Origin of the sequence: Ottowia sp. VDI28 (assembly GCF_049532675.1) — a bacterium.
In the GTDB taxonomy this organism is placed as follows: domain Bacteria; phylum Pseudomonadota; class Gammaproteobacteria; order Burkholderiales; family Burkholderiaceae_C; genus Ottowia.
In genome coordinates, this window is the sequence record NZ_CP149820.1 from 571662 (window position 1) to 685008 (window position 113347).

The 113347-nt window shown below is 63.0% G+C and carries 101 protein-coding genes and 8 pseudogenes (2 of these 109 only partly in view); 57 read left to right on the plus strand and 52 right to left on the minus strand.

Annotated elements, in window-relative coordinates:
- Together WJU18_RS02590 and WJU18_RS02595 are read left to right on the plus strand one after the other, a co-directional pair.
- Positions 1-4, plus strand: the 3' portion of a protein-coding gene (locus tag WJU18_RS02590; protein WP_423458615.1) for an NAD(P) transhydrogenase subunit alpha. Its footprint begins 320 nt before the window's first position; the window shows 4 of its 324 coding nt (coding positions 321-324); the start codon falls outside the window, past its left edge; the stop codon is at positions 2-4.
- Between the two features lie 17 nt (positions 5-21).
- A complete protein-coding gene (locus WJU18_RS02595) occupies positions 22-1458 on the plus strand; it encodes an NAD(P)(+) transhydrogenase (Re/Si-specific) subunit beta (RefSeq protein WP_423458616.1) in 1437 nt (478 codons plus the stop codon).
- Positions 1459-1475: 17 nt separating this feature from the next.
- Here WJU18_RS02595 and WJU18_RS02600 read toward each other — a convergent pair whose 3' ends face one another.
- A complete protein-coding gene (locus WJU18_RS02600) occupies positions 1476-2609 on the minus strand; it encodes an ATP-grasp domain-containing protein (RefSeq protein WP_423458617.1) in 1134 nt (377 codons plus the stop codon).
- 126 nt (positions 2610-2735) lie between these two features.
- Here WJU18_RS02600 and WJU18_RS02605 point away from each other — a divergent pair, with 126 nt between their 5' ends.
- The 7 genes and pseudogenes from WJU18_RS02605 to WJU18_RS02635 all read left to right on the plus strand — a co-directional run bounded on the left by WJU18_RS02605 (position 2736) and on the right by WJU18_RS02635 (position 9767).
- Positions 2736-3548, plus strand: a complete 813-nt coding sequence (locus WJU18_RS02605) for a GntR family transcriptional regulator (RefSeq protein ID WP_423458618.1) — start codon at positions 2736-2738, stop codon at positions 3546-3548.
- Positions 3529-4413, plus strand: a complete 885-nt coding sequence (locus WJU18_RS02610) for a succinate--CoA ligase subunit alpha (RefSeq protein ID WP_423458619.1) — start codon at positions 3529-3531, stop codon at positions 4411-4413. Before WJU18_RS02605 ends, WJU18_RS02610 begins: the two co-directional genes overlap by 20 nt.
- Complete coding sequence (locus WJU18_RS02615) at positions 4406-5188, plus strand: enoyl-CoA hydratase-related protein (protein WP_423458620.1); 783 nt, start codon at positions 4406-4408, stop codon at positions 5186-5188. The genes WJU18_RS02610 and WJU18_RS02615 overlap by 8 nt, the downstream gene beginning before the upstream one ends.
- A 19-nt stretch (positions 5189-5207) precedes the next feature.
- Positions 5208-6176 carry a hydroxymethylglutaryl-CoA lyase gene (locus tag WJU18_RS02620; protein ID WP_423458621.1) on the plus strand — a complete coding sequence of 323 codons (969 nt, stop codon included), beginning with the start codon at positions 5208-5210 and terminating at the stop codon, positions 6174-6176.
- A gap of 37 nt (positions 6177-6213) precedes the next feature.
- Positions 6214-7170 (plus strand): Bug family tripartite tricarboxylate transporter substrate binding protein, encoded by a 957-nt coding sequence (locus tag WJU18_RS02625; RefSeq protein ID WP_423458622.1) that lies wholly within the window; start codon positions 6214-6216, stop codon positions 7168-7170.
- A 137-nt stretch (positions 7171-7307) separates the two neighbouring features.
- Positions 7308-9001: pseudogene (locus WJU18_RS02630) on the plus strand (long-chain-fatty-acid--CoA ligase).
- Positions 9002-9014: 13 nt separating this feature from the next.
- A complete protein-coding gene (locus WJU18_RS02635; protein WP_423458624.1) occupies positions 9015-9767 on the plus strand; it encodes a 5'-methylthioadenosine/adenosylhomocysteine nucleosidase in 753 nt (250 codons plus the stop codon).
- Positions 9768-9974: 207 nt separating this feature from the next.
- On the opposite strand, the gene corA is transcribed toward WJU18_RS02635, so the two are convergent.
- Positions 9975-10961: a magnesium/cobalt transporter CorA gene (corA, locus tag WJU18_RS02640; protein ID WP_423458626.1), complete on the minus strand. Its 987-nt coding sequence runs from the start codon at positions 10959-10961 to the stop codon at positions 9975-9977.
- Between the two features lie 314 nt (positions 10962-11275).
- On the opposite strand from corA, the gene hpf reads away from it, so the two are divergent.
- The 3 genes from hpf to hprK all read left to right on the plus strand — a co-directional run bounded on the left by hpf (position 11276) and on the right by hprK (position 13518).
- A complete protein-coding gene (hpf, locus tag WJU18_RS02645) occupies positions 11276-11605 on the plus strand; it encodes a ribosome hibernation-promoting factor, HPF/YfiA family (RefSeq protein ID WP_423458627.1) in 330 nt (109 codons plus the stop codon).
- 257 nt (positions 11606-11862) lie between these two features.
- Entirely contained in the window at positions 11863-12324 is a 462-nt protein-coding gene (locus WJU18_RS02650) for a PTS sugar transporter subunit IIA (protein ID WP_423458629.1), read from the plus strand.
- Between the two features lie 237 nt (positions 12325-12561).
- Positions 12562-13518, plus strand: a complete 957-nt coding sequence (hprK, locus tag WJU18_RS02655) for an HPr(Ser) kinase/phosphatase (RefSeq protein WP_423458631.1) — start codon at positions 12562-12564, stop codon at positions 13516-13518.
- 100 nt (positions 13519-13618) lie between these two features.
- On the opposite strand, the gene fur is transcribed toward hprK, so the two are convergent.
- A complete protein-coding gene (fur, locus tag WJU18_RS02660; protein WP_423458632.1) occupies positions 13619-14059 on the minus strand; it encodes a ferric iron uptake transcriptional regulator in 441 nt (146 codons plus the stop codon).
- A 93-nt stretch (positions 14060-14152) separates the two neighbouring features.
- Between fur and WJU18_RS02665 the strand changes: the two genes are divergently transcribed.
- The 13 genes and pseudogenes from WJU18_RS02665 (at position 14153) to WJU18_RS02725 (ending at position 29023) form a co-directional block, all read left to right on the plus strand.
- Positions 14153-14719, plus strand: coding sequence for an outer membrane protein assembly factor BamE (locus WJU18_RS02665; protein ID WP_423458634.1), 567 nt, complete (start codon positions 14153-14155; stop codon positions 14717-14719).
- Positions 14706-15524 (plus strand): 4-hydroxy-tetrahydrodipicolinate reductase, encoded by an 819-nt coding sequence (dapB, locus tag WJU18_RS02670; protein ID WP_423458636.1) that lies wholly within the window; start codon positions 14706-14708, stop codon positions 15522-15524. Before WJU18_RS02665 ends, dapB begins: the two co-directional genes overlap by 14 nt.
- 163 nt (positions 15525-15687) lie before the next feature.
- Complete coding sequence (locus tag WJU18_RS02675) at positions 15688-16326, plus strand: MotA/TolQ/ExbB proton channel family protein (RefSeq protein WP_423458638.1); 639 nt, start codon at positions 15688-15690, stop codon at positions 16324-16326.
- A 4-nt stretch (positions 16327-16330) separates the two neighbouring features.
- Entirely contained in the window at positions 16331-16777 is a 447-nt protein-coding gene (locus WJU18_RS02680; protein ID WP_423458640.1) for an ExbD/TolR family protein, read from the plus strand.
- A gap of 131 nt (positions 16778-16908) precedes the next feature.
- On the plus strand, positions 16909-19575 hold the full coding sequence (gene leuS / locus WJU18_RS02685; RefSeq protein WP_423458641.1) for a leucine--tRNA ligase: 2667 nt from the start codon (positions 16909-16911) through the stop codon (positions 19573-19575).
- A gap of 46 nt (positions 19576-19621) precedes the next feature.
- On the plus strand, positions 19622-20122 hold the full coding sequence (lptE, locus tag WJU18_RS02690; RefSeq protein ID WP_423458642.1) for an LPS assembly lipoprotein LptE: 501 nt from the start codon (positions 19622-19624) through the stop codon (positions 20120-20122).
- A 179-nt stretch (positions 20123-20301) separates the two neighbouring features.
- A pseudogene (holA, locus tag WJU18_RS02695) lies at positions 20302-21359 on the plus strand (DNA polymerase III subunit delta).
- Between the two features lie 106 nt (positions 21360-21465).
- Complete coding sequence (locus tag WJU18_RS02700) at positions 21466-22137, plus strand: TetR/AcrR family transcriptional regulator (RefSeq protein WP_423458644.1); 672 nt, start codon at positions 21466-21468, stop codon at positions 22135-22137.
- An 83-nt stretch (positions 22138-22220) separates the two neighbouring features.
- Positions 22221-23009, plus strand: coding sequence for a cyclase family protein (locus WJU18_RS02705; RefSeq protein ID WP_423458646.1), 789 nt, complete (start codon positions 22221-22223; stop codon positions 23007-23009).
- A gap of 117 nt (positions 23010-23126) precedes the next feature.
- Entirely contained in the window at positions 23127-24068 is a 942-nt protein-coding gene (locus WJU18_RS02710) for a tripartite tricarboxylate transporter substrate binding protein (protein ID WP_423458647.1), read from the plus strand.
- 85 nt (positions 24069-24153) lie between these two features.
- Positions 24154-25440, plus strand: coding sequence for a glutamate-5-semialdehyde dehydrogenase (locus WJU18_RS02715; protein ID WP_423458649.1), 1287 nt, complete (start codon positions 24154-24156; stop codon positions 25438-25440).
- Between the two features lie 156 nt (positions 25441-25596).
- Positions 25597-26880: a glutamate--cysteine ligase gene (gene gshA / locus WJU18_RS02720; protein ID WP_423458651.1), complete on the plus strand. Its 1284-nt coding sequence runs from the start codon at positions 25597-25599 to the stop codon at positions 26878-26880.
- 274 nt (positions 26881-27154) lie between these two features.
- Positions 27155-29023 (plus strand): potassium transporter Kup, encoded by a 1869-nt coding sequence (locus tag WJU18_RS02725; protein ID WP_423458652.1) that lies wholly within the window; start codon positions 27155-27157, stop codon positions 29021-29023.
- A 165-nt stretch (positions 29024-29188) separates the two neighbouring features.
- Here WJU18_RS02725 and WJU18_RS02730 read toward each other — a convergent pair whose 3' ends face one another.
- Positions 29189-30391 (minus strand): CaiB/BaiF CoA transferase family protein, encoded by a 1203-nt coding sequence (locus tag WJU18_RS02730; RefSeq protein WP_423458653.1) that lies wholly within the window; start codon positions 30389-30391, stop codon positions 29189-29191.
- A 103-nt stretch (positions 30392-30494) separates the two neighbouring features.
- Between WJU18_RS02730 and WJU18_RS02735 the strand changes: the two genes are divergently transcribed.
- Both WJU18_RS02735 and gshB read left to right on the plus strand, forming a co-directional pair.
- Positions 30495-31676 (plus strand): benzoate/H(+) symporter BenE family transporter, encoded by a 1182-nt coding sequence (locus WJU18_RS02735; protein ID WP_423458654.1) that lies wholly within the window; start codon positions 30495-30497, stop codon positions 31674-31676.
- A 4-nt stretch (positions 31677-31680) separates the two neighbouring features.
- A pseudogene (gshB, locus tag WJU18_RS02740) lies at positions 31681-32627 on the plus strand (glutathione synthase).
- Between the two features lie 13 nt (positions 32628-32640).
- On the opposite strand, the gene WJU18_RS02745 reads toward gshB, so the two are convergent.
- On the minus strand, positions 32641-32799 hold the full coding sequence (locus WJU18_RS02745) for a DUF1328 domain-containing protein (protein WP_423458655.1): 159 nt from the start codon (positions 32797-32799) through the stop codon (positions 32641-32643).
- 395 nt (positions 32800-33194) lie between these two features.
- Here WJU18_RS02745 and WJU18_RS02750 point away from each other — a divergent pair.
- Positions 33195-34744 (plus strand): annotated as a pseudogene (locus tag WJU18_RS02750) (MFS transporter).
- Between the two features lie 13 nt (positions 34745-34757).
- Here WJU18_RS02750 and WJU18_RS02755 read toward each other — a convergent pair.
- The 5 genes and pseudogenes from WJU18_RS02755 to WJU18_RS02775 all read right to left on the minus strand — a co-directional run bounded on the left by WJU18_RS02755 (position 34758) and on the right by WJU18_RS02775 (position 40321).
- Positions 34758-35522 carry a class II glutamine amidotransferase gene (locus tag WJU18_RS02755; protein ID WP_423458656.1) on the minus strand — a complete coding sequence of 255 codons (765 nt, stop codon included), beginning with the start codon at positions 35520-35522 and terminating at the stop codon, positions 34758-34760.
- Between the two features lie 16 nt (positions 35523-35538).
- Positions 35539-36974, minus strand: a pseudogene (locus tag WJU18_RS02760) (MFS transporter).
- A gap of 172 nt (positions 36975-37146) precedes the next feature.
- The gene (locus WJU18_RS02765) at positions 37147-38127 is read right to left on the minus strand and encodes a Bug family tripartite tricarboxylate transporter substrate binding protein (RefSeq protein ID WP_423458657.1); all 981 of its coding nucleotides are present in this window, start codon (positions 38125-38127) and stop codon (positions 37147-37149) included.
- Positions 38128-38163: 36 nt separating this feature from the next.
- Positions 38164-38613, minus strand: a complete 450-nt coding sequence (locus WJU18_RS02770; RefSeq protein WP_423458658.1) for a cupin domain-containing protein — start codon at positions 38611-38613, stop codon at positions 38164-38166.
- Positions 38606-40321 carry a sulfatase-like hydrolase/transferase gene (locus WJU18_RS02775; protein ID WP_423458659.1) on the minus strand — a complete coding sequence of 572 codons (1716 nt, stop codon included), beginning with the start codon at positions 40319-40321 and terminating at the stop codon, positions 38606-38608. The genes WJU18_RS02770 and WJU18_RS02775 overlap by 8 nt, the downstream gene beginning before the upstream one ends.
- A 116-nt stretch (positions 40322-40437) precedes the next feature.
- On the opposite strand from WJU18_RS02775, the gene WJU18_RS02780 reads away from it, so the two are divergent.
- Positions 40438-41340 (plus strand): LysR family transcriptional regulator, encoded by a 903-nt coding sequence (locus tag WJU18_RS02780; RefSeq protein WP_423458660.1) that lies wholly within the window; start codon positions 40438-40440, stop codon positions 41338-41340.
- 32 nt (positions 41341-41372) lie between these two features.
- Here the strand turns inward: WJU18_RS02780 and WJU18_RS02785 are convergent, their stop codons facing one another.
- Complete coding sequence (locus WJU18_RS02785) at positions 41373-41606, minus strand: cysteine-rich CWC family protein (RefSeq protein ID WP_423458661.1); 234 nt, start codon at positions 41604-41606, stop codon at positions 41373-41375.
- Positions 41607-41674: 68 nt separating this feature from the next.
- Here WJU18_RS02785 and WJU18_RS02790 point away from each other — a divergent pair, with 68 nt between their 5' ends.
- A complete protein-coding gene (locus WJU18_RS02790; RefSeq protein WP_423458662.1) occupies positions 41675-42064 on the plus strand; it encodes a TraR/DksA family transcriptional regulator in 390 nt (129 codons plus the stop codon).
- A 131-nt stretch (positions 42065-42195) separates the two neighbouring features.
- Here the strand turns inward: WJU18_RS02790 and WJU18_RS02795 are convergent, their stop codons facing one another.
- Positions 42196-44424 carry a malate synthase G gene (locus WJU18_RS02795; RefSeq protein ID WP_423458663.1) on the minus strand — a complete coding sequence of 743 codons (2229 nt, stop codon included), beginning with the start codon at positions 44422-44424 and terminating at the stop codon, positions 42196-42198.
- A 178-nt stretch (positions 44425-44602) separates the two neighbouring features.
- Here WJU18_RS02795 and WJU18_RS02800 point away from each other — a divergent pair, with 178 nt between their 5' ends.
- From WJU18_RS02800 to WJU18_RS02815, 4 genes are all read left to right on the plus strand, one after another.
- The gene (locus WJU18_RS02800; protein ID WP_423458664.1) at positions 44603-45511 is read left to right on the plus strand and encodes a LysR family transcriptional regulator; all 909 of its coding nucleotides are present in this window, start codon (positions 44603-44605) and stop codon (positions 45509-45511) included.
- 10 nt (positions 45512-45521) lie between these two features.
- The gene (locus tag WJU18_RS02805) at positions 45522-45968 is read left to right on the plus strand and encodes a DUF2214 family protein (protein WP_423458665.1); all 447 of its coding nucleotides are present in this window, start codon (positions 45522-45524) and stop codon (positions 45966-45968) included.
- A 149-nt stretch (positions 45969-46117) separates the two neighbouring features.
- Positions 46118-47680 carry an ArnT family glycosyltransferase gene (locus tag WJU18_RS02810; RefSeq protein WP_423458666.1) on the plus strand — a complete coding sequence of 521 codons (1563 nt, stop codon included), beginning with the start codon at positions 46118-46120 and terminating at the stop codon, positions 47678-47680.
- On the plus strand, positions 47667-48491 hold the full coding sequence (locus WJU18_RS02815) for a ChbG/HpnK family deacetylase (RefSeq protein WP_423458667.1): 825 nt from the start codon (positions 47667-47669) through the stop codon (positions 48489-48491). Before WJU18_RS02810 ends, WJU18_RS02815 begins: the two co-directional genes overlap by 14 nt.
- An 84-nt stretch (positions 48492-48575) precedes the next feature.
- Here WJU18_RS02815 and WJU18_RS02820 read toward each other — a convergent pair whose 3' ends face one another.
- Positions 48576-49574 carry a glycosyltransferase family 2 protein gene (locus tag WJU18_RS02820; protein WP_423458668.1) on the minus strand — a complete coding sequence of 333 codons (999 nt, stop codon included), beginning with the start codon at positions 49572-49574 and terminating at the stop codon, positions 48576-48578.
- A 62-nt stretch (positions 49575-49636) separates the two neighbouring features.
- Here WJU18_RS02820 and argS point away from each other — a divergent pair.
- The 8 genes and pseudogenes from argS (at position 49637) to WJU18_RS02860 (ending at position 57957) form a co-directional block, all read left to right on the plus strand.
- Positions 49637-51311 (plus strand): annotated as a pseudogene (argS, locus tag WJU18_RS02825) (arginine--tRNA ligase).
- 11 nt (positions 51312-51322) lie between these two features.
- A complete protein-coding gene (locus WJU18_RS02830; protein ID WP_423458669.1) occupies positions 51323-52042 on the plus strand; it encodes an SPOR domain-containing protein in 720 nt (239 codons plus the stop codon).
- Positions 52043-52347: 305 nt separating this feature from the next.
- Positions 52348-52965 carry a thiol:disulfide interchange protein DsbA/DsbL gene (locus WJU18_RS02835; protein WP_423458670.1) on the plus strand — a complete coding sequence of 206 codons (618 nt, stop codon included), beginning with the start codon at positions 52348-52350 and terminating at the stop codon, positions 52963-52965.
- Positions 52966-53078: 113 nt separating this feature from the next.
- Positions 53079-53708 (plus strand): lipopolysaccharide transport periplasmic protein LptA, encoded by a 630-nt coding sequence (lptA, locus tag WJU18_RS02840; protein WP_423458671.1) that lies wholly within the window; start codon positions 53079-53081, stop codon positions 53706-53708.
- Positions 53709-53716: 8 nt separating this feature from the next.
- Positions 53717-54520, plus strand: a complete 804-nt coding sequence (lptB, locus tag WJU18_RS02845; RefSeq protein WP_423458672.1) for an LPS export ABC transporter ATP-binding protein — start codon at positions 53717-53719, stop codon at positions 54518-54520.
- A 43-nt stretch (positions 54521-54563) separates the two neighbouring features.
- Complete coding sequence (gene rpoN, locus WJU18_RS02850) at positions 54564-56132, plus strand: RNA polymerase factor sigma-54 (RefSeq protein WP_423458673.1); 1569 nt, start codon at positions 54564-54566, stop codon at positions 56130-56132.
- A 149-nt stretch (positions 56133-56281) separates the two neighbouring features.
- Positions 56282-57547: a THUMP domain-containing class I SAM-dependent RNA methyltransferase gene (locus tag WJU18_RS02855; RefSeq protein WP_423458674.1), complete on the plus strand. Its 1266-nt coding sequence runs from the start codon at positions 56282-56284 to the stop codon at positions 57545-57547.
- Complete coding sequence (locus tag WJU18_RS02860; protein ID WP_423458675.1) at positions 57544-57957, plus strand: PIN domain-containing protein; 414 nt, start codon at positions 57544-57546, stop codon at positions 57955-57957. Before WJU18_RS02855 ends, WJU18_RS02860 begins: the two co-directional genes overlap by 4 nt.
- A 6-nt stretch (positions 57958-57963) precedes the next feature.
- Here the strand turns inward: WJU18_RS02860 and WJU18_RS02865 are convergent, their stop codons facing one another.
- The 12 genes from WJU18_RS02865 to WJU18_RS02920 form a co-directional block, all read right to left on the minus strand.
- Complete coding sequence (locus WJU18_RS02865) at positions 57964-58923, minus strand: branched-chain amino acid ABC transporter permease (RefSeq protein ID WP_423458676.1); 960 nt, start codon at positions 58921-58923, stop codon at positions 57964-57966.
- A gap of 17 nt (positions 58924-58940) precedes the next feature.
- Positions 58941-59825, minus strand: coding sequence for a branched-chain amino acid ABC transporter permease (locus WJU18_RS02870; protein WP_423458677.1), 885 nt, complete (start codon positions 59823-59825; stop codon positions 58941-58943).
- Positions 59826-59875: 50 nt separating this feature from the next.
- Positions 59876-61096 (minus strand): ABC transporter substrate-binding protein, encoded by a 1221-nt coding sequence (locus WJU18_RS02875; RefSeq protein ID WP_423458678.1) that lies wholly within the window; start codon positions 61094-61096, stop codon positions 59876-59878.
- Between the two features lie 60 nt (positions 61097-61156).
- The gene (locus WJU18_RS02880; RefSeq protein ID WP_423458679.1) at positions 61157-61870 is read right to left on the minus strand and encodes an ABC transporter ATP-binding protein; all 714 of its coding nucleotides are present in this window, start codon (positions 61868-61870) and stop codon (positions 61157-61159) included.
- 16 nt (positions 61871-61886) lie between these two features.
- On the minus strand, positions 61887-62660 hold the full coding sequence (locus tag WJU18_RS02885) for an ABC transporter ATP-binding protein (RefSeq protein WP_423458680.1): 774 nt from the start codon (positions 62658-62660) through the stop codon (positions 61887-61889).
- A 642-nt stretch (positions 62661-63302) separates the two neighbouring features.
- Positions 63303-65210, minus strand: a complete 1908-nt coding sequence (locus tag WJU18_RS02890) for an FMN-binding glutamate synthase family protein (RefSeq protein WP_423458681.1) — start codon at positions 65208-65210, stop codon at positions 63303-63305.
- A 183-nt stretch (positions 65211-65393) separates the two neighbouring features.
- Entirely contained in the window at positions 65394-67088 is a 1695-nt protein-coding gene (locus WJU18_RS02895; protein ID WP_423458682.1) for an FAD-dependent oxidoreductase, read from the minus strand.
- 3 nt (positions 67089-67091) lie between these two features.
- Positions 67092-68063, minus strand: coding sequence for a Bug family tripartite tricarboxylate transporter substrate binding protein (locus WJU18_RS02900; RefSeq protein ID WP_423458683.1), 972 nt, complete (start codon positions 68061-68063; stop codon positions 67092-67094).
- Positions 68064-68124: 61 nt separating this feature from the next.
- Positions 68125-69105 carry a Bug family tripartite tricarboxylate transporter substrate binding protein gene (locus WJU18_RS02905; protein WP_423458684.1) on the minus strand — a complete coding sequence of 327 codons (981 nt, stop codon included), beginning with the start codon at positions 69103-69105 and terminating at the stop codon, positions 68125-68127.
- A 9-nt stretch (positions 69106-69114) separates the two neighbouring features.
- The gene (locus tag WJU18_RS02910; protein ID WP_423458685.1) at positions 69115-70131 is read right to left on the minus strand and encodes a 3-carboxyethylcatechol 2,3-dioxygenase; all 1017 of its coding nucleotides are present in this window, start codon (positions 70129-70131) and stop codon (positions 69115-69117) included.
- Between the two features lie 61 nt (positions 70132-70192).
- The gene (locus WJU18_RS02915) at positions 70193-71887 is read right to left on the minus strand and encodes a bifunctional 3-(3-hydroxy-phenyl)propionate/3-hydroxycinnamic acid hydroxylase (protein ID WP_423458686.1); all 1695 of its coding nucleotides are present in this window, start codon (positions 71885-71887) and stop codon (positions 70193-70195) included.
- 18 nt (positions 71888-71905) lie between these two features.
- The gene (locus WJU18_RS02920; protein WP_423458687.1) at positions 71906-72802 is read right to left on the minus strand and encodes an alpha/beta fold hydrolase; all 897 of its coding nucleotides are present in this window, start codon (positions 72800-72802) and stop codon (positions 71906-71908) included.
- 116 nt (positions 72803-72918) lie between these two features.
- Between WJU18_RS02920 and WJU18_RS02925 the strand changes: the two genes are divergently transcribed.
- Together WJU18_RS02925 and WJU18_RS02930 are read left to right on the plus strand one after the other, a co-directional pair.
- On the plus strand, positions 72919-73740 hold the full coding sequence (locus WJU18_RS02925) for an IclR family transcriptional regulator domain-containing protein (protein WP_423458688.1): 822 nt from the start codon (positions 72919-72921) through the stop codon (positions 73738-73740).
- Between the two features lie 307 nt (positions 73741-74047).
- Positions 74048-76867, plus strand: coding sequence for an IPTL-CTERM sorting domain-containing protein (locus tag WJU18_RS02930; RefSeq protein ID WP_423458689.1), 2820 nt, complete (start codon positions 74048-74050; stop codon positions 76865-76867).
- Here the strand turns inward: WJU18_RS02930 and WJU18_RS02935 are convergent.
- The 7 genes from WJU18_RS02935 to WJU18_RS02965 all read right to left on the minus strand — a co-directional run bounded on the left by WJU18_RS02935 (position 76776) and on the right by WJU18_RS02965 (position 81322).
- The gene (locus tag WJU18_RS02935; RefSeq protein ID WP_423458690.1) at positions 76776-77306 is read right to left on the minus strand and encodes a CinA family protein; all 531 of its coding nucleotides are present in this window, start codon (positions 77304-77306) and stop codon (positions 76776-76778) included. The two genes, WJU18_RS02930 and WJU18_RS02935, sit on opposite strands and share 92 nt — an antisense overlap.
- 5 nt (positions 77307-77311) lie before the next feature.
- Positions 77312-77788: a phosphatidylglycerophosphatase A gene (locus WJU18_RS02940; protein ID WP_423460918.1), complete on the minus strand. Its 477-nt coding sequence runs from the start codon at positions 77786-77788 to the stop codon at positions 77312-77314.
- Positions 77789-78295: 507 nt separating this feature from the next.
- A complete protein-coding gene (locus WJU18_RS02945) occupies positions 78296-78535 on the minus strand; it encodes a helix-hairpin-helix domain-containing protein (protein ID WP_423458691.1) in 240 nt (79 codons plus the stop codon).
- Positions 78536-78595: 60 nt separating this feature from the next.
- Positions 78596-79564: a tripartite tricarboxylate transporter substrate binding protein gene (locus WJU18_RS02950; protein WP_423458692.1), complete on the minus strand. Its 969-nt coding sequence runs from the start codon at positions 79562-79564 to the stop codon at positions 78596-78598.
- A gap of 55 nt (positions 79565-79619) precedes the next feature.
- On the minus strand, positions 79620-80177 hold the full coding sequence (locus WJU18_RS02955; RefSeq protein WP_423458693.1) for a VOC family protein: 558 nt from the start codon (positions 80175-80177) through the stop codon (positions 79620-79622).
- A gap of 60 nt (positions 80178-80237) precedes the next feature.
- On the minus strand, positions 80238-80564 hold the full coding sequence (locus tag WJU18_RS02960) for an NIPSNAP family protein (protein ID WP_423458694.1): 327 nt from the start codon (positions 80562-80564) through the stop codon (positions 80238-80240).
- An 8-nt stretch (positions 80565-80572) separates the two neighbouring features.
- Entirely contained in the window at positions 80573-81322 is a 750-nt protein-coding gene (locus tag WJU18_RS02965; protein WP_423458695.1) for an SDR family NAD(P)-dependent oxidoreductase, read from the minus strand.
- A 182-nt stretch (positions 81323-81504) separates the two neighbouring features.
- On the opposite strand from WJU18_RS02965, the gene WJU18_RS02970 reads away from it, so the two are divergent.
- Entirely contained in the window at positions 81505-82296 is a 792-nt protein-coding gene (locus WJU18_RS02970; RefSeq protein ID WP_423458696.1) for an IclR family transcriptional regulator, read from the plus strand.
- 50 nt (positions 82297-82346) lie between these two features.
- Here the strand turns inward: WJU18_RS02970 and WJU18_RS02975 are convergent, their stop codons facing one another.
- From WJU18_RS02975 to apaG, 10 genes are all read right to left on the minus strand, one after another.
- The gene (locus tag WJU18_RS02975) at positions 82347-82958 is read right to left on the minus strand and encodes a glutathione S-transferase family protein (RefSeq protein ID WP_423458697.1); all 612 of its coding nucleotides are present in this window, start codon (positions 82956-82958) and stop codon (positions 82347-82349) included.
- 43 nt (positions 82959-83001) lie between these two features.
- Positions 83002-83457: a GFA family protein gene (locus WJU18_RS02980; RefSeq protein WP_423458698.1), complete on the minus strand. Its 456-nt coding sequence runs from the start codon at positions 83455-83457 to the stop codon at positions 83002-83004.
- A gap of 128 nt (positions 83458-83585) precedes the next feature.
- Positions 83586-84473 (minus strand): plasmid replication/partition related protein, encoded by an 888-nt coding sequence (locus WJU18_RS02985; protein ID WP_423458699.1) that lies wholly within the window; start codon positions 84471-84473, stop codon positions 83586-83588.
- A gap of 222 nt (positions 84474-84695) precedes the next feature.
- On the minus strand, positions 84696-85382 hold the full coding sequence (locus tag WJU18_RS02990; RefSeq protein WP_423458700.1) for a helix-turn-helix transcriptional regulator: 687 nt from the start codon (positions 85380-85382) through the stop codon (positions 84696-84698).
- A gap of 9 nt (positions 85383-85391) precedes the next feature.
- A complete protein-coding gene (thiL, locus tag WJU18_RS02995) occupies positions 85392-86393 on the minus strand; it encodes a thiamine-phosphate kinase (protein ID WP_423458701.1) in 1002 nt (333 codons plus the stop codon).
- A gap of 9 nt (positions 86394-86402) precedes the next feature.
- Positions 86403-87236: a gamma-glutamyl-gamma-aminobutyrate hydrolase family protein gene (locus WJU18_RS03000; protein WP_423458702.1), complete on the minus strand. Its 834-nt coding sequence runs from the start codon at positions 87234-87236 to the stop codon at positions 86403-86405.
- 83 nt (positions 87237-87319) lie between these two features.
- On the minus strand, positions 87320-88438 hold the full coding sequence (locus tag WJU18_RS03005; RefSeq protein ID WP_423460919.1) for a YbdK family carboxylate-amine ligase: 1119 nt from the start codon (positions 88436-88438) through the stop codon (positions 87320-87322).
- Positions 88439-88455: 17 nt separating this feature from the next.
- Entirely contained in the window at positions 88456-89739 is a 1284-nt protein-coding gene (locus tag WJU18_RS03010; RefSeq protein ID WP_423458703.1) for a cation:proton antiporter, read from the minus strand.
- A gap of 322 nt (positions 89740-90061) precedes the next feature.
- The gene (locus WJU18_RS03015) at positions 90062-92119 is read right to left on the minus strand and encodes a site-specific recombinase (protein WP_423458704.1); all 2058 of its coding nucleotides are present in this window, start codon (positions 92117-92119) and stop codon (positions 90062-90064) included.
- Between the two features lie 27 nt (positions 92120-92146).
- A complete protein-coding gene (gene apaG, locus WJU18_RS03020; RefSeq protein WP_423458705.1) occupies positions 92147-92542 on the minus strand; it encodes a Co2+/Mg2+ efflux protein ApaG in 396 nt (131 codons plus the stop codon).
- Between the two features lie 44 nt (positions 92543-92586).
- On the opposite strand from apaG, the gene rpe reads away from it, so the two are divergent.
- Positions 92587-93270 carry a ribulose-phosphate 3-epimerase gene (gene rpe / locus WJU18_RS03025; RefSeq protein WP_423458706.1) on the plus strand — a complete coding sequence of 228 codons (684 nt, stop codon included), beginning with the start codon at positions 92587-92589 and terminating at the stop codon, positions 93268-93270.
- A 34-nt stretch (positions 93271-93304) separates the two neighbouring features.
- Here rpe and gcvA read toward each other — a convergent pair whose 3' ends face one another.
- Positions 93305-94192: a transcriptional regulator GcvA gene (gene gcvA, locus WJU18_RS03030; RefSeq protein ID WP_423458707.1), complete on the minus strand. Its 888-nt coding sequence runs from the start codon at positions 94190-94192 to the stop codon at positions 93305-93307.
- Between the two features lie 124 nt (positions 94193-94316).
- On the opposite strand from gcvA, the gene WJU18_RS03035 reads away from it, so the two are divergent.
- Complete coding sequence (locus WJU18_RS03035) at positions 94317-95039, plus strand: RraA family protein (protein ID WP_423458708.1); 723 nt, start codon at positions 94317-94319, stop codon at positions 95037-95039.
- Positions 95036-96052: a Bug family tripartite tricarboxylate transporter substrate binding protein gene (locus WJU18_RS03040; protein ID WP_423458709.1), complete on the plus strand. Its 1017-nt coding sequence runs from the start codon at positions 95036-95038 to the stop codon at positions 96050-96052. Before WJU18_RS03035 ends, WJU18_RS03040 begins: the two co-directional genes overlap by 4 nt.
- Here the strand turns inward: WJU18_RS03040 and WJU18_RS03045 are convergent.
- Complete coding sequence (locus tag WJU18_RS03045) at positions 96039-96941, minus strand: LysR family transcriptional regulator (protein WP_423458710.1); 903 nt, start codon at positions 96939-96941, stop codon at positions 96039-96041. The two genes, WJU18_RS03040 and WJU18_RS03045, sit on opposite strands and share 14 nt — an antisense overlap.
- Positions 96942-97011: 70 nt before the next feature.
- Between WJU18_RS03045 and WJU18_RS03050 the strand changes: the two genes are divergently transcribed.
- Complete coding sequence (locus tag WJU18_RS03050; RefSeq protein WP_423458711.1) at positions 97012-98007, plus strand: bile acid:sodium symporter family protein; 996 nt, start codon at positions 97012-97014, stop codon at positions 98005-98007.
- Positions 98008-98028: 21 nt separating this feature from the next.
- On the opposite strand, the gene WJU18_RS03055 is transcribed toward WJU18_RS03050, so the two are convergent.
- On the minus strand, positions 98029-98472 hold the full coding sequence (locus WJU18_RS03055; protein WP_423458712.1) for a DsrE family protein: 444 nt from the start codon (positions 98470-98472) through the stop codon (positions 98029-98031).
- Positions 98473-98585: 113 nt separating this feature from the next.
- Between WJU18_RS03055 and WJU18_RS03060 the strand changes: the two genes are divergently transcribed.
- Positions 98586-99302, plus strand: coding sequence for a phosphoglycolate phosphatase (locus tag WJU18_RS03060; protein ID WP_423458713.1), 717 nt, complete (start codon positions 98586-98588; stop codon positions 99300-99302).
- Positions 99303-99427: 125 nt separating this feature from the next.
- Positions 99428-100378, plus strand: coding sequence for a succinylglutamate desuccinylase/aspartoacylase family protein (locus WJU18_RS03065; protein ID WP_423458714.1), 951 nt, complete (start codon positions 99428-99430; stop codon positions 100376-100378).
- Between the two features lie 55 nt (positions 100379-100433).
- On the opposite strand, the gene WJU18_RS03070 is transcribed toward WJU18_RS03065, so the two are convergent.
- Positions 100434-101255 (minus strand): transglutaminase-like domain-containing protein, encoded by an 822-nt coding sequence (locus WJU18_RS03070; protein WP_423458715.1) that lies wholly within the window; start codon positions 101253-101255, stop codon positions 100434-100436.
- 382 nt (positions 101256-101637) lie between these two features.
- Here WJU18_RS03070 and trpE point away from each other — a divergent pair.
- Both trpE and WJU18_RS03080 read left to right on the plus strand, forming a co-directional pair.
- Positions 101638-103136: pseudogene (gene trpE, locus WJU18_RS03075) on the plus strand (anthranilate synthase component I).
- Positions 103133-103464 (plus strand): annotated as a pseudogene (locus WJU18_RS03080) (chorismate mutase). The pseudogenes trpE and WJU18_RS03080 overlap by 4 nt, the downstream one beginning before the upstream one ends.
- Positions 103465-103484: 20 nt before the next feature.
- Here the strand turns inward: WJU18_RS03080 and WJU18_RS03085 are convergent.
- Positions 103485-104567 carry an IPTL-CTERM sorting domain-containing protein gene (locus WJU18_RS03085; protein WP_423458716.1) on the minus strand — a complete coding sequence of 361 codons (1083 nt, stop codon included), beginning with the start codon at positions 104565-104567 and terminating at the stop codon, positions 103485-103487.
- 175 nt (positions 104568-104742) lie between these two features.
- Between WJU18_RS03085 and WJU18_RS03090 the strand changes: the two genes are divergently transcribed.
- Together WJU18_RS03090 and WJU18_RS03095 are read left to right on the plus strand one after the other, a co-directional pair.
- Positions 104743-105489, plus strand: a complete 747-nt coding sequence (locus WJU18_RS03090) for a helix-turn-helix transcriptional regulator (RefSeq protein ID WP_423458717.1) — start codon at positions 104743-104745, stop codon at positions 105487-105489.
- Positions 105490-105538: 49 nt separating this feature from the next.
- Positions 105539-105919, plus strand: coding sequence for a DUF1090 domain-containing protein (locus WJU18_RS03095; RefSeq protein ID WP_423458718.1), 381 nt, complete (start codon positions 105539-105541; stop codon positions 105917-105919).
- A 141-nt stretch (positions 105920-106060) separates the two neighbouring features.
- Here the strand turns inward: WJU18_RS03095 and WJU18_RS03100 are convergent, their stop codons facing one another.
- Positions 106061-107215, minus strand: a complete 1155-nt coding sequence (locus WJU18_RS03100) for an ABC transporter substrate-binding protein (RefSeq protein WP_423460920.1) — start codon at positions 107213-107215, stop codon at positions 106061-106063.
- A 63-nt stretch (positions 107216-107278) separates the two neighbouring features.
- Positions 107279-108322, minus strand: coding sequence for a Rieske 2Fe-2S domain-containing protein (locus tag WJU18_RS03105; RefSeq protein ID WP_423458719.1), 1044 nt, complete (start codon positions 108320-108322; stop codon positions 107279-107281).
- A gap of 97 nt (positions 108323-108419) precedes the next feature.
- Between WJU18_RS03105 and WJU18_RS03110 the strand changes: the two genes are divergently transcribed.
- Positions 108420-109352 carry a LysR family transcriptional regulator gene (locus WJU18_RS03110; RefSeq protein ID WP_423458720.1) on the plus strand — a complete coding sequence of 311 codons (933 nt, stop codon included), beginning with the start codon at positions 108420-108422 and terminating at the stop codon, positions 109350-109352.
- Between the two features lie 36 nt (positions 109353-109388).
- Here WJU18_RS03110 and WJU18_RS03115 read toward each other — a convergent pair whose 3' ends face one another.
- Genes WJU18_RS03115 through WJU18_RS03125 form a run of 3 tightly spaced genes read right to left on the minus strand, consistent with a single transcriptional unit; the run spans position 109389 to position 112559 of the window.
- Positions 109389-110375, minus strand: coding sequence for a tripartite tricarboxylate transporter substrate binding protein (locus WJU18_RS03115; protein ID WP_423458721.1), 987 nt, complete (start codon positions 110373-110375; stop codon positions 109389-109391).
- A gap of 45 nt (positions 110376-110420) precedes the next feature.
- Positions 110421-111566, minus strand: coding sequence for a CaiB/BaiF CoA transferase family protein (locus tag WJU18_RS03120; protein WP_423458722.1), 1146 nt, complete (start codon positions 111564-111566; stop codon positions 110421-110423).
- Between the two features lie 45 nt (positions 111567-111611).
- The gene (locus WJU18_RS03125) at positions 111612-112559 is read right to left on the minus strand and encodes a hydroxymethylglutaryl-CoA lyase (protein ID WP_423458723.1); all 948 of its coding nucleotides are present in this window, start codon (positions 112557-112559) and stop codon (positions 111612-111614) included.
- 103 nt (positions 112560-112662) lie between these two features.
- Between WJU18_RS03125 and WJU18_RS03130 the strand changes: the two genes are divergently transcribed.
- A protein-coding gene (locus WJU18_RS03130; protein ID WP_423460921.1) for a LysR family transcriptional regulator crosses the window boundary here: on the plus strand, positions 112663-113347 show its 5' portion. The gene runs 224 nt beyond the window's last position; 685 of the gene's 909 nt are visible here — the first part of the coding sequence; the start codon lies at positions 112663-112665; its stop codon lies off the right edge, out of view.

Below are 113347 nucleotides of genomic sequence, written 5' to 3' on the forward strand. Positions count from 1 at the left end.
ATAAGAGGAGGCAGTGAAGCCATGAGCATGAACCTTGTCACGTTGCTGTATTTGATTGCCAGCGTCTGCTTCATTCAAGCCCTCAAGGGGCTGAGCCACCCCACCACGTCGATTCGCGGCAACCTGTTCGGCATGGCTGGCATGACCATTGCCGTCCTCACCACGGCGGCCTTGATCATCAAGCTGTCCGGTTCCGGCCTGGGTCTCGTGTGGGTGCTGCTGGGCCTGGTGGTGGGTGGCGGCTATGGCGCCTGGCGCGCCAAGACCGTCGAGATGACGAAGATGCCCGAACTGGTGGCGTTCTTCCACAGCATGATCGGCCTGGCGGCGGTGCTGATCGCTGGCGCCACCGTGGTCGAGCCCTGGGCCTTCGGCATCGCGGATCATCCGGTGAACGGTGTGGGTGGTGTGATTCCTGGCGGCAACCGCATCGAATTGGCCTTGGGGGCATTCATCGGCGCGGTCACCTTCAGCGGCTCGGTCATCGCTTGGGGCAAGCTTTCCGGTAAATCGAAGTTCCGCCTGTTCCAGGGCGCGCCCGTGGTGTTCCCAGGTCAGCACTGGCTGAATCTGGTATTCGGGTTGGCGGCCATTTTCTTCATTTTCGGCTTCTGGCACTCGCAGAGCTGGCTTGATTTCGCGCTGGTCTGCCTGCTGGGTTTCATCATCGGCGTCACGCTGATCATTCCCATCGGCGGTGCGGACATGCCGGTGGTGGTGTCCATGCTTAACAGCTACTCGGGCTGGGCGGCGGCGGGCATCGGCTTCTCGCTCAACAACAGCATGCTGATCATTGCAGGCTCGCTGGTGGGGGCTTCGGGCGCGATCCTGAGCTACATCATGTGCAAGGCCATGAACCGCTCGTTCTTCAACGTCATCCTGGGTGGCTTCGGCGGTGACGCCGCGGCGGCCAGCGGCGGCACGCAGGAGCAGCGCCCGGTCAAGAGCGGAAGCTCGGACGACGTGGCCTTCATGCTCAGCAATGCCGACAGCGTGATCATCGTGCCCGGCTACGGCCTGGCCGTGGCGCGCGCGCAGCACGCCGTCAAGGAAATGGTGGACAAGCTTACCGAGAAAGGCATTGACGTCAAGTACGCCATCCACCCGGTGGCCGGCCGCATGCCGGGGCACATGAACGTGCTGCTGGCCGAGGCGGAGGTGCCCTATGACCAGGTGTTCGAGATGGAAGACGTCAACGGTGAGTTCGGCCAGGCCGATGTGGCGATCATTTTGGGCGCGAACGATGTGGTGAACCCGGCCGCGCTGCAGAAGGGCACGCCGATCTACGGCATGCCGATCCTGGAGGCCTACAAGGCGCGTTCGGTCATCGTCAACAAGCGTTCCATGGCCGCCGGCTATGCAGGCCTGGACAACGAACTGTTCTACATGGACAAGACCATGATGGTGTTCGGTGACGCCAAGAAGGTGGTCGAGGATATCGCCAAGGCGATTGAGTGAACGCGCTCTCCGAGACGTTACGCAGGTGAGTCAACGGCCTTGATGAGGCGGGAGAGTTCGGCAATGGCCTCGTCCAGTTCGGCGCGGAAAATGAAGCCAGCATCGACAAAGATCTGGCGTGCCTCGGCCGCGCTCATTTCCACCTCGGCCGCCGCGGCGGCGACGATGCCCACCACGACAGGCTTGGACACGGGATGTTCCTGCAGCGCCTTGATCGTTCCTCGCACGATAGGGGCCAGCGACGTGGCCGCCAGTGTGAAGTAGATCAGGACACCCTTGATATTCGGGCGATCGGCGCACTCCAGCACGCGCCGCGCCTTCTCCTCGTAAGCTGCCTCGCGTCCGCCCGCGCCATCGACGAACGTGGCCGCGCGCAAGCCGGCGTCGGCCAACATGTCGACGACGGTCATTCCCAAGCCTGCCCCGCCGGTGAGCAGACCGACATCTCCGGGCATCTCCACAAACGTATCCGATTCGCCACGCTGCCTGTCAGTCAACTGAGACGACACCAGGCGATACCGGTGGGGGTGGCGGGCCTCTGCATGGTCATCGAGTATGACCTTGGCGTCCAGCGCCACCAGCCCTTTGTCCGCAGTAACGGCCAGTGGGTTGATCTCGATCAGTTCGGCGTCCTCGGCGCACCAGGTTCGCCACAGCTCCAGCGCGAAGCGGCTGACAGGCCCGATCTGCTCTTTTTCCAACGCGGCCTCCCGCAGGAACTGCACCACTTCCCACGCTACGAGGCCCTTGAGAGGATCGATCAGCAAGCGTTTGACCCGCTCAGGATGGCTTTCGACCTCGATTCCGCCCGCGCATGAAAACAGCAGGCACGGCGCGCATGCCACATCGTCGATGGTGATGGCAATGTAGAGCTCCGACGTGATCTGTGCGGGCTGCTCGAGCATGACCCAGCCAGCCTCGCCGCGTTCGCGCAACCGCGCCCGCACGGCATTCACCGTCTGCGGCAGTGAATGGGCCTCGGACTTCATGATCAACCCGGACTTGCCTCTTCCGCCCGAAAGCACCTGAGCCTTGACCATGGCGTCTCCGGGAAATTCGGCCTGCTCATCCGGCGCCAGCAACTTCCGGGGCAACAGGGGGATGCCGTGGCTTTCGAGCAAGGCTTTGCCGTCGAACTCGATGAGTTGCATGTCTTTTCTCCAACCAGGATCGATCAAGGGATTGCATATCCTATCTCAAAGTTCTAGTATTCTGGAACTTTAGATAAATAGCCATTTGATACTTGAAGTGGAACTTGAAGTGGATATGGCACCGGCATGAGTCGAATCGAATCCGCAAAACCTGTTGATCCCAAGGGGCAGAACGAGGCCATTGCGCTGTACGTGCGCATCGCCAGCATCCTGAAAGGCCGCATCGTGCGGGGTGATTGGCCGCATGGCGCGCTCGTGCCGGGCGTTGAGCAGCTGAGCCGTACCTACTCTGTCGCCCGGGCCACTGCCAGGCAAGCCTTGCAGGCGCTGGTCGCAGAAGGGCTGATCGTCAGCGAGCGGGGGCGAGGCAGCAGGGTCTCCTACGTCAAGCCGTCCGTGAGCGAGATCGACGGCGGGTTGTTCCAGGTGCTGGCTCCGGAGCCCAAGGGGCACAGGATCGTGATCCTGGAGCGGCGGCACCAGGTGCCTCTGAACACGGCGCTGTTCAAGATGGGCGTGCCATACGAGTCGTATACCTTGATACGCAAGGTGCACCTGATGGACGGCATTCCTTATGGCTATTACGAGGTCAGTATCGCCAGCGAGATCTACGCGCGTTTGCCCGCGGGCGCGGATGGCAGGCAGAAACTGGCCCGGTTGTTGGCCTCCATCGGTGTCGAGATGGCCAAGGGAGAGGATGTCCTGACCGTGGACAGCGCCGACTGGGAGGAGGCCGTGCATCTCCAGTACCCGATGGCCAGCCCGATCGCACGCATCGTGCGCGTTATGACCGACCGCTCCGGGCGTATCGCCTACGCGGCCAACAACATCTATCGCGGGGACAAGTTCAAACAGACCCGCGCCGTGTCTGGCTACCTGTACGTGCCGGACGAATCCACCTCCAGTAAAACGAAAAGCAATGTCAATCCTGTTGGATGAGCGGGCTCGAGTAGTCCTTCAAGGCGCTACCGGCGGTTACGGCCTGAACCAGATGAAGGCCATGAAAAAGGCGGGCACGAACGTGGTGGCGATGGTGTCCATCGGGCGCGGCGGCCAGGTGATGGATGGCGTGCCTGTCTTCGACACGGTCGTAGAGGCGGTCCGTGCGACTTCCGCTAACGCTGCTGCCACCTACGTTCCGGCCGCTGGCGTGCGCGATGCGCTCGTCGAGGCGGCCGACGCAGGGCTCAAGCTGGCGGTGGTCGGTGCAGAGTTCGTTCCGATCCAGGATGCGCTTTGGGCGCTGTCCTATGCGCGGGAACGAGGTCTATGGGTGGTGGGTCCGAACTGCGTCGGTCTGACCTCGCCGGGCAAGGCCGCACTAGGCTCCATCCCTCCCGACTACACCATGCCAGGGAAGGTGGGCCTCATGGGGCGCAGCGGTACGCTTTCCCTGACGACGGTGCGCTTGTTGACCCGCGCCGGCCTGGGCCAGAGCACCTGCGTGAGCATGGGCGGCGATATGGTCATCGGAAGGAATCCGGCCGAATACCTCCAGGCGTTCATGGCGGATCACGAAACGCAAGTCATCGTTTCGCTGGGGGAGATCGGCGGCGGTAAAGAGTACCAGATGCTGGATGCCATTGCGGCCCGGACGAAACCGGTGGTTTGTCTGATCGTGGGGCGCCAGGCGCCTCCCCACACACGCATGGGACACGCGGGCGCGTTCGTCAGCGATCACAAGTCCACGGCGATGGCCAAGCGTGCGGCATTGGCAGAGGCCGGTGCCGTCATCGCCGAGAACCCCTTCCACCTGGTCGAAATCGTAAACACGTTCTTAGATGAAAGCCCATCCGATGCCTAATTTCGATCTCATTCAGTATGAACGCAAGGGCCCGGTCGCGTGGCTGACCATTAACCGCCCCGAGGTGCGCAACGCGATCAACAACCAGGTGATGCGCGAGTTGGCGTCCGGCATCGACCATGCGGAATCCGATGCCGAAGTGCGTGCCATCGTCCTCACCGGCGCGGGTGACCGTGCGTTCTGCGCGGGCGGCGATCTTCAGCCCTCCACGCAGCAGTTTGCGCGCGATTTCTCGCGCATGGATCTGCCGCTCGTGCGCTTGATCACGAAGGCCACGCAGTGCACGCTCCCCATCGTCGCGCGCGTGAATGGCCACGTCATGGCAGGAGGTGTGGCCTTGCTGGGGATGGCGGACATGGCCGTCGCGGCAGACAACGCTCGCGTCGGCTTGCCCGAAGTCAAGATCGGCATGTTTCCCCTGCAGGTCGATGCGTTGCTGCAGCGCCTGATTCCCCGCAGGAAGATGGTGGAAATGAGCTTGACGGGGGAGCCCATCACCGCTCAGGAGGCGCTGGCGATCGGCCTTTTCAATCACATTGTTCCTGCCGCCGAACTCGACGCGAAGCTGGATTGGCTGCTGTCGCGCTTGCTGGACAAGTCGCCCACCGCCATACGCCTGGGTAAGCAATCGATGGAAGCCATTTCCGATATGACGCTTCAGCAAGCGTTGACCTTCATGGCCCAGCAATTGGGCGCCATGGCCTTGACGCAGGATTCCAGGGAAGGGCTGGCCGCTTTCGCGGAAAAGCGTCAGCCACGCTGGACCAACCGCTGAGCCGGCATGGAGGCGCCCTATGTCTGATCTGCCCCGTTTCGCGGCCATCTGCGAAGAAGGCCCCCGGGAAGGTTTCCAGAGCGAACCGAAGGTCATTCCAACGGCCGATAAGATCCGTTTCATAGAGTCGCTGGCCGAGACGGGGGTCAAGGAGATCAACTGCGTGTCGTTCGTCAACCCGAAGCGCGTCCCCCAGATGGCCGATGCCGAGGCCGTCGCCAGCGGCATTCGCAGGCGCCCCGGTGTGTACTACACAAGCACCATCCTGAATGCGGCGGGGTTCGAGCGGGCCCGGAACACGCCCCTGGATTGTTTGCCGGTGATGTTTCTCTCGGCCTCAGAAACCTTTGGCATCCGCAACAGCAACAAGAACCGGTCCGAGGCGCTGGCGGAGCAGCGGGATATGCTCGCGATGTATCGGGCCGCTGGCCTGGAGCCCCAGGCAGGTTATGTATTCACGGCCTTCGGCTGTGCCTACGAAAGCGACGTGGCGCCCTCTCTGGTCGTGCGCGCCGTATCCGATTTGCTGGCGCTGGCCGAAGGCTTGCCGGTACCGCGCATCGTGTTGTGCGATACGGTGGGCTGGGCAACGCCTTTGTCCGTCGAGCGCCTGGTGGGCTTGTTGCGCGAGCGGTGGCCCGAAATCCGCCTGGGGCTGCATCTGCATGACACGCGTGGCATGGGGATCGCGAACGCCATGGCAGGTTTGCGGCTCGGTGTCGACTATTTCGAGAGTTCCTGTGGCGGGCTGGGAGGGTGCCCGTTTGCCGGCAATACCTCGGCGGCGGGCAACATCGCCACAGAGGAGCTGGTGCAGATGTGCGAGGAAATGGGTGTCCGCACAGGCATTGACCTTGACCGGCTGATCGAGTGCACGGTGATCGCGGAGCAGATCGTCGGCCACTCGTTGCCTTCCAAAGTGTCTCGCGCGGGCTCCATCGCGGCGCATCGAAGGCGCAACGCCGAGGCTGCGCGCTCGCGGGCTTGAATCGTCCTTGGATCCATCGAAAACAACAGGAGACATCATGAAGATTCGGGTATTCCTTGCCGGCTTGGGGCTGTTGATCTCCACCGGCATCTGTCTTGCACAGCCATACCCCAACAAGCCGGTGCGCTTCATCACGGGTTTCGCCGCCGGCTCCTCGATCGAGAACCTGACTCGCACCATACTGGACGACATCTCCAAGCGGACAGGCGCCGTGTTCATCGTGGAGCAACGGCCGGGGGCGCTGGGCATCATTGGCATGAATGCGGTTGCCAAGTCTCCGCCCGACGGCTACACGCTGATGCCCAGCTCCAGCGCCACGCATTCCTCCGCACCCCAGTTGACCAAGGTGCCCACTGCCGATCCGGTCAAGGACTTCACGCACCTGGGGGCCATCGACCGGTTCCACTTGATGGTGGTGGTCAATGCCAGCTCAGGGATCAAGACGGTCGAGGAACTCGTAGCCGAGGCTGGAAAAAGGAGCCTCAACTATGGCTATGGCTCCGCCACCGGGCAGGTGGGCGGGTCTGCATTCGTCCGGGCGGCGGGGATCGACGGCCGCGTCACGGGCGTGCCTTACAAGAGCCAGCCCCTGGCGTTGACAGACCTGCTTGGCAATCAAGTGCAATTCGCCGCTTCCGATCTTCCGTCGGTGGATGCCTTGATCCGCAATGGCAAGCTCACAGGCTTGGCCGTGACAGGTGACAAGCGCTCGGCCTTGTTCCCGGAGGTGCCCACACTGACCGAGCGTGGCATCAAGGCGGAACTGATCGGATGGGTGGGTTTCGCAGGGCCCGCCGGACTGCCGGAAGAGGTACGGGTCTGGTGGCAACGCAATATTTCAACCACGCTCAGCAAGCCGGCCATCATCGAAGAGCTGAAAACCAGAGGCGTTGAACCGTACCTTCTCTTCGGACCGGCATTCGAGAGGTTCGTGGCAGACCAATATCAGGTCTGGGGCCGCCACATTCGCGACGCAGGCCTCAAGCCCGAGTAAGGCGGCCGGGCAGCCCTCCGGGGCCGAGGCTCATTGAATCTCCTCAGGCCCTTAGGGAAAGCCCACAGGCTGTCAATAACCTGTCGGCGTGACAATAGAGGGTTATTTCAATGCATTCACGCAGGAGATTCCCCCTCATGACAGAACGGATTTGGCTGAGCGGTTACCCCGAAGGCGTTCCGGCCGATATCGACCCGACGCAGTACACCTCGCTGGTCGCGCTGATGGAAGAAAGCTTCGCCAAATATTCGGACCGTGTGGCCTATAGCTTCATGGGCCGCGATGTGAGCTATGCCGAAACCGATGCGCAAAGCCGCGCGTTGGCGGCCTACCTGCAGGGCCTGGGTCTGGTCAAAGGTGACCGCGTGGCGATCATGATGCCCAACGTGCCCCAGTATCCCGCCGCGGTGGCGGGCATTCTGAGGGCGGGGCTGGTGGTGGTGAACGTCAATCCGCTGTACACCGTGCGCGAGCTGGAGCATCAGCTCAAGGATTCGGGTGCCAAAGCCATCATCATCATCGAGAACTTCGCCACGACCTTGCAGCAGTGCATGGACCGCACGCCGATTAAGCACGTGGTGCTGGCCTCCATGGGCGATCGCCTGGGCGGGCTCAAGGGCGCGATCGTCAATTTCGTGGTCCGCAAGGTCAAGAAAATGGTGCCCGCGTTCAGCTTGCCAGGCGCGGTGCGTTACAACGATGCCGTGGCCAAGGGACAGGGCGGGCGGCTGACTCCGCCCGAAATCGGCCCCGATGATCTGGCGGTATTGCAATACACCGGTGGCACTACCGGAGTCGCCAAGGGGGCGATGCTGTTGCACCGCAACCTGATTGCCAACGTGCTGCAGTCGGATGCATGGAACGATCCGGTCATGAAGAGCATTCCCGCGGGCGAGCAGAGCACGGGCGTTTGCGCGCTGCCGCTCTATCACATCTTCGCTTTCACGGTGAACATGATGCTCGCCATGCGCAACGGCGGCAAGACCATTCTGATTCCCAATCCGCGCGATCTGGCGGGCACCCTCAAGGAGCTCTCCAAGCACACCTTCCATAGCTTCCCGGCGGTCAGCACGCTGTTCAATGGGTTGGCGAATCATCCTGATTTCGGCACCGTCAACTGGAAAAATCTGAAAGTGTCCCTGGGGGGGGCATGGCGGTTCAGAGTGCGGTTGCCAAGCTGTGGCTGGAAAAAACCGGTTGCCCGATCTGCGAAGGCTACGGTTTGTCCGAAACCAGTCCCTCGGCCAGTTGCAACCCCGTGACCTCGAAGGAATTCAGCGGCACCATCGGCCTGCCGATTCCCAGCACCTGGATCAAGATCCTGGATGACGACGGCCGCGAGGTGCCGCTGGGCCAGGCCGGTGAAATCGCCATCAAGGGCCCGCAGGTGATGGCGGGTTACTGGCAGCGTCCTGATGAAACCGCCAAGGTGATGACGCCCGACGGTTACTTCAAATCGGGCGATATCGGCATCATGGACGAGCGCGGCTATACCAAGATCGTCGATCGCAAGAAGGACATGATCCTGGTGAGCGGTTTCAACGTCTATCCCAACGAGATCGAAGACGTGGTCGCCGGCATGCCTGGCGTGCTGGAGGTGGCTGCCGTGGGCGTGCCGGATGAGCACTCGGGCGAAGCCGTCAAGTTGGTGATCGTCAAGAAGGACCCCAACCTCACGGCCGACGCCGTACGCCAGTTCTGCCACGATCGCCTCACCGGCTACAAGCGGCCGCGCGTGATCGAATTCCGGACCGAGCTTCCCAAGACCAACGTCGGCAAGGTCCTGCGCCGCGAGTTGCGCGACAGCAGCGCCACCGCCAAGGGGGATTGAGGGGGCTGGAGGCGTGGCACGCCTGGGCCTCATCGCCGCACTGCGCCCTGAACTGGCCGCCGTGCTGGACCGTCTGCCTGACGAGCGCCGGCAGGTGGTGGCGGGGCGCGACTACTGGCTTGGCCATTGGCACGGACATGAGCTGGTGGCCGTGCTGTCGCGCGTAGGCAAGGTAGCGGCAGCCACCACCGCCACGGCGTTGATCGAGCGCTTCGGCGTGGATCGGGTGGTATTCACCGGTGCGGCCGGCGGCTTGGCGCCTGGCGTGTCGGTGGGGGATGTGGTGGTGGCGAGCGAGCTCCTGCAGCACGACATGGATGCCTCACCGCTTTTCCCGCGCTACGAGGTGCCTTTGACCGGCCGCGCCCGTTTCACCGCCGATGCGGCCTTGTCTCAAGCCCTGGCCGAGGCTGCTCGTGCTGTGTTGGCAAATCCTGCTGATACGCTGGGTCCCGAGGCGGTTGCGGAATTCAACCTGCGTGCTCCATGCGTGCACCAGGGATTGATCATCAGTGGCGATCGTTTCGTCTCAACCAGCGCCGAGAGCGTTGCGCTGCGCGGGGCCTTGCCCGATGCCCTGGCCGTGGAAATGGAAGGCGCCGCCGTCGCCCAGGTCTGCCACGACTACGGCTTGCCTTTCGCCGCCCTGCGCACTGTCTCAGACCGCGCCGACGACACCGCGCACGTCGATTTCACCCGCTTCATCGACCAAGTAGCCAGCCGCTACAGCGCCGCCGTGCTGGAAAGGTATTTCAGCGCGCTGTGAAAGCCATGTTTTTCGAGGTTTTCTCTCTCGTCGGTGGGGATAGGCGGCAACTGCAAAGTGGCGCCGTGAAAGCCCCCACCGGAAAGGCCGGCCCCGCCCAACCTTCCCCTCGGTCAGAAGGCCGCGGAGCAGGCCAAGCACAAGCAGCCGCGGAGCTGGCTTTGCCAGGCCGCCGGCTGCGTCCCCCTCGGGAGCGCCTCAGGGGGCTCACTTCAACCAGCCCCGGCGCCGGAAATACCACATAGGCAGCAACGCGCTCGCGACCATGAGGCCAATCGCCCACGCATAGCCGAACTGCCAGTCCAACTCCGGCATGAGCTTGAAGTTCATGCCGTAGATGCTGGCTACCAGCGTCGGCGGCAACAAGGCCACGCTGGCCACCGAGAACAGCTTGATGATGCGGTTCTGGTTGATGTTGATGAAACCCACTGTGGCGTCCATCAAGAAGTTGATCTTGTCGAAAAGGAACGTGGTGTGGCTGTCGAGCGAATCGAGGTCGCGCAGGATCTGGCGCGCTTCGTCGAACTGCTCGGCGCCCAGCAGCTTGCTGCGCATCAGGAAGCTCACCGCCCGCCGGGTGTCCATCACATTGCGGCGGATACGGCCGTTCAAGTCTTCCTGTCTGGCAATCGCTGCCAGCACTTCGCTGGCCACTGAGTCGCTCACTTCGTCGGCAAGCACCTTCTTGCTGGCCAACTCCAGTTCATCGTAGATGCTCTCCAGCGTGTCGGCGGAGTACTCGGCATCACCGTCGTACAGCTTGAGCAACACCTCTTTCGGGTCGGTCATGAGTCCCGGCATGCGTCTGGCGCGCATGCGCAGCAGCCGGAAGGCCGGCACCGTGTCGTCATGGATCGAGAACAGTACGCCGTGGCTGCGCAGATTCTCGTTGACGAGATTCAAGATGAAGGCCACGCGCACTTGGCTGGGCTCGTCCCAGTCGGCGACCAGAAAGTCGCTTCGGATATGCAACTCGCCGTTATCTTCGGCGTAAAAACGTGCGGATTCCTCGATGTCCTCGTCCATCGCGTCTTCTGGGATCGACAAGCCGTAATACTGCTTGACCCAGCGTTTTTCCTCGGGCGTCGGGTTTTCCAGATCGACCCAGATCGGATGGAATTTCGAAAGCTCTTCCAGCGACTCGATTTCTTCTTGAAACAGCCGCCCGTTGATGAGCGTGAAGATATTGAGCATGGTTCCCTCGGCTTGAACAGACTTTGGCGATAGTGGGCTTTGGGCTGTCTCGGCCTGAGCAGGATGGGATCACGCAAAGGCGAATTCGACATGAACACGCCCTGAGAAGACTTTCCGAGGCGGGTATCGGGGTGGCGAACGAAACAGTTGGGAATTATGGCATTCCATCATGACGGTACCGGGTTGCTTTTGCCGGATTTCACAGGCATAGTGGTTCTTAATGACAGCAGATTGATGCTCCTCCCTTTTCCCCGTGGCCGCCATGCCATTTCGGCCGGCGGCCTGTATCACCCAGAAGCCAAAGGAGGCTCTTCATGAACTTGACGATCAGCGGACACCATCTGGAAGTCACCCCTGCGCTGCGCAGTTACGTGACCACCAAGCTGGACCGGATTACCCGGCATTTCGACCAGATGGTTGATGTGAAAGTCCTCCTGACAGTGGAGAATCAGAAGGAAAAGGACAAACGGCAACGAGCGGAATGCAACATTCGCGTCAAAGGCAACGACCTCTTCGCCGAGAGTGCCCATGAGGATCTTTACGCCGCTGTGGACGAGTTGATGGACAAGCTGGACCGTCAAGTAGTCCGTCATAAAGGTAAGCTTCAAGCCCACGATCATGCGACTACCAAGCATTTGATGTAGGATAGTGTTACAACAACGAGCGAAGACTGTAGACTCCAAACTTGTAAGCCGCCGCGGGCAGCCCGGCGGCTTTCTTTTTCATCGCAGGGTCATTCCAGGATGAAAAACCCCTTTTTTGGGACAGTGCACCTCGCGAAGCGGGGAAAATAAGAGTTGATTTCGCCGTGTTTTCACGGCAGTTGGGGCGGGGAGCCGGCGTTGAAAATGCTTGGCTGTAGAAGCCTCAGCCTATAGGGAGCATAATTCGCGCCGTGCCCATGAACCGACTTGCGTCCATTCTTCCCTCCTCGCAGGTACTGGTTGGCGTTGATGCCACCAGCAAAAAGCGCGCCTTTGAAGAGGCCGGCCTGCTGTTCGAGAACCTGCATGGGTTGTCTCGTGCCCTCATCACCGACAGCCTGTTCGCCCGCGAGCGTCTGGGCTCGACCGGTCTCGGGCACGGCGTGGCGATCCCGCATGGCCGTATCAAGGGCCTGAAGGCGCCCATGGCTGCGGTGCTGCAGCTCACGCAGCCGATTGGCTTCGATGCGCCTGATGAACAGCCGGTGCGCTTGCTGATTTTCCTGCTGGTGCCCGAGGCGGCCACGCAAAAGCACCTCGAGATCCTGTCCGAGATCGCCGAATTGCTGAGTGACGCCACGCTGCGCGAGAAAATCAAATCCGCCGCGAGTACCGAATCCCTCCATAGCCTGATTGCTGACTGGCAGCCGGCTGTATGAACGGCCCCCCTTGATAAAGGGCTCCCCCTGAGGCGCTTGCGCGCCTTCCCCCAGGGGGACACCACCAGCGGCCGGGCCAAGCCCGCTCCGCGATGGTTCCTGTATGGCCTGCTCCGCGGCCTTCTGACTTGGGTCTCCCTTCCCCTCTCCCTCTGGGAGAGGGTCGGGGTGAGGGCTTTCACGGCGTGTCCGCTGGCGGGGCATGTTTCCGTGGCGCCGTGCTGACCGCATTTCGCCATGAAACCAGCCGTCATCAGCGCTGACGTCCTCTTTGAGGACCATCGGGCCATCTTGCGCTGGCAATGGGTGGCGGGGCTGGGGGCGCCAGAGCGGCGGTTCGATGAGGTGGCCGTGAGCGCTGCCCGGTCGGGGGCCGATCTGGTGGGCTATCTGAACTACATCCATCCGTACCGGGTGCAGATCCTGGGGGAGCGGGAGGTCGCCTATCTGACCAACGCGTCCGCCGAGGACTGCGCACGCCGTATTTCGCGCATCGTCACGCTGGAGCCGCCCGTGCTGGTGCTGTGCGACGGCCAGAATGCCCCGGATGCGCTGGTGTCCATGTGCGAGAGGGCGCAGATCCCCCTATTTGCGACTCGGGATTCGGCCGCCTTCGTGATCGATGTGCTGCGCGCCTATCTGTCCAAGCATTTCGCCGACCGCACGACCATGCACGGGGTGTTCATGGATATCCTGGGCTTGGGCGTGCTCATCACGGGTGAGTCAGGGCTTGGCAAGAGCGAGTTGGGGCTGGAGCTCATATCGCGCGGCAATGGCCTGGTGGCAGACGATGCGGTGGACTTGTTCCGCATCAACCAGACCACCATCGAAGGCCGCTGCCCCGAGTTGCTGCAGAACCTGCTGGAAGTGCGCGGCATCGGCCTGCTCGATATCCGGGCGATCTTCGGCGAGGCCGCCGTGCGCCGCCGCATGCGGCTGCGCCTCATCGTGCACCTGGTACGCCGCGAAACCATGGAACGCGACTACGAGCGCATGCCCTATGAGCCGCTGACGCAGGAGGTGCTGGGTGTGTCGATCCAGAAGGCCGTGATCCAGGTGGTGGCTGGCCGCAACATCGCTGTGCTCGTAGAAGCGGCCGTGCGCAACCACATCCTGCAGTTGCGCGGCGTGGATACCTATCAGGAATTCGTCGAACGGCACCGCCGGGCGATGGAAACGGGCGGAAATCACTAAGCCGAGCCGCCCCCGCTCGTAGGCTCAATCCGCTCGCTTTGCAAGCGTTGTGAGCATCGGTGAGATTCGGCTGCCTCACCTGCGCCTCATAGGAGGCGCGTCAGCGCTTCAGAGGGGTCACTCGATACTTGCAATTGGTCTTGGTGCATTTCGCATAAAGACTGAGTGCGTGATCGGCGATCTCAAAGCCCTTGGTTTTCGCGACGGCATTCTGTCGCGCCTCGATTTCGGCGTCGTAGAACTCCTCCACGTGGCCGCAATCAAGGCACACCAGGTGGTCGTGGTGCTGCTCTTCGCGCAGTTCGTACACCGCCTTGCCTGTTTCGAAGTGGTTCCGGCTCAGGATGCCGGCCTGCTCGAACTGCGTGAGCACGCGGTAAACGGTCGCCAGGCCGATATCCGAGCGCTCGGATAGCAGCAGGCGATAGATGTCCTCGGCCGTCATGTGGCGCTGATCGGCCGTTTGGAAAATTTCCAGGATCTTCAGCCTGGGCAGGGTGGCCTTCAGGCCGGTGCTTTTCAGTTCGTCGATGTTGTCCATGCAGTGACCGCTACAATGTCCGGCTCATATTGTGCATGAGCTGGATCAATGTCTCCATCGACCCCTACCCAAGTCCGCTCACCTAGGCGGGCCATGAGGGTTCCCATGAGGGCGCTGTTGGCGGTCGGTTTGACCGCCGCGCTGGCTGCCACGCTCTCGGCGTGCAGCAGTTTCAATCGTGCCACGCAAGGCATGGCTGACGCGCTGACACTCTATAAACCCGAAGTGGTGCAGGGTAACTTTGTCTCCAAGGAGCAGGTGTCTGCCCTCCAGCAGGGCATGACGCGCCTGCAGGTGCGCGACATCCTGGGCACCCCCTTGTTGACCAGCGTATTCCACGGCGACCGCTGGGACTATGTGTTCACCATGCGCCGCCAGGGCGTGGAGCCGCAGAATTTCCGTCTCACGGTTTTCTTCGACGGCGACACCATGACCCGTTACGAAGGCGATGAAATGCCCAGTGAGACCGAGTTCGTGGACCGCCTGAGCCCCAGGAAGGAATTCAAGGTGCCGCCCCTGGAGGCCACCGAGGAGCAATTGGCGCGTTTTCCCGCCCCGGCTTCCCCCTCCGCTTCTGCCGCTGAGGGCGACGAGACACCAGTGGGCGCCCCCGCCGGAAACTATCCCCCCTGGAGGCGCCCCGCTGATGGCCGGTTCTGATTCTCCCCACCGCGTCGCCATTGCCGGCGCGACCGGCCGCATGGGCCAGATGCTGATCTCGGGCCTGCAGGCTACTGACGACTGCCAGTTGGCTGGCGCCCTCGATCGCGCGGACAGCCCCGCCCTGGGGCAGGATGCCGGTGCGTACGCCGGGCAGGTCACCGGCGTCAAGGTCACGGCCGATCTGGCCGCGGGCCTGAAGGGTGCGCACGCGCTGATCGATTTCACCCGCCCAGAGGCCACGATGGCGCACTTGGCGGCCTGCCGCGAGCATGGCGTAGCGCTGATCATCGGCACCACCGGCTTCACCGACGAGCAGAAAGCCGAGATCGCGGAGGCCGCCAAGCACATTGCCGTCGTCATGGCGCCCAACATGAGCGTGGGCGTCAATGTCACGTTCAAGCTGCTGGAAATGGCCGCGAAGGCCCTGTCGACCGGCTATGACATCGAGATCATCGAGGCGCACCACCGCCACAAGGTCGACGCGCCGAGCGGCACAGCGCTGAAAATGGGTGAAGTGATCGCCGATGCCTTGGGCCGGGATCTCAAGGATTGCGCCGTGTACGAGCGCTACGGCCACACTGGCGAGCGCGATCCTTCCTCCATCGGGTTCGCCACCATCCGCGGTGGCGATATCGTGGGCGATCACACCGTCTTGTTCGCAGGCACCGGCGAGCGCATCGAAATCAGCCACAAATCCAGCAGCCGCGCTGGCTATGTCCAGGGTAGCCTGCGGGCGGTGAGGTTCCTCGCCGGCAAGCGCCACGGCCTGTTCGACATGTTCGACGTGCTGCATTTGAAATGAAGCACTCCCTGAGTCGCCTTCGGCGCCTTCCCCCTCTCTCTTCGGGAGGGGGACGCAGCCAGCGGCCTGGCAAAGCCAGCTCCGCGGCTACCGCGTGTGGCTTGCTCCGCATCGGCCCGGGATGGCCTGCTCCGCGGGCGTTTGATTGAAATTTGAAGGCTCTATGAATCTGCAACACGTTTTCGCGCAGAGCGATGCCATCGGCAAGGCCGTGGCGGTGCTGCTGCTTCTGATGTCCATTGCCAGCTGGATCGTCATTCTTTACAAAGGATGGATGCTGCGCCGCGCTGGCGGCAACGTCGCCCGTGGTGTGGCCGCGTTCTGGCAGGCTCCCTCGCTCGAAGAGGGCGCCGCGCGCGCGCGGCAGCTTGATCCCGGCGCGCTCGTGCTGCCTCTGATCGAGGCCACGCAGAAGCCGGCTGGCGGCACGCTGGCTGCTGCAGGCGACCGCGCTCAGCAGCTCACACGCGTGCTGCGCGATGCGCTGCACGGCGTGTTGCACCGGCTTCACTTCGGTCAGGTGCTGCTGGCCACCATCGGCTCTACCGCACCATTCGTCGGCCTGCTGGGTACCGTGTGGGGTATCTACCATGCGTTGACCGGCATCGCCGGCAGCGGCCAGATTTCCATCGACAAGATCGCAGGCCCGGTGGGCGAGGCACTCATCATGACCGCCGCCGGCTTGGCCGTGGCCATCCCGGCTGTGCTGGCCTACAACTGGTTTGGCCGCATCGTCGCTCGCATTGAGGCTGATCTGGAGGGTTTTGCCCGCGACCTGCGCGAACTCGCTTCTCACGGCTGAAACCATGGCATTCGGAAGGCTTGAACGCAGTAAGGGCTCCGAGCCCATGAGCGACATCAACGTCACGCCGCTGGTCGACGTGATGCTGGTGCTGCTGGTGATTTTCATCATCACCGCGCCGTTGTTGGCGAGCTCCATTCGGCTTGATCTGCCGAAGACAGATGCGGCCAAGCCGGGCGATCCGCCCAAGTTCGTCACGCTGGTGGTGGACAAGCGCGGCCAGACTTTCTTCAATGACCGGGCAGTTTCCAGATTTGAGATGGCTGTGCTCCTGCAAGATGCCGCACGCGCCGATCCCGAAACGGAGGTGCAGCTGCGCGCCGACAGCGGCGTTCCGTACGGCACCGTGGTCGAGGTCATGGGCGAGGCACAGAAGGCCGGCTTGAACCGCATCGGTTTCGTGGCCGATGCCCCCGCCGCCCAAGGACCTTCGCCGGCCGCCAGCCGTTGATTGAGTAAAAAACGCCTTCTCCCTCAGGGATAGGGCCAATGTGAGGGCAAGCGGCCTGTCTACTGGTGCCGTTTGGTGCCGTTTGCGCTCCAAGCCTGCACGTCCTTCCCCCGCGCACCTACAATTTACCCATGGAAGAGAAATATAGCCACCGCGAGGTCGAAGCGGCCGCCCAGGCGCACTGGCAGAGCGCCGATGCCTATCGCGTGACCGAAGACGCGAGCAAGAAAAAATACTACGCCTGCTCCATGTTGCCCTACCCCAGCGGCAAGCTGCACATGGGCCACGTGCGCAACTACACCATCAACGACATGCTGACGCGCCACCTGCGCATGAAGGGCTATAACGTCCTCATGCCCATGGGCTGGGACGCCTTCGGCCTGCCCGCTGAGAACGCGGCACTGAAAAACGGCGTTCCACCGGCCAAGTGGACCTACGACAACATTGCCCACATGAAAGGGCAGATGAAGGCCATGGGCCTGGCCATTGACTGGAGCCGTGAAGTTGCCACCTGCGACGCCAGCTACTACAAATGGAACCAGTGGCTGTTCCTGAAAATGCTGGAAAAAGGCATCGCCTACCGGAAGACCCAGGTCGTCAACTGGGATCCGGTGGATCAGACCGTGCTGGCCAATGAGCAGGTGATCGATGGCCGCGGCTGGCGTACCGGCGCCCTGGTGGAAAAGCGCGAGATCCCGGGCTACTACCTGAAGATCACCGATTACGCCGAGGAATTGCTCGACCACGTGCAGAACAAGCTGCCCGGCTGGCCGGAGCGCGTCAGGCTGATGCAGGAAAACTGGATCGGCAAGAGCCAAGGCGTGCGCTTTGCCTTCACGCACGACATCCACGGCGATGACGGCCAGCCGATCCAGGGTGGCCGCATGTACGTGTTCACCACGCGCGCCGACACCATCATGGGCGTCACTTTCTGTGCCGTGGCTCCCGAGCACCCGCTGGCTGCGCATGCCGCCAGGAACAACCCCGCACTGGCCGCATTCATCGAGCAGTGCAAGCAGGGTGGTACTACCGAGGCCGAACTCGCGCTGCGCGAGAAAGAAGGCATGCCTACGGGCCTCACGGTGACCCACCCGCTGACTGGTGATGAAGTGCCACTGTGGGTCGGCAACTATGTGCTCATGAGCTACGGCGACGGCGCCGTCATGGGCGTGCCTGCCCATGACGAGCGCGATTTCGCTTTCGCCCGCAAGTACGGCCTGCCTATCACCCAGGTCGTGCATGTCGACAACCTGCACTACGACTACGAGCGCTGGCAGGACTGGTACGGCGACAAGGAGCGCGGCGTCACCATCAATTCCGACCGTTTCAGCGGCCTGAGCTATCGAGATGCCGTTGATGCGGTGGCCGCGGCCCTGGCGCAGAAAGGGCTGGGCGAGAAGAAAACCACCTGGCGTCTGCGCGACTGGGGCATCAGCCGCCAACGCTACTGGGGTACCCCGATCCCGATGATCCATTGCGAATCATGCGGAACGGTGCCCGTACCTGAAAAGGACCTGCCCGTGGTGCTGCCGCAGGATCTGGTGCCTGATGGCAGCGGCAATCCGCTGAACAAGAGCGAAGCGTTCCTGAAAGTCGATTGCCCCTGCTGCGGCAAGCCGGCGCGGCGCGAAACCGACACCATGGACACCTTCGTCGATTCGTCCTGGTATTTCATGCGCTACTGTGATCCGGCCAACGCCGAGGCCATGGTGGGCGAAGGCACGCGCTACTGGATGCGCGACCAGGGGGCTGCCACCGGCGGCAGCGGCATGGACCAGTACATTGGCGGCATCGAGCACGCCATCCTGCACTTGCTGTATGCGCGTTTCTGGACCAAGGTGATGCGCGATCTGGGCCTGGTCAGCATCGACGAACCCTTCACCCGCCTGCTCACGCAGGGCATGGTGCTCAACCACATCTACTCGCGCCGCACCGAAAAAGGAGCCATCGAGTATTTCTGGCCGGCCGATATCGACCCCGTGATGGACACCGATGGCAAGCAGGTGGGCGCCAAGCTGAACAAGGACGTGGGCGGTCTGCCGGCCGGTACCCCGATCGACTACGAGGGCGTGGGCACCATGTCCAAGTCGAAGAACAATGGCGTCGATCCGCAGGAGCTGATCGACAAGTACGGCGCCGACACCGCGCGCCTCTACACCATGTTCGCCGCGCCGCCCGAGGCCACGCTCGAGTGGAACGATGCCGCCGTGGAAGGCAGCTACCGCTTCCTGCGCCGGGTGTGGAACTTCGGCGTCAAGCTGAAGGCCTCCGGCAACGTGGCAGCCACTGCCCTGCTGGCGGGCGCGGCCAACCAGAATGGCCTGGCGCTGTCCAAGGCGGCCAAGGCGCTGCGGCATGAAATCCACACGGTGCTGGGTCAGGTGGATTACGATTACCAGCGCATGCAGTACAACACTGTCGTCTCCGGCGCCATGAAAATGCTGAACGCACTTGAGGGTTTCAAGGGCGATGGTTCTGCCGGTGCCGAGCGCGGGGAGTGGGCTGCGCAGGCCGAAGGCTTTTCCAAGCTGCTGCGCGTGCTGTATCCCGTCACACCTCACCTCACCCATGCGCTATGGCAGGAACTGGGCTTCGCGGCGGTGCAGGGGGCTTGCTCGATGCCCCTTGGCCCCAGCCCGATCCGGCAGCGCTGGTGCAGGACGAGATCGAACTCATGGTGCAAGTCGGCGGAAAGCTGCGCGGATCAATCCACGTGCCAGCCGGCGCCAGCAAGGAAGAAATCGAAGCTGCGGCACTGGCCAGCGAGGCTTTCCTCAAACACAGCAACGGTGGCGTGATCCGCAAGGTCATCGTGGTGCCGGGGCGTCTGGTGAACATCGTGGTATGAATATCCCAAGGCGCTCTTTCCTGATCCTGCCGTTGCCGCTGACCCTGGCGGCATGTGGTTTCGCGCTGCGAAAAGCGCCGGAATTCAGCTTTCAAAGCATTTATGTCGCCATGCCGGCGGGTTCGGCGCTCGGCACCGAGCTGCGCCGCCAGTTGGAGGGCACGGGCAAGGTGACCGTCATCACCGAGGCCGCCCGGCGCAACGATGCCGATGTGATCCTGGAAAGCCTGCAGGACTTGCGTGAGCGTGTAGTGGTCGGCTTGAACGCGTCCGGCGAGGTGCGTGAATTCCAGTTGCGTGTGCGCTTCAAATTCAGGGTGCGTACACCGGCTGGCAAGGATGTGATCCCCGAGACCGAAATCCTGCGCCAGCTCGACCAGAGCTACAGCGAAACCGCCGCCCTGTCGAAAGAGGCCGAAGCGCTGATGCTCTACGACAACATGCAGGCCGATATCGTTCAGCAAGTGCTGCGGCGGCTTGCTACAGTAAGGATATGACCACCCCCGAAGCGCGCGGAGCGCGCTCCCCCTCAAGGGGGCGCACCCGGTGGCCGGGCGAAGCCCGCTCCACGGGTGCCCTGGTTGCCCAGGCCCTTACCGGTATTTCTCCCTCTGGGGGTACGGCCATCCGGAAGGGCAGGGGTGAGGGCTAGCGGCTCCCACTGACACGCTGAACCATGCAATTAGCCCTCGCCCAACTCGCCAATCACCTGCAAAAAGGCTTGCGTCCCCTCTATGTCCTCCATGGAGACGAGGCGCTGCTGGTGCAGGAGGCTGCGGACGCGATCCGCGCGGCCGCGCGTGCACAGGGCTATGGCGAGCGTACGGTTCATACTGTGGCGGGCGCCCATTTCGATTGGAGTGCGGTGCTGGCTGCTGGCGCTTCCCTGAGCCTGTTCGCGGATAAGCAGATCGTTGAGATCCGCATACCTTCCGGCAAACCGGGCAAGGACGGCAGCGCGGCGCTTCAGCAGCTGGTGGCCAGTTCGGCGGACGACGACAGCACGCTCACGCTGGTGCTGCTGCCGCGGCTGGACAAGGCCACGCGCAGCGGCGCATGGTTTGGCGCGCTGGAAGGGGCGGGTGTGTCGGTGCAGATCGACGCCATCGAACGTGCCGCGCTTCCGCAGTGGATCGCCCAGCGCCTGGCGGCGCAAGGCCAGCGCGTGGCAGCGGGGAGGAAGGGCAGCGCACGCTTCAGTTCTTCACCAGCCGCGTGGAGGGCAATTTGCTGGCCGCGCACCAGGAAATCAGCAAACTCGGTTTGCTCTATCCGCAAGGTGAGCTGAAATTCGAACAGGTCGAAGCCGCAGTGCTCAATGTGGCGCGCTACGACGTGTTCAAGCTCTCCGAAGCCGTGCTGGGCGGCCAGCGCGCCCGGGTGCAGCGCATGCTCGACGGGCTGCGGGCCGAGGGCGAGGCCGAGGTGCTGGTGCATTACACCTTGGCGGAAGATATCCGTGCCCTCAAGCGAGTGAAAGACGCTATCGCCGACGGCCGCCCAATGCCGGTGGCCCTGCGAGAGCAGCGTATCTGGGGCCTGCGTGAACGCTTGTTCGAGCGAGTGGTCCCGAGCCTGGGCGACACCACCCTGGCGAACCTGCTCCACGCTGCACAGCAGGTCGATGGCATCGTCAAGGGCCTGAAAAGCCCCGGCTGGCCGGTCGAACCCTGGCAGGCGCTGCACCGTCTTGCGCAGGGCCTGTGCGGGGCTTGCGCGGTTGCGCGGTCCTGACGAATTGAACGCACCACAATCTAGGGGTACGTAGTACCCCTTATTTTTTGGTTGTATTTCAAATCTATATTTCAAATGTAAATTTGAAATATAGATTTTTCTTCCAATGGCAGGTCAATCTGATGAGGCCCTTACGCCCCCGGAAGGGTCGACGCGCGCGAAGATCATTGCTGCGGCCCTTCGGGTGTTTGCAACGCGTGGCTTCGAGGCTGCCACGCTCAAGGAGATCACTAGCGCCAGTCAAACCAATGTCGCGGCGATTCACTACCACTTCGGCTCGAAAGAAGTACTCATTCAGGAGGTGTTGGTCTCGGTTGCCAATCCCATCAACCGCTTGCGCCTGGAGTTGTTGGAATCAGTCCCCGAGGCCGCTCGAACGCTGGAGCATGTGGTTCGGGCACTGGTCATTCCACCGATCAGGCTCAGTCTGGACGCCACCGGTGATGCCAGGCTGCTGACCCGCCTTCTCCTGCAGGCTCGCGCGTTGCCCAGCGAACTCACTTCCACCACCATCTTTGCCCAGTACGACGCCACTGCCCAGCACTTCATACGGGCATTGATGGACGTAACACCAGGGCTTTCCAGGCAAGACGCATATTGGCGTTACGCATTCGCGATAGGGGCCATGCATTACATCGTTAGCGAATCGGAAGCGGGGCACCATCGTCTGCAACGTATTTCCGGGGGCTTGTGCGATACGGACGATCCCGATGCGATCGCCAGACAGCTTGTGGCCTTTGTAGTCGCTGGCTTCCAAGCCGCGACGACAGCGCCATAGGGTTGCATCCGGAGTCGTTTCAACACAAATCCGGAGCCGTCCTTCATTCAGCTCTTCCTTCACCCTTATGAAACCCTCCGCCCATGGTTCGACGCATCATTGATCTGTCCGTCACACTTGAGGACAAGCCGACTTCTCCGGCCCATCATCGGCCGACTATCGAATATTCCAATCACGACGAGTCGTGGCCGCTGTTCAGCAAACTATTTCCCGGCATCGGGCCTGATGCCTTGCCGGAAGGCAAGGCTTGGGCGGTGGAGCGGATCACGTTGTCCACGCACGCGGGTACCCATATGGATGCTCCGTGGCATTACCACCCGACCACTGACCATGCGCTGCAGTCAGGTGGGCGCAGCAGTCCCGGCATCGATGAGGTGCCGCTGGATTGGTGCCTGCGCCCGGGTGTGAAGCTGGATTTCCGCCACTTTGAGGCGGGCTACGTGGTCACGCCGCAGGACATCGAAATGGAACTGGGCCGCATCGGATATGAGCTCCAGCCTCTGGACATCGTGGTCGCCAATACCCGGGCTGGCGCTCGGCAAGGTCAGGAGGACTACTGGGAAAGTGCCTGCGGATTTGGTCGCGCAGCCACGCTTTACCTGCTTGAAAGAGGTGTCCGTGTCGTGGGAACCGATTCTTATAGCTGGGACGCAGCTTTTAAATTCGTGGTGGAACGTTTCGAACGCGATGGCGATCCTTCCATCATCTGGGAGGGGCACAAGGCCGGACGCGACATCGGCTATTTCCAGATGGAAAAGCTCTCCAACCTCGATCAGTTGCCATCGCACGGCTTCCAGGTGAGTTGTTTCCCAATCAAGATCAAGCACGGTTCGGCAGGGTGGGTGCGTGCGGTCGCGATTCTCGACGAATAGGCCTGATCCCAAAACCTTTTCTCTTTTCCGATCTTTCTCCTGTCCCTGAGGTTACGTCATATGTCTTGCTCCCTTGCCCAACTTTCACGCAGGTGCTTCCTCCGCAACTCGCTGACTTTGGCGGCTACCACTATCGCTGGCGCCACGCCCGGACTGGCATTGGCTCAACTCTATCCGAGCCAGCCTATCCAGATTGTGGTGCCTTTTCCCGCAGGTGGCATCGTGGACAACGTCACGCGCAAGCTGGGCACTCAGCTCAATGCGCAACTGGGACAGCCTGTCCTTATCGACAACAAGGCCGGTGCCGGCGGCTCGATTGGGGCCGCCCTGGTGGCTCGTGCCAAGCCAGATGGCTATACCTTGCTCTCGGCGTTCGACACGCACGCTGTCAATCCGTTGCTCTACAAGTTGCCTTTCGATTCGGAAAAGGATCTGAAGCCAGTGATTCAGATCGCCACTTCACCTCTGGTGCTCTTGGTGCATCCGTCGGTGCCTGCCAGGAACGTTCAGGAGTTGGTGGCGCTGGCCAAAGCCAAACCGGATCTCCTGAGCTACGCTTCCACAGGCGCGGGCAGCTCCAACCATCTAACCGCGGAGCTGTTCAAGTCGATCACGGGCGCATCGATGCTGCATGTCCCCTACAAAGGCGGTGCGCCCGCCATCACGGACATCGTCGGAGGCCAGGTCCAGGTCATGTTCGTGAGTGTGACCTCCGTGCTCGCTCATATCCGTTCAGGTAAGCTGCGGCCGCTGGCTGTGACCTCGAAGGAGCGCATTGCCGCGTTGCCGGACGTTCCAGCGATTGGAGATATCTACAAAGGGTTCGAAGTCTACTCGTGGGTTGGATTGCTGGCGCCATCGGGTGTGCCGGCCGACGTTGTGTCCAAACTGAATGCGAGCGTGAACGCTGCGCTCAAGACATCCGATGTGCAGAAGTTTCTCGAGGACCAATCCCTGAAGCCGGCGGGTGGCACGCCTGAGCAGTTCGGAACATACATGAAGGCGGAAACCCAGAAGTGGAGAGAGTTGATTCAGCGTCAGAACATCAAGGTGGACTGAAACGCCTGGCGCCAGCGGAAGCTGGAGGAGCCTCAAGCTTGGCCTGTCCGGTGCGTGGTTTGTCATGAGATGCGAAAATCTCTCCATGAACGCCCCCAATGTCGCCGAAACCATGCAGTTGCTCGGCCTGCAAGCCCGTCAGGCCGCCAGCGGCATGGCTCGCGCATCCACTGCCGCCCGCAACGAGGCCCTGCGGGAGCTGGCCCGGCTTTTGCGCGCCAATACCGAGGCCCTGCAGGCCGATAACGCGCACGATCTCGAGCGCGCGCGCGCAGCCGGTCTGGCCGAACCCATGGTCGATCGGCTCAAGCTGACGCCCAAAATCCTCGAAACCTGCGCCTTGGGCTGCGAGCAGTTGGCCGCCATGCCCGATGTGATTGGCGATATCGTGGGCCTGAAGCAGCAGCCCAGTGGCATTCGCGTGGGGCAGATGCGGGTGCCGATCGGGGTGTTCGGCATGATCTACGAGAGCCGGCCCAATGTGACCATCGAGGCTGCCTCCCTGAGCATCAAGAGCGGAAATGCCTGCATCCTGCGTGGCGGCTCCGAGGCCATCGACTCGAACAAGGCGCTGGCGGTATTGGTACGCCAGGCGCTGGTGGCGGCTGAGCTGCCCCAGGATGCGGTGCAATTGGTGCCCACCACCGACCGCGCCGCCGTCGGCCAACTGATCGCCATGCCCCAATATGTGGATGTGATCATTCCGCGCGGTGGAAAGGGGCTGATCGAGCGCATCAGCGCCGAGGCCAAAGTGCCCGTGATCAAGCACCTCGACGGCAATTGCCACACCTATGTGGATGACCCCTGCGACCTCGACATGGCCTTGAAAGTGGTCGACAACGCCAAGACACAGAAATACAGCCCCTGCAACGCCACTGAGAGCCTGCTGGTGGCGCGAAGCGTGGCGCAGGCCTTCCTGCCCCGCATCGGCACCGTGTTTGCCGCCAAAGGCGTGGAAATGCGCTGCGATGCCGAAGCCTCCGCCATTCTGAAAGCGGCCGCGCTTCCTGCCGCTGCGATCGTTTCCGCCCAGGAAAGCGACTGGTTCGAGGAATATCTGGCGCCCGTGATCAGTATCAAGCTGGTGGAAGGGGTGGATGAGGCCATCGCTCACATCAACCGTTATGGCAGCCACCACACCGAAGCCATCCTGACCCGGGACCACATGAACGCGCAGCGGTTCCTGCGCGAAGTGGATTCGTCCAGCGTCATGGTCAATGCCAGCACGCGTTTTGCAGACGGCTTCGAATATGGCCTGGGCGCTGAAATCGGCATCAGCACCGACAAATTCCATGCCCGCGGGCCCGTGGGTATCGAAGGACTCACTTCGCTCAAATGGGTAGTGCTGGGCGAAGGCGAAGTGCGGGGCTGAGAACAGGTCTTCTCCCGGGACCGCCAAGCTCCAGCTTGGCATCAGCGATCCCAGCTACGCCGCCTGCCAAGCTGGAGCTTGGCGGTCTCAGGAAAAAGCAAGCGACGCCGCCTCGCCAATTACACTGGCAGGCTATCCCATCAAGCTCACCCGCCCATGGTCCCCCATCTAATTACCGCCCTGACCGGCCCCATCAACGAGCTGGAGCAGCGCATCCTCGACGCCACGCCGGTGATTGAGCGCTGGTTCCGCCTGGAGTGGATGGAACATACGCCGCCGCTGTATTGTTCGGTGGATATCCGCAACGCCGGCTTCAAACTGGCCCCGGTGGATACCAACTTGTATCCGGACGGCTGGCACAACCTTTCTCCGGATACCCTGCCATTGGCGGTGCAGGCTGCCCAGGCCGCGATCGAGAAGATCTGCCCCGAGGCGCGCGGCCTGATGATCGTGCCCGAAAACGGCAAACCTTCCAGCTTCTACCTGGCCAGCCTGGAGCGGCTGCAGCAGATTTTCCGCCAGACCGGGCTGCACGTGCGTTTCGGCTCTATTGATCCGGCGCTCAAGAAAGCCACCTCGATCAAGTTGCCCGATGGGGAAAAGATCACGCTGGAGCCGGCGCTGCGCATGCGCTACCGGCTGGGCCTGAAGGATTTCGACCCCTGCACCATTTTGCTCAACAACGATCTGTCCGCCGGGGCCCCCGGCATTCTGGAGGATCTGCACGAGCAATACCTGTTGCCGCCTCTGCAGGCGGGCTGGAGCGTGCGGCGCAAGAGCCGGCATTTCAGGAGCTACGAAGAAGTAAGCAAACGCTTCGGCAAGCTGCTGGGCATCGACCCTTGGCTGATCAACCCCATGTTTGCCTCGTGCGGCGAAATCGATCTCCACGAGGCGGCCGGCATGGAATGCCTGAAGAGTGAAACCGATGCGCTGCTGGTGAAGATCCGGCGCAAGTACAAGGAATACGGCATCAACGAGAAGCCTTTCGTGGTCGTCAAGGCCGACAACGGCACGCGCGGCATGGGCATCATGACCGTGCGCGACGCGAAGGATCTGGACCAGTTCACACGCAAGTCACGCACCCGTGCCACCCTGCAGCCACCAAGCGGCGATGTGATCATTCAGGAAGGCGTGCTGGCCAATGAGCGCATCCATGATGCGGTGGCCGAACCTGTGGTCTACATGATCGATCGCTACGTGGTGGGTGGCTTCTACCGCGTGCACGCTGACCGGGGCGCCGATGAGAACCTCAATGCCCCGGGTGCCCGCTTCGTGCCGCTGGCCTTCGCGGGCGGCAACCAGTTGCCTCGCGCGGGGGTGAAACCAGGCGCCAGCCCACCCAACCGCTTCTACATGTACGGCGTGATCGGCCGCCTGGCGATGGTGGCCGCCAGCTATGAACTGGAAGCCACTGATCCGGAGCTGGAATCCTCCTGAGTCGCTGGCGCGCCTTCCCCCAGTGGGGGACGCCGCCAGCGGCCTGGCAAAGCCAGCTCCGCGGCGCCCGCGCATGGCCTGCTCCGCGGCCATTTGAGGAGCACCTTCCTTCCTTGCAGGAGAGGGGCAGGTCGAAGGGGCGCTTCCACCGTGCATTCCGCAAACGGCTGGGGAGTTGCCCTGATCCAACAGAGACATACGCTTCCAGCTTTGCTGACGCAAAATAGCTTCCTTCGAGATTACTGCTTCGTCTAGCCAAAACGAGGCTTTTTTTGTGTCCGCATCCAAATCTTCCCTGGGGGGGCTGATCGTAGGCGCCATTGGCGTGGTGTATGGCGACATCGGCACCAGTGTGCTGTATTCGGTCAAGGAGGTGTTTGGCGGTGGCCACGTAGAGTTCACGCCGGATAACGTCTATGGGGTGTTGTCGATGTTCTTCTGGACATTGACCACTATCGTGTCCCTGAAATACGTGGTGCTTGTGCTGCGCGCCGACAACAATGGCGAAGGCGGCCTGGTGGCCATGCTCACGCTCGCCTCGCGCGCCGTGGCCGATCGCCCGCGCCTGCGCAATGCCATGCTGCCGGTCGGCATCTTTGGTGCCTGCCTGTTCTATGGCGACGGCGTGATTACCCCCGCCATCACGGTGCTGGGCGCTATGGAAGGCCTGGAGGTGGTCTCACCCGGCTTTTCGCAGTATGTGATCCCGCTCACCCTGTTGGTGCTGGCCGTGCTGTTTGCCGTGCAGAAGCGTGGCACGGCAGGGATCGGTAAATTCTTCGGGCCGATGATGATGCTGTGGTTCGTGGTGATTGCCGCGCTGGGCATTCATCAGATCATGGGGCACCCGGAAATCCTGTGGGCGCTCAATCCGTGGCACGCCTGGAAATTCACTTGGCACTACCCGGGCCTGACTTTCATTCTGCTGGGCGCCATCGTGTTGTGCGTGACGGGGGCCGAGGCCTTGTATGCCGACATGGGCCATTTCGGGAAGAAGCCGATCCGCATCGCCTGGTTCACCATCGCCATGCCGGCGCTCACACTCAATTATTTTGGACAGGGCGCTCTGCTGCTGGCCGAGCCGAGCGCCAAGGCCAATCCCTTCTTCATGATGGCGCCTGACTGGGCTCAATTGCCCCTGGTGGCGCTGGCGACGGTGGCGGCAGTGATTGCGTCGCAGGCGCTGATCTCGGGCGCCTTCAGCGTGACCAAGCAGGTGGTGCAGTTGGGCTATCTGCCCCGCCTGCAGGTGCTGCACACCAACGTCAAGGAAACGGGGCAGATCTACATGCCCCTGGTCAACTGGGCCTTGTTCGCGCTGATCGTGTTGGCCGTGGGCATGTTCCGCTCCTCGGGCAATCTGGCGGCGGCGTATGGGATTGCTGTCACCACCGACATGCTGATCACCACGGTGCTCACGTTTTTCGTCATCCGCTACGCCTGGAAGCTGCCCCTGGCGCTCTGTCTGGCGGCCACTGGCCTGTTCTTCACGGTGGACGTGCTGTTCTGGGCATCCAACCTGATCAAGTTGATCCACGGCGGCTGGTTTCCGCTGGCGATCGCCGGTGCTGTGTTCACACTCATGCTGACCTGGCGCGACGGCCGTGCGTTGCTGAGTGCCTCACTCCGCGCCACTTCGATCGGCCTGACCGATTTCCTCGAATCCATTTTCATCGCGCCGCCGCTGCGGGTGGATGGCACGGCGGTGTTCCTGACCAACGAGCCGGGTGTGGTGCCGAACGCGCTCATGCACAACCTCAAGCACAACAAGGTGCTGCACAGGCAGAACCTGTTCGTCACCGTGCGCAACCATGAGATCCCCTGGGTGGGCATGGCCAAGCGGCTGGAGATGGAACCCCTCGGCCACGATTGCTGGCAGGTGATCGTGCACTATGGCTTCAAGAATGACCCCGATCTGCCCAAGGCGTTGGCGGAGATCACGGGGCGGGGTATTGACCTCAATCCCATGAGCACCAGCTACTTTCTCTCACGCGATATCGTCAGCCCCAGCCTGGGTGCGGGCATGGCACCCTGGCGTGAGAAACTGTTCGCGCAGATGCACCACAACGCGAGTGCGGCCGCCGAGTTCATGAACCTGCCGAGCAATGCGGTGGTGGAGTTGGGCTCAAAAGTCGAGATATGACGCCCCCCTGTGGCGCTGCGCGCCTTCCCCCACTGGGGGACGCCGCCAGCGGCCTGGCGGAGCCAGCTCCGCGGCGGCCCCGGATGGCTTGCTCCGCAGCCGTTTGATGGAGCGGGTGACGGCGCGTACCAGGCGACCTGCGGTCCGCCGCCATGCGGTACGCGATCACTGGATGATTTTCCGCTTTCGCAGTTGGCTGATCTGTTCGGCTGAAAGCCCCATTTCACTGAGCACGCTGTCCGTGTCGTCACCCACATGAGGGGCGCTGGAGCGCACGGTGCCCGGGGTGACTGAGAGTTTGGGAACGATACCGGGCACTTCCACGGTATAGCCGTCGCGCGTGGTCTGCGGAAGGAGCATGCCGCGCGCGCGGTAATGCGGATCCTCGGCGATATCCTTGGCTGTGTAGACCTTGCCGGCGGGCACGCGCGCGGTGGCAAGTTGCTCCATCACGGCCTGCACGGTGCGTCCCTGCGTCCAGGCGCCAATGGCGGCGTCGATCTCCGCCACGCGCGCCACGCGGCCGGCGTTGTCGGCCAGATCGGGTGCGCTGGCCAGATCTTCCCGGCCGATGGACTGCATCAGGCGCTTGAAAATGCTGTCGCCGTTGCCCGCCACCAGCACCCAGCCATCCTGGCACGGATAGGCGTTGGACGGTGCAATGCCGGGCAGCGCGCTGCCCGCGGGCTCGCGCACCGCGCCGAACGCGCTGTATTCAGGAATCAGGCTTTCCATGACGTTGAACACCGCCTCATGAAGCGCCACATCCACCACCTGCCCGCGGCCGCCCTGCACCTTGCGGTGGTAGAGCGCCGTCAGCACGCCGATCACACCATGCAGCGCAGCCAGCGTATCGCCAATGGAGACGCCCACCCGTACCGGCACGCGGCCCGGCTCCGCCGTGAGGTGGCGCAAGCCTCCCATGGCTTCACCCACGACTCCGAAGCCCGGGAGATCGCGGTAAGGCCCTGTCTGGCCATAGCCGGAGATGCGCAGGATCACCAGGCCGGGATTGAGCTGGTGCAGTTGCTCCGGCGACATGCCCCAGCCCTCCAATGTGCCGGGGCGAAAGTTTTCCACCAGCACATCCGCTTCGGCGATCAACTGGCGTGCCAACGCCTGTCCCTCGGCTTCCCGCAGATCGAGCGCTACCGAGCGCTTGTTGCGGGATTGCACCTGCCACCACACCGAGGTGCCGTTCTTGAGAAGACGCCAGTTGCGCAGCGGATCGCCCGCGCCGGGCGGCTCGATCTTGATGACCTCGGCACCGAATTCGCCCAGCGTCTTGCTGGCGAAGGGCCCGGCGATCAGTTGGCCCATCTCGATCACGCGCACGCCGGTCAGGGCGGCGGGGCTGGGGTTGGTCATGTCATGTGTTCCTTGTTTGGCGCGAATGACGCATTTTCTCTCCCTTACGAAGCCAAAACATTCTTCGTCAAGGAGGGGGAAAAATTCCTTTTAAGATCCCGCGATGCGTTTTTTTCGTGACCTGACCATCTCCACCTTCACCGCTGGCCTGGTGGCTGTACTGGTGGCCTTTGCCAGCTCGGTGGCCGTTGTCTATCAGGCGGCACAGGCGTTGGGTGCCACGCCGGAACAGGTCACCTCGTGGGTCTGGGCTCTTTCCATCGGGATGGGACTGTGCACCGTGATTCCCTCGCTCGTGCTGCGAAAGCCAGTCATGATCGCCTGGTCTACCCCAGGTGGGGCTGTCGTGGCTACGGCCGCGGTGGCGGGCGGCTTCACCATGGCCGAAGGCATTGGCGCCTTTGTGATGGGGGCGCTGCTCATCATCCTGGCGGGCGCCACGGGGTGGTTCGAAAGAGCGATGAGCCGCATTCCGATGGCGCTGGCCTCCGCACTGCTGGCTGGCGTGTTGGGGCGGTTTGCGCTGGATGCCTTCTCGGCCGCGCGCACGGCCCCCGCGCTGATCGGCCTGATGCTGCTGGCCTATCTCGTGGCGCGTCGCCTGGCGCCGCGCTATGCCGTGGTGCTGACGCTGCTGGCAGGCGTGGCGCAGGCCGCGTTTGCGGGGCATATGCAGTGGTCGGCCGTGACGCTGGAGTTCGCGCGGCCGGTGTTCACCATGCCCGTGTTCAGCTTCAGCGCCTTCATGAGCATCACGCTGCCGCTGTTCATCGTGACCATGGCTTCGCAGAACATGCCGGGTGTCGCGGTCATGCGCGCCACAGGCTACGACCAGCCGATATCCCGCCTGATCACCATGACCGGTGTGGCCACGCTGGTCTTCGCGCCATTCGGCGGCTATGCCATCAATCTCTCCGCCATCACCGCTGCCATCTGCATGGGCCCCGGGGCACATGAGGATCCAGGCAAGCGCTACACGGCCGCCGTGGTGTGCGGCATGTTCTGTCTGCTGATCGGGGTGTTCGCGGCCGTCATCACGGGGCTGCTCATGGCCTTTCCGAAAGAGCTGGTGCTGGCCATAGCGGGGCTGGCGCTGCTGGGCAGCATAGGAGGAGGCCTGGCGCAGGCGCTGGCAAAGGAAAATGAGCGCGAAGCGGCCTTGATCACCTTCCTCATCACGCTTTCGGGCGTGGCAATAGCCGGTATCGGATCAGCCCTTTGGGGGGTGGTGGCAGGCAGCATTGCGCTGTTTGTGCAACAGTACAGGCACAAATCAAGCATCTGACCCTATGAAACTCCTCTTCGTCGCAGATCCTATCGAGTCCTTCAAGACCTACAAGGACACCACTTACACCATGATGCGCGAGGCCACGCGGCGGGGGCACACCGTGGCTGCCTGTGAGCCGCGCCATCTGCGCTGGGAAAGCGGGCAGAAGGTGCGTACCCAGGTGCGAGAAATTGCGCTCACCGGAGACGAAAAGGCCTGGTTCAAGGAAACCGCCGTGCGCGATGCCGAACTGGCCGAATTCGACGCGGTGCTGATGCGAAAGGACCCTCCGTTCGACGCTGAATTCATCTATGCCACGCACCTGCTAGAGCAGGCCGAGCGTGAGGGGGCGAAGGTCATCAACCGCCCGCAGGCGCTGCGCAATCACCCCGAGAAGCTGGCGGTGATGGAGTTCCCCCAGTTCGTGGGTCCCACCCTGGTCACGCGCTCGGCGGAAGACGTGAAGCGGTTCCACGCCGAGCACAAGGAAATCGTGCTGAAGCCGCTGGACGGCATGGGCGGCATGGGGATTTTCCGCGTGGGTCCGGATGGGCTCAATCTGGGCTCCATCACGGAAACGCTCAACCATAACGGCGCTACCACTTTCATGGTGCAGAAATTCCTGCCCGAGATTTCCGCGGGCGACAAGCGCGTCATCATCATCAACGGGGAGCCCGCGCCCTTCGTGCTGGCGCGCATCCCGCAAGGCACCGAGGTGCGCGGTAACCTGGCGGCCGGGGGCAAGGGGTGGCCCAGCCCATCACCGAATCCGACCGGGCCACTGCGCGAGCGATTGGCCAGATACTGGCTCCGCGCGGGCTGCTTCTGATCGGCCTCGACATCATCGGCACCAAGGTCACCGAGATCAACGTGACCAGTCCTACCGGTTTCAGGGAAATCCTGGATCAGACAGGGTGCGACGTGCCAGCGCTGTATATTGATGCGGTGGAGAAGGCGGCTCGCGCCTGACGATACTTGTTCACTATGGCTTGCGACCGAACACCAGACTGGCGACAGCCAGAATCAGGAACACGACGAACAGAATCTTGGCGATGCCTGCCGCACCAGCGGCAATGCCCCCAAATCCAAGCACGGCGGCAATAATGGCGATGATGAAAAAGACAACGGCGTAATGCAGCATGGCAAGCGTCTCCTTTTAAGGGTCATGCAGCCGCCATGGCTAAAAGGTAAGTCCTTTGAATGCCATGCGGCTTGGTTCTATCTTCAAGGGCCGGATGACTCTGGACTGTCTGTGGTGATCCCCGGCGGCTGTGGGTGAGGAGGCGGTGGCGGTGTAGGAGGCGGTTGACGGGGCGTGCTGTTTAGCTCTCCACAGGGCGGTTCTGGCCGATGTTTGCCGGCGGGGTGCTTGAATCCGCTTGTTGGTTATTCACCAGCCGCCAAGCCGCACTGAGGGCGCAGTAATATCATCGGTCGCTCATGCCAGATTCTGATCCCCCGGTGACCGCCACCGCAGCCCAGCCCTCCGCCGACGAATATGGCGCGCTGGCGCCGTTCGGACACCGTGTGTTCTCCATGCTATGGGGCACCTGGCTGATCGCCAATCTGTGCATGTGGATGAACGACGTGGCTTCGGCATGGCTGATGACTACGCTCACGTCCAAACCCATCTGGGTGGCGCTGGTGCAAACGGCCGCCACCATGCCGGTGTTTCTGCTGGGCTTACCCTCCGGGGCGCTGGCAGACATCCTGGATCGCAAGCGTTTCCTGTTCTTTACCCAGGTCTGGGTGGCGATCGTGGGGAGCCTGCTGGCAATGGCGGTCTTCTCGGGGTTGATGACGCCCCCCTGCTGCTCCTGCTGATTTTCCTCAACGGCATTGGCCTGGCGCTGCGCTGGCCCGTGTTCTCCGCCATCGTGCCTGAACTCGTGCCGCGCCATCAATTGCCGGCGGCTTTGGCGCTTAACGGGGTGTCGATGAATACCTCGCGTATTCTGGGGCCCCTGCTGGCCGGCACCATCATTGCTTCGCTGGGCAGTGCCTGGGTGTTCATGCTGAACGCGGTGCTCTCGGTGGGGGCGGCGGTGGTCATCACGCGCTGGAAGCGGGAACATACCCCCGATCCGTTGGGGCGCGAGCGGCTGACCGGCGCCATGAGGGTGGGCCTGCAATATGTAGCCCAGTCCTATCACCTCAAAGGGGTGCTGGCCCGTATCGCCATCTTCTTCTTCCATTCCACCGCACTCATGGCGCTGTTGCCACTGGTGGCACGCAACATAGAGGGTGGCGATGCCGGTACCTTCACCATGCTGCTGGCCGCCATGGGAGCTGGAGCGGTGATTTCCACTTTCGGTCTGCCGCGCCTGCGCCAGGGTTTCTCCCGTGATCGCCTGGTACTGACGGGCGCTCTCACGCAGGCGCTGACCATGGCTGTCATGGCCTTCAACACGAACCTCTGGGTGGGTGTGGCCGCCATGGCGGTCTGCGGCGCCGCCTGGCTCACCACGGCCAATTCTCTCAACGTCTCGGCGCAGATCAGCCTGCCGGATTGGGTGCGCGCGCGAGGCATGTCGATGTATCAGATGGCCATCATGGGCGCCAGCGCCCTGGGCGCTGCCGTGTGGGGGCAGGTGGCGACCCTGAGCAGCGTGCCCATGGCCTTGGCAGTGGGGGCGGTCAGTGGCTCCATCGTGATGCTCTTTGTCTGCTGGCGCTGGCCGGATCGGGGCCTCATGGAAGACCCGACGCCCGCAGGTCCGCTGCCGTTGCCCAAGGTGGTGGCCCCGCCCGAAAGCGGCCACGTGCTGGTGACCATCGAATACCAGATCGATCCCGCGCAGGCCCCAGCCTTTCGCGCGCTGATGGAGGAAAGCCGTCGCTCGCGGCTGCGGCAAGGTGCGCTGGCGTGGGATCTTCTTTCGGATATCAATGACCCCGGCCGCTTCGTCGAAGTGATCGAAGATGCCTCCTGGACGGACCACCTGCGCCGCTTCGACCGGGCCAGCGTGACCGATGCCGCCTTGCGCGACCGCAAGATGGCCTATCACATCGGCGAGAACCCGCCTGTGGTAAGGCGTGCGGTGCGGGAGACCACAGTGCGGGGTGGGCGGGCCGACGCGTTGTGAGCCAAACAGGTGCTCAGAGAAAAGCAGCCCCGTCCACGAACACCTTCAACTCCCCTGATTCAAACGGTATCCAGGTTTCGTCGCAAGTCAGCGGTGTAGTGGCCACCACGGCCACACGGTCGTTGGGAGTGGTGTGTTCTGCGAAGTTGACCGCCAGATCTTCGTCCGACAGCCGTGCGCTGGCGAAAGGGTGCTGGCGCACGACATAGCAGAGCTTGGTCGAGGCGTGCGCCCATAACGCCTCACCATTGGAGAGCAGGAAATTGAAGGTGCCGAACCGGGCCACCTGCGGCGCCAATTCGGCGAGCGTGCGCGTCAACTCCTCCACCGGCGGCACCGTGGCATGGGCTTTGGACAATTCCTGCATTAACCAGCAGAAGGCCTGCTCGCTGTCGGTCGATCCCACGGGGTGGAAGTGGCCGTGCAGGCGGGGCGCATAGTCTTTCAGGTCGCCGTTGTGCGCAAATACCCAGTAACGGCCCCAGAGCTCGCGCACGAAGGGGTGGCAGTTCTCCAGCATCACCTGGCCCACGGTCGCCTTGCGGATGTGAGAGATCACATTCCTGCTCTTGATCGGATAGCGCTGGATCAGATCGGCCACGGGTGAATCGGCCGCGGCCCCAGGGTCGACGAACAGCCGCGCGCCGCGTCCTTCGAAGAACGCGATGCCCCAGCCATCGGCGTGGTGGTCAGTCCGGCCGCCACGCTGCGCGAAACCGGCGAAGGAGAAAGTCACGTCCGTCGGCGTGTTGCAGTTCATTCCCAGCAGTTGGCACATTTTTTGGGTGTGGTGGTCAGGGGTTGTTCTGAAGCCGGCTGTGCGATCCGAGGTAGCGGGCTGCCAGCATGGCGAGCGCGCACAGGGCAGCAAGCATGAGAAATACTTCGTTGAAAGCTGCCAGCCGGGCCGGCAGGTTGGTACCGCCGGCGAGGGAGGCACCATGCGAGGCCAGCCGCCATTCCAACGCGATGGCGCACAGGCTCACACCAGCGGCTCCTCCCAGCATGCGTATGAAATTGATGACGCTGGAGGCTTGCGAGATCAGGTCTTTTTCGAGCCCGCGCATGGAGCCCAGGTTGAGCGAAGGCAGGATGAACCCCAGGCCAATGCGGCCGATGGCGCTGTAGGCGATGAGCATCCACAGGCTGGCACTGGGGCCCAGCGTGACCATCAGCGCGAACGAAAGCGTCAGGATCGCCAGGCCGGTGCTGACCAGCACATTAGCCGGCAAGCGATCGGCCAGGCGCGAGACGATGGCAATGGCGCCCGCCAGGACGAGACCCGAAGGCAGCAGCACCATCCCGACACTGGATGCCGACAGGCCCAATCCCATCTGCATGTAGACGGGCAGCAAATAGGTGGAGCCAAACAGTGCCGTGCCGTAGATGGCCGTGACCAGGCTGCCCATCGCGAATGGCCGCCAGGCAAACAGGCGCAGATTCATCAGCGATGCCTGGCCGAGGCGTGTGCGCCGTGCCTGCCACCAAAGGAAGATACCGAAACATATGCCCGCGAGCGCCAACAGGCCGGCAGCACGGATGGGGGGCCTGCTCGCAGCGACACCAGGCCATCCAGCAGGCTCAGCGTACCGGCCGTGCCGAGCGCCAAGCCCGCCCAATCCAGCGCCTCGCTGCGGCTGGCCACTGCGCCGCCTGGTGCCGTGGCAGGCACAAAGCGGCGTCCCAGCCACAGCGAAGCGATGCAGAACGGTACCACCATGAAGAAAATCGAGCGCCAGCCGAACCAATCCACCAGCACGCCGCCGATCGAAGGGCCCAGCGCTGGCGCCAGCACCACGCCCATGGTGAACAGGCCAATGGCGCGCCCTTGCTCCTGCGGCTGGAACGCGCGCATGATGATGATGGCGGGAATTGGCTGCACCACGCCGGCAGCGAGGCCTTCTGCCACACGGGCGGCCAGCACCAGGGGGAAGTCCTGTGCGAAGCCGCCTCCAAGGCCGCCGGCCATCAGCAGCCACATGCAGCCGGCGTAGGTGGCCCGGTAGCCGAAGCGCGCCAGCAGCCAAGGCGTAGTCAGCATCGATACCGTCATGGCCACCATGAAACCGCTGGTGACCCACTGTGCACGGTCCTGACCCAAGCCGAAGTGGTGCGACAGACCGGGTATGGCCACGTTGACCACGGTGGACGACATGACGGAAGCCACGGTCCCCATCATCACGGTCATCAGCAGCAGCCAGCGGTACCGCTCGCCATAGCGGGCGCGCAGCGCTTCGGAAGAGTTGGCTGGCGCACCGGCCTGAGGCTGGCTGGACGGCGCGGGCGGAGGGGGCTGGACATGACTGGCGCGGCTTCGCGCGCCTCCCAGGTTCCTCCCGGATGCGGGCGCGTAAAGCTTGAATGATAGCTTTTCGGCCCCTTGAGGCGGGAGCGGAGCGCGCTCAGGACGCTTTCAGTCCGGCTGTCTTGACGACTTTGGCCCAGTAGTTCAACTCGCTTTGGATCAGTTGGCCGAAAGACTGGGGCGAGTTGGCGTCAGCCGCGGTCATGCCCAGTTCGGTCAGGCGGTCCTTGAAATCGGGTTGCGCGACGATGTCGGCCAATGCTCGGCTCCACTTGTCCACGATGGGGGCCGGTACGCCGCGCGGCATGACCAGGCCTTCCCATTCGCGGATGCCGAAACCGCTGACCCCGGCTTCGGCCATCGTAGGGATCTCGGGCAGCGCCGGCAGCCGGGTGGGGCTGGTTACGGCTAGTGCGCGCAGTTTGCCGCTGCGCACCATGGGTACGGCGACCGAATTGGTGGCGAACATGAGGTCCACCTGCTGGCCCAACAGGCTCTGTATGGCTTCGGACGGCCCCTTGAAAGGCACGTGGAGCATCTGTGTTTTGCTGATCTGACCGAACGATTCGCCCAACAGATGCGCTGGCGAGCCCAGCCCACCCGAGCCGTAAGTCAGTTTGCCAGGGGCAGAGTGTGCCTGCGCCACCAGATCGCGCACGCTCTTGAGGGGTGACTGGGCGGGCACGGCCAGCACGTTATAGATCCAGACGAGGTTAGCCAATGGCGTCAGATCGCGCGCGGTATCGTAGGGCACCTTGCCGAACAGTTCCGGCAGGACGGTGTGGGTCATGAACAGCACGCCGGCGGTGTAGCCGTCGGGGGGCGCCTTGGCGACCTGATCCATGCCGATCATGCCGGTGGCGCCTGGCTTGTTCTCTACGATCACGGGTTGCTTCCACTGCTGCTGCAACCGTTCGCCGACCAGGCGTGCCAGCACGTCGGGCGGGCTGCCAGGAGGCAGGGGCACGATCAGGCGGACGGGCCGGCTGGGATATTCGGGCTGCGCCAGCGCTGGAGCGTTCCAGCCCAGCGCCGCACCCGCGGCGAGCATACTCAGGCATTGGCGGCGATTGGTCATGGGAAGTTCCTAGGGTGTGGTGCCGGGTCTTGGGCCTCAGGCCGCCGCGGATACCGGCGGGAAAAAGTGCACGCCATAGTCATCGGCCACCCGCACCACATCGGCGGGGCTGGACATGTTGTGAATGCGCCGGTAAAGATCCACCAGCCGTCCTGCTGGCGCTGCCCAGAACAGTGCGGTGACCGCCTTGCCCGAGTTGTTATAGAAGGCGTGCGGAAGACCGCGCGGCATGCGCACCAGATCCCCTGCCATGGCGGTCTGGCGGCGGCCGTCCAGGATCAGATCGATGCGGCCGTCGATGACGAAGATGTATTCGTCCTGCTCATGATGAACGTGGGGCGGAACGAAGGTTTCTTCCGGAAAGGTGGCATGCCAGGCGAAGCTGTCTTCGGTGATCTGCTTGGGGACGTAGATCTGCCCCAGGATGTTCCAGGACACGCCGTCCAGGCCGGATTGTGCGCGCGTGATGTCGGGGAATTCAGGCATGGTCTTGCTCCTGCTCCGGTGTGGATGAAAAGGTGAGCCGGTCCAGCGTGGGCTTGACCAGCGGGTTGGTGGCGGCGAAGCGCGGCTTGAAGCGGGCGCGGGCCTGGGCGAGGTCGTCTTCGTCCCAGTAGCCGATCAGGATGCCGCCCTCCGAAATGCGTTCCTGGACCTGAATGGACTCGATGGTGCCATCCGCCACGGTGGCCCGCTGGCGTGGCTGGCGCGCCCATTTGAAAAGCGCTTCATGCAGGCGGGCGCGCACGGTTGCATGCTCGGTCGCCTGGCTGGCGCCCAGGTCATGTAATTCCTGTGGATCGCTCTGCAGATCGAACAGCATCGGACGGAAGTTTTCAAACAGCACGTACTTCCAGCGACCGTCAAAGATCATGCGCATCCAGGCATCCCGGGGTTTCACCGCCAGCGCGATGCGCGAATCCTGGAAAGAGAAGTCGTATTCGCACACGACGTGCTGGCGCCATTCCGCTGGTTGCTGGCCGAACAGCAAAGGCCGCAAGGAGAGTCCGTCCAGGATGTGCGGCAGCGCCGTGCCGCCGTACACGTCGAGAAAAGTGGGCGCCAGATCGATCGCCTCCACCAACTGGCTACAGCGCGAACCCCTCGTGGCGTCGGCGCGCGGATCGGGGTCATGGATGATGAGCGGCGTGCGGATCACCGGTTCGTGAAACAAGTCCTTCTCGCCCAGCCAGTGATCGCCCAGATAGTCGCCATGGTCAGCGCAGAAAACGATCATGGTGCGATCGCTCACCCCTTGCTCGTCCAGAAAAGCGAACAGCTTGCCCAGTTCATCGTCGATCTGTTTGATGAGCGCCATGTAGCCGGGCATCACGGCCTCGCGCACGCCGGGCTCGGAGAAGGTCCTGGAAACGCGGTGCTCCATCATGGCGGCATACACCGGGTGCGGATCGTGCCGCTCCTCCTCGCTGCGCACCACGGGCAATGCATCGGCCGCGCTGTACATGCTGGCATAGGGCTCGGGCGCCAGATAAGGCCAGTGCGGCTTGATATAGGAAAGATGCAGTACCCAGGGCTGTGAACCCGCCTCGCGGATGAAATCCATGGCACGGCGGGTGATGTAGGGGGTCTCAGAGTGTTCGGCCGGAATGCGCGCGGCGCGGTTGGAATACTTCAGGAACCAGCCTGAGTGCAGCGTGCCGTCCTCATCCTCGGCCGAGTTGGCCCATTCTTCCCAGGGGTTATCGCCACCGAAACCCTGCGCGCGCAGGTAGTCGCTGTAGGCTGGGTCGGGATCGTGGCCGGAATAGGGGTGGATGCCGTCGTCGCGCTCATAGGGGTCGAAGCCGCATTCGGCGATGCGTACGCCCACCTGTGAGTGCGGATCGATCCCCATGCGCGACATGCCGGAGAGATCGGCGCGCATGTGCGTCTTGCCCACCAGAACCGATCGCACACCCAGCGGTCTCAGGTGATCACCCAGGGTCATCTCCCCGGCGCGGATCGGCACGAAGTTCCAGCTCGCGCCGTGGCAGTTCACGTAGCGGCCGGTGTAATAGCTCATGCGCGAGGGGCCGCACACCGGCGATTGCACGTAAGCCCGGTCGAACACCACTCCGCGCGCGGCCAGTGCATCCAGGTTTGGCGTATGCAGCTTTGGGTGGCCATAGCACGAGAGATGATCGGCCCGCAGCTGATCGCACATGATGAAGAGAATATTCTTGACTTGGCCCACGGCTTGTCTCCGGAAGATGGTTCCATCGTAGGCAGGATCCGGCGGCTATGGGCACGCTTTTGCGCATCTTGATAACCTAGGGCTATCACAGATCGAATACCGGATAGGAGTACCGCATGCGCATGCAACACCTGCAACTCATGCAAGCCATCGCCGAAACCGGCAGCCTGCGCGCCGCGGCGGATGTGATGCATGTATCGCAACCGGCATTGACCAAAGCGCTGCGCCAACTGGAGGAGGAGTTGGGCACCACGCTGGTCACGCGTTCCCCGCGGGGCACGCGGCTGGCGCCCGCGGGGGAGTTGCTGGCGGCGCGGGCTGCCGTGGCACTGCGCGAAATCGAGCGTGCCCGCCAGGAAGTGGCCTGGCACGTGGAAAGAACGCATGCCTCACTGGCGGTGGGCGTCTCGCCGGCCGCCGCCGCGCTGCTCGTGCCGGGCACGATGGCGCGTTTTACCGCACGCTGGCCGACGGTACACGTACGGCTGCTCGATACGCTTTACCCGCGTGCATTCAGCCAGTTGCGCGCGGGGGAGATCGATCTGGCGATCGGGCCTTTGCCAACCGATGGCGACCGTCACGACATTCGTGTGCAGCCGCTTTTTTCCAGCGCTTTGGTGGTCACGGCGCGCAAAGGCCATCGCTTGCAGGGCGCGCGCCGATTGGCTGCGCTGGCGCAGGCCTCCTGGGTGCTGACAGGGCCAGCCGGCGGGCCGGGTGATCCGGCGCAGCTGGGCTTGTGGCCAGCGGGGGCCGAGGCGCGTGCCACGCCACTGGTTTGTGAATCGTTTTCCACCTTGCTGGCGCTGGTGCGCACGCATGACTACCTGGCGGTCATGCCGCAGGGCTTCTTTTCATTCTTCGGGCCGCCCATGGGCCTGGTGCAACTGCCGATCCAGGATCCCCTGCCGGTGACACCGGTCTACATCATGTGGCGTGCCGACGTGCCTCTCACACTACCTGCGCAACGTCTTCTGGATGCCTTTGAACAGGAGGCCCGGCACGCCGGCATGCCCTGAGCGCCGCACCGAGCCATGCGCTGGCGGCGGGACTATGGGTGTGGCGCTGCCTTCTCGGCTGCTTCCGCGCAGGCGCGGCAAATGCAAGCCAGGCCGCGGGCCGGCCCGGGCACCCGGTCAAGCAAGGCTTGGGGAAAGCTGATGCTGGCTTGCATGCACCAGCAGGGCCCTTGGGGCTGCCCCGTGGCGCGTTCGATCTCCACGGCACACGCGTTGGGTGCGCCGCAGAGGGGGCAATGCGAAGGGTTGAGGGCTTCAGAACTCATGCGGTCAATCAGGTGGTATTCTGAAGCATAGGTGAAAGCAGATGGTGCGAACTTCAGGAGAACCCGACATGTCCCAGAACCAGCCCTTGACCGCTCCCCAACTGAAAGAGTTGAAGGATCTGCTGCTGGAGCGCCGCCGCGACTTCAAGTCGCAGATGGTGCAGAACCTTGCCAACCTGACGCCCTCCGAAAACACGGCGGGCAGTGTGTCGCAAAACGAAAACGCAAGCTTGGCCAACCAGACGCGCGAGGTGGATGCGGCCCTTACGTCCCTTGACGAGTTGGAGTTGGCGCGCATCGACCGCGCGCTCGACGCCATGGAGGAGGGTAGCTACGGCCGGTGCGATGAATGCGGATGCCACATTCCTTTCGAGCGCCTGAGGATCGAGCCCATGACGCAGCATTGCGTGGCCTGCAAATCCAAGTGGGAGAAGGAGAGCAACCCCCTGAGGCGCTAACGCGCCTTCCCCTCTCTCTTCGGGCGGGGGGTGCAGCCAGCGGCCCGGCGAAGCCAGTTCCGCGGCTACCACCCCAAGCCCGCTCCGTGGTGGCGGATCAGGCGGTCATGCAACCTGCGCCCTGACGGGGATCAGCCTTTTGCCAAGGCTTTCTTCACCTTCTGCCGCGCTGCATGCAGCAGGGGCTCGGTATAGCCGCTGGGCTGTTCCACCCCCTTGAACACCAGATCGCACGCGGCCTTGAAGGCGATGGATTTCTTGAAGTTGCCGTGCATGGGGATGTAGGCTCGGTCGCCAGCGTTCTGCTGGTCCACCAGGGCCGCCATGCGCTCCAGAGTGGCCTGCACCTGGCGCTTGGTCACCACGCCGTGCAGCAGCCAGTTGGCCATGTGCTGGCTGGAGATGCGCAGGGTGGCGCGGTCTTCCATCAGGCCCACGTTGTGGATGTCGGGCACCTTGGAGCAGCCCACGCCCTGGTCCACCCAGCGCACCACGTAGCCCAGAATACCCTGGGCGTTGTTGTCCAGCTCCTGCTGGCGTTCCTCGGGCGTCCACTTGGCTTCGGGCACCACGGGAATGGTCAGCAGGCCCGTCAGCAGTTCGTCGCGCAGGGCGTTGATGTCCGCCTTGGCCAGTTCGTTTTCAAGTTGCTTTTGCACATCGCTGACCAGCAACTGGTGGTAGTGCATGGCGTGCAGTGTGGCGCCGGTGGGGTTGGGTACCCAGGCGGTGTTGGCGCCGGCCTTGGGATGGCCGATCTTCTGCTTCATCATTTCGGCCATCAGATCGGGCGCGGCCCACATGCCCTTGCCGATCTGCGCCTTGCCGCGCAAGCCGCAGGCCAGGCCGACCAGCACGTTGTTGCGTTCGTAGGCCTGGATCCAGGTGCTGGTCTTCATGTCGCCCTTGCGGTAGGCAGGGCCGGCTTGCATGAAGCTGTGCATCTCGTCGCCGGTGCGGTCGAGGAAGCCCGTGTTGATGAACGCCACGCGCGCCTTGGCGGCGTCGATGCAGGCCTTCAGGTTGACGCTGGTGCGGCGCTCTTCATCCATGATGCCCAGCTTGACGGTGTTCTCGCCGAGGCCCAGCACTTTTTCCACGCGGCCGAACAGCTCGCTGGCAAAGGCCACTTCGGCGGGTCCGTGCATCTTGGGCTTGACGATGTAGACGCTGCCGGTACGCGAGTTGCGCAGGCCGTTCTCGCCCTGGCCCTGCAGGTCAACCATGGCAATGGCGGTGGTGATGGCCGCGTCCATGATGCCTTCCGGAATCTCCTTCCAGTCGCCTTCGGAGGTTTTCCACAGAATGGCCGGGTTGGTCATCAAATGGCCCACGTTGCGCACGAACATGAGCGAGCGGCCGTGCAGCGAGATCTCTTTCTTGCCGCCGGGCGCCGTATAGACGCGGTCAGGGTTCAGCCCGCGCGTCGTGGTCTTGCCGTCCTTCTGGAACGACTCGGTCAGCGTGCCGCGCAGAATGCCCAGCCAATTGCGGTAGCCGAGTACCTTGTCCGCGGCGTCGACGGCAGCCACGGAGTCTTCCAGGTCGAGAATGGTCGAGACGGCGGCTTCCACCACCAGGTCGCTCACGCCGGCCGGGTCATTCTTGCCGATGGGCGATTTGGGGTCGATGCGGATATCCAGGTGCAGGCCGTTGTGCTCCAGCAGGATGGAAGAGGGCGCCTTGGCCTCGCCTTGATAGCCCTTGAACTGGCCGTTGTCGGCCAGCTTGCTGCTCTTGCCGCCCTTGAGCTTGACCACCAGCTCACCGTCTTTCACCACGTAGCCGATGGCGTCGATATGAGAGCCGCGCTTGAGCGGTGCAGTCCGGTCCAGCACATGGCGTGCCCATTCGATGACCTTGGCGCCGCGGCGGGCGTTGTATTTCTTGCCTTTTTCCAGCCCCTTGGTTTCGGGGATCACGTCGGTGCCGTACAACGCGTCGTACAGGCTGCCCCAGCGTGCGTTGGCCGCATTGAGGGCGTAGCGGGCGTTCAGGATGGGCACCACCAGTTGAGGGCCTGCCTGCAAGGCCAGTTCCTTGTCCACGTTGGTGGTGGTGATCTGCACCTTTTCGGGGGCCGGCACCAGATAGCCGATGCCTTCCAGGAAAGCGCGGTAAGCGCGCATGTCCTTGATGGGGCCGGGATTGGCATGGTGCCAGGTGTCCAGCTCCTTCTGCAAGCGGTCGCGTTCGGCCAGCAGCGCCTGATTCTTCGGCGCCAGCTCGGTCACGATGGCTGAAAAGCCTTGCCAGAAATCGCCCTGATCGACGCCTACGACGGGCAGGACCTCCCGATTGACGAAATCGTAGAGCTCGGTGGCGACTTGCAGGTCGTGGGTCTTGGTGCGTTTGGTCATGTGGATGGAGCTGAAAAGTAAAAATCTCCCTCACCCGGAGGGAAAGGGAGTTGATTAAATATATTCGATTTGTTTTCGGTATAAAAGAAACCAAAAATAGAAAAACATTTGACTAAAACGCAAAGATAAATCTGTTACTCATTCGGTATTCTCATCCGCACCCGCATAATTTCGCAGCATGGACAAGCTCAAGGCTTTCGAGACTTTTGCCTCTGTGGCCACACGCGGCAGCTTGAGCGCTGCGGCGCGCGCCGAGGGCGTGGCGCCGGCGGTGGTGAGCCGGCGGCTCGACGCGCTGGAAGAGAACCTGGGCGTGAAACTGCTCGTGCGCACTACGCGGCGTATCGCCCTCACGCATGAGGGCGCGGCGTTCCTGGACGACTGCCAGCGCATTCTTGCCGAGGTGGCCGGCGCGGAGGCCAGTGTGTCGGCGGGCGGCCTGCAGGCCAGCGGACACTTGCGCATCACGGCCCCAGGGGGCTTTGGGCGCAGGCATGTGGCGCCACTGGTGCCGGTCTTTTACGCCGAACACCCGCGCCTTCGCATCTCGCTGAACCTGTCCGATCGCGTGATCGACCTGGCCAGCGAAGGCTACGACTGTGCTGTACGGGTAGGCGATCTGCCGGATTCATCGCTCATCAGCGTGCGCCTGGCGGACAACCGGCGCCTGTGCGTGGCGACACCCGGATACCTGCGGAGCCACGGTACTCCGAGGCACCCTCGCGAGCTGGCGCAGCACGATTGCCTGGTTCTCTCCAGCGATGCCTCTCAAACGCGTGGTTGGGCTTTCAGCGAAGAGGGTGAGGTCACTCACCTGCGCCCCGGCGGCCCGCTGGATTGCTCCGACGGCCAGGTCTTGCACGACTGGTGCCTGGCAGGGCATGGCATTGCCTGGCGCAGCATCTGGGAGGTGGAGCAGGAGATCGCTGCGGGCCTGCTGGTGCCCGTGCTGGAAGATTTTGCCGCGCCGCCCAATGGCATCTATGCCATCTTGCCCCATCCCACCAAGCATCTGCCATTGCGTGTGCGCCTGTGGGTGGATTTCCTGAAAGCGCGCTATGGCGACCCCGCCTTCTGGCGCGGGTAGCATTCGTCCCATGACTGAAGCTTGGCTTGCCTTTTTCCACATCAGCGCTTTTCTCGCCTGGATCGTGTTTGCCTCCAGCCAGGCGGCCCTGTGCCGTGCCGAGTGGCTCAATGCCGCCATCGTCGGGCGGCTGGCGCGGCTCGACAGGATCCTGTGGATCGCCACAGCCGCGGTGCTGTGCACGGGACTGGCTCGGATCTTCTGGGGGGCCAAGGGGGCCGCGTGGTACTGGAGCAACCCGCTTTTGCACCTGAAATTAACGCTTTTCGTGGTGGCTGTGGTGCTCATGCTCGGCCCCACGCGGCGGATCGCTCGCTGGCGGAGCGCGCTCGAGGCTGATGGGTCGCTGCCGCCCGAAGGCGAAGTGCGCGGCGTGCGGCGTCTGGTGATGATCGAGACCCACCTGGTGGCCGTGATTCCGCTGGCGGCCGTATTCCTGGCGCGTGGTTTCGGGTAACAGGTACATGGCGGGATGGCCCGCCTTGAGAGCCTTGAGATCATGGGCGCATGATGACGGTGCTGTTTTCAGGCTGACTTGGCAGTACAGGCATCGCCCGCTTTCACAACTTGGCACAATCTCTTCTTTTGTGTAAAGAGCTTCAGAAGATGACCGTTGCCGATGCCAAGGCACGCCCACTACCTGCCGGCGACGAGGCATTGGTACTGAATGAATCGCGCCTGCCATTGCTGCTCGGGCTTTATGCCGCCGCCTGGCTGTTGCTGCTCGCGTGGTGCGCCCGCACGCCGCCGTTCGATGACATCGAGCAACTGGTGTGGGTGCACTCGCTGGAGTGGGGCTATTTCAAACACCCGCCGCTGCCCACCTGGATCCTGGCCGGCGCATCGCTGATCGCCCCGCAAGGGCCTCCGCTGACCTATGTTCTCGGCGCTTTCAGCATTCTCGGCGCGCACGCGATCTTCTGGTATGTGCTCCGCGCGGTGCATGGCCGGCGCATTGCGACCGTGCTGCTGCTGGCATCGCTGTGCATCACCCTCTACAACCAGCGGCTTCACTACTTCAACCACAACGTCGTCATGATGCCGGCCATCGCGGTATGCGTGGCCATGACCTGGCGGTTGACGCTGCGCCACAGTTGGGGCGCCTGGGCTGCCATCGGAGTGGCCATGGGACTGGGCATGCTCACCAAGTACCAGGTGGCGCTGGCCGGGATCTGTATCGGCCTGTGGTGGCTGCGCATGCGCTGGTGGCGTGAACCGGCGCATGTCAAGGGCCTGCTGCTGGCGGTGCTGATCGCCTGCATGATCTTCCTGCCGCATGTGTTGTGGCTGATTCACCACGATTGGGCGCCGCTGCATTACGCCGAGAAAACCTCGTTGGGCATTGGTTTGTCGCCCGCTGAGCGAGTGCGCGCTTCGGTGGAATGGCTGGCCGATTGGCTGCTCAACCGTTCCATGCCCGCCTGGATGGTGGTTGGCGCCACGTTGGCCTGGGCTTCTCGCCGGGCGAAGGCTTCGGGGGCGGAGCCGGTTCTCCCTGAGCCCGCGCCCGAGGTGCCTGCCGTCTGGCGGGAATTCTGGCTGTTGTGGGGCTTTGTGCCGATGCTGCTGATGATGGGCCTGGGCCTGGGCCTGGGGATGGGTGTGGAGCTGCAAAAGCATTGGGGGACGGCCTTCATGCTCTGGACGCTTCCGGCCATGCTTGCATTGAAGCCAAAGACCTTCACGTTCCTGGGCACGTCTGCCGCCCAGCGGGCCGCATGGGTCGCGTTCTGCGTGATACAGGGGCTGACCCTGGTTCAGTTCTGGGCCACTTCGCCCAAAGGCTTGTCATCACTGAATACCGGCCACTGGCAGTATTTTCCCAGCCAGGAGTTGGCTGATCAGTTGGCGCCCAAGGCGCGTGCGGCGCTGGGCGGTCCGATCGACATCATCAGCGGCAGATCCGCCATCGCGGGCGCGCTTTCCTTGCGCATGCCGGAGCATCCCAAGGTGCTGATCAATGGCGATCCGAGTACCAGCCCCTGGATTTCGGCCGAGGAGCTCAAGAACGCCCGCATCATCGAGGTGTTCCCGGCAGAGGAGCTGCCGCCGGGCGCGCAATGGGCCTGGCCGGGTTGGGCCTGGCGGCTGGGGTGGTCGCCGTTGTCGCGATTGCAGCCACAGGATGTGCGCTCACCTCAATCGGAGCCTGCTCATGGCGACCACTGAGGGAGGGCGGCGCGTGGTCCTGTGCGCCGACGACTATGGCATGAGCGCGGGCGTCTCCGAAGCCGTGCTGCGGCTGGCGGGCCAGCAAAGGCTGAGCGCGACCAGCGCCATGGTGCTGTCACCTCGCTGGCATGAGGATGCGCGGCGGCTTGCCGAATGGCGTGGCGTGCTGGATGTCGGTCTGCACTTGGATTGGACGAGTGATTTCGCGCAAGCGGCCGGCCACGGTCTCCGCTTGGGGGCGGCCATGCGGCGAGCGATGTTCGGCGGTTTCGACCAGGCGGCAGCGCGTGTGGAAATCGAGCGCCAGCTGGATGCCTTCGAGGCTGCCTGGCAAGCGCCGCCCGACCATATCGACGGCCATCAGCACATCCAGCAGTTTGCCGGCATCCGCCAGGCGTTGATTCAGGTTGCCACGCGCCGGTATGGCGCCCGGCTGCCCTGGATGCGCGTATCGCGGCCGGCGGCCCGGCGGCTTGATGTCAAAGGAAAGATCATCGCCGCCATGGGCGCAGATGCGCTCACGAGCCTGGCCGCGCGAGAGGGCGTGCCCACCAGTGCCGTGCTGAGCGGTATCTATGGTTTTGAGGCGGAAGAGGACGTGTACGCGCGGCACGTGGCCCGTTGGCTGGCCGAAGCGCCTGACGGCGCTGTGCTGATGTGCCACCCTTCCGCGCAGCCCGACGCCGGCGACGAGATCAGCCCGGCACGCGTACGCGAAATGGCCTTCCTGCAAGGCCCGGCATTTGCGGATCTGCTCCGCTCCGAGGCTGTCCGGTTGGTACGGGGTTCCGAGCTCTATCAGCGCTAGGAAAGATCACCACCAGCGGCGTCTCTTCCTGGGACCGCCGAGCTCCAGCTCGGCATTCGTTTCCCCGTACGCGCGGCGGTTGAGTCACGCGTCCGTTGGCCCTTCAGCCGCCGAATAGGCCTTTGCGGCGTCCAGCCCTTGCCCCACCCGAGCCGCCACCAGATAGTTCGGCCGCTGCTTGACTTCATCGTAGATCCGGGCCACGTACTCCGCCAGCAGGCCGATGGAGACCAGTTGCACGCCGCTCAGCAGCATCATGCCGACCACCAGCGTGGCATAGCCGGGCACATTGATGCCCCACCAGAAATATTCGATCACCACCCAGCCGCCGTAGCCCAAGGCCAATACCGACAGCAGCAGGCCCAGCAGGCCCACCACGCGCAGCGGCGCCGAGGAAAACGCCAGCAGGCCGGTCACGCCCAGGCGGAAGGCGCCGCGCAAGCCGAAGCTGCTTTCGCCGCCTTCGCGCTCCAGGGGCTCGTAGTTGATGGCCGTAGCCGGGAAGCCGACCCAGGCATACAGGCCTTTCATGAAGCGATGGCGCTCCGGCAGGGCGTTGAGCGCAGCCACCACCTGCCGGTCCAGCAGACGGAAATCGCCGGCGCCAGCGAGGATCTGCACCTGATTGCCCAGATTGACCAGCTTGTAGAACATGCCCACGAGCCGCTTGTGCAGGGCCGATTGGTCTTCGCGTGATTGCCGAACGGCATAGACCACGTCGCTGCCCTGCCGCCATTTTTCCAGCATCTCGGGCAGCAGGGACTCCGGATGCTGGCCGTCCGCATCCATCATGACCACGACGTCTCCGTGGGCCGCTTCCAGCCCTGCTGTCAGGGCTGACTCCTTGCCGAAATTGCGCGACAGATCCAGCAGGCGCACCTCGGGATGCGCTTGGCACAGGCGGCGCGCCACGGCACCGGTGTCGTCCCGGCTGCCATCGTTGACGATGATGATCTCCACCTGGGGCGACAGCGCGGCCAGCGCGGCCAGCACCCGCTCCACCACGGCCGTCAGGCCCATGGATTCGTTGTAGGCAGGCATCACGCAGGAAATACTGGGTGTGCTTTGGCTTCTATCAGGCATGGGGCAGCATCATGCCAAAGCCTGCGGGCTTTTGGGGGAAGGCAACGCTTTAAAATCAGCAAATGCCATCCGTCAAGAAGGAATTGCTCGCCGCCCTGGCGGACGAGCTCGACAAGCTGCAGCCGGGCGCGGGCGCCCAGGCTGCATTCGACTCACCCAAGCAGGCCGCGCACGGCGATCTGGCCTGCAATGCGGCCATGCAACTGGCCAAGCCACTGAAAATGAACCCGCGCGCGCTGGGCGAACAGCTCAAGGCCGCGCTCGGAGCTACGCCTGCGTTCACGCGCTGGGTCGGCGCCATCGACATCGCGGGGCCCGGCTTTCTGAACCTGCGCCTTACGCCCGCCGCCAAACAGCAGGTGGTGCGCGAAGTGCTGCAGGAAAAAGGGGAGTACGGCAAGAAACCCCTTGGGGAAGACCGCGTGCTCGTCGAGTTCGTCTCGGCCAACCCCACCGGCCCGCTGCATGTCGGCCATGGGCGGCAGGCGGCCTTGGGCGACGCCATCTGCAACCTGCTGGCAACGCAGGGTCAGCGCGTGCACCGGGAGTTTTATTACAACGACGCCGGCGTGCAGATCGAAACGCTGGCCAACTCCACACAGCTGCGCGCGCGCGGCTTCAAACCCGGCGATGCCGAATGGCCCGAAGCCGCTTACAACGGCGACTACATTGCCGACATTGCCGCCGATTTCCTGGCCGGCAAGACCGTTCAGGCCGACGACCGCAGCTTCACCGCCAGCGGCAAGGCCGATGACCTCGACGGCATCCGCCAGTTCGCTGTCGCCTACCTGCGCCACGAGCAGGACAAGGATCTGCAGGCTTTCCGCCTCAAATTCGACGAGTACTACCTGGAATCGAGCCTCTATACCAGTGGCCGGGTCGAGGCGACTCGTCAAGCGTCTGATCGACGCTGGCAAGACCTACGAGCAGGACGGCGCCCTGTGGCTGAAGACCACGGACTACGGCGACGACAAAGACCGCGTCATGCGCAAGACCGACGGCGGCTACACCTATTTCGTGCCCGATGTCGCCTATCACATCACCAAATGGGAGCGCGGCTACCACAAGGTCGTGAACATTCAGGGCACCGACCACCACGGCACTATCGCCCGTGTGCGGGCCGGCCTGCAGGCCGCGGGTGTCGGCATCCCGGCGGGCTACCCCGATTACGTGCTCCACACCATGGTGCGCGTGGTCAGGGGCGGCCAGGAAGTGAAGATCAGCAAGCGTGCCGGCAGCTATGTCACTCTGCGCGATCTGATCGAATGGACCAGCGCCGATGCCGTGCGCTTCTTCCTGCTTTCGCGCAAGCCCGACACCGAATACACCTTCGATGTCGATCTGGCGGTTTCCAAGAACAACGACAACCCGGTTTACTACGTGCAGTACGCCCACGCGCGCATCTGCTCGGTGCTCGAAGCCTGGGGCGGCGACACCGCCAGCCTGCTCGAAGCCGATCTGTCGCCGCTGGACACACCCGCTGCCCAGGCCCTGATGCTTCAGCTGGCCAGGTACCCTGACGTCCTGACGGCCGCTGCTCAGGATTTTGCGCCGCATGACATCACCTTCTACCTGCGTGAGCTGGCGGCCAGCTACCACAGCTACTACGATGCCGAACGCATCCTGGTGGATGACGAGGCGGTGAAAAAGGCGCGCCTTGCCTTGGTCGCCGCCACCGCCCAGGTGTTGCACAATGGCCTGTCGGTGCTGGGCGTGTCGGCCCCCGCCAAGATGTAATCATTCACAACATGAAATTGAACAAGCAATCTGGAGGTACCTTCCTGGGCGTGATCCTGGGGGTGATGGTGGGCTTGGCGGTAGCATTGGGCGTCGCCATCTACGTGGCCAAGGTGCCCGTGCCTTTCCTCAACAAGAATTCCTCCCGTACCAGCGGGCAGGATGCCGCCGAGGCCGAGAAAAACAAGGATTGGGATCCCAACGGCCTTCTGCGCGGCCGCAATGGTGCTGCGCCGGCCACCAGTGGCACTGTCGCGCCTGAGCCGGTGCCGCGAACCATCCCTGCGCCGGCTGAAGCGCCGGGGCCTGCCGTGGCGTTGCCCGCGCCCGCTGAGGTCAAGCCGCCCACGCGGCCCGCCGCGCAGGCGTCGGCACCCGCTCCCCGGGCCTCTTCGGCCACGGCGGCCCGCCAGCCTTCCGCTGATCCTCTGGGTGATCTGGTGGCTTCGCGGGCGGGCAGCAGCACGCCTTCAACGGCCTCCACGGCGCCAGATCCATTCGCCTACTTCGTGCAGGCCGGTGCTTTTCGCAATCCTGGTGAAGCCGAAGCCCAGCGGGCGCGCCTTTCGTTGATGGGCGTCGAATCCCGCGTGACCGAACGTGAGCAGGCCGGCCGCACGGTCTATCGTGTGCGCGTCGGTCCGTTTCAGAACAAGGACGCTGCCGACCGCGTGAAAGAGCGGCTGAGCGGCAACGGAATGGACGTGGCTTTGGTTAGAGTGCAGAAGTGACCCCCCTGAGGCGCTGGCGCGCCTTCCCCCCAGGGGGACGCAGCCAGCGGCCTGGCGAAGCCAGCTCCGCGGCTACTCACGTATGGCCTGCTCCGCGGCCTTCTGACTTGACTCCCTCACCCCAACCCTCTCCCGCCTGCGGGAGAGGGTTGGGGTGAGGGCGGCGGGGTTACCGCGGGTAAATGTCGTTTCTTCGGCGAAATTGGCTTAAAACATCAATAATCGAGCCTTGACTACCTCGGTTGCGGAACTCGCGGCCTGCTTGCCGGCTCTGACGGCCTGTTGATACTGGAGCTTGTTTTTTTATGAATCGTCGTGAATTTGCTTTAGGTGCCACTGCAGCGGCGCTTCCCGGGTTTCTGGCTTTGCCGGCGCATGCGCAACAAGGCAAGGGCTACGTGGAAATCAAGCCTGCGGCTCCGGTCGATGCGCCGGCCGGCCAAGTGGAGGTGATCGAGTTCTTCTCCTACGGCTGCGTGCATTGCATGCATTTCGAGCCTATTTTTGCCGCATGGAAGAAATCGGCTCCCAAGAATGTGGTGGTACGCCTCGAGCATGTGGGCTTCCAGAGCAGCTTCGAGCCGCTGCAGCGCATTTATTACGCCCTGGAGGCCGTCGGCGGGGTCGACAAGGTCCACGCCAAGGTGTTCGATGCCCTGCAGAACCAGCGCAAGCGCCTCGACAAGCCCGATGTCCTGTTCCCCTGGATGGCCGAGCAGGGTGTGGACCGCGCGAAGTTCGAGCAAGCCTACAAGTCTTTCGGCGTCGCCAGCAAAGTTCGCCGCGCCGTGCAACTGCAGGAAGCCTACAAGGTCGAAGGTACGCCAGCCCTGGGGATCGGCGGGCGCTACTACACCGACGGTTCCATGGCCGGTGGCTTCGAGCGCATGCTTCAGATCACCAATCAGTTGGTCAAAACCTGAAGCTCGGGGCGAAATGCCCTGGTTTTTGCCGCTTCATCAGCCCGCTTTTGAGCGGGCTTTTTTGTCTGCGGCTTAGAATGGAGCCGAGAATCGAAGCAAAAACCGTGCCTTCAATGAAATCACCTTTCCCACTGCGGGCCTTTGGCTGCGCTTTCGCGTTGCTGGCGGGCGTTCTGGCTGGGAGCCCCGCCTGGGCTGAGCGGGCGGACCGCGAGAAGCCCATGAACATCGAGTCCGACACGCTGCGCTACGAAGACCAGCAACAGCTCAGTACGTTCACCGGCCGCGTCGTGGCCACCAAAGGCACCATCGTGATGCGCGGCGCGCGTCTGGAGGTGCGGCAGGACGCGGCGGGCAATCAGTTCGGCGTGATGTATGCCGAGCCGGGCAAGCGGGCTTTCTTCCGCCAGAAGCGCGAAGGCCTGGACGAATACATCGAAGGCGAAGGCGACACCATCGAGTACGACAGCAAGGCCGACACCGTGCGCTTTATCCGCCGTGCCGAGATGCGGCGCCTGGCTGGCTCCACCATGCAGGATGAAGTCACGGGGGCGGTCATCGTCTACAACAACACCACCGAGGTCTACACCGTCGATGGCGCGGCGCGTTCCGCGGGTGCCACCCCTTCGAAGGGGGCTGGCGGACGTGTGCGGGCTATTCTGGCGCCGCGTGGTACACCTGCTCCAGCCTCCGGGGCGGAGTCCGCCGTGCCGCTGCGGCCTTCCACGGGGCCATCCCAGTGAGTGGGCAGGTGGAGCAGCCCGCCCCCGTCCTCAACGCCGCCGTCTCGCCGTCCCAGGCAGCGGCGCCCGGCTCCAGCCGTCTGGAGGTCCGAAGCCTGCGCAAGAACTATGGCGCGCGGCGCGTGGTGCATGATGTATCGCTCACGGTCCGCAATGGCGAGGTGGTGGGGCTGCTCGGCCCCAACGGCGCTGGCAAGACCACGTCGTTCTATATGATCGTCGGCCTGTTGCGCGCCGATGGCGGCCAGATCAGCATCGACGGCCAGCCGATCGAGCACATGCCGATCCACCGGCGTTCGCGGCTGGGCCTTTCCTATCTGCCACAGGAAGCCTCGATCTTCCGCAAGCTCACCGTCGCGGAAAATGTGCGGGCCGTGCTCGAATTGCAGCAGGACGAGAATGGCCACCCGCTGCCCAAGGCCGAAATCGAGCGCCGGTTGACGGAGTTGCTGGAGCAGCTTCACGTGAACGATTTGCGTGATTCGCCCGCGCCCTCGCTTTCCGGGGGCGAGCGCCGCCGCGTGGAGATCGCGCGAGCGCTGGCCACGCAGCCACGCTTCATTCTGCTGGATGAGCCCTTTGCCGGTATCGATCCTATTGCCGTCATCGAAATCCAGCGCATCATCGCCTTTCTCAAAGGGCGCGGCATTGGTGTGCTGATCACCGACCACAACGTGCGCGAGACACTGGGCATCTGCGACCATGCGGTCATCATCAGTGAAGGCCGTGTGCTGGCCGCAGGTACCCCCGAGGAGATCGTTGCCGATCCTGAAGTGCGGCGTGTGTACCTTGGCGAACACTTCCGGCTCTGAAGCGTGAACACGCTATTGAGTACACCGGCGCGGCGGTGACGGCATGAAACCCGGCCTTTCACTGCGCGTTTCCCAGCATCTTGCGCTCACGCCCCAGCTACAGCAGTCGATCCGGCTTTTGCAGCTGTCCACGCTGGAATTGGCCAGCGAAGTCGAGCAGATGCTGGACGACAATCCCTTTCTTGAGCGCGCAGAAGAAGACGCCGACCGCGAGGCATTCGGCCTTGCGCGCGCCGATACCCGCGTGAGCGAAGGCGACCGCGCCAGCGAACAGGGCGCGGAGGCTGGCACAGACGATTTCGGCGATACCGACGGGGCCAGGGGCGAGACCCTGGTCGCTGAAAGCTGGGACGGCGATGGCAGCGTGGAAACCCAGCCCGACGACGGTGAATGGGGAGGCGATGCGCCCGCCCGCCGTAACAATCTGGAAGATGACGACGAACTCGACCCCGGCGAGCGTGGTACGCCGCAGGAGTCTCTGACCGATCACCTGCACCGCCAGGCCTTGTCCCTGCGCCTGATGCCGGAGGATGCGGCGGCCGTGCGTTTCATGATCGAGTCGCTGAACGAGGATGGCTACCTCGAAGACACGCTCGCTGAACTGGCCGCGACCCTCCTTGATGAGAACGACGGCCAGGAGCAGATGGAAGAGTTGGTGCACCGCTTCACACTGGCACTCAGGCTCGTGCAATCACTGGAGCCCGCCGGCGTCGGCGCGCGCAACCTGGCTGAATGCCTCACGCTGCAGCTCAAGAGCCGCCAGAATGAGCGAGGGTTGGGCGCGCAGGAGCAGGCGCTTGTCGCCGCGGCGCTGCAGATTTGTACTCAGCACGGCGCCATGGACCTGTTGGCGCGGCGCGATGCACGGCGGCTTGCCCAGGCCACGGGTGAACCCGAAGACCTGGTGCGCGCTGCCATGGCCTATATTGGCCGGCTGGAACCCAAGCCGGGGCGGCGCTTTGCGGATGTCACGCGTAATGCCATTGTGCCGGATGTCATCGTCACCTGCAGCGGCCAGGGTGCGCAGCAGCGCTTTCGTGTGCAGCTCAACCCCGATGTGATGCCGCGTCTGCGCGTGCACGACATCTATGCCGGTGCCTTGCGCGGCGGTCGAGGCGGCGAGAACCACCAGGCGTTGGCGCAGCGCTTGCAGGAGGCCCGGTGGTTCATCAAGAACATCCAGCAGCGCTTCGACACCATCCTGCGCGTGTCACAGGCCATCGTCGAGCGGCAGAAGAATTTCTTTGTCCATGGCGAACTGGCCATGCGTCCCATGGTGCAGCGCGAGCTGGCCGACGAGCTGGGCGTGCATGAATCAACCATCAGCCGTGTAACGACCGCCAAATACATGGCCACGCCGCAGGGCACCTTCGAGCTGAAGCACTTCTTCGGCTCTGCGCTGGGGACGGAAGCCGGTGGCAATGCCTCCAGTACGGCGGTGAGGGCGCTCATCAAGCAATTCATCTCCGCCGAGGACACGAAGAAGCCGCTATCGGACAACCAGATCGCCGATATGCTCAAGGAGCAAGGCATCGATTGCGCCCGCCGAACGGTGGCCAAGTACCGCGAAGGGCTGCGCATTCCCGTGGCGAGCTTGCGCAAGCTGGCGTAACCCCTGGGACCGCCGAGCTCCAGCTCGGCAAGAGGGGTTTTGTACACGCTGCTGCCAGGCTGGAGCCCGGCGATCCCGGCGGGCAAGGCTTGCCACCCTCGGCGGGAGCGACAATCACCCCTTACTGGCCTGTGCCGCGTCCCGATCAAATGAACCAACTGACCCTCTTCCTACCCTGCGCCGCCGGCGTTGAAGGTTTCCTGGCCGATGAAGTGCACGGCCTCACGGGCCTGGTCGGCAGTGATTTGCTCACCGTGCGCGCGGGTGTGCGCGTGCGCACCGATTGGGCGGGCGCGCTGCGCCTCAATCTGTACAGCCGCCTGGCGCAGCGGGTGCTGATCGAGCTGGCGCACGGCCCCTATCGCGACGCGGAAGATCTCTACAGGCTCGGCTCAGGCGTGGCTTGGGAAGAATGGTTCACGCCTCGCCAGAGCTTTCGCATCGAGTTGACGGCGCAGCACAGTCCGCTGCAGAGCCTGAATTTCGCGACGTTACGCGTCAAGGATGCCGTGGCCGACCGTTTCCGCCAACGGGGCGGTGTACGTCCCAGCATCGATACGCATGCGCCGAATGTGCGCCTGCATGCCCACCTCACGGTCGACACTGCCACGCTGTACATCGACACCTCGGGCGAGCCGCTGTTCAAGCGCGGTTGGCGCCAGGACAAGGGTGACGCGCCGCTGAAGGAAACCCTGGCAGCCGCCATGTTGGCCGCTAGCGGCTGGTGGCAGCCTGCTACGCGCTCGGTGCAGGAAGTGCCGCTGTATGACCCCTGCTGCGGCAGCGGCACGATCGTCATCGAGGCGGCGCAGATTCAGCTAGGGCTGCCCGCGGGCGGTCAGCGATCCTTTGGTTTCGAGCAATTGAGACCATTTGATCGCGCAAGCTGGCAAACCATGAAAAGCGAAGCCCAAGGCGAGCGCAGGTCTGCCGACGTGCCCGTCTTCGGTAGCGACGTGGCCCACCGCATGGTCGATTTTGCCCAACGCAATGCAGAGCGCGCTGGCGTGGCTGATGCCGTGCAACTGCGCGGCGGCGATGCGCTGCAACGCATGCCGCCAAGCGCCCAACCGGGCGTGATCGTCATGAACCCACCCTATGGTGAGCGTATCGCTGCCGCGGGTGTGGCCGGCCGGGGCCGCGAGGCTTTCCAGAGCGGCACACTGGCGCGCGCGCGGGGAGAAGGGACGGGGACGGCGGCCGAGGTCGACGCCGGCGACGATTTCTTCCGTCAGCTCAGTGCGCATTGGAAGTCACACTACGCGGGCTGGAGTGCCTGGCTGTTGACGCCCGATCTCAAGCTCCCTGGCCGTCTACGGCTGAAGGAATCGCGCCGGGTGCCGATGTGGAACGGTCCCATCGAATGCCGGCTGTTCCGTTTCGATCTGACGGGCCGGGCATCTCCAGTGGCATGACGGCCGAACTGGTACTCGACACCAACGTCGCGCTGGATTTGCTGGTGTTCGCGGATCCTGCCGCCGCGCCGCTGCGGGCCGCATTGTTAGCTGGAGATGCGGTATGGCTGGCCACCGGGCAGATGCGCGCGGAGTTGGCTCGTGTGCTGGATTACCCAAGGGTGGTGCCGCGTCTGGAGGCCAGGGATTTGACCTCGGCTGCAGTCATGGCTGAATTCGATCGGCTTGCCCGCATGGTGGAACCCGCGCCGGTGGCTTCCTGCCGTTGTGCGGACGCCGACGACCAACCCTTCATTGATCTGGCGGTTCAGCGTGGGGCGTTGCTGCTGAGCAAGGACGCCGCGGTACTGGCTTTGAAGCGGGCCATGCGGGCCTTGGGGGCGAGAGTGTTGCCGGCTTGGCCGATTTGAACGCGCTCACAGCGACTTCTTCAACCAGGCTCCAATTTCACCCATGATCCCCCGCCTGAACAATAGCACGCAGACCACGAAAATAGCGCCCTGCACCAACGACACCCAGGAGCCCAGCTCAGCCAGGTAGTTCTGCATGGTGACAATGACCGCCGCGCCTACGACAGGGCCGAAAATGGTGCCAAGGCCGCCCACCAAGGTCATCAGAATGACCTCGCCCGACATGCCCCAGTGCACATCAGTCAACGAGGCGAGCTGAAACACGAGTGCCTTGGTACCGCCGGCCAAGCCAGAGAGCGCGGCCGAGAGCACGAACGCGCGGTGCTTGAATTTGTCAGCGTCATAGCCCAGCGAAATGGCGCGGGGCTCGTTTTCGCGGATCGCCTGGAGCACCTGCCCGAAGGGCGAATGCACGATGCGGTAGATGAGCAGAAAGCCGCCGATGAAAATCGCATACACCAGGATATACATCGATACCGGCTGAGACAGATCGATGAAGCCGAAAAGCTTGCCGCGCGGCACGGCCTGAATGCCGTCCTCGCCACCGGTAAACGGGGCCTGCAGGCTGAAGAAGAACACCATCTGGGCCAGCGCCAGCGTGATCATGGCGAAATAGATGCCCTGTCGGCGAATGGCCAGCAACCCCGCTACCCAGCCGAGGGCGGCTGCGCACACCGTGGCGAACAGGATCGCCAGCTCGGGCGGGAAGCCCCATCTCTTGGCGGCATGGGCCGAGGCGTAGCCCGCGCCACCCAGAAACATGGCATGCCCGAAGGAGAGCAGGCCGCCAAAGCCCAGCAGCAGATTGAAGGCGCAGGCGAAGAGCGCGAAGCACATCACCTTCATCATGAATACGGGGTACACGCCCGCGAAGGGCGCCAAGGCAAATACCGCCGCCATGGCGATGAACACGTTGCGGTGCGTGGTGCTGGCCGCCGGTTCGGTGGTGGAGATGGGCGCGGTCATGGCTTGCCGGTTCTCGCTTACTTCTGGGTGCCGAACAGACCCGCCGGCCGGATCAGCAGCACGATGGTCATGATGATGAAAATGACGGTACTTGACGCCTCGGGGTAGAACACCTTGGTGAGCCCCTCGATCAGCCCTAGGCCGAAGCCCGTGACAATGGCGCCCATGATTGAACCCATGCCGCCGATCACCACCACCGCGAACACCACGATGATCAGATCGGCCCCCATCTGCGGGCTGACCTGATAGATCGGAGCGGCCATCACACCGGCCAGCGCCGCCAGACCCACGCCGAATCCGTAGGTGAGCGTGATCATGCGCGGCACATTAATTCCGAAAGCCTGCACCAGTTGCGGGTTTTCGGTCGCCGCGCGCAGGTAGCCCCCCAGCTTGGTGCGCTCAATGACGAACCAGGTGGCCAGGCAGACCACCAGAGAGGCCACGATCACCCAGCCGCGGTACTTGGGCAGGAACATGAAGCCCAGGTTGATACCACCCGCCAGTTGCTCCGGAATGGCATAGGGCAGGCCGGTAGAGCCAAACTCGTTACGGAAGTAGCCCTGGATCAGCAGCGCCAGGCCGAAAGTCAGCAGCAGGCCGTAGAGATGGTCCAGCTTGTACAACCGCTGCAGCATGGTGCGCTCGATGACCACCCCGACGATGCCCACCAGGATCGGCACCAGCAGCAGAGACCACCAATATCCCAGTCCCAGCTGATTCATCAGCAGATAGGCGCCAAAAGCGCCCAGCATGTACAAGGCCCCGTGGGCGAAGTTGATGATGTTGAGCAGGCCGAAGATGACGGCCAACCCCAGTGAGAGCAAGGCGTAGAACGAGCCGTTGATGAGGCCGATTAGCAACTGCCCCATCATGGCCTGGAGAGGAATACCGAAAACTTCCATGCGCGGTCTCGTTCGTGCCTTGTGGATCGCCTGCCTTGACGGTGGCTAAGTTACTTCTTGGCCACCAGCGGGCAGTTGCCCTCGGCCATCGGGCGGAACGCCTGATCGGCCGGAATGGTCTGCTTGATCTTGTAGTAGTCGTAAGGACCCTTGGATTCGCTCGGCTTCTTGACTTCGAACAGATACACGGGGTGGATCTTGCGGCCGTCGGCGCGGATGCTGCCCTTGCCGAACAACGGATCGTCGGTGGGCATTTCCTTCATCTTGGCTACGACTTTGGTGCCATCGTCGGTCTTGGCGGCATCAATGGCCTTCAGGTAGTGCAGCACGCCTGCATATACCCCCGCGTGATCGGAGGAGGGGTATTTGCCTTTGTTGGCGGCGGCAAAGCGCTTGGTCCAGGCGCGGCTGGCGTCGTTCAGGTCCCAATACCAGGCTTCGGTGATGTTCAGGCCTTGTGCTGCTTGCAGCCCCAGGCCGTGCACGTCGGGCAGGAACACCAGCAGGCCGGCGAGCTTTTGGCCCCCCTTGACGATGCCGAACTCGGATGCTTGTTTGATGGAGTTGATGGTGTCGCCACCCGCGTTCGCCAGGCCGACGATCTTGGCCTTGGAGGCTTGCGCCTGCAGCAGGAAGGAGGAGAAGTCCTGCGTGGCCAGAGGCACCTTCACGCTGCCCACGATCTTGCCGCCGGCGGCCTTCACGACCTCGGAGGTGTCGCGCTCCAGGGCATGGCCGAAGGCGTAGTCGGCGGTCAGGAAGAACCAGGTGTCGCCCCCGCTCTTCACCACCGCGCTGCCGGTGCCGTGCGCCAGCATCCAGGTGTCATAGAGCCAGTGGACCGTATTGGGGGAGCAATCCTTGCCCGTCAGGTCGGAGGCGGCCGAGCCGGTGTTGACGTGGACCTTGCCTTTTTCCTTGGTGACCTCGCTGACCGCCAGGCCCACCGAGGAGGTGGGTACGTCGACGATCATGTCCACGCCATCGGAGTCATACCACTTGCGGGCGATGCTGGAACCGATGTCCGGTTTGTTCTGATGGTCGGCCGAAACGATCTCTACCTTCAGCTTGGATTTGCTGGCCTTCAGGTAGTCTTCCACCGCCATCTTGGCCGCGAGCACGGAGCCCGGGCCGCCAATGTCGGCGTACACGCCCGACATATCGTTCATGACGCCGATCTTGACCACGTTGCCCGAGATCTGGGCCTGTGCCAGACCAGCGGTGGTCAGGCCGAGAGCGGCTATCAGCGAGCACAATAGTTTGCGTTTCATAGGGCTGTCTCCTTTTGTCTAGCAGCGAAAAAAATGCTCTCGTCGGGGCGGAACACGTTCTCAGACCCCCAGGGACTCATGCAGCATCTGCATGTTGTCCTGCAACTCGGCGGAAGAAAGCTCCCGCATGATCAATCCGCGCTCCATGACGTAGAAGCGGTCGGCCAGCGGGGCGGCAAAGCGGAAGTTCTGCTCCACCATCAAGATGGTGAAGCCGCGCGCGCGCAGCGCGTGAATCATGCGGGCCAGCGCCTGCACGATCACGGGCGCAAGGCCCTCCGAGATTTCATCCAGCAGCAGGATCTTGGCGCCCGTGCGCAGAATGCGCGCCACGGCCAGCATCTGCTGCTCACCTCCCGAGAGGCGCCCGCCAGGGCTGTTGCGGCGCGCCTTCAGGTTCGGAAACATGTCATAGATTTCACCGATCTCCATACCGCCCTCGGCGATCCTGGGCGGCAGCATCAGGTTTTCCTCGCAGGTGAGCGAAGTCATGATGCCGCGCTCTTCGGGGCAGTAGCCCAGGCCCAGGCGGGCGATCTGGTGCGGCGCCATGCGCACGGTTTCGGTCCCGTTCACCAGCAGCGAGCCGGTGCGCTTGCCCACGAGACCCATGATGGCGCGCAGCGTGGTGGTCCGGCCGGCGCCGTTGCGGCCGAGCAGTGAAACCACCTCACCCCGCTTCACATCGATGTTCACGCCATGCAGGATGTGCGATTCGCCATACCAGGAGTGCACGTCCTTGAGCTGGATGGCTGGTGTGGATGAAGTGCTCATGTCGGTGACGAGATCCTCAAGCGTGCGAAACAAGGGTTTCGTCCGCGCTTCCCATATAGGCTTCCAGGACCTTCGGGTTGCGCGAGACTTCAGCGTAAGGCCCTTCGGCGATCACCTGCCCGAATTGCAGCACCGTGATCGTGTCGGCGATGGTGCCCACGACCCCCATGTTGTGCTCCACCATCAGCACTGTTCGGCTGGCGGCGACTTTCTTGATGAGCTGTGTGATCATCTCCACGTCTTCCAGGCCCATGCCCTGCGTGGGCTCGTCCAGTAGCATCAGTTGAGGCTCCATGGCCAGGGTGGTGGCAATTTCCAGAGCCCGCTTGCGGCCGTAGGGCAACTCGACGGCCTTGATGTGCGCGAAATCGGCCAGGCCCACGAAACCCAGCAATTCCATGCAGCGGTCATTGAGCTGGTTCAGCGAGCGCTCGGATTTCCAGAAGTGAAACATCGTGCCCAGCGTTTGCTGCAGCGCCACGCGCACGTTCTCCAGCACGCTCATGTGCGGAAAGGTGGAAGAGATCTGGAACGATCTCACCACGCCGCGCCGGGCAATCTGCGCCGGTTTTTCGCGCGTGATGTCATGGCCGTCGAACAGGATCTGGCCGCGCGTGGGCTCGAGGAACTTGGTCAGCAGATTGAAGCAGGTCGTCTTGCCTGCGCCATTGGGGCCGATCAGCGCATGGATCGTGCCCCGCTCTACTTTCAGGCTGACATCGTTGACAGCCACAAAGCCTTTGAACTCCTTGACGAGCCCTCGAGTTTCCAAAATGATGCTTGAACCCATGCGACCCGCTCTCGTAACCCGCTGATTCGTTGGACGAGCGGATTATGTGCGGCGCTTTCTTCCGTGCCGATTGGGGTTTTTACCTGAGAGGGTTCCCCCTTGTAACCAATGTCATGCGGACGACATTTGATGGCGGGCACCACGGTGGTGCAAGCAGCCTCATCTCCCTCCCCCTCTGGGGGAGGGTCGGGGTGGGGGCTTTCACGGTGGGTTGATCTGAACGGCCTTCTGCTTCCTAATGACCTTCAGCTGTTTGATTTGGGGTCGGAGGCCGGGATTGCCCCCGGCAGTGCACCTACTCTTCTTTGCGTCGCCACCGGATGGCCGGCCCCCGGATCGCCGGCCGAAGAAGAGTAGGCAGAAGAAAGGCGACCCCACTGCCCGCGTCCCTGCGCTGCGCTCCGGGCAGCCTGCGATGCTCGGCCAAGGGGCGGTGCTGCAGAACTCGCTTTGTTCACTTCGTTCACGCCGCTCAAACAGCTGCAGCAAGCTAGAGCACGAAGCAAGGGCATCTTGCAGTGCCCTTGCCCTGCGCTTCTCAGCGCGGGCAGAGGGGACCCGTGGCTCGGGCCATCGCTGCGCTCGGCCCTCGAATAGTCAGGCTTCGCTCCGCTCGGCTGTCGAATCTTTTTGACGAAAACGTTACAGCTTTTCGGCCGGTGGGTTCGATGCATCTCCATCCGAAGCGGCCCAGCCCGGCGGCACTTGCGTGGGTGAAGCAGGCGTGGCCGCGGGGGCGGGCGCCTGCTCCGCCGTGACCGGATGCTCCGAGGGCGGCGTCGGTTGCTGCGCGGGCTGCAGCTCGCGCGCCACGTCGCGTGCGGAGGAGGGCGCGCGCCCTTTGTGGCTGACATGCGAATCGCGCAGATCCGGAGGCGCTTCGCTGGCCGCGGGTTCCTGCGGCGCGAAGCTGTGCGCGCTGGCCAGCGGCCAGTACAGACGGAACACGTTCGGTAAATGGGCCAGGTCGTTCAGGATTGCACCGGGCTCCACGCTCGGCAGCAGGGTGGAGAGCAGGCGCACTTCGGTGTCGTCGATGCGCCGGACGATGTGGTGTGTGGTGACTTGAGCGGGGTGCTTCAGGCCGGCGGCCTGCAGCAACTCCTTGAGCGCATGTAGTGTATTGGCATGAAACTGCGCCACGCGAGGCGCCTTGTCGCCCACGACCAAGGCTTTCTGGCGCAACGGATCCTGCGTGGTCACGCCGGTAGGGCAGCGGCCGGTGTGGCAGCTCTGCGCTTGCAGGCAGCCCAGCGCCATCATGTAGCCGCGCGCTGCGTTGCACCAGTCGGCCCCCAGGGCCAGCATGCGCGCTACATCGAACGCAGTGATCACCTTGCCGGCGCAGCCGATCTTGATGCGGTCACGCAAGCCGATGCCCACCAGCGTGTTGTGCACCAGCCGCAGACCCTCCTGCAAGGGGGTGCCCACATGATCGACAAACTCCACCGGCGCTGCGCCCGTACCGCCTTCGGCCCCATCCACCACAATGAAGTCAGGCGTGATGCCGGTCTCCAGCATGGCCTTGGCGATGGCGAACCACTCCCAAGGGTGGCCGATGCACAGCTTGAAGCCCGTGGGCTTGCCTCCCGAGAGGCGCCGCAACTCGGCCACGAACTGCAGCAGGCCGACGGGCGTGGAAAACGCGCTGTGCGTGGCGGGGGAAATGCAGTCCACGCCCACCGGAATGCCGCGTGCGGAGGCGATCTCAGGCGTGACCTTGGCGCCCGGCAGCATGCCCCCATGCCCCGGCTTGGCGCCTTGGCTGAGCTTGATCTCGATCATCTTGACCTGCTGCTCGCGTGCCTGGGCTTCAAAGCGCTCCGGACTGAAGCTGCCATCGGGGTTGCGGCAACCGAAGTAGCCCGAGGCGACTTCCCAGATCAGATCGCCCCCGTGCACGCGGTGGTATTGCGAGATCGAGCCTTCGCCCGTATCGTGCGCGAACCCGCCGATCTTGGCGCCCTGGTTCAGGGCAAGGATCGCGTTGGCTGACAGCGCGCCGAAGCTCATCGCCGAGATGTTGAACACACTCGCGCTGTAGGGTTGCGTACAGGCATCTGTGCCCTCGTGGGGTTGGCCGGGCTGGCCGCCAATCCAGATACGGAAATCGTGCGATTCGATCTTCGTCGGGTGCAACGAGTGATTGATCCACTCATAGCCTTCAGCGCCCACATCCAGTTGCGTGCCGAATGGCCGGTTGTCCGGATCACCCTTGGCGCGCTGGTACACCACCGAGCGCTGCGCCCGGGAAAAAGGCTGTGCCTCCGTATCGCTCTCGATGAAGTACTGGCGGATCTCTGGCCGTATGAACTCCAGCGCGAAGCGCAGGTGCCCCAGCACAGGGTAGTTGCGCAGGATGGCGTGGCGTGTCTGGTTGAGGTCATACACCCCCAGCGCCACCAGCAGGCCAGAGAGGAGGAACCAGAGCCCGCCGCGGCCGAAGGCAATCATCGAGAACAGGCTGAGGATCAGCACGAGCACGCACAGGGCAAGCGTGCTGTAGCGGACGGTGTTGGAAGGCGTCAGGGGTGGTGCGGATGTGGACATTGGCTCTCCGGGGGGCGCGCATGGAGCGCGCCGGGATGGCGAACGGCGGCACAGGTTCAGCCGCGGCGGATGTGGAGAACATCATACGTGTCCGCGATGTCAATGGTCCGAGCCGATCGGCGCGCCTTGATTTGCAAAGATGGGCTGGTGTGATCCCGGCCGCCAGCCCTTCGGCAGATCAGATCAAGCGGCGCGTTGCGCGGCGTGCCGCGCAGCGGCATACCCGAATGCAATGGCCGGGCCGAGCGTGATGCCGGGCCCTGGGTAGAGCCCTGACATGACGGAGTTCATGTCGTTGCCGCAGGCATACAGCCCCTCGATAGGCTGACCGGCATCGTCCAGCACCCGGGCATCCAGATCGGTATGCAGCCCATGGCAGGTGCCGATGTCGCCGGGCTGCAGTGCGATGGCGTAGTAGGGCCCCTGCCCCAGAGGGGCCAGGCAGGGGTTGGGCTGATGGGTGAGATCGCCCAGACACCGGTTGTACGGCGTGGATCCCTTGCCAAAGGCCGGGTCGGTTCCGGATGCCGCAGCGCGGTCAAAATTCTCGACGGTGCGGCGCAGTTGCTCGCCGGGCACTTTCATTTGCGCGGCCAACTGATCGAGCGAATCGCCGCGCAGCATGTAACCCTTTTTCACCAATTGGCGCTGCCAGCCCGCATCAGGATGGGAAAAACCGAAGCAATACCGGTCCAGATGCGCTTGGCTCGACACCAGGAACGCCGCTTGAGAGCCCACGGCGTCCTTCTGCCTCAGCATGGCCTGGGTGAAGTCATGGTAGTTGGTCGACTCGTTCACAAAGCGTTCGCCGCGCGCGTTGACGGCAATGACACCCGGCTTGGAGCGATCCATCATCAGGTGCGGGAAATTCCAGCGGCTGCCATCGGCACGCTGAATCACGGACACCGGTGACCAGAAAGCTGGCGTCGCGGGCAGCGGTCCCATCGCGGCACCTGCTGCCAGTGCCAGCTCGATGCCGTCTCCCGTGGCGGACTCGGGCACGGCGGAGTAGTCGTCAGCGCCTGCGGTGAAGTAGCGCTGGCGAAGCTGGGGGTTGTGGGGATATCCACCTGTGGCCAGCACCATGCCCTTGCGCGCACGCACGGTCATGGGCTGTCCGTTCCGCATGACACGGGCACCTGTGATTCGGCTGCCTTCCTTCAGCAGCTCTGCCACTTGCACGCTACGCCAGACAGGGACCTTCAGCTTCAGCAAGCTTGCGTAAAAGCGCGCCGCCAACGCGTTGCCGACCACCAGGCGCGTGCCCCGCCGCCGCAAGGCAAGCCGGTCCAGGGCATAGCGCGCCACGAGCTTGGCGGTGTGGCTGAATCCGTCCCAGGTACGGAAGCGCGCAAGGATCTTGGTGGCATCGGCCACCGTCACCATCATTCCGCCGAGCACCAGATACTCCGGCGGCGGCGAGCGCACGTCGGCGAAGCGCTTGCCCAGTGCGCGGGCGTCATAGGGCAGTGCTTCAAGGGCGCGGCCGCCCGCGGTGCCTCCCTCGCGCTCGGAGAAATAGTCCGGCGTGGTGGTCCGCAGCAGAAAGGCCACCTCGGATCGGGCTTCGAGATACTCGATGGCGTCTACCGCCAATGCCAGATACCGGCGCAGGCGTTCCTCGTCGAAGCGCTCGCCCAGGCAGGCCTGCAAGTAGGTGAGTGTCTTTTCAAGACTGTCGTTCACCCCGGCGCGCCGGGCCAGATGGCTGCCGGGCACCCAGCATACGCCCCCGGAATAGGCGGTGCTGCCGCCGACCACGTCGGCTTTCTCCAGCACCAGCACGCGCTGGCCTTCAGCCGCCGCCACAATGGCGGCGGTCATGCCGGCCGCGCCACTGCCGACCACGAGCAGATCGACCTCCATCGTTTCTGCCATGGATTAGTCCAACGTCAGGTTCAAAGCCTTGATGATGGGGCCGAAGGCCTTCGCTTCGTTGTCAATGAGCGCCTTGGCCTCGGCGGGTCCACCCGTCAGCGGACGGATGACCATCGTGTTCATGACCTTGCGGACCTCTTCGCTCTCCATCACCACCGCCACCTCGCGCGCCAGGCGCTCGGCCAAAGGCGCCGGCATGCCTTTGGGGCCCACGAGAACCGCATAGGGGTTGGGAATGTTCACAGATGGGAAGCCAGCTTCAGCCAGCGTCGGAATGTCCGGGAATGCCGCCAGGCGCTTGTCGCCGTTGACGGCCAGCGTCTTGACCTGCCCGCTGCGCATGAAGCCGCTCGACGAAGAAGCCTCGCCCACCATGAACTCCACTTGCCCGCTGGCCACTGCGAGGGACTGTGCTGCTCCGCCAGGATACGGAACCTGTGTCATCTTGGCACCCGTTCCGCTCATGAACAGCTCGGAAGCGAGGCGCCCGGCCGACGTGGCGCCAGGGTTGGCGTTGCGCCAGGCGTTGGGGTCTTTCTTGGCACCGTCCACCACCTCCTTGAGCGACTTGACCGGGCTGTTGCCCACGACCTGGAAGGTGTAGGTATACACGCCGATGGGGGCAATGGGCGTATAGCCTTGCGGATCGTAAGGAAGCGTCTTGTAGAAATACTGGTTGGTCGAGTAGGGCTGTCCCAGCGTGTAGAAGAGCGTGTAGCCATCTGGTGCCGCCCCGCCCACCATTTGCGCAGCCGGAATCAGATTGCCGCCGGGCTTGTTGTCCACCAGCACGTTCTGCCCAAGCCGCTTGCCCAGGCCCGCTGCAATCGGCCGAGCCAGCACGTCCAGAGCGCCTCCCGCCGGGAACGGCACGATCAGCCGGATGGGCTTGACGGGATAGTTGTCCTGGGCGCTCGCAGGCAGGGCCGCACCCATGAACGCGGCGCAGGCCAGCATGATGAAAGGAGTACGCATGCTTGTCTCTTTTTGAAAGTGTGGGAGGGATACGTTTTTTTGAGGAACTGGGTGGCCCAGCTCAGTCGACCTGGGCCCCGCTGGCCTTGACCAGCGGTGTCCAGCGGTCTACTTCGCTTTTCATCATGGCGCCGAACTGGCTGGCGCTCTGGGGCAGCGGCCGCATGCCTTGATCCGCAAAGCGTTTGGTCAGATCCGCGCTGGTAATCGCCTTGACGATCGCTGCATTGAGTGCCGTCACGGCTTCGCCCGGTGTGCCTACGGGCGCCACCACGCCAAACCAGACGCTGCCGTCCACACCCTCGACACCTGATTTCGCCATGGTCGGCACACCGGGGAGATTGGCGAAGGGTCGCGGGCTGGCCACCGCCAAGGCCTTGAGCTTGCCACCCTCGATCATGGGGCCGCTGCTCATCATCACGTCAAACATCATGTCCACGCGGCCGGTGACCAGATCCTGCAAGGCGGGTGCCGAGCCCTTGTAAGGCACGTGGATCAACTTCGCACCGGTCCTGGAGGCCATTGCCTGGCCCAGCATGTGGCCTATGGAGCCCAGTCCCTGGGATGCGTAGGTCAACCCTTCGGGCTTGCTGCGGGCCAGCGCGATCAGCTCCTGCACGGAGGTGACCTTGCTGTCCTTGGCGACCACGAGAATCATGGGCGTGTCGACCATGGCGCTCACCGGCACAAAGTCTTTCAGCGGGTTGTAGGAAAACTGGCGGAACAATGTCTGGTTAATGGCGAACATTTCAGTCGCCCCCACGAACAGGGTGTAGCCGTCGGCCTTCGCTTGCTTGACGAGGGAGCCCGCAATCTGGCCGCCTCCGCCAGGGCGGTTGTCTACCAGCACGGGTTGGCCCAGCGTGCCGCTGACATGCTGTGCCACATTGCGTGCGATAGTGTCCGTGGGGCCACCCGGCGCGAAGGGGACCACCAGGGTGATCGCACGCGAGGGGTAGTTGTCGGCATGGGCCGCCATGGAAGCGGCGGCCATAGTGATGCCAAGCAGCCAGCGAAAAATATTCCTGTGCTGAGTTCTCATGATGTCTCCTTAGTCGCTTTTCCCGTCAGGACCGACCGCCGGTCCTGGCATACCGAGAGCCCCATCCACGAACATCACGCCGAAGCCGGCGATCAACGCATTGATGGGCTGATAGTGTCGGAAGCTGCTGCCCCGCACATGGGCGGGCAGGGCGGCCCGCGCGATGAGCCAGGTCTTCGACTCATGCGCAGAGCGGCCAGCCTCTTCCGCGATAGCGGTTTCGGCCAGTCCGTCCAGGGCACCCAGATCGCCGCTTTCTAGCGCGTCCATCCATTGCCTGTCCCACGCGGGGTTCAGGGGCTTGATCGATGGATCGCCCGTCTCCAGGGCTTGCCCGGCAGCGGCGGCAGCATGCATCTTGCGCAGGCGCACCTCTTCCGTGAGGTCGGAGCGCAGGGTGATGCGCTCCCGCACGGCCGGATCAGGGTGATCCATGGTGGGCACCGGTGGCTCATGCGAAAGCCCGCCCGACCCGATCAGCAGCGTGCGCCCGGGCAACTGGCCCAGGAAGCGCCCCAGCGCTTCGCCCAGTTGCCGGCAGCGGCGCACGCGTGGAATGACTGGCGGGGCGACCGCGTTCACGAACACGGGGATCACAGGCGGCGTCTCGAATCCGCCCCACAGCAGTTGCAGAGGCTGCACGAAGCCATGATCCACTTTCATCCGGCGTGAAATGGCAGGGTCGAAGCCTTCATCCAGCAGAAAATCCGCACAGGCGAGCGCAGTGGCTTCATCCACGTTCAGCTTGCCGGTCGGCATCGTGTAGTCGCCCACTGAATCGGCTTCGGTGCCGATGCAGAAAGGCGGCATCAGTTCATTGAAGAATCCGTTGTAGTGATCTGGCGCCACCAGCACTACCCGGTCCGGTGCCCAGCGCAGCACCTCTTCACGGGCCCGCGCCAGCGCGCCCATCAGGTCGGCCTCGGTTTGCGGCGCTAGTGGGGCTACCCCCAGCAGCGGTGTGTGCGACAGGCCCAGGAAGGCGCGCTGCCCAGCCACCGTGTTCAAGCTGTTCCCGGCGCTCATTGAGTAACCTCCGTGCTATGCACTGCGGTGCGAGCTCCCTTCGGATCGGCCCGGCGGGAGCTCATGCAAAGATCTCCTTCGTCCGTTGCGCCAACGAGGGCATGGGCTGGGCCGAAGGCCGCGCAGGGCTGCCGGCCAGATCGAGCACCTTGGCCAGTTCCTTCAGGCAGGCATCCAGCTCGCATGGCATGCACACTGCCGCCACCACGCGGTCGGGGCGGAGCAGGAGAACGGAACCAGGAGCGGTGTCGAACCAGCGGCGCAATTCCCCATCGCGGTCGGCCAGTACCTCGACTCCGGCCGGTACATCGCGGTCCAGGTCCTGGCAAGAGGGGCGAATGACCATCGATGCTGCGCCCAGCGTATCGAGCACGCGGCGCGAGGCCGGGCTGAGCCAGCCATCCACGCTGGCACTCCAGCTGATGAGCGCGAAACGCAGGCCGATCGCGTCGTCCAGCCGCTGGGCTTTGCCCGCCGCATCGGCCACCCAGGGTTGGATGAACATGCGTCCCACGGCAGGCGCCGTCGGGCGGCCCTGGCCGTGCACGATCGCGCCGTTCTGAAAGAAGGGCATCGGCTTGAAGCGCATCTCCGTGATGTAGCGGCGCAAGGGCGGAATCTTCGCGATCAGCGGCGCCAGCAGGTTGCGCACGCCGCGCAGGAGGCCGTTGGCCGGCACGAAAATCTTGCCCACCAGTACCGACAGGTCGATCATGGCCGCCGCATGCGCGTGCCTTTCCTGGGTGTAGCTATCCAGAAGCGCCGGTCCGGCCTTGCCTTGTGCCACCAGGGCCAGCTTCCAGCCCAGGTTGGTGGCATCGCGGATGCCCGTGTTGAAGCCTTGCCCCTGCCACACCGGCATCAGGTGCGCGGCGTCGCCTGCCAGGAACACCCTTCCTTTGCGGAAAGTCGGCGCGATACGCGCGTGGTGGGTATAGACCCGATGGCGAATCACCTTGGCTTCGACGCCCTGAGGCAGCACGCGCCGCAGCAGCGCCTGGATATGTTCGGGCTGGGCATAAAGCGCCTCATCCTTATCCCCCTGCACCATGAACTCGAACCGCCGGATGCCGTGGGGCAGGGCGATGTTCACGTGAGGGAAGCTGTCATCCAGGACCAGGCTCAGGTTGGGCAGGCCGATGGGGTCATTGGCCAGATCCACCACCAGCCATTTGGTGGACTCGCTCTGGCCGTCGAAGGGCAACCCCAGCATGCCGCGCACCGTACTGCGCCCGCCGTCGCAGCCGATCAGGAACTGCGTACGGATGACTTCAGGCTCGCCTACCGGAGAGCCTTGCGCATCGACCGGTTGCGCTTGAATCCTGACGTGATCGCCCAGGTCCTCCACCCCCTGCACGCTGCGCGAGAACGCCAGGCGCACATGCTCGAACCGGTGCAGCGCGTCGGCCAATTGCTTGTCGATCAAGGGCTGAATGAAGCCGCTGCGCCTCGGCCAGCCGAAAGGCTGCGCCAGCGGATTCACCGATGCCAACTCCCGTCCCCGGCGGTCCACGAAGCGCATCGCCTGATGCGGTACCGTGTGGCGCCGGATCTGATCCACCACCCCCACGGCCTGGAAACTGCGCAGAGACTCATCATCCATGCCGACGCCTCGCGGGTAGTCGATCAACTCCGGCAAGGCTTCCAGCACCAGGGTGCGAACGCCGAGCGTGCCGAGATGGTTGGCCAGCGTCAGTCCGCACGGGCCTGCCCCCGCGATCACGACATCCCATGCGAGCGAATTCACCACATTCATACCGTTCTTCGGACAGTGTCAGGCGGCCGCCAAAGGCTGCTCAAGCGGCTGGCCAGACAGGAAGTTGATGTGAATACGGTCGAACGTGGCCGTGTCTTCCCATTGAGGCCAGTGCCCGCAGTTCTCCATGACCACGAATTGCGCGCCCGGAATCATGTCGGCGATACGGCGGCCCTCGCTCACGTCGGCCGTCGGGTCATGCGATGTCCAGAGGACCAGCGTGGGCGCGGCGATGCGCCCGTAGTCTTCAGGCTGGATCAGGTTGCGGGTGCGCGTTTCCATGTCCTGCAGCACCATGGCGTTGGCCATGGCCTGCTTGAAGCCAGGCTGCGCGTAGATGGCCTGGCGGCAAGCGATGAGGTCGTCGGTGGCATGCTCGGGGTGGGCCATCAGCCACTCCACCCGGGCCTTGATGAATTCCCAACTGGGATCCTCGGCCGCGCGGGTCGACAGGGATTTGATGCGTGCCATCACGGTGGGCTCGGCACGAGAGCCGCCCGCGGTGTTCAGAACCACCCGGGCGACGCGGTCGCCGTGGTTGGCCGCCAGGCGTGAGGCGACCCAGCCGCCCAGCGATTCGCCGCTGATGTGCGCCTTCTCCCAGCCTTGGGCGTCCATGAACCGGAGCACATGGTCTACGTAATGGTGGACTTCGTAAGGATGGGTGGGTTTGTCGGACCAACCGTGGCCGATGAGGTCCAGCGACCATGTGTCGAAATACTCCCCGTGGGCGCGGAGGTTGCGCGCATAGGCCTCCGCATGTCCGCCTACGCCGTGCAGAAAGATCAAGGGCGGCAACTCGGCGGAGCCGGAACGCAGGTAGCGCGTACGGATGCCCTTGGCGTCGAACCAGCCTTGGGAATAGGCGGTTTGACTGAGGTCTTGCCACAAACTGGGCTTGGCCGGACTGGACATGTTGCTTGTTCTCCTGGTGAGGGTGCTGAATTGGCGCGTATCTTCCGAGGACGGGCAAGCGCAGTAAACTGAGTGCACTCAGTGCACCTTTGAGTGCGTAAAAACCCCATTCGCGCGTGTTTACCCTGCCCCAGATTCCCTCCGCCAGCCGAGGCCCCTACAAGGAAGTGCGCGGTTTGACGCGTGGCCTGCTGCTGCTCAAGGCGCTGAATGCCGCGCCCGGCGGCATCGCCACCACCACCGAACTTGGCCAGGCCTGCGGCATGCACCGCACCACGGTCAAGCGGCTCATGGAAACGCTGCGCGCGGCAGGCATGGTGCGCCACGGCGAACGTGACGGGCAGTACTACCTCACATTCGAGGTGCGGCGCCTGAGCGAAGGCTTCATGGACGAGGCCTGGGTGTCCCAGGTCGCCACGCCCCTGATGCAGGCTTCCGTGAAAGACCTGCTCTGGCCCTGCGATATCGCGACCCTGGAGGACGGCTTCATGGTGGTGCGGGAATCCACGCACCGTTGGAGCCGTCTGTCACAACACCATGCGCGGTTGGGAGAAAAGCTCCCGCTCTTCGATACGGCCGCGGGCCGGGCCTATCTTGCGGCCTGCACGGACGAGGAACTGGAGGCCGTGCTGGAAATGCTGGGTGAGCTCAAGAGCCCCGTGGGCGAGATGGCTCGCGATCGCGGCCGGATCAACACCATGATCCGCCAGACACGCCAGCGCGGCTACGCCATCAACGAGGGCGAATGGAGCGTAGAGCCGTACTTTGGCGCCATTGCGGTTCCAGTCCTGAGCGGCGGCCGTCTTCTGGCGGCCATCAACATGATCTACCCGAAGGACGCGATTCCTCCTGAGCAACTGAGCACACGCTTTGCGGTTCGGCTTCGCGCGCTGGCGGAGTCGATCGGGAAGAACAGTGCGGTGTGGCTGGAGGGGTAGGCCGCCAGGCTGCATGACAAGAAAGATTACCTGATTTCAGGGATGTTCCGATTTGCAACTTAAGTGTCAAATCCATCTCATGAATGGATCGCTTGTTGTAGAAATGGTTCTTGACAGTAACGATGCGCATGGCTGTCCGGAGCGGGCCGGCATCAGGGAGCGGTGTTCTGACATTGCAAGTTGGATTTGTTGGTGCTGCCTGGTGTGCGCGCTGTTCTTGGGCCTGAGTGGCCAAGCGCAGGCTCAGCAATGGGAACAGGTGGGGCGGACGCCGCAATCTACGGTAACCCCCGTATCAGCCACATCTTTGGTCTTTAGTCCCAATGGCACGCCTTACATTGCCTATAAGCATGGGGCTGGAGCCAATCTCAACAGGGCCGGGGTCAAGCGCCTGAATGCCGCAGGCACGGGCTGGGAGAGCGTGGGTGGAGCCGCCGTATCGCCGGGCTCGGTCTCCACGGTATCGCTGGCTTTTGCACCCGATGGAACACCCTATGTGGCCTATGAGGATCGGCTGAACGGCAGCAGGGCCAACGTCAAGCGCTTGAACGCTGCAGGCACTGCTTGGGTGCAGGTGGGCGATACAGGCCCAGCATGGAAGCCAGGTTTTTCAGCGGGCGAGGCCGATAGCGTCTCCTTGGTCTTCAGCGCCGAAGGCAGTGCCTATGTAAGTTACCAAGACCGGGCCAACGGATACAAAGCGACGGTAATGCGCTTGAACGCGGGGGGCACCGAATGGAAGGTCGTCGGTGCTGCAGGCTTCTCGGCAGGGCGGGTTGAGAACATCTCTCTTGCCGTTGGCGCAGGAAACCGCCCCTATGTGGCTTATCAGGACGAGACCAGGGGCTATAAGGCCACAGTGATGCGGTTGAACACCGGAGGTACCGCGTGGGAGAGTGCAGGTCCTGCCGGGTTTACACCGGACGCTGCAGCCCATCTATTCCTGGCTGTGAGTCCCGGAGGTCAGCCTTATGTGGCGTACTCCAGTCAGGCCAACGGCGACGCGGCTTCGGTGTTGCGCCTGAACGCGGAGGGGACAGGTTGGGAGTCCGCAGGCTATGGCAGCGTCTCATCGGGGTTGACTATGGGAGCTACCCTGGCGTTCGCTCCCGACGGCAAACTCTATGTGGCCTACAGGGCTCAAATAGATGGCTTCAAGGCGACGGTGAGAAGCACGGACGCGGCAGCGAGCAAGACATTTTGGACGACCGTTGGTTCTGCAGGTTTTTCGATGGGAAGCGCCCTTGATTTGTCGGTTGCCGTTCACCCCGACGGTACGCCTTATGTGGTCTATGTCGACGAAGCAAGGGCCGCCAAGTCCACAGTGATGCGGCTGAGCGCAGCGGGCCCAGCGTGGGAGGCTGTGGGCGAAGCAGAGTTCTCGATGGGAGCCGCGGCGTATACGTCCCTGGCTTTCGGCCCCAACGGCAAGCCTTACGTGGCCTATGCGGATCAGTCCAATGGCGGCAAAGCGACGGTGATAGGCCTGAACGCTGCGGGTACGGATTGGGAGCCCGCGGGTGCCGCAGGATTTTCAATGGGTTCAGCCTCCTACATCTCCCTGGCGTTTGGCACCGATGGCAAACCCTATGTGGCTTATAGGGATGCAGCCCATGACGGAAAGGCCACCGTCATGCGCCTGAACGCCGAGGATGCTGCTTGGGAGGCCGTAGGGCCTGCAGGCTTCTCGGCGGGCGCGGCCAGCTACACCTCCCTGGTTTTTGATCCCAATGGCAGGCTCTTCGTGGGCTATCAAGACGGAGCCCATGAAAAAAAGGTGACGGTGATGGGCCTGAACGCGGCGGGCACAGCCTGGGAGGCCTTGGGCATTGAGGGCTTCTCTGCGGGCGAAGCCGCATACGTTTCCCTGGCAGTGGGCCCAGATGGCGAGCCCTATGTCGGCTTTCAGGACAAGGCCAACAGCTCTCGCGCCACTGTCATGCGCCTGAATACTGCGAACTCTGCTTGGGAGCTCGTGGGAAAAGCTGGTTTTTCGAGCGTGCAGGCCCGCTTCACATCTCTGGCGGTCAGTCCCGACGGCAGGCCGTATTTGGCGTATCAGGGAGGCTCCAACAACAATGTTGATCCAGCGGTGGTGATGGGCCTGAACGCACAGGGCACGGCCTGGGAGGCCGTAGGCACGGGCGACTCCTTTTGGCCGGCCCAACAGATCTCTCTGGCGATTGGCCCGGACGGCAAACCCTATGCGGCCTATGCGATACCGGTCGGCGGCAAAGTGATGGTGATGCACCTGGACGCAGCGGAGCGCTGGCGGGATATGGGCGCGGGCGTCTCGCAGGCGGAGGCTGCTTACCCCTCCCTGGTGTTTGGCCCTGATGGCAAGCCTTATGTAGCCTTCCGAAATTCGTCCAAAGGCGGTATCCCGACAGTCATGCGCTGGACTCGAACGATGATTTCCCGTCCCGGCGCCGCAACCAATGTGTTGGCAGTGGCCGGAAATTCCTATGCCACCGTTTCTTTTGATGTGCCCGCAAGCACTGGAGGCTCGGGTGTGACCATCGAACGCTACACCGTCACTTCATCTCCAGGCAATATCCCGTGCCGAGTGACTATCAACCCTGACAGTACTCAACAGTCTTGCAAGGCCACCGGACTGCAAAACGGCACGCCTTACACCTTTGGCGTGACGGCATTCAACGTGGCAGGTGGCGGGTCTGTGGCACGCAGCAATACCGTAACACCCCAAGCGCTGAGTTTGAGCGCACCGGAAATAGTGCCTCCCGCAACGTTCGGGCAGGCGTATGAACTGCGCTTGAGCGCCTCAGGCGGTGCTGGCAACTATGTCTACTCGCTCAACCCTGATAGCCTGCCGTTGCCTGCAGGATTGGACCTGGATGGCGCGACTGGCCTGATTTCGGGCACACCCACGGCGCCTGCCGGTACCTACCCCGTCAGCGTGGATGCAACCGACAGCGATGGTGAAACCGTGACCCTGGATCTGACGATCACCATTGCAGGAAAGCCGGCCGTTTCGAATCCGGTAACACCGGTGCCTACCCTCAACCAGTGGGGTGTCATGCTGTTGGGTTTGGTGGCTGTGGGGCTGGGGATGCGCCGGCTGCGGTTAAGCGGGCCAACAGACCGTTCAACGCATACGCCACCGTAGCTGCCCGCACGGCCGCACGATCACCTTCAAAGTGCTGGCACTCGCTTGTTGTCCGGCCTTGCACGCTCCATCCGAACCACACGGTACCCACGGGCTTGTCCGCACTACCGCCGCCAGGCCCGGCCACCCCGGTCACCGCCACACTGATCTGCGCGTGGGAGTGCGCCAGAGCGCCCTCGGCCATGGCGCGCGCCACTGGCTCGCTCACGGCGCCATGCTGCACGATCAAGTCTGCAGGCACGCCCAGCAATTCCGTCTTGGCGGCGTTGCTGTAGCTGACAAAGCCGCGTTCGAACCAATCCGATGAACCCGCCAGATCCGTACAGGCGCCGGCAATCAGGCCGCCGGTACAGCTTTCCGCGGTGCACAGCAGCCAGCCGCGTTCGCGCAAGGCCTGCGCCAGGTCTTGAACAGTTTTCGTCACGTCTGTCTCTTTCATGCGATCTACCAGGCGCGCCACAGCGCCATCACGAGCAACGTACAGAAAGCGGCCACCAGGTCATCCAGCACGATGCCAAAGCCGCCGCGCCAGCCCGTGGCCCCATGAAACAGCCGATCCGCCCAGCCCACCGGGCCGCGCTTGACGGCGTCGAAGAATCTGAACAGCAAGAATGCCACCAGCTGTGCCCAGAAGCCAGCCGGCAACACGAGCCACAGCACGATCCAGAAAGCGATGACCTCATCCACCACGATGGCGCTGGGATCAGCGATGCGCAGGTGCCGTGCCGTCACGGTGCTCGACCACCAGGCGGCCACGAGGCCGAGCGCGATCACCCAACCCTGCTCCGCAGGCGTGGTCAGCCACTGTGTCAGTACCAGCCATGCCAGCCAGGCCCATAGGGTGCCGGCGGTGCCTGGCGCAAAGGGGGAGAGGCCGGAGCCAAAGCCAAAGGCGATCCAGTGCGCGGGGTGCCCGCGCATGAAGCGGGCGCTGGGCCGCACCGCCCCGGCCGGGGGCGGCCCAGCGGGAGGCGAGAGCGGTGCGAGCTGAACCTCTTCAGGCGCCGCGGCGGTTGGGGTGGCCGGCTTCAGCGTGCGCGCTTGCACGTCGGTCACGTCGTCGCGCGGGGTATCGGCCAAGCTCATACGGTTGCAAACAAGAACATGGGAGCATGCTAGCAGAGCCCTTTTTTGTTGCTGGGCCGTCCCAAGACAAAAAGCGCCCCCTCGGGGGGCAGCGGACCACGCGAATCGGGAAAGCGTGGGGGTCTTTTTTTGTTGCTGGGCCGTCCCAAGACAAAAAGCGCCCCCTCGGGGGGCAGCGGACCACGCGAATCGGGAAAGCGTGGGGGTCTTTTTTGTTGCTGGGCCGTCCCAAGACAAAAAAGCGCCCCCTCGGGGGGCAGCGGACCACGCGAAGCGGGAAAGCGTGGGGGTCGTTTTTTGTTGCCGGGCCTCCCCCAAAACAGAGGTAGGGCACCACGCTACTCAGCCGGCATGCCGCTGTGCTTCACCAATGGCTGCTGTGATCGCTGCCCGTGCTTGCGGGCTGTTCTTCCAGCAACTCGATCCAGTGAGTTGTGCGCCGTGTGCAAGGATATCGAGCGCATTGGCCTTGGCCAGATGTGCCAGCGATTCGATGCCCATCTGCTCCAGGCGTGCCACGACCGTGGGGCCGACCCCCTTCACGGCCAGCAAGGCTTGGCGTTCGTTCAGCGGAAATGGCATGGTGAGTTCAAGAGGTTGTGGCGCACGCTCCATTATCCCGAACTGATTTCCCTGATCATTTCAATCGACCTTGATGCCGCGCTGCTTGATCACGCCGCTCCACCGTCCGATCTCGGATTGGACCATCTTCTGCATCTCGGAGGGTGAGCTGGGCGATGCCATGCTGCCCACCTGGCCCAGTGCCTTTTGAACGTCGGCGCTTTCCAGCGCCTTGCGTACCTCTGTATTGAGGCGCTGCACGACTGCCTCAGGGGTGCCGGCGGGGGCCGCCAGCCCCAGCCACGAGCGGACTTCGAAGTCCGGCAGCGTGGTTGAAACAGTCGGTATATCGGGCGTGGCTGGCCAGGGCTTCGCACTGGTGACCGCGAGCGCTCTCAGTTTGCCAGCCTGAATGTGCGGCGTAGCCACGGTCAGCGTGTCGCACAGCATGTCCACTTCGCCGCCCAGCACGGCCTGGATGGGAGCGCCGCCGCCACGGTAGGGGACGTGCAGCAATGGCACGCCCGCAGAGGCTGCCAGCAACTCGCCCACCATGTGCTGCGTGGATCCGATGCCCACGGACGAGAAGCTGATCTGCTGCTTCTTGGCCGAGTCCAACAACTCCTTCAGATTCTTCGCCGGATGGTTGGCGCGCACGGCCACCACGAACGGGAACGAGGAGACCGTGGAAATGAAGGAAAAATCCTTTACCGCGTCATAGGGCAAGTTGCTGCGCAGGGCCGCCGACACGGTATGAGCGCCGGTGAGCAGGACCAGGGTATAGCCGTCAGGCGCGGCCTTGGCGGCATGGTCGCTGGCAATCGCACCGCCCGCGCCGCTCTTGATCTCCACCACGACGGGCTGGCCGAGCGCATCCTGCAGCTTGCGGCCTATCAGGCGCGCGACCACGTCCGCATTGCCACCGGCACCGAAGCCATGAACGAGCGTGATCGGGCGAGTGGGGTAGGAACTCTGGGCAAAGGAATGGGAGGACAGCGCGGCTGCGGCAGTGGCGGCCCATACGAATTGGCGGCGGGAAAGCGTCTTCATGTTGTCTCCGTGATTTTTGTATTGGTGGCTTGGTTGTCAGATCGGGAATGCGTTCTCAGGTGTCTTGCCGAACGTAGCCGGACTGCGCGCCGAAGAGCTTCTCGCGCTGCGACCAGTCGTGCGTTTCATTCCACAGCGCCAGCACCTGGGGTGCTTCGGCTTCGAACACCGGATAGCGCGAGGGGTCGCAGGTTCGTGTGGTCAACTCCAGGCGGTGTCCTGAAGGATCGAAGAAGTAGATCGAGGTGATGAAATCGTCGTGGTTGGTGGGGCCCACGACCTTCAGGCCCTTGGATTCCAGATCTTGCTTGGCCTGCTGCAAGGTCTCCAGGCTGTCGACTTCGAAGGCGAAATGCTGTACCCAGGAGGGTGTTTTCGGATCTCGCCCCGAAGGCTCGCCTTCGTCGTTCGGGCATTCGAAGAACGCGATATTGCTGCCATCTTCCATCTCGAAGAAGATGTGGACATGGGGGCTGTATTTCCCGGTGGAAGGGACATGATCCTCACCCATCGCGTGGGCGAATTTCAAGCCCAGCACCTCGGTGTAGAACTTGGTGGTTTCGGCCGCATCTCTGCAGCGGAAGGCAGCATGGTGGAGCTTTTTGCACAGCATGGAGAATCTCTTCGTATCAATGGAAAAAGAGGCCGGAGCGCGCGGATCGTGAGCTCGTTCCTACGGGGCCAGCCACTGGGGTTGGAAAAAGGAAGCCGGTTGCAGGATGCGGGAGCTTTGGCTTTGCAGCATCGGCATCATCTTGGCGACATAGGCCCTGAAGCCCGGGTCTTCCATCAACCGGGCACGCCGCTCGGCACGCTCGTTCAGGTCGGTGTAGGCCCACAGGTGAACGATCTGGTTGAGTTCGCCAATATCGGTGTGGTAGTAGCCCACCATCCGGCCCAGGATGCGTTTCTGGATGGCCATACCCTCGGCCTCATAGAGCGCCAGGTAGGCGCGCCATTGGCCCGGATGCGTGGTGTAGGTGCGTTCCTCGACGATCATGGCGGCGCCTACAGCGTGTGCCCGCCGTCGATCACGAGGCGTGTTCCGGTAGCGGTTTTCAAGTGCGTGGCGCAGGCAAGCACCGCATTCGCCACATCTTCGGGCGTGACTACCCTGCCTAATGGTGTCTGCGCGGCCTTCTTCTGCAATTCTTCCCGGCTGCGTCCGGCGACGAAATCCGTATCCACTGAAGCCGGAGACACGCTGAGAAAGCGCACCTTGGGCCCGAAGGCGCGCGCCAGCGACATGGTGAGGGTGTCCAGCGCCGCCTTGGCCGCGCAATAGGCCACATTGCTGCCCGAGCCGGTGAAGGCGGAAACCGAGGAGATGTTCACCACCAGGCCATCACCGCTGTTTTGCAGCAGCGGCAGCAGTGCCCGGGTGATGGAGAACGGGCCGCCTGCGTTGGCGAGAAGAATCTCGTTGAAGAGCTTTCCGTCCATGGTGTCCAGATCGGCGTGTGCGATGCGCTGCGTATAGCCGGCGGAGTTGACGAGAATATCCACCCGGCCCGTCTCACGGCCTACGCGCTCGGCGAAGGCTTCGTGGCTGTCGATGTCGTCGAGTACGAGCGCGATGGCAAGGTGGCCTGTGCCGGGGAGTTCCTTCAGCACCGCCTCCGCGCGCTCCTGGCCGCGGTGGTAGGTCACCACGACCTGGGCGCCTTCCGAGGCAAGTGCCCGGGCGCAGGCCGCGCCGATGCCGCTGCTTCCTCCAGTAACGATGGCGAACTTGCCGGTCAATGTGGGTGGGGTCATCTCTCTGGCTGCTTGAGTTGCTTAACCCGAATTTATGGACTCCCCTTCTTGGCGTCCATCATTTGTCCATTTATCGAACATGAATTGAGAGGCCGAATTTCTGCAAGCTACGCCTCTGCCGGATGAGTGATTGCATGCTGTAATGATTGGTACGTCGCCTTCAAACTGTTCTATTAACGGATATGCCTTCCAATGCTGATGCCGGTTCGCTCAAGCGGGGCGTGACGATCCTGAAGCTGTTGGCCACCGCAGGAGCGCGTGGCTTGTCCCTGACGGAGATCGCCGCCCATGCCGGGCTTCCACACCCTTCGGTTCACCGCGTGCTCAAGCAACTCAGCGCCGAGCGGTTGGTCGATCGCCACCCCGAACTCAAGCGCTACCGCCTGGGCCCGCTGGCATTCGAACTCGGCATGGCGGGCTCCACGATGTACGACATCCGTGATCTGTGCGACCACACCATGGATACGCTGGCCGAGGCCACGGAAGACACGATCTATCTGGTCATGCGAAGCGGATTCGACGCGGTGTGCATGCATCGGCGGGAGGGTTCCTTTCCCATCCGCACGCTGGTGCTCGAAGTGGGCAGCCGGCGCCCGCTCGGTGTGGGGGCGGGCGGCTTGGCGATCCTGTCAGCGCTGGAAGACGAGGAGCGCGGTGAAATCATCGAGCGGGTGGCATCCAAGCTGGACGCGTTTGGTCACTTGACGGCCGAGTCCATCGCCGAAGCATGCCGCGCAACGCGTGAGCGCGGCGCCGCCGTCATCGAAGGCACGATCAATCTCGGCGTCACTGCCGTGGGCGTGCCGTTTCGAGACACCATGGGTCAGGCCGTCGGTGCTTTGAGCGTCGCGGCCCTGTCGCAACGGATGACCACTCCTCGCCTGCACAGCATCCGCGAGGCGCTGCAAGCCGCCTGCAGAGGGGTTGAACGCCAACTGCGTGGGCGTCGCCGCGCTGGATGGCTGGCGGGTTGAGGCCTGGGGCCGCCGAGCTCCAGCTCGGCATCTGTCTACATGGCCCTCAACTACGCGGCCAACAGCGCTGTATCGATCTCATCCGCGCGCTTGGCCGCAGGGCGGGGCCTGTGGCGGGTGGCGAACTGCACGAAAGCCGGCCGCGCCTCCAGGAGCTTGAATTGCAGGTACCAGCCTACGGAAGCCGCCACCAGCAGATCAGCCGCGGTGAAGTGGTTGCCGGCCAGATGCTCCTTGTCCTTGAGCGCGCCCTCCAACGTGTCCAGCAGGTCCTGCTCGGTGCCGAAGCCGGCCATGCGCGGATCGGGCAGCGCATGGCCGCCGGTCTTGGCCACCATCAGTTGCTCCAGCGGCCCCATGAAGCTGATCCAACGGTAGTAGGGGCCGCGTTCGGCGCTGCCTACGGGGGGCGCGAGCTGCTTGTCCGGCACCAGATCGGCCAGGTACATGGCAATGGCGGCATTCTCGGTGACCACCGTGTCGCCATGTTTGATCGCTGGCACTTTGCCCATGGGATTGATGGCGCGGTATTCGGGGGCTTTCATCGTGCTGCCATATTCGAGCAGCACGGTCTCATAGGGCAGGCCGGTTTCCTCGAGCATCCAGCGTGCTACACGGCCACGCGACATGGGGTGGGTGTAGAAGGTGAGAGAAGCAGTCATGGGGTTCTCCTGGTCAACAAAAGCGGAAAAGATACGGAAGGGTTCACCACTCGACACGTTCATCGGTGCCGCCGAACGCCGCTGGAAAGCCCCGATAGTGTGGCAGGTCGTCCATCACGGGCAGCACGGCGTGCTGGCAATGGATGTGAAATTGCGGCTGGAACGCACCCGGTGGCAGCAGATAGGCGTTAACTCCCCGCAGGCCATCCCCGGCCGCGATCTCCGCGAACAGACGCGTGCCGCATGAGGTGCAACTGAGGCGAGGCGTGGTGCGAACCACATGAGGCCGCGGGGCTCCTTGCGCGACCAGGACCGCAGAGGCGGGGTAGACGGATTCTGCGACGTAGGCTGCGGAATGTGCCGCTTGGCAGTCATCGCAATGGCAATAGAACTGTGCCAGCGGCTCGCCGCTGATGTGCAGATGCACAGCGCCACAAGGGCAAGCCACTTTCAACGCGTTGGCCTGGTGCGGAAGCGGATGATCGGTAGATGAGGGCATGCGAATCTCCATTGGGGTGCGGCCTCTAGGGCGTGCAGCCAGTGTGCGCAATACCACTGCCAGTTTCTGTCAGCAGCATGGCTGCCTTAGAACGTGTTCAAAGTCCCGGTGCGAAGGGACCGCGGGGGTCAGTCTACGAGGTCGGCCTGCAATTGCGTGAGGCGCGCGCGCAGGCTGGCGTTCTCGGTTTCCAATTCGTGCACGCGGGCCAGCAGGCTTTCAACACTGTGCTCGGACGAAGTCGGCTCTGCTTCATCAGCGCTTGGGGCGGTGGCATCTGGCTTGGGCTTGCGTTTGGCTTCACGCACCCGCTTGGCGGCCTGGCGCAATTCCTTGGCGCCGCCATGAGCCGCTTGTACCTGCTCTTCAGCGGGAAGGCTGGCGATCATGGCTGCAGTGCTGAGCTTGATGTCTCCAGCTTTGACCGCAGCGACCACCTCAGGCGCAGCCTGGTTCTGGATGGTCTCGATCATCCGCACCTGGGTGCTGCTGATGCGCGCGGCCTTGGCCAGGGCTTCACGGCTGGACAGCAGACGCGTGTCCGCGCGGCCAGCGGCAGGAGCTGTATCGGCATTGGCCTCATGCGCCGTAGAGCTGCCATCGCCGTCCATATCGGGCGGTGGGTCGCTGGCTGGGCCGGCAGGCGTACCAGTTGTCTGCGGGGTTTGCTGCCGGGCTTGCTCTGTCTTCAGGCGAGTTTCCAGGATGTCGCGCTTGCGCAGGGCAAGCACGCCGCGCTGGAAGTCCGAAATGCTGCGCCGGCCCAGGTGCTGGTCGATCATCCAAAGATGTACGTCTTCCAGCGTCTGGAATTGGCGAGCCTGCACTGTGGAGAAGGGCAGGCCGTGTTTCTGGCAGATGCTGTAGCGGTTGTGGCCATCGATCAGCAGATCACCCCAGATCACCAGCGCATCGCGGCAACCTTCTGCCAGGATGCTGCGCTCGAGCGCAGCATATTCGTCAGGGGTGAGGGGATCGATATAGGCTTTGAGGTCTTCCTTGACAACGATATCCATGGGCAAGTATCAGGCGCGAGAGGATGATTGGCGAACCGCCCTGGCCGGACCATGCAGGCGCGGACAGGAGAAACGAAAGGGCGAAATTCTAAGCGCGCAGTGCCCCGCGGTCCTGCCCCTTCCCCCGTTGGGGGACGGCTGGGATGGGGGCTTTCACGGCGCCACCTCTCCTCGGCTGCTCACTTCCCGCATTCCAGCACCCGATGGCCCTCGCTCACGAACTCAAGACATGCACGTTTGCTCGCGCCAGCGCTGGATGAGCTGATGCCGCCGGGGCGGATAACGCTCGCCTGTGTCGCAAAGCGCCACGACGCGGTCAGCGCGGAAGTGGCGGAAATCCTGACGCAGCTCGCACCATGCCGCGATCAGCCGGGCATGATCAAAAAAAGCCATCGCAAACGGCCAGATGCGGCGCTGCGTGACGCAATCATTCTCATCTCGGTAGTCGAGCAGCAAGGCGTGTTCGGCGCGGATAGCCTGGCGCAGCGCGGGAAGCCAGGGCGCAGGTGGAGGTGCATCGCCGCGCTTGGGCACGAAAAGGCCGTTGGTATCGATGCCCAGACGGAGTTCAGGCGGCAGCACACCGCTGATGCGCGCCATCGCGGTTTGCGCGGCATGCGCCAACTCAGGGTCTGCTGCATGGCCTGCTACCCAGCGTGCGCCGAGCACCAGTGCTTCCAATTCGTCCGCGGAAAACATCAACGGCGGCAGCGTGAAACCTGGCTTCAAGACGTAGCCCACGCCCGGATCGCCTTCAATCGCCGCGCCCTGATCCCGCAGCGTGGCGATGTCACGGTACAGCGTACGCAGGCTCACCCCCAAGGTTTCCGCCAGCGCGTTGCCCGCCACTGGCATCCGGTGAAGGCGCAGGTGTTCCAGCAACTGGAGCAGGCGGGCGGCGCGGGACACGGAGGACGCCTACGCGAAGTGGTCGAACGCGCGCGCCGCCAGCGGCGCGGACCGGCCGTCCGCCTCCATCAGGCGCAGGCCCGGCGAGACTTCGATCCGGCCGATGCGGGTGACGAGCGTATCCGCGCGCGCGCCGGCGGATAGTACGGCAGCGCGGGCTGAGGCTGGGGCGGTGAAGACGAGCTCATAGTCATCTCCGCCGGTAAGCGCTATCCGTCGCAATGCGTCGGAATCGAACGAAGCGCCCGCCAAGGAGGGGCAAGCGCCTGCAGCCGTCAGATGAGCGGCCGCGGCGGCATCGAGGCAGGCCCCGACGGCGCTGGCTTTCAGGATGTGGCCCAGATCGCCAGCGAGGCCGTCGCTCACGTCGGCGCACGCACTCGCGATGCCGCGCAGGCCCAGGCCGAGCGCCAGGCGCGGGGTGGGGCGCTCGAGCCGCTGGCGGGCGAGGGGCAGCACGTCTGCCGGCAAACCCCATTCGCCCCGCAGCGCACCCAGGGCCAGCCGCGCGTCGCCCAACGTGCCGCTGACCCAGATATCGTCATTCACGCGAGCGCCATCGCGCCGCAGGGCCTGTCCGGCGGGCAATTGGCCGAATACGGTGATACACAGGTTGAGCGGGCCGGCAGTCGTGTCACCGCCAATCAGAGGGCAACGGTGCGTTTCGGCCAGCGCCAGCAGTCCGCCGGAAAAGGCCTCAAGCCACTGCTCATCGCGTGCGCGCTCGGCTGGCAGTGCCAGCGCCAGGGTGAAACCGAGTGGCTCCGCACCCATGGCGGCGAGATCGCTCAGGTTGACAGCCAGCGCCTTGTGGCCAAGCGAGGCAGGGGCGACCTCGGGGAAAAAATGGCGGCCTTCGACCAGCATGTCGCTGCTGATGGCGATCTGCATGCCCGACTCCGGCTGCAACAGCGCGCAGTCGTCGCCAATGCCCAGCGCCACCGTCCGGGAAGGTGGTTGCGCTTTGGCGGGTTGCTTGAAAAAGCGCTCGATCAGTTCGAATTCGCCCATGCCAGCGCGTCACCTGATCTTCTCGCGCACGTGCGCAACACCATCCGTCAAGCGGCGCATGCGGCCGGCGCGTCTGGCAGCGGCTTTCAGAAAGGCCATCATCAAAGGGCCGCTGTCAAGCACGCCTGGTTGTTCTTCGGCGCCTCCCAGATGAAACTCGGGGTGCCACTGTACCCCCATGACAAAGGGCGCCCCGGTATGGCGAATGGCTTCGGGCACCAGATCGATCGGGCTGCGCGCTTCGAGCACCAAGCCTTGGCCGAGGCGGTCGACGCACTGATGGTGGATGCTGGTCACGCGTTGCGGCTCATAGCCATAGATATCCGACAGGCGTGAGCCGGGCAGAAAGTGCACCTCATGGGTCAGGCGGTCGTAGTCCAGATCATCCATGTGGCGGATGGAGCCCGGCCACTGAGAGGGAATGTCCTGGATCAGCGTGCCGCCGAAGTAGACGTTCAGCAGTTGAGCTCCTCGGCAGATGCCCAGCACCGGTTTGCCGGCCTCAATGAAGCCGCGCAGCAAATCCAGCTCGTATTCATCGCGGATGGGGTCGCTGTCGGTGTCTTCTCTCCAGGGTTTGGCACCGTAGATTTCGGCGCTCACATCGGCTCCGCCCTGCAGCACCAGCCCGTCCAGGTTTTCCACCAGATCCCTCAGCGGCGCATGGCGGCGTTTGCGTGGTACGCGCTCGTCTATGAAGGGGATCATCAAGGCCACCACACCGTGCGACATGATCCATTGCGCCATGTTGCTTTCCAGGAACTGCAGACGCTTTCGCGGTAGCCCCAGCCCGGGCGGGGGGCTGTGCAGCAGGCGGGCGGAGATGCCGATTCGAAGAGACATTGTGGTGAAGTGTTCAGCGCTCAGCGGGACAGGTGAATATTGTCTCGCTAAACCTTCAACCCTGAGATTCGAGTCGTTTCAACTCATTTCCCGCGAAAGCGGCTGGCCGCCTGCCGTATCACTTCTCCCAACAGCCGTTCCTGGCCCTGGCGCTCGCGCAGCCGGCGGGCGTCGTTACGGTTGTCGTTGACCTCGGCTTGCAGCAAGCCCAAGGCTTCGGTCGCTTCGCACTTTTCGGCGTAAGGTGCCAACTGCTTCATGGTGCTCAGCATGTGCTCGCGCAGCGGCATATGCTCACCGGTCGGCGGATCGACATACACCGCCTCCAGCCCGAACCGGCAGGCCTGGAACCGGTTGTAGCTGTAGACGAGATAGTCGTCCTCGGTGGGCGTGAAAGGATGCTCGGCCTGGAACCAGGCCGCCAGGGATTGCACGTAGCCTGCCAGCGCCGCGGCGCGCTCCACGGTGAGTGGTGTGTCGAACACGCGCACTTCGATGGTGCCATATTCGGGCTTGGGCCGGATGTCCCAATAGAAATCCTTCATGCTCTTGACCACCCCGGTACGGGTCATCTTCTCGAAGTAGGCTTCAAACTCGGCCCAGGTCAGCAGGCAGGGCGCGCGGCCCGAGAGCGGGAATGCAAAAACGGAATTGAGACGTGCCGAATCGAACGCAGTATCGTGTCCCTGCACATAAGGGCTGGAAGCCGCCAGCGCGATGAAATGCGGAATGTAGCGCGACATGCAGTGCAGCGTGTAGAGCGCCGAGTCGGCGTCAGGGCAGCCCACATGCACGTGCTGGCCAAAAATGGTGAACTGCTTTGTCAGGTAGCCATAAAGGGCCGAAAGCTCATGAAAGCGCGGCTTGTCATAAATGCGCCGCTGGTGCCACTGCTGAAACGGATGCGTGCCCCCGCCAACCACGGCAATGTTCAGCTTGTCGGCGCATTTCACCAGGGCATCGCGGATTTGCGAAAGCTGGCCGAGCGCCTCGCTCCAGCTGTGGCAGACACCAGTCGAGATTTCGATCATGCCCGAGGTCATCTCGGGCACCACGCTGCCGGGCAGATCGATCTTGCCCATCAGGCGCAGCATGTCCTCTGCATAGGGCGCCAGGTCATAGTCGTGCGTGTTGACGAGCTGCAGTTCCAGCTCCACGCCGATGGTCAGCGGCTCGGATTGGCTGAATGGCTCCAGGCGCAATGAACGGTCTTCTGCGCTCATGGGGTTTTACCTTCGGACGTTCCGGGCGTGCCGGAGGTATCGGAGATGGGCAGGCCGGCATCGCGCCAGGGCTTGCCCGCTTCGCCGGCCTGGTAAAGCACGGCAGTGACCAGCACCGCGCCCAGCAGTTCGGTGGTGAGAATCACCGGCAAGGCGATGTTGGCCACCTGCGAGCCGATGGTGTGCGAGGCGGCCACGAACTGCGAGGTCAGCAGAAGGGACACTGAAGACATCGGCACCATGGCACCACTCACCCAGAGCGATTTTTTCAGCGAAAGGCCACTGCCGAAGCTGGTCAGCAGGAGGCTGATCATCTTGGCCAGCGCGCGAACCGCGATCAGCAGGATAGCGGCCCCCGCCACACCGAGCGTCCAGTCCGCCTGCGCCGCCATCGAAGACACCAGAACGAACATCAGGATGGTGAGCATCGATGCCGCGGTGCCCAGTTGGCGGGGCCACACCCAGGGCCGGGGGTGCACCTGCTTGAGCAAAATGCCGCCCAACAGGGCCACGAGCGGGGCCGATCCGCCGAATGGCGGGGCCGTGGCGGCACACGCGCCGATCAGCGCCAACATGACGATGGTGGTGTCCTCGCTGGTCGGGTTCATGAAGCGCAGCACCGCCGTCAACAAACCGGCGAGCAACGCGCCGATCAGCAGAGAGACGCCCAGCACGGCGGCGGTTGCGGCCATTGATGCCAGCAGCGTGCTGTCCGCGCGGTCGATCGAGCGCAGCATGGCGGTGCCGATGGTTAGCGCATACAGTGTGTTGAGGGTGGTCAGGGCGACAGCGCGGTCGGTCACCGGGCCGGAGGCACGCAGATCGGACACCACGCGCATCAGCACGGCAGGCGAGGCCGCCACCGCGATCACCGACAGCGCGCGCACCACGGCGATATCCAGTCCCAGCCAGCGCAGCGCCGCAAACGCCGCGAAAAAGGTCAGCAGCGATTCAGCTGCGCTTTGCACCAGCACCATGGGGTTGTGGCGGAACCAGCGCAGCGGCAGGCGCGCCCCGGCCTCGAACAGCACCACCGCGATGCCCAGTTCCAACAGGAAGAGGCCCACGCCTCGAAGAGGCCATGCGGCATCTGCAAAGCCAGTCAGGCCGGTAATGGCCCCCACCACGGCGTAGCCGACTATCTTCGGTATGTGCGCATAGCGTTGCACCAGATGGCCGGCAAGCGCGGCGACGGCCAGCAGCAGCGCCCATTCAAGGGCCGGCAAACCCGCTGTGGGCTGAATCCAGTTGGCCCATGTGGCCGGAAGTGCGTTATTCAAATTGTTGCTCCCCTCTGAGGCGCCGACGCGCCTTCCCCTCTGAAGGGGACGCCACTGGCGGCCTGGCAGGGGCCAGCTCCGCGGTGGCCCGCGCATGGGCTGCTCAGCGGTTTTTGGACGTTGACTCTCTCCTGCTTGCAGAAGAGGGCGGAAGTGAGGGCTTTTCTCCCTTTTTGGGGGAGGGCCGGAATGGGGGCAAGCCGCCTGATCATCGATCCAAGTGCTGCCTTCTCTCTCACCAAAAAACTTGAAAGGGATAATGTCTAAAGACTACATACTAACGCACTACCCAGCACGGCCAGCGCGCCGATGTGTAGGAAAATCACCCTGGTTTTTGAGCGGATTCCAGGGTGGCTTCGTTCGATAGGGCGTCTTCCGATGGGGCCTGCGCAGACTTCACACGGACGGGCAGCACGAACGAGAGCGGCTGACGGAGCATGCGGCGGCCCACCGCCATATACATGCGGCGCCGATTCACGCCCGTGATGTTGTGCGCCGTCAGCGCCAGCCGGAAGGCGAAGTAGAAGCTACAGGCCACGTTCATCAACCCGGTCACCGCGATGCCGCCCACGGCCCACCAGAAGGCGGGCTGATGCAGCACCTGCATACCCAGTTCCACGCTAGCGGCCGCGATCTGGCCGGACACCAGGGTGACGTGGCGTACCTCGAAGCCGATACCGAAGAAACGCAGGATGGGCGGGATCAGCCCCAGCATGAGGCCCAGCGAAATATTGGCCGTATAGCCTGAGATGTGGGTCGCCCAGTAGCGCCCCCAACGCACAGCGCGCTCCTTGCCCAGCAAATGCGTGCTGCGCGGGTGGTAAGCAATTACGGAGTCGAGACGATGGAACACGAACCAGTTTTCCACCCAGCCCGCGATCAGGCTCGAGGCGAACAGCAGCAGGCCGGTACCGGCAGCGAACACCACCGTGAGCCCTAGCATGTGGTGCTCGGCGAGGATCTGGCGTGAATGCTTGAGATCCAGAACGCCGTCCCAGCCCAGGTAATTCAAACCCAGGGTAATGAGCATCACCACTGGGATCACCAGCCCCAGGTTACCCACGATAGCGACAAACTGTGAGCGCAGCAGGTACACCACCTCGGAGACGAAATTCTCGGCAGCGTCCGGCGCGTCCATGTTCTTGAGCTTGGCCGCCATGGCCGGCGCGGTCATGGCGGGCTGCTTGGTGGCCACCGTCCAATGCAGCAGCATGATAACCACGAAAGACAGCGCATAGTTCAATCCGGCCGTCAGGCCGCCCCAGAACGCGGACATGCCCAGCGAGACGATCAGCAGTTTCGCCCAGGTCGTAAAGGCCATCACGGTGCCGCCACCCGCTGCTGCACGCAGCATCCGGCCGTAGTCGCTTGGCGTGCGGGTGATGTAGTGTTCGCCGGTTTCGGCATTCCGCTCGGTCACCTTGGCTGCCAGCAGCTCGGTGCTGGTGCGCATCAGCGAGCGCAAGCTTCGGCTATCACGGTTTACACGGACCAGATGGGACAGCAGTTGGGCCGTCGCTTGCGCAGGGGCATCCGTTTCCAGACACAGCAGCAACGCTTTCACGCGGATGATGCGCTGGCGGAGCTGGCGCATCTGGAACTCGATGTGGACCGAGATCCCGTGCTCCTCCAGGTGCGCATACACGGAGTACGCGGCCGCACGGCAGGCATCGAGCTGTTCGCGCAGTTGGGAAATCGCCACCAGCGAGGGCGCGCTGTCCCGGCCGTGCTCCAGTACCGCGTGGCGCAGCGTCTCGAAGATCGTGGGCAGGTCATGGAAAGGCCGCGCCCGCATGGCCTCGGGCGACATGCGGGTGCGAATGTCGGGAGACAGCCCCGCCGCGTTGATCTGGCCGAGCGCGTAGGTCAGCGCGTCCAGCAGCACCCGCTGCGCGTAGTCGGGCTTCGCCGGTTGGTCGCCTGGGGCTGCATGAAACAGGAGCGCCCGCAAGCGCCGCAGGGTGTCGGTGTCCAGGGCGCGCAGCCATTTGGCATCGAATTCGCTCGGGAACAGCAGATCGAACAGCTCGCCCAGGTCGGTCGTTTCCGGCGTCACTGGCAGCATTTTGCGGCGCAGGCGGTTGGTGAGTTCGCTGAAAAAGGCGGCGTGCGGCGCAAAGCCCAGGTCTGCAAGCAACGGGGTGGCGTCGGTTGTGGAGAGAAATTGGGCCCACCAGTGGTGCCACAGCTGGAGCCACTCCGGGCGCAGTTCCGCTGCATCCAGCAGCATGCGTACCCGGGCGACCGCGGCTTCCGGATCATGGGATTCGCCACGTACCCAATTCAGCAGCTCGATCAGCCAGAGATGGCGATCAGCGATCGGCGCTTCTGGGTCGAGCGCGCGCAGATGTTGGATCAGCTCGAGCTGGGATGTCGCCATGGGAGGATGAAGAAGGGAGGGGGAGGGTCAGTGCAGCACGCGGCGGGTGCCGCTGCCGCCATCGCTGGCATCCAGCACGAAAAGCGGGATTTCGACCTCGAACCGCTCGCCATCGGCGGCTACGCAGAAATAGCTGCCATGCATGGTGCCAGTGGCCGTGCGCAGGCGGCAGCCGCTGGTGTATTGAAAGGCTTCGCCGGGCTTGAGCAGAGGCTGCTGGCCCACCACGCCCAGGCCTCGCACCTCTTCCGTGTGGCCGCGCGCGTCATTGATGATCCAGTGGCGCGAAATCAACTGCGCTGGCACATCGCCTGTGTTTTGCACCGTGATGGTGTAGGCAAAGCCATATAGCTCGCGTGCCGGCTCCGATTGGTCGGGCAGGAATTGTGGCTCTACCTCCACGCTGAACTGATATTTGGGCATGATGCCAATGGTAACTCTGGAAACGGCGCGACAATCGCCTGATCATGACCACGACCTACCGCATCGCCCCCTCCATCCTCTCGGCCGACTTCGCGCGCCTGGGTGAAGAGGTCAAAAACGTGATTGCCGCCGGCGCCGACTGGATTCATTTCGACGTCATGGACAACCACTACGTGCCGAACCTCACATTCGGCCCCATGATCTGCCAGGCCATCAAACCCCACGCCAAGCGGGCCGACGGCCAGCCGGTGCCCATGGATGTGCACATGATGGTGCAGCCGGTGGACGCGTTGGCGCAGGCCTTCGCGCAAGCCGGCGCCGATCTGATCAGTTTCCACCCCGAAGCCAGCGCGCACCCGCACCGGAGTGTTCAGGCCATCAAGGCGGCAGGCTGCCAGGCCGGGTTGGTCTTCAACCCCGCCACACCGCTGGACGTGCTCGACTGGCTGATCGACGACATCGATCTGATCCTGATCATGAGCGTCAACCCCGGTTTTGGCGGCCAGGCCTTCATAGACAGCGCCCTGCGCAAGGTGGAGGCTGCTCGCAAGCGCATCGATGCGTCAGGCAAGGATATCCGGCTAGAGGTAGACGGTGGCATCAAGGCCGCCAACATCAGGGAAGTCGCCAATGCCGGCGCCGACACATTCGTGGCCGGCAGCGCCATCTTTGGCCAGAAGGACTACGCGGCCGTGATTCGCGACATGCGCGACCAGCTTCGGAAGTAGGGCTGGTTGGAGCCCCTGAGGCCATGAGCCCGCGCTAAAGAGGGCGGTTCGCCTCCTTCAGCACCCAATCCCTGAACTGGCAAACGAATGGATCGTGCGACAGGCGATTGGGGTAGATGAGATAGAAGGCATCCATCGAATCCGTCACCAGCGGAAACGGCGCTACCAGACGCCCTGATCGCAGATCTTCCGCGACGAGGACGCCTTGGCCCATGGCCACGCCCGCGCCGGAGACAGCCATCTGATAGGCCAGGCTCACGCTTTCGAACGTGATACCGCGATCGGGATCGATTTCCTTTGCGCCTGCGGCTTCCAGCCAGATGCGCCAGTACGCTGGCCTCGCGGAAGACTGCAGCAAGGTGGTGCGCAGCAGATCGCGCGCCGAACGGAACGGCCCTGTCTGCTCAACGAGGGTCGGGCTGCATACCGGCGTAAGGCGGATCGGCATCAGCCGGTGGCAGACACAGCCAGGCCAGGAGCCGCGGCCAATGCGTATGGCCACGTCCGTAGTGGTCGAATTGCGATCGATGGGCCCCAGCGACGTGGTGAAGATCACATCGCGATCCGGGTACTGTGCACGAAACGCCTGCAGACGCGGCACCAGCCAACGTTGGCCGAAGGTCATCGGACACCAGATGTGCAGAGGTCTGCGGCCCTTGGAGGCTCTGATTTCATCCGTGGCGTCCGAAAGCTGGATCAACACCTCGCTGACAGTCTCGAAGTAGCGCTGGCCGGCCGGTGTCAGCGCGATCTGCCGATGCGAACGTTTGAAGAGCGGAGCCTGAAGGCTTTCCTCCAGCTTGGCTAGTTGCCGGCTCGCTGCGCCCGGTGTCACAAATAGCTCTTCAGCGGCCGCCTTCACGCTGCCCGTGCGGCCAATGGCCTCGAAAACGCGGATGGCATTCAGGGGCGGCAGGCTCATGGCATGAGGAACGGGGGAAAGAGGTGGAGTGATTTTTTCTCAATCGAAGAGGAATTTTAGTCGCTTGAGCGCTCTGCCATGAAAGGCCAGAATCCGCACGAACTCAAGTTTCTGGAGATATTCGATGGACATTCGGCTCACAGGCAAGATAGATAGGTCACGCATTCGCCTTATGAGCGTGCCGCGCGCTCCAGTGGAGATACTGGAGGGCTATCGCGCGCTGCAGGACGCGAGCGGCGTGATCTCGGATGTGATGGACAGGCTGGGCATTCCCGGTGTCGTCGGAGCCTCGGTACTCAAGCCTACGATTGGCGGCAAGTCAATCGTTGGCACCGCGCTCACTGTACGCAACGCGCTGCAGCAGGGTAACGAATATGAGGCGGCGAAGGCCGTCACTAACCGTATGGCCGAATTCGAAGCGCACAACCTGGCACAGCCAGGCGATGTGCTGGTGATTCAGGGCGTCGCGGGCGTCTCCAACATGGGCGGGATCTCGGCTCAGACCGGCAAGCGCCACGGTGAAGTCGGCGCCATCATCATGGGCGGTATCCGGGATGTCGCGCACTCGCGTGCCATGGACTATCCGGTCTGGGCCTCCGAGATCACACCTCGCACGGGCAAATGGCGTATCGAGACCATGGAGATCAATGGCGACGTGGATATCGCGGGCGTGCGGGTGACCTGTGGCGATGTCGTGTACGCGGACGACACGGGCGTCTGTTTCGTTCCCATCTCCCGCGCCGCCGAGGTACTGGCAATGGCGCAGAAGATCGCGAAGGCTGAAGAAATCAAGTGCCAAGCCATCGACGCAGGAACCCATATCGCCGATTTGCCGAAGACCGAATGAATACCCAGAAAGTTGCCATGTTCTCTGTTCGGGCCCTGCGCCGCTCTTCTCGCGCCGTACTGACCGGCTTGATATTCCCCCTGGCGCTGGCAGCTTCTGGGACAGCGTTTGCGCAAGCCGACTACCCAAACCGGCCGATTCGGCTCATTGTGCCCTTCGCGCCCTCTGGGGGAGTCGACACGTTGGCGCGCCTGATGGGCGAGCACTTGGCGCGGCGGCTAGGCCAGCCGCTCGTGATCGACAACCGCCCAGGTGCTGGAACCACTATCGGCAGTGTCGCGGTTGCGCGCGCCGCGCCGGACGGCTACACACTCCTCATGGCGAGCTCGTCGTTTACTGCGGCCACGGGCCTCTACCCATCTCTGCCCTATCGGGTCGAGAAGGATTTCGCTCCTGTTGCCCTTCTGGCCAACTCTCCGGTTGTGTTGGCTGTCAACCCTAAAGTCAAGGCGGCCAATTTGGCCGAAATTATCCAGGCCGCCAAGGACGCACCAGGTAAGTTCACCTCGGCGACCTACGGAAACGGGTCAGCGCCGCATCTGGTATCCGAGCTATTCCAGCAGATGACGGGCACGAAATTCCTGAACGTGCCCTACAAGGGAGGCGGCCCCGCAGTGCTCTCCACGCTGACGGGCGAGACCGATCTATTGTTTCCCACCATCCTGCCGGTGCGTGCGCATGTGGCTTCAGGCAAGCTGCGTGTTCTGGCCATCGGGTCGGCAAAACCGACGCCCCTGATGCCGGGTGTGCCGACATTCAAGGAGCAGGGGGTTGATCTGGTCACCGGCACCTGGTTCGGTGTGGTCGCTCCTGCCAAGACGCCGCCTGCCATTATCGAGCGGCTGAACAAGGAGATTCTGGCGCTGGCGAAGGAGCCTGAGTTCATGAAGACCCTCACCAACGAGGGCGCTGAATTCATAGGCGGAACGCCGGCTGAGTTCGCTACATTCATGCAGGCCGATCAGCGCCGCTGGACCAAGATCATCGCTGACCGCCAAATCAAGGCGGAGTGAGCCGGGCTCCAGCAACATCGCGAATAATCTCCCATACCCTCTGAGCCAAAGGCGAGGGGGTTCGGTTGCGCCGATGAACCAGCACGATATCGCGTTGCACCACGGGCGTGAGCGAGCACGCCACGAGACCGGGGATGCCCCCAGGCGGCATGGCCAGCGCCGGCATCACGCTGATACCGATGCCAGCTTCGATCATCCGGAAAACGGTGGTCGGATGCCCTAGTTCCTGCACGATCTCGCAATGCGCACCGTGATGGATCAGGGCTGTATCGATCAGGCGGCGGCTACCGGAAGCGTGGTCCAGCAGTACCAGCGGATATCCGGTCAGGGCGCTCCATTTCACGGCGTGGCCATGCGCCAGCGGGTGGCCTGGGCGCGTGACCAGCACAAACAGGTCCTTCATGATGAGCTCGACGTTCAGGTCGTCCGTGCCCACGGGCTCGATGACCACACCGAAATCGACTTCTCCCGAACGCACGCTACCGAGTACGTCCTGCTGAATGCGGTCCAGCAGCACCAGTTGGATGCCGGGTTCGCGCTCGGCGCAGGCCGCGATGCAGGACGGCATGAGATTGGCGGAGAGCGTCGGGCTGCTGGCCACCCGCACCTTCCCCCGCCGGGCGCGTGCGAGACCGCCCACGTCCTGCAGCGTTTGATCCAGTTCGTCCAGCACCCGTTCAAGCCGCAAGGCCAGCGCATGGCCGGCGTCCGTGAGCACGACATCCCGGGTGGTGCGATCCAGCAGCCTGACCCCGAGCTGCGTCTCCAGCTCCAGGATGGCACGGCTCACGGCTGGCTGCGTCAGCCCAATGCTGTCACCTGCCCGGCTGAAATTACCCTCCAGCGCCACAGCGCGGAAAACACGAAGCTGCCTGAGGGTGATATTCATATCAATTAATCATATATCTATCTAAGTAATGCATTTCACTTTTGAATGCATTGCAGGTCCAATAGGCGCCATGGCACGACCGAGCTTTCTTCCAGACAATTTCACCATCGCGTTGGTATTCACGGTGGTCCTGGCGACCCTGCTGCCCGCCAGAGGCAGTGGAGTCCACTTTTTCGAGACATTGACGACAGCAGCCGTCGCAGCGCTGTTCTTTCTGCACGGGGCCAAGCTCTCGCGCGAAGCCATCATTGCGGGCATCACCCATTGGCGACTGCACCTGCTCATACTCGCGAGCACCTTCGTGATGTTCCCGGTGCTTGGGTGGGTACTGCGGCCTGTCCTGCAGCCACTGGTCACACCTGAGCTTTATACGGGGGTGATGTTCCTCTGCGTTTTGCCGGCCACGGTGCAGTCCGCCATTGCCTTCACGTCGATGGCACGCGGCAATATTCCGGCGGCGGTGTGCAGCGCTTCCGCATCCACCTTGTTGGGGGTGTTCATCACGCCGCTGCTTGCGAGCCTCCTGGTGACGCACGGTCAAGGCGCCTCATCCCTGGATTCAATCGGCCGGATCCTGCTGCAACTGATGTTGCCTTTTTGCGTCGGCCATATGCTGCGGCCGTGGATTGGCGGCTTCGTCAAGAAAAATGCCAAGCTGTTGACGCTGGTAGACCGCGGCTCGATTCTGCTCGTGGTGTATACGGCCTTCAGCGCTGCGGTGGTGGAGGGGTTGTGGCGGCAGATTTCCGCGTCGGCCCTGGCGGGCCTGCTGGTCGTTTGCGCGGTATTGCTGGCACTGGCGCTGACTTTGACCACTTGGACTGCGCGGCGCCTGGGTTTGTCGAAGGCCGATGAAATTACCGCGGTGTTCTGCGGCTCCAAGAAGAGCCTTGCCAGCGGGGTGCCCATGGCCAACGTGTTGTTCGCATCGTCGGCGGTAGGCGCTATCGTGTTGCCACTGATGGTCTTCCATCAGATGCAGCTCATGGTGTGCGCGGTGCTGGCCCAACGTTATGCGCGGCGGCCTGAGCCTGCCGCGACCATCTCATCGGCCGTTGGCTCCTAGGCCTCAGCGACCTGCCATGCGTTACGGCTTGATGTAAGCGTAGTGCTCGCGCGACTGCAACTGCCCGATGCGCACCACTCCCGAGGGCGTGAAATCCGCATCCATGATGAACTGATCCTTTTTCAGGTTGCGGGTCTTGAGCGTAATCTCACACACCTCGAACGTCACGCCGCGGGCCTTCAACGCGCTCACCAGCGAGGCGTAGTCAATGTTGGGGTTGTTTTTATCCTTGGCCCCCTCCATCAGAAAATCGATCCCCGCCGCGTGCGTGACCACCACAATCTTGGTCTTTGGCGCCACGTCCAGGTGGTTGCGGATGTTGCGCAGCCCCTTGGTCGCCTGCTGTTCGGCGTTATCGATGTGATAGACCACCTTGTCTTCCTGCGCCATCGCATGGCCTGCCATCGTCAATCCGGCCACCGCCATGATTGCAGCACCGAGCCAGCGGCGAATCGAGTTGAACATGAAAATCTCCTTGGTCGTGAGGTCAAAACTCGACGCTACCACATCATGAGAACCTGCACAGTGAATGGTTGGCATCGATACTGGTGTTTCTGATCTCCTGGATACTCCGGGGCATGGAGATTCATCGCTCATCCCCCCTCGCTTCCCCCATCCACGCCTGCATCATCGATCTCGACGGCACCCTGATCGACACCCTCGGTGACTTCGAGGTGGCCTTGAACACCATGCTGGCCGAGTTGAAACGCCCCTCGGTCAGCCATGCCGAGATTGGCCGATGGGTAGGTAAAGGCTCCGAACATCTGATCAAGACCGCGCTCATGAACACCACGCCGGCAGCGGGTGCGGGCGATGACGCAGCGGCTGACTCCTTGATGCCCGCTGCCTGGCGTTACTACCAGGACGCCTATCTGCGCATCAACGGCCAGCACAGCACCGTGTTCACCGGCGTAGAGGAAGGCCTCGCGGCCTTGAAAGCAAAGGGCCTTGCGCTGGCTTGTCTTACCAATAAGCCGCTTTCCTTTGCATTACCTCTGCTTGAAGCCAAGGGGCTATCGGCTTATTTCACCCATGTCTTCGGGGGGGACAGCTTCGCCCGCAAGAAGCCGGACCCGTTGCCCCTTATCGAGACATGCAAAGCCCTGGGATGCGCGCCGTCCGAAACCCTGATGATCGGCGACTCCGCCAACGATGCACAGGCCGCACGCGCCGCTGGCTGCCCCGTGCTGCTCACCACTTATGGCTACAACCACGGCGAACCCGTAAGAGAAGTGGATGCAGACGGCTTCATTGATTCCCTGGCCGAGGCGAAACAGTGGATAGAACACCCATAGCTTCATAAATCCCCGGGCTGTCGTAGGGTGTGCACGAAGTGAGCACGCGTTGCGCAGATGCCCGCTCACTGAAGGAGGCACAATAGCCAGCAACTCCCAACAAATGGCAAAGGAGACGACCCAGCATGGACGGTGGACACGAGTTGCTCAGGCGCGCAGCGGCCAATCCTCAGGTACTGCAGTGGCACACGTGGGCAGCGCTCACACCTGGCCCCGCGCTGGTGATCATGGGGGCCGTGCACGGCAATGAAACTTGCGGTGCCTATGCCATCCTGCGCGCCATCGATGATTTGCAGCACGGCCGCCTCCTCCTGCGGCGTGGCCGGCTGACGCTGGTGCCCGTCGCCAATCCATTGGCTGTCGGGCAGAACACCCGGGAAGGCGAGCGCAACCTGAACCGCCGCTTCGTGCCTCGCGCCGAACCCCAGGACTACGAGGATCGCATCACACACCAATTGGTCCCCTTGTTGGCCGCTCACGATGTATTGCTCGATCTGCATTCATTCCATACGCCTGGTGCTCCCTTTGCCATGGTCGGCCCTCGCAACAACGAAGGCACCAGAGAGCCCTTTTGCCGCGCTGACGAGGAAGCAGAACTGGCGCGTGCGCTTGGTGTCGATCAGGTAGTCGAAGGCTGGCTGGATGTCTATGATCGCGCGGCCCGCGCGCGCGGCGAACCACTGGATGACGGGGGCATCGGCACCAACGAGTACATGCGAAGCCAGGGTGGGTATGCTGTCACCATCGAGTGTGGTCAGCACGAAGATCCGGCGGCTATCCGAGTGGCCGAGCGTGCCATCCGCGGTGCGCTGGCGCTGCTGGGCATGGCTGACGTACCCGCACCGCCCCGCTTTGATGGGCCAGCTGCCCGGCTTCAGGACGTCGTGCTGCGTGAGTCACCGGAGGACCGGCTTGTCCGCCAATGGAACAGCTTCGACGTGGTGCGCGCGGGTGATCTGATCGCCCGCCGTGCCGATGGGCGCGAACTGCGTGCGCCGTACGACGGCAGCGTGCTTTTCCCCTATCCCGAGGCTGAAGTTGGCCAGGAGTGGTTCTACCTGGCCGTACCGAGCTGACTTTGAACCATAACGCTTGAAATGCGGCTCAAAGCAGTGGAACAGCCGTCTCCTCTCACTCTTCGGGCAGCTCGTCCGTGACTACCTCGAACCGATGGAGCTGGTTTTCGCCGAACACCATGGTGATCGGCACATCCGAGGCATCCCTCCCATAGGCTATCACGATGCGGCCAATCCGGGGCTGGTTGTGGCGCGCATCGAAGGTATGCCAGCGGCCTCCCAGATAGGCCTCGAACCAGGCACTGAAATCCATGGGTGAAGGCACAGGCTCCACGCCGATATCCCCGAGATAGCCGGTCGTGTAGCGCGCCGGAATGTTCATGCACCGGCACAACGTCACGGCCAGGTGCGCGAAATCACGGCAGACACCAACGCGCTCCCGCCAGGCGCCAAGTGAGGTCCTGTTGGCGCATGCCTGCTCGTAGTCGAAACGGACGTGCTGGTGCACGTAGTCGCAGATCGCCTGTACGCGAGCCCAGCCGGGCGCGGAGTTGCCGAATTGGTTCCACGCAAAGCCGAGCAATTCGCTGTCCACCTCGCTATAGCGGCTGGGCAGCAGAAACTGGTAGGTTTCCGGAGGCAATTCGTCGAGCGTGTGCTGGCACGCGCTGGGCACCACCGGATCAGGTACGCCCCGATCCAGAACCACCGCACTGTTGGTGAGGCGAATCACCCGCACGCCCTCGGGAATGGCGATACGGGTGATCACGTTGCCAAAACTGTCGTGATACTGATCGGTCCGCAGCGGCGGATTTGTCCGAAAGTTTTCGGCTGCAAGGAGATCATGCTGCCGCGACGGATGCACGTGCAGTGCACCGAGCAGCAAGGTTGGAGCATTCACCGCAAGTTCGATGTCGTAGCCGATCCGGATGCGCATGTAGGAATGACGAATTGATTGGAGAAAGAGGCTGATGAGGCGTGCAAAGGGTTGATGACATTGAATGCGCATCTCGGCCGAGCGATTGCAGGAGAACTGCCCGCCAAGGTGTCAGTTGTCTTTGAGAGACAGGTAGCGCTGACTGCCGGCCGGGTTGCAGCAAGGCTTTGCTAAACTAGCGCCCATGTTCATTCGTCGCAATGTCATTTCACCACTGGGCAGCGCTGCCCAGGGGGCGTGGCCCTGGCGTAAGCCTGCACGCTGACTTGTCGAAGCGCGCCTGCAACGGGCGCAAAGGTAGTGTCCCTTGGCAAAAGAGCCGGGCACTTTGGAAAGAATGAACGGCAGAACACGCTGCCATTGAGCTTGGAGGCTCTATCCCGTGATCACTGAACTCGAATTCAAAAGCCTGGCATCGCAAGGCTATAACCGCATTCCATTGATGGCCGAGGCCTTCGCCGATCTGGAAACCCCGCTTTCGCTGTATCTGAAACTCGCCGCAGGCCAGGGCGGTGGCAAATACACGTTTTTGCTCGAATCCGTCATTGGGGGGAGCGCTTTGGCCGTTACAGCTTCATTGGCTTGCCCGCGCGCACCATCGTCCGCGCGAGCGGGTTCGGCGCCGAGGCGCGCACGGAAGTGGTGACCGACGGCCAGGTTGTCGAAACCTTGCAGGGCAATCCGCTTGATGTCATCGCCGCCTACCAACAGCGCTTCAAGGTCGCATTGCGGCCCGGCCTGCCGCGTTTCTGTGGTGGCCTGGCAGGGTATTTCGGCTATGACACAGTGCGCTATATCGAGAAAAAGCTCGAAAACACCTGTCCGCCCGATACCCTGGGCACGCCGGACATCCTGCTCATGCACTGCGAAGAGTTGGCCGTCATTGACAACCTCTCCGGCAAGCTATACCTCATCGTCTACGCCGATCCTGCGCAGCCAGAAGCGTATGCGAAAGCCAAGAAACGCCTGAAAACGCTGCGTGAGCAACTGAAATACTCGGTCAGCGCGCCCGTGGTCAAACCCTCGCAAAACCATCCCCCTGAGCGCGGTTTTGCCAAGGCAGACTATCTGGAGGCCGTGGAAAAAGCCAAGGGGCTCATCGCGGCGGGCGATTTCATGCAGGTGCAGGTCGGCCAGCGCATCAGCAAGCGCTACACCGAATCGCCCCTTTCCTTGTACCGTGCCGTGCGTTCGCTGAACCCCTCGCCGTACATGATCTACTACGATTTTGGCGATTTTCACGTGGTCAGCGCCAGCCCCGAAATTCTGGTGCGCCAGGAAAACACGGCAGAGGGCCGCAAGATCACCATCCGTCCCCTGGCGGGCACGCGTCCGCGCGGCGCCACCCCGGAGCTCGACAAGGCCACCGAAGAAGAGTTGGTCAACGATCCCAAGGAACGTGCCGAGCACGTCATGCTGATTGACCTGGCGCGCAACGACATTGGCCGCATTGCCAAAATCGGCAGCGTGAAGGTGACTGAAGCTTTCGCGGTGGAGCGCTACAGCCATGTGATGCACATCGTCAGCAACGTCGAAGGCATCTTGAACGACGGCATGACCAACATGGATGTGCTCAAAGCCACATTCCCCGCCGGCACGCTTACGGGCGCGCCCAAGGTCCATGCCATGGAACTGATCGACCAGCTTGAACCTGTCAAGCGCGGCATCTATGGCGGTGCCTGCGGCTATCTCAGCTATGCCGGCGACATGGACGTGGCCATCGCCATCCGCACGGCCATCGTCAAGGATCAGCAACTGCACGTGCAGGCGGCTGCCGGCGTCGTGGCCGATTCAGTGCCTGAGATGGAGTGGAGAGAAACCGAGCACAAGGCCCGGGCTCTGCTGCGCGCTGCTGAACTGGTGGAAGAAGGGCTTGAATGAGCCGAGCCATCGAGAAGACGCAGTCCTGTGCCAGCATGGCCGAAGTGCGTAAGCACGTGGATGCGCTTGATGACATCCTTGTGCCTCTGCTCGTGGAGCGGGGCGGCTACATGACCCAGGCCGCCATCAACAAACCCAAGGCAGAGCAGGTGCGCGACGAGGCTCGCATCGAGACTATCGTGCGCCGGGTACGCGCCCGGGCCGAGGCCGAGGGGGCGAGCCCGATGTGATCGAAGCCATCTACCGCGGCATGATGGAGGCGTACATCGCCTATGAGCACAAGGAGTTTGCGCGCCTGCGTTCGCTCGGACGAAAGCCTGGAGAATAGGTTTTAATTGATGACACGCCCTAGTCCACACGGGCGCCGCGTATCCTCGTCATGGAAAGGCCGGCAAGCAGGGTGGACAGCAGCATCAGCGCCCATTGCTCAAGTGTCGGCACTGGGGTGGGCGTTGGCACTGGCGCCGGCGTGGGGTCGACGAAAGTGCCAGTTCCTGCCGAACAGCTCGTGTCGCTAGGCGGCCAGTACTGATTACCTGATCCCGTGAACGATTCGCCGCCGCAGTTGTTGCCAGGGGCGTTGTTGATAATCGTATTGTTGTTCAGTGTGCGTGTACGGTTGAGCGTGAACGACACCCCTGCGCCCGAGCCAGGCGTCAACAATGCATTGCCTGTGATAGTGGTGCCGGTGATGGTTGTCGGCACGCCGCTGCGCAGGGCGCCCCCGACTGCCTGGCCTGTATTGGCCTCGAAGCGGCTGCCGTCCACGGTCAGCGAACCGCTACCTGTACTGTAGATCGCACCGCCCTCGCCGCCGGCCTGATTACCGGTGAATAGGCTGTCGACAACGGTCAACGTGCTGTCTCTACTGAAAATGCCGCCCCCGTTGACCGCTGCCGTATTGCTGCTGACAACGCTGTTTTCCAGGCGGAATGTGACACCGTTGTCCAAGTAAATACCTCCGCCGTCTTCACCTGGCGATGTCGCACCTCCCTTCAGGGTCAAACCCCGCAGCGTAAGCTGGACGCTGGAGCCTTCGGCGTAGAGAACGCGGGATGTATACCCGGCGTCCAGCATCACGCGCTGGTCACCGTCAATGGTGATGTTCGCGGTGTTGAAACTAAAGTAAAGCGGGCTTCCGTTCAGGCTGATGGTCGTCAGGCTAGCGGCTGGGAAGGCTGCAGGATCGAACCCGATGGTGTCTGTGCCGGTGCCTGCCGTGCAGTCGCCATTGGTCCAATCCCATGCCGAGAGGGCGTTGTCCAGCGCCTCACGCAGGCTGCATAGTTGATCCCCTGCCGTGTTGTCCGCTGTGTTGCTGTTGACGGTGATGGAGGCCGCCTGCGCGCCGAACGTGACCAGGCCACAGAGCAAGGCGGCCGGCAGCGGGGTACGAAATCCGTGGAAGCGGTTGAGATGACGACCATGCATGAGTGATTCCTGGCGCTAGTCACCTGGGTGGCGTGCGCGTTACATTACGAAATACTCAACGTTAGCTTTTCGTGAGAACTCTGAAAATGTGCCGGCGGCACATCATCCACAGGAAATTGGCGCTGCCATTGGGTTTGCAGCGGGTACATAGCTACACCACGGGCAGTATTTTTTGATGACCTTGTCCACGCGTCAGCTGCAGCAGTTCAACCAGGCGATCCTGGCAGTGCATAGCGCCCCCAGCCTGCACGCATTGGCCACCCATTTGCTCCATGCGCTGCGATTGGTTGTGCCTGGCGACATCCGGGTCGCAGATTTTTCCGGTATTGCGGAGATTCGGGCCTACACCGCCTATGATCCAGCGCGCGTGATTCCCGCCGAGGTGAATGCGGCCGTGCACCGTCATCTGGCCGACAATCCCTTGTACCGGCGGCGTCATTCGCAGGCGACCAGCATTTCCGACCTGCTGCCGCGCCAGCAGTGGCAACGTACTGCGCTCTATCGCGAAGCCTATGCACAGGTCGGCCAGCAGGATGGGCTTGCGCTTGATGTCGACCTGGGGCATGGCGGCATGCTCACGCTCAATGTCACGCGGGCATCGCGCGGCTACACAGCCGCCGAACGCACCGCACTGACCTTGCTGGGGCCACACGCTCAGGCGAAATGGCGGCGCCTTTGCCTGCAGCAGCGAGCGCGTACGGCAGCGCTGAACTCGCTCTCGCCAGCATCTCCAGCCGCGCACGTGCTCAGCGCACGCGAGCGAGAGGTCCTTCAGTGGGTAGCCAATGGGAACACCAATGCCCAGATTGCGGACATACTGGGATTGCGTGCGGGCACGGTGAAGCGGCATCTGGAGAACATCTACCGCAAGCTTGGGGCGGTAGACCGCCGAGATGCTTTGGCGCGGATACAGGCGCACTGACAAGCTGCATCAGTTACCCTTGAGCGTCACAGAACTCAAAGGAACGGTCATGAAGCATTTGTTGTGGTGCGGACTCCTGCTCAGCGCGTTCACTGGTCACGCGATCGCGGCTGAACGCTCTGCTGCCTGTGTGGCCAAGCAGTCGAACATCGAGGCTCAGCTTGTCCAGGCCAAGGAGCGAGGCCACAAGCGGGAAATCGCCGGGCTGCAGAAGGCCTTGAACGCCAACAAGGCCAATTGCACGGATGAATCGCTTGCCAAGGAGCGCGAAAAAGGCATCAGGCAAGCTCAGAAAAAAGTCGCCGAACGGGAGCGCAGTCTTGCCGAAGCGGAGCGCAAGGGCGATGCGAAGAAAATCGCTGACAGGAAAGCCAAGCTGGACGCCGCCCGTAGTGAACTTGCCCTCGCGGAAAAGCCGATAGCTCAATAGCTTGCAGAGCCGGCAGAGTCAATGCATCGCACGTCCTCCTTGCTGCTCCGTAGTTCAAGCGTGGCGGACGCGCCGCAAGCGTGAGGTAGTCGACCGCGGAGTGCCCTGACATGAGTTGGGCCCCCCGACCGGCAATGCAGTTCATTTGGACTTCAAGTACTTCCAATTCCCATCAACGATCTCCACCATGGCAACTGCCCGTTTGTCATAGCCGGAGTGATCGGGCTTCGACATACTCAGAACGCCCTGTGAGGTCACCAGATCTTTGACGCTCTCCAGTGCATCGCGCAGGGCCATGCGAAAAGCTTCAGTTCCGGGTTTTTCCTTTTTGAGTGCGGCCTTCAGTGCTTCCGTCAACAGCATGTTCGAATCCCATGCGTTCGCTGCGAAGACCGCCATCGACCCTGGGCCATAGGTGGCTTCGTATTGCCGGGTAGCTTCCATCGCCACACGCTTGACTGGATTGGTGTCATCCAGTTGTGACGCTACTACCACCGGTCCCACTGCAAAGACCGCTCCCTGGGCATCGCTGCCAGCGAGCTTCAAAAAATCACGGTTAGCGATGCCATAGGTTTGATAGGTCACCCCCTTGAATCCACGCTCGATCAGCGTTTTCTGAGGCAGGGCGGCGGGCGTTCCAGAACCAGCGATGAAGACAGCATCAGGCTTTTTGGACAAGATTCTCAGGACCTGTGCCGTCACGCTCGGATCGTTGCGCACGTAGCGTTCGGTGGATACGAGTTCGATGCCGCGCTTCTTGGCTTCGTGCTGCAGTACGTTCAGCCACGAGTCGCCATAGGGATCGGCAAAGCCGATGAAAGCCAACGTCTTGATTTTTCGAGCAGCCATGTGATCGACGGTGGCATCAGCCATGAGGCTTTCATTCTGAATCGCCTTGAAAACCCAGCGCCGGGTTTCATCTTGCGGTTGCACGATCTGCTGGCTGGCCGCCAGGCTCAGGAGCGGTGTCTTGTGCTGTGCGGCGAGCGGCACCAGGGACAACGTGGCAGGCGTCACAGACGAGCCCATGATCACATCGGCACGCTCCTTCTCGACGAGACGAGCGAAGTTGCGCGCACTGCTTGAAGGATCGGAGCCATCGTCCAATACCGTGTAGCGGATTTTTTCTCCCGCCACTTCAGTAGGAAAGAGCTTCACGATATTCTGGACCGGAATGCCCAGGGAAGCTGCAGGCCCTGTCAGCGATATCGTTACGCCGACGTTCACTTCCGCATGGGCTGCCGCCGCGGCGATCGCCAGTGCCGCAATGGCTATTGCGCCTACACCGTTTTTCATCATCGAAGTCTCCTGGTTGTAATCTTTGTTGTCGTTGAGCGCCGGTGCCTATCCCATGGCGTCTCAGGGGCCTGTTTTTTCGCGGGAAAACTCCTCGGCAAGCATGCGGCGGAACCGGATCAACGCGGCGTCGAAATGGAGCGGCATCATGCGCTCCTCAGCGTCCGGAGCGAGATTGGTAAATTGAGCCGTGATCATGTCCCGGTCTTCATTGAATGCCTCGGTGAGCGACTTGAAGATGGACTCCTTGATGCTCTGATCCTCCACCTCGGCAGGATGCGATTGCTGGAAGAAGTAGTGAGTCGAGGTTTCGGTCTCGGGGGTGAGGGTCTGACAACTATGCAGGCGAACCGCCCTTGCCAGATTGTCCGGGGCGTCGGAAGTCGGACGCCCGCCAGAATTCATCAGCAGCGTGGCGGGTAGCAAAAAATCGTAGATAAACCAGCGGTCCAGGTTTTCATCGAATGGCCGGAACCGCTGGTAGAACGGTGGCGGCGGAACGTTCGGAACCCGGCGTGTGACCTTGATTCCGCGTTGTCCTCCTGTGTCAACCTTTTCGATGATCGGCCTTGCCTGTGCAATGGCGGTCGAACCACCAAGGGTCTTCTCGTGGACATAGCTCAGGTGCGAGAAATCCAGCAGGTTGTCGCAGATCAGCAGATAAGGCGTGTCGTAGTGAAGGTAGCCCGGGATGTTGATCCAGCCTGGATGGTCGCACGAGAAGTTGTCCGGCAACATGTCTTCGCGAGCCCTTTCAGGGTCACCCATCCACACGAACACCCATTTGTTCTTGCAGATGACCGGATAGCGCTTGACACATGCTTTCGGCGGCGGGGAGTCCATGCCAGGCACTTCCACACACATGCCCGCCGGGTTGAATTTGAGCCCGTGATAACCGCAGCGGATGTCGTTGCCTTCACGCCGCCCAGCCGACAAAGGAGCATGCCGGTGGCAGCAGCGATCTTCCAGCGCAATGAATTCTCCGCCGCTGGTCCGATACACCAGGATAGGTTCGCCCAGTACCTTGCGCGTGAACAGCTTGCCTTCGTCGGCAGGTGGAATCTCATGATCCCATGCGATTACGTACCAGCAATTGCGCAGCCACATGTTTGTCTCCTGAGGCTTTTTTTGAGTAACCGATATAAGCGTAAGGACAGGCTATTGATGCGTCAATCGCATTTCATTCATTACTAGAATGCATACTATGCATTTAAAAGATCTCGATCTCAATTTGATAGCGGTCTTGGAGGCGATGCTGCGCGAAAGGAACGTGACGCGTGCAGCCCATGCCGTGGGTTTGAGCCAAAGCGCTACCAGCCATGCGCTGAATCGGCTACGCCAGACGTTTGACGATCCGCTGTTTGTGAAATCGGGCCATGCCATGGCACCTACCCCGAAGGCGGAGGCACTTCAGGCAGCTGTGGTGGACATGATGGCAACGGTTCGTCATCGCATCCTCAAGGAGGCAGGCTTCGATCCGAGGACGGCTGAGCGGGAGTTCACCATATGCATCACCGACATGGGTGAACTGGTGTTTGTGCCGACGTTGCTCAAACGCCTTCGCAAAGAGGCGCCCAAGTGCACGCTGCGCACACTGCAGGTGCCTGCGGAGCAGATAGAGGGGCTACTGGCGTCCGGGGATGCGGATCTGGCCATCGGGTCATATCGGACAGCGCCCGATGGCCTCTACAAGCAGAGGCTTTTCATGCATAGCTACGTCACTATCGTGCATGCTCGAAACAGCAGAGTGAAGAGTCGTATTACTCTGGCCCAGTTCGAGCGAACACCGCAGATTGTGGTCACCTTGACTGGAAAGGGGCGTACAGCCTACGACAGTGTTCTTGAGGAAAAAGGGATTCGACGTCACGTCGTGCTTCGCACGCCCCATTTTCTTCTGGTGCCGCTACTACTGGAGCAGAACCCTGATCTGATCGCCACCGTGCCGTTGGAGCTTGGAAACGTATTTTCCCGTTTGGGTGTAGTGCGGTCAGTGGCGCCGCCCGTCGAGCTCCCCACCTTTGCCATCAATCAGTATTGGCATCCGCTGGCGCACCATGAGTCCGCGAGTATCTGGCTGAGAGAGTTGATCAAGGAAAGTTTTGAAGCGTACCCGGAGATTTTCAAAGGCCACGACTAGGTTGGAGCGCTAGGCCGATTCCCTGTCAGCTCGCACTCATTCCAGCGTCACGTTCGCCTTCTTCACCAGCTTCGCATAGCGATCCCGCTCTGACTTCAAGAACTGGGCGGTCTCTTCCGGTGTATTCAGGATGAGCAAGTCATCCCGCTTGGCAAAGCCCGCTTTGACTTCGGGATCGTTGAAGGCTGCGACGAATGCATCATGCAGGCGTTTGATCTGAGCCGCGGTCATGCCCTTGGGGCCGATCGCGGCGAACCAGCCCGCAATGTCCACGCCGGGAAAGCCTTGCTCAGCAATGGTTGGTACGTTTGGCAAGGAGCTCAGGCGCTCCTTGCCCATCACGCCGATGGGGCGTAACGAGCCCGATTTGAGCTGGCCTTGCACCGCGACGACTGCGGAAGCGCCCATCTCTACCTGTCCGCTCATGATGTCGGTGATCATGGGCCCCATGCCCTTGTAGGGAATATGCCGGGCGTTGGCGCCCACCTCTTCCACGAACATTTCACCGGCCAGGTGAATGATGGTTCCATTGCCTGACGATGCGAAGTTGAGCGCCCCGGGCTTGGATTTGAGGAGAGCTTGCAGCTCCTTCGCATTGGTGGCTGGCACCTTGGGGTTGACTACGAAAACAAATGGAGATCCGCCGATGACGGTGATGGGTGTGATATCCGCGATGCTGTCATAGGGCAGCTTCTTGAATACGCTGGGGTTCACCGCATGGTTGTTCGAAATCACGGCGATCGTATTGCCGTCAGGCGCCGCCTTCACCAGCGCCTGAGTACCGGTGATCCCGCCGGCGCCGGGCAGATTTTCGATAGTGACGGGTTGACCGTCGAGTGCCTTGGACAACGCGGCTTGGGCTGACCGGATGATCACATCCACCCCGGAGCCGGCGCTCAGAGGCAGGATGACGCGCAGCGGCGCCGGACTCTGTGCATGAGCTTGGCCTGTTGCCAGGCTTGTAGCCAGGGCGGCGGCGCTAAGAGCCAGCAGCGAGCGGCGGGCGATGGTGGTAGGGGCCATGTCTGTCTCCTGATAGTTGATGTTGTGGCGAAAAGGCTGAATGTTTCAGGCGATGCTTCTCAAGGCGGACAGCACTTCTTCGGTGTGTTCTCCCACTTTGGGCAGCGGCATGCGAACCCCGGGGCGGCGCCCGCCCATCAAGAGCGGCAAGAGGACGGCTTCCGTTGTCCCGCCATCTTCCGTTGCCATGGGCACCAGGCCGCCGCTTTCCTTCAGATGAGGGTCCTCCACCAGTTGCTCGGGCCGGGTGATGGGGGCATAGGGGATGCCGGCTGCTTCCAGCTTCGGTGTCAATGCATGGGCCACGTGGTTGGCTAGAATCGCTCCGAGCTCCGCAAGCAGTTGAGGGCGCACCGCAACGCGCGAGGCGTTGTCCGCGTATTCGGGACGCTCCAGCAGATCCGTCCGTTCGAGAACTCGGCACAGGGTCGCAAACTGCTTGTCGCTCACCGCGCCGATGAACAACTGTTCGCCATCGGCCAGCGTGAAGACGTCGTAGACACTCCAGGCCGATACGCGCGACGGCATGGGCGGCGGCGGCTCCCCGGTCATCAGATACTGCTGCATGTGCTGGGACGACAGGAAGACACAGTTTTCGAACAACGCGCTTTGGATTTCCTGGCCCCGGCCGGTGCGTTCGCGTTCGCGCAAGGCGGCCAGTACACCGATGGCACCGAACATGCCGCCCATGATGTCGTTGACGCTGGTGCCCGCGCGCAGCGGGCGTCCTTCAGGACCGGTCATGTAAGACAAGCCTCCCATCATCTGCACCACCTCATCCAGTGCGAGCCGATTCTCGTAGGGGCCAGGCAGGAATCCCTTATGGCTCACGTAGATCATCTCGGGGTAACTGGCCGAGAGCGTGTGGTAGTCCAATCCCAGCTCCTTCATCAGACCAGGGCGGAAGTTTTCCAACACCACGTCGCAGGTGCCCGCCAACTCGGCTGCCGTTTGGCGTCCCTCGGGGCTAGTGATGTCCAGCACCACGCTCTTCTTGTTGCGATTGAAACTGCGAAAGAAGCCGATGCCCAGGCCCGGCAGCTTGCGGGTCTTGTCTCCGCCGGGCGGTTCCACCTTGATCACCTCGGCACCCAGGTCCGCGAGAATCATTCCGCAAGTAGGGCCCATCACCATGTGTGTGAATTCGAGGACCCGGACGCCGCCGAGCGGCAAGGAAGGAGCTTGGTTCATGGCTTGTAGGAAGTAGATGAAAGTGCGCCAAGCGGGCTAAGGATCTCAGGCCGTCAGGGATGCTGCAAAGGTCCTGGGTAACCCCGCGCGCCAGAGCGCGCCGTGCGTCGGCTCTCCTTCGATCCAGTCGGCTACTTTGGTGCGCAGGTTGAGCAGCGCTGGAATGTCGAGCCCCGTCTCGATCCCCATGGCAGCCAGCATGAACGCCAGATCCTCTGTGGACGCATTGCCGCTGGCACCCGGCGCATGCGGGCATCCGCCGATCCCCGCCAAGGAAGCATCGAAGCGCTGAATTCCTAGTTGCAGGGCTGCATGGATATTGGCGAGCGCGAGGCCGCGGGTGTCATGGAAGTGGCCGCACCAGAGGCGGTCTCCGGCAATTTTCAGTGCTTTTTCGAACAATCTGCTCACAGAGGTGGGATCCGCATAGCCCACCGTATCGGCCAGGCTGACATGGTCCGCCCCGGCGTCGAGGAGGGCCCGGAGAAGGCGTAGCACTTCGGATTCCTCGACATGTCCCTGGATGGTGCATCCGAACGCGGTGCCCACGCCACCTTCGATCAAGGTCTTCCTGCCCGAGGCATCCCGGGCAGCCCGAATGCGGGCGAGCTCTGCGACCACCTCATCGGGCGTCTTCCGAAGATTGGCCAGGCTGTGAGCATGGCTGGCAGACAACGGAAGGATCATCAGATCGGCACCGCCATCCAGGGCGTGCTCGGCGCCACGCACGTTCGGCACCAACACCGAAGCGAAGAGGCCCGGCAGACTCTTCGCATAGGCCAGCACCTGCGCTGTATCAGCCATCTGCGGAAGCAGCTTGGGCGGTACGAAAGAACCGACTTCGATCTCCGTTTGCCCGGCGGCGGCGGCATCGCGCAGCCATTCGCACTTGTGTTCGGTGGACACGATGGTGGCAATACTTTGCAGGCCGTCCCGCAAGCCGACTTCACGAATAGTGGCTTGAGAGGGAAGGCATCCGAGGCCGAGGGCCATCTTGTTTCCTTGGGGGCGTTTCTCTGTAGATGGACTTTAGAATTTCCTGAATTGATGGTGAAGTGATAATTTTTCGCATGAGAGTTTCTTGTTGGGAATGTCTATGCATGATCTTGATCTGACCTCCCTGCGGTTGTTCGTTGCCGCCTGTGACCATCGCAACATCGCTCGTGCCGGGGAGCAGGAGCACATCGGCGCCTCCGCCATCAGCAAGCGATTGGCGCAGTTGGAGCAGCAGGTGCATGCATCCCTGTTCGAGCGCCATCGACGTGGCGTTGTCCCGACTGCTGCGGGGGAGATTCTTCTGGAGCATGCTCGGGCCATGCTTGCCACGGCTGACCGGGTGGCCCGGGACATGGCGGCTTATCGCCACGGGGTCAAGGGCCAGGTACGCGTGCTGGCATCCGTGTCATCGATCACGGAAGCATTGCCTGACGACATTGCAGCTTTCCTTCAGATGCCCGCGCATGCGCAGATCAGGGTGGATATCGAGGAGCGGACCAGCTCCGAATTGGTTCGCGCCCTGCGGGATGGCCTCGCACCACTGGGGGTTTGCTGGGATGCTGCCGACCTGGAGGGCCTGCAAAGCAGACTCTATCGCCACGATGAGCTGAGCGTCGCCGTTCATCCAGACCACCCGCTGGCCAAGCTCAAGGCGTGTGAGCTGGCGCAGACACTGGAATACGACCACGTAGGACTGCCAGCCAACACGGCCGTGCACACGATGCTGGCGCGCGCAGCGGCGATCATTGGCAAGCCCATCTACTATCGCGCTGTCGTCTCCACCT

Coding starts and splice junctions, on each gene's coding strand:
- WJU18_RS02680 (WP_423458640.1), top strand. CDS start 16,331: ATGGCATTCGGAAGGCTTGAACGCAGTAAGGGCTCCGAGCCCATGAGC.
- gshA (WP_423458651.1), top strand. CDS start 25,597: ATGGTCCCCCATCTAATTACCGCCCTGACCGGCCCCATCAACGAGCTG.
- WJU18_RS02615 (WP_423458620.1), top strand. CDS start 4,406: ATGCCTAATTTCGATCTCATTCAGTATGAACGCAAGGGCCCGGTCGCG.
- WJU18_RS03090 (WP_423458717.1), top strand. CDS start 104,743: ATGACCTTGTCCACGCGTCAGCTGCAGCAGTTCAACCAGGCGATCCTG.
- WJU18_RS02900 (WP_423458683.1), bottom strand. CDS start 68,063: ATGCGTACTCCTTTCATCATGCTGGCCTGCGCCGCGTTCATGGGTGCG.
- dapB (WP_423458636.1), top strand. CDS start 14,706: ATGGCCGGTTCTGATTCTCCCCACCGCGTCGCCATTGCCGGCGCGACC.
- rpe (WP_423458706.1), top strand. CDS start 92,587: ATGACCACGACCTACCGCATCGCCCCCTCCATCCTCTCGGCCGACTTC.
- WJU18_RS02890 (WP_423458681.1), bottom strand. CDS start 65,210: ATGTCCACATCCGCACCACCCCTGACGCCTTCCAACACCGTCCGCTAC.
- WJU18_RS02735 (WP_423458654.1), top strand. CDS start 30,495: ATGCGTTTTTTTCGTGACCTGACCATCTCCACCTTCACCGCTGGCCTG.
- WJU18_RS03070 (WP_423458715.1), bottom strand. CDS start 101,255: ATGCGCATCCGGATCGGCTACGACATCGAACTTGCGGTGAATGCTCCA.
- WJU18_RS02975 (WP_423458697.1), bottom strand. CDS start 82,958: ATGACTGCTTCTCTCACCTTCTACACCCACCCCATGTCGCGTGGCCGT.
- WJU18_RS03060 (WP_423458713.1), top strand. CDS start 98,586: ATGGAGATTCATCGCTCATCCCCCCTCGCTTCCCCCATCCACGCCTGC.
- WJU18_RS02790 (WP_423458662.1), top strand. CDS start 41,675: ATGTCCCAGAACCAGCCCTTGACCGCTCCCCAACTGAAAGAGTTGAAG.
- WJU18_RS02820 (WP_423458668.1), bottom strand. CDS start 49,574: ATGCCTGATAGAAGCCAAAGCACACCCAGTATTTCCTGCGTGATGCCT.
- WJU18_RS03125 (WP_423458723.1), bottom strand. CDS start 112,559: ATGGCCCTCGGCCTCGGATGCCTTCCCTCTCAAGCCACTATTCGTGAA.
- WJU18_RS02915 (WP_423458686.1), bottom strand. CDS start 71,887: ATGAATGTGGTGAATTCGCTCGCATGGGATGTCGTGATCGCGGGGGCA.
- WJU18_RS02920 (WP_423458687.1), bottom strand. CDS start 72,802: ATGTCCAGTCCGGCCAAGCCCAGTTTGTGGCAAGACCTCAGTCAAACC.
- WJU18_RS02770 (WP_423458658.1), bottom strand. CDS start 38,613: ATGCCTGAATTCCCCGACATCACGCGCGCACAATCCGGCCTGGACGGC.
- WJU18_RS02600 (WP_423458617.1), bottom strand. CDS start 2,609: ATGCAACTCATCGAGTTCGACGGCAAAGCCTTGCTCGAAAGCCACGGC.
- WJU18_RS02605 (WP_423458618.1), top strand. CDS start 2,736: ATGAGTCGAATCGAATCCGCAAAACCTGTTGATCCCAAGGGGCAGAAC.
- WJU18_RS02945 (WP_423458691.1), bottom strand. CDS start 78,535: ATGCCATTTCCGCTGAACGAACGCCAAGCCTTGCTGGCCGTGAAGGGG.
- WJU18_RS02905 (WP_423458684.1), bottom strand. CDS start 69,105: ATGAGAACTCAGCACAGGAATATTTTTCGCTGGCTGCTTGGCATCACT.
- WJU18_RS02815 (WP_423458667.1), top strand. CDS start 47,667: ATGGCGACCACTGAGGGAGGGCGGCGCGTGGTCCTGTGCGCCGACGAC.
- WJU18_RS02745 (WP_423458655.1), bottom strand. CDS start 32,799: ATGCTGCATTACGCCGTTGTCTTTTTCATCATCGCCATTATTGCCGCC.
- WJU18_RS03035 (WP_423458708.1), top strand. CDS start 94,317: ATGGACATTCGGCTCACAGGCAAGATAGATAGGTCACGCATTCGCCTT.
- WJU18_RS02755 (WP_423458656.1), bottom strand. CDS start 35,522: ATGTGCCAACTGCTGGGAATGAACTGCAACACGCCGACGGACGTGACT.
- WJU18_RS02665 (WP_423458634.1), top strand. CDS start 14,153: ATGAGGGTTCCCATGAGGGCGCTGTTGGCGGTCGGTTTGACCGCCGCG.
- WJU18_RS03095 (WP_423458718.1), top strand. CDS start 105,539: ATGAAGCATTTGTTGTGGTGCGGACTCCTGCTCAGCGCGTTCACTGGT.
- WJU18_RS03000 (WP_423458702.1), bottom strand. CDS start 87,236: ATGTCTCTTCGAATCGGCATCTCCGCCCGCCTGCTGCACAGCCCCCCG.
- WJU18_RS02910 (WP_423458685.1), bottom strand. CDS start 70,131: ATGAGCGCCGGGAACAGCTTGAACACGGTGGCTGGGCAGCGCGCCTTC.
- WJU18_RS02885 (WP_423458680.1), bottom strand. CDS start 62,660: ATGGGTTCAAGCATCATTTTGGAAACTCGAGGGCTCGTCAAGGAGTTC.
- WJU18_RS03105 (WP_423458719.1), bottom strand. CDS start 108,322: ATGTGGCTGCGCAATTGCTGGTACGTAATCGCATGGGATCATGAGATT.
- WJU18_RS03040 (WP_423458709.1), top strand. CDS start 95,036: ATGAATACCCAGAAAGTTGCCATGTTCTCTGTTCGGGCCCTGCGCCGC.
- WJU18_RS02730 (WP_423458653.1), bottom strand. CDS start 30,391: ATGACCAACCCCAGCCCCGCCGCCCTGACCGGCGTGCGCGTGATCGAG.
- WJU18_RS03050 (WP_423458711.1), top strand. CDS start 97,012: ATGGCACGACCGAGCTTTCTTCCAGACAATTTCACCATCGCGTTGGTA.
- WJU18_RS02805 (WP_423458665.1), top strand. CDS start 45,522: ATGACTGAAGCTTGGCTTGCCTTTTTCCACATCAGCGCTTTTCTCGCC.
- WJU18_RS03100 (WP_423460920.1), bottom strand. CDS start 107,215: ATGAAAAACGGTGTAGGCGCAATAGCCATTGCGGCACTGGCGATCGCC.
- WJU18_RS02620 (WP_423458621.1), top strand. CDS start 5,208: ATGTCTGATCTGCCCCGTTTCGCGGCCATCTGCGAAGAAGGCCCCCGG.
- WJU18_RS03015 (WP_423458704.1), bottom strand. CDS start 92,119: ATGGCGACATCCCAGCTCGAGCTGATCCAACATCTGCGCGCGCTCGAC.
- WJU18_RS03065 (WP_423458714.1), top strand. CDS start 99,428: ATGGACGGTGGACACGAGTTGCTCAGGCGCGCAGCGGCCAATCCTCAG.
- WJU18_RS02970 (WP_423458696.1), top strand. CDS start 81,505: ATGCCTTCCAATGCTGATGCCGGTTCGCTCAAGCGGGGCGTGACGATC.
- WJU18_RS02940 (WP_423460918.1), bottom strand. CDS start 77,788: ATGCGCGGGCACCCCGCGCACTGGATCGCCTTTGGCTTTGGCTCCGGC.
- WJU18_RS03120 (WP_423458722.1), bottom strand. CDS start 111,566: ATGAACCAAGCTCCTTCCTTGCCGCTCGGCGGCGTCCGGGTCCTCGAA.
- WJU18_RS02955 (WP_423458693.1), bottom strand. CDS start 80,177: ATGCTGTGCAAAAAGCTCCACCATGCTGCCTTCCGCTGCAGAGATGCG.
- corA (WP_423458626.1), bottom strand. CDS start 10,961: ATGCTCAATATCTTCACGCTCATCAACGGGCGGCTGTTTCAAGAAGAA.
- WJU18_RS02795 (WP_423458663.1), bottom strand. CDS start 44,424: ATGACCAAACGCACCAAGACCCACGACCTGCAAGTCGCCACCGAGCTC.
- WJU18_RS02835 (WP_423458670.1), top strand. CDS start 52,348: ATGAATCGTCGTGAATTTGCTTTAGGTGCCACTGCAGCGGCGCTTCCC.
- thiL (WP_423458701.1), bottom strand. CDS start 86,393: ATGGGCGAATTCGAACTGATCGAGCGCTTTTTCAAGCAACCCGCCAAA.
- lptE (WP_423458642.1), top strand. CDS start 19,622: ATGAATATCCCAAGGCGCTCTTTCCTGATCCTGCCGTTGCCGCTGACC.
- WJU18_RS02785 (WP_423458661.1), bottom strand. CDS start 41,606: ATGAGTTCTGAAGCCCTCAACCCTTCGCATTGCCCCCTCTGCGGCGCA.
- WJU18_RS03055 (WP_423458712.1), bottom strand. CDS start 98,472: ATGTTCAACTCGATTCGCCGCTGGCTCGGTGCTGCAATCATGGCGGTG.
- rpoN (WP_423458673.1), top strand. CDS start 54,564: ATGAAACCCGGCCTTTCACTGCGCGTTTCCCAGCATCTTGCGCTCACG.
- WJU18_RS02830 (WP_423458669.1), top strand. CDS start 51,323: ATGAAATTGAACAAGCAATCTGGAGGTACCTTCCTGGGCGTGATCCTG.
- WJU18_RS03115 (WP_423458721.1), bottom strand. CDS start 110,375: ATGGCCCCTACCACCATCGCCCGCCGCTCGCTGCTGGCTCTTAGCGCC.
- WJU18_RS03110 (WP_423458720.1), top strand. CDS start 108,420: ATGCATTTAAAAGATCTCGATCTCAATTTGATAGCGGTCTTGGAGGCG.
- WJU18_RS03085 (WP_423458716.1), bottom strand. CDS start 104,567: ATGCATGGTCGTCATCTCAACCGCTTCCACGGATTTCGTACCCCGCTG.
- WJU18_RS02705 (WP_423458646.1), top strand. CDS start 22,221: ATGGTTCGACGCATCATTGATCTGTCCGTCACACTTGAGGACAAGCCG.
- WJU18_RS02895 (WP_423458682.1), bottom strand. CDS start 67,088: ATGGCAGAAACGATGGAGGTCGATCTGCTCGTGGTCGGCAGTGGCGCG.
- lptA (WP_423458671.1), top strand. CDS start 53,079: ATGAAATCACCTTTCCCACTGCGGGCCTTTGGCTGCGCTTTCGCGTTG.
- WJU18_RS02715 (WP_423458649.1), top strand. CDS start 24,154: ATGAACGCCCCCAATGTCGCCGAAACCATGCAGTTGCTCGGCCTGCAA.
- WJU18_RS02595 (WP_423458616.1), top strand. CDS start 22: ATGAGCATGAACCTTGTCACGTTGCTGTATTTGATTGCCAGCGTCTGC.
- WJU18_RS02650 (WP_423458629.1), top strand. CDS start 11,863: ATGAACCGACTTGCGTCCATTCTTCCCTCCTCGCAGGTACTGGTTGGC.
- WJU18_RS02780 (WP_423458660.1), top strand. CDS start 40,438: ATGCGCATGCAACACCTGCAACTCATGCAAGCCATCGCCGAAACCGGC.
- hpf (WP_423458627.1), top strand. CDS start 11,276: ATGAACTTGACGATCAGCGGACACCATCTGGAAGTCACCCCTGCGCTG.
- WJU18_RS02625 (WP_423458622.1), top strand. CDS start 6,214: ATGAAGATTCGGGTATTCCTTGCCGGCTTGGGGCTGTTGATCTCCACC.
- apaG (WP_423458705.1), bottom strand. CDS start 92,542: ATGCCCAAATATCAGTTCAGCGTGGAGGTAGAGCCACAATTCCTGCCC.
- WJU18_RS02960 (WP_423458694.1), bottom strand. CDS start 80,564: ATGATCGTCGAGGAACGCACCTACACCACGCATCCGGGCCAATGGCGC.
- WJU18_RS02610 (WP_423458619.1), top strand. CDS start 3,529: ATGTCAATCCTGTTGGATGAGCGGGCTCGAGTAGTCCTTCAAGGCGCT.
- WJU18_RS02700 (WP_423458644.1), top strand. CDS start 21,466: ATGGCAGGTCAATCTGATGAGGCCCTTACGCCCCCGGAAGGGTCGACG.
- WJU18_RS02870 (WP_423458677.1), bottom strand. CDS start 59,825: ATGGAAGTTTTCGGTATTCCTCTCCAGGCCATGATGGGGCAGTTGCTA.
- WJU18_RS02965 (WP_423458695.1), bottom strand. CDS start 81,322: ATGACCCCACCCACATTGACCGGCAAGTTCGCCATCGTTACTGGAGGA.
- WJU18_RS02950 (WP_423458692.1), bottom strand. CDS start 79,564: ATGAAGACGCTTTCCCGCCGCCAATTCGTATGGGCCGCCACTGCCGCA.
- WJU18_RS02800 (WP_423458664.1), top strand. CDS start 44,603: ATGGACAAGCTCAAGGCTTTCGAGACTTTTGCCTCTGTGGCCACACGC.
- WJU18_RS03045 (WP_423458710.1), bottom strand. CDS start 96,941: ATGAATATCACCCTCAGGCAGCTTCGTGTTTTCCGCGCTGTGGCGCTG.
- WJU18_RS02765 (WP_423458657.1), bottom strand. CDS start 38,127: ATGACCAATCGCCGCCAATGCCTGAGTATGCTCGCCGCGGGTGCGGCG.
- WJU18_RS02675 (WP_423458638.1), top strand. CDS start 15,688: ATGAATCTGCAACACGTTTTCGCGCAGAGCGATGCCATCGGCAAGGCC.
- gcvA (WP_423458707.1), bottom strand. CDS start 94,192: ATGAGCCTGCCGCCCCTGAATGCCATCCGCGTTTTCGAGGCCATTGGC.
- WJU18_RS02880 (WP_423458679.1), bottom strand. CDS start 61,870: ATGAGCACTTCATCCACACCAGCCATCCAGCTCAAGGACGTGCACTCC.
- WJU18_RS02860 (WP_423458675.1), top strand. CDS start 57,544: ATGACGGCCGAACTGGTACTCGACACCAACGTCGCGCTGGATTTGCTG.
- fur (WP_423458632.1), bottom strand. CDS start 14,059: ATGGACAACATCGACGAACTGAAAAGCACCGGCCTGAAGGCCACCCTG.
- hprK (WP_423458631.1), top strand. CDS start 12,562: ATGAAACCAGCCGTCATCAGCGCTGACGTCCTCTTTGAGGACCATCGG.
- leuS (WP_423458641.1), top strand. CDS start 16,909: ATGGAAGAGAAATATAGCCACCGCGAGGTCGAAGCGGCCGCCCAGGCG.
- WJU18_RS02985 (WP_423458699.1), bottom strand. CDS start 84,473: ATGGATATCGTTGTCAAGGAAGACCTCAAAGCCTATATCGATCCCCTC.
- WJU18_RS02980 (WP_423458698.1), bottom strand. CDS start 83,457: ATGCCCTCATCTACCGATCATCCGCTTCCGCACCAGGCCAACGCGTTG.
- WJU18_RS02875 (WP_423458678.1), bottom strand. CDS start 61,096: ATGAAACGCAAACTATTGTGCTCGCTGATAGCCGCTCTCGGCCTGACC.
- WJU18_RS02935 (WP_423458690.1), bottom strand. CDS start 77,306: ATGAAAGAGACAGACGTGACGAAAACTGTTCAAGACCTGGCGCAGGCC.
- WJU18_RS02855 (WP_423458674.1), top strand. CDS start 56,282: ATGAACCAACTGACCCTCTTCCTACCCTGCGCCGCCGGCGTTGAAGGT.
- WJU18_RS02810 (WP_423458666.1), top strand. CDS start 46,118: ATGACCGTTGCCGATGCCAAGGCACGCCCACTACCTGCCGGCGACGAG.
- WJU18_RS02865 (WP_423458676.1), bottom strand. CDS start 58,923: ATGACCGCGCCCATCTCCACCACCGAACCGGCGGCCAGCACCACGCAC.